This is a genomic window from Frateuria edaphi (assembly GCF_021117405.1).
Lineage (GTDB): Bacteria > Pseudomonadota > Gammaproteobacteria > Xanthomonadales > Rhodanobacteraceae > Frateuria_A > Frateuria_A edaphi.
Window position 1 is genome coordinate 682,802 of sequence record NZ_CP088251.1, and the last position, 111,293, is coordinate 794,094.

Annotated in this window: 110 protein-coding genes and 1 tRNA gene (1 of these 111 cut by a window edge); 75 read left to right on the top strand and 36 right to left on the bottom strand. The window is 68.9% G+C overall.

What is annotated here, in order from left to right; genetic code table 11:
• Positions 1 to 29: 29 nt before the first annotated feature.
• Genes LQ772_RS03015 through LQ772_RS03025 form a run of 3 tightly spaced genes read right to left on the bottom strand, consistent with a single transcriptional unit; the run spans position 30 to position 1,570 of the window.
• Entirely contained in the window at positions 30 to 674 is a 645-nt protein-coding gene (locus tag LQ772_RS03015; protein WP_231323881.1) for an HD domain-containing protein, read from the bottom strand.
• A 14-nt stretch (positions 675 to 688) separates the two neighbouring features.
• Positions 689 to 1,150, bottom strand: coding sequence for a carboxymuconolactone decarboxylase family protein (locus LQ772_RS03020; RefSeq protein ID WP_231323882.1), 462 nt, complete (start codon positions 1,148 to 1,150; stop codon positions 689 to 691).
• Between the two features lie 9 nt (positions 1,151 to 1,159).
• The gene (locus LQ772_RS03025; protein WP_231323884.1) at positions 1,160 to 1,570 is read right to left on the bottom strand and encodes a cupin domain-containing protein; all 411 of its coding nucleotides are present in this window, start codon (positions 1,568 to 1,570) and stop codon (positions 1,160 to 1,162) included.
• Positions 1,571 to 1,620: 50 nt separating this feature from the next.
• Between LQ772_RS03025 and pdxR the strand changes: the two genes are divergently transcribed.
• A complete protein-coding gene (gene pdxR, locus LQ772_RS03030; protein WP_231323886.1) occupies positions 1,621 to 3,066 on the top strand; it encodes a MocR-like pyridoxine biosynthesis transcription factor PdxR in 1,446 nt (481 codons plus the stop codon).
• A 48-nt stretch (positions 3,067 to 3,114) separates the two neighbouring features.
• Here the strand turns inward: pdxR and LQ772_RS03035 are convergent, their stop codons facing one another.
• Both LQ772_RS03035 and LQ772_RS03040 read right to left on the bottom strand, forming a co-directional pair.
• Complete coding sequence (locus LQ772_RS03035) at positions 3,115 to 3,603, bottom strand: YkgB family protein (RefSeq protein ID WP_231323888.1); 489 nt, start codon at positions 3,601 to 3,603, stop codon at positions 3,115 to 3,117.
• 47 nt (positions 3,604 to 3,650) lie between these two features.
• The gene (locus tag LQ772_RS03040; RefSeq protein WP_231323889.1) at positions 3,651 to 4,187 is read right to left on the bottom strand and encodes a carboxymuconolactone decarboxylase family protein; all 537 of its coding nucleotides are present in this window, start codon (positions 4,185 to 4,187) and stop codon (positions 3,651 to 3,653) included.
• A 112-nt stretch (positions 4,188 to 4,299) separates the two neighbouring features.
• On the opposite strand from LQ772_RS03040, the gene LQ772_RS03045 reads away from it, so the two are divergent.
• From LQ772_RS03045 to LQ772_RS03060, 4 genes are all read left to right on the top strand, one after another.
• The gene (locus LQ772_RS03045; RefSeq protein WP_231323891.1) at positions 4,300 to 5,259 is read left to right on the top strand and encodes an AraC family transcriptional regulator; all 960 of its coding nucleotides are present in this window, start codon (positions 4,300 to 4,302) and stop codon (positions 5,257 to 5,259) included.
• Positions 5,260 to 5,473: 214 nt separating this feature from the next.
• Entirely contained in the window at positions 5,474 to 7,357 is a 1,884-nt protein-coding gene (locus LQ772_RS03050; RefSeq protein WP_231323893.1) for a potassium transporter Kup, read from the top strand.
• 116 nt (positions 7,358 to 7,473) lie between these two features.
• The gene (locus LQ772_RS03055; RefSeq protein WP_231323895.1) at positions 7,474 to 8,991 is read left to right on the top strand and encodes a sensor histidine kinase; all 1,518 of its coding nucleotides are present in this window, start codon (positions 7,474 to 7,476) and stop codon (positions 8,989 to 8,991) included.
• Positions 8,988 to 9,716: a response regulator gene (locus LQ772_RS03060; RefSeq protein WP_231323897.1), complete on the top strand. Its 729-nt coding sequence runs from the start codon at positions 8,988 to 8,990 to the stop codon at positions 9,714 to 9,716. The genes LQ772_RS03055 and LQ772_RS03060 overlap by 4 nt, the downstream gene beginning before the upstream one ends.
• Before the next feature lie 204 nt (positions 9,717 to 9,920).
• Here the strand turns inward: LQ772_RS03060 and LQ772_RS03065 are convergent, their stop codons facing one another.
• Together LQ772_RS03065 and LQ772_RS03070 are read right to left on the bottom strand one after the other, a co-directional pair.
• On the bottom strand, positions 9,921 to 10,283 hold the full coding sequence (locus LQ772_RS03065; RefSeq protein ID WP_231323899.1) for a hypothetical protein: 363 nt from the start codon (positions 10,281 to 10,283) through the stop codon (positions 9,921 to 9,923).
• A gap of 117 nt (positions 10,284 to 10,400) precedes the next feature.
• A complete protein-coding gene (locus LQ772_RS03070; RefSeq protein WP_275045771.1) occupies positions 10,401 to 11,291 on the bottom strand; it encodes a LysR family transcriptional regulator in 891 nt (296 codons plus the stop codon).
• A gap of 151 nt (positions 11,292 to 11,442) precedes the next feature.
• Between LQ772_RS03070 and LQ772_RS03080 the strand changes: the two genes are divergently transcribed.
• The 3 genes from LQ772_RS03080 to LQ772_RS03090 all read left to right on the top strand — a co-directional run bounded on the left by LQ772_RS03080 (position 11,443) and on the right by LQ772_RS03090 (position 13,876).
• Complete coding sequence (locus LQ772_RS03080; RefSeq protein ID WP_231323901.1) at positions 11,443 to 12,249, top strand: SDR family NAD(P)-dependent oxidoreductase; 807 nt, start codon at positions 11,443 to 11,445, stop codon at positions 12,247 to 12,249.
• A gap of 282 nt (positions 12,250 to 12,531) precedes the next feature.
• The gene (locus LQ772_RS03085) at positions 12,532 to 13,101 is read left to right on the top strand and encodes a carboxymuconolactone decarboxylase family protein (RefSeq protein ID WP_231323903.1); all 570 of its coding nucleotides are present in this window, start codon (positions 12,532 to 12,534) and stop codon (positions 13,099 to 13,101) included.
• Positions 13,102 to 13,198: 97 nt separating this feature from the next.
• Positions 13,199 to 13,876, top strand: coding sequence for a peroxiredoxin-like family protein (locus LQ772_RS03090; protein ID WP_231323905.1), 678 nt, complete (start codon positions 13,199 to 13,201; stop codon positions 13,874 to 13,876).
• A 69-nt stretch (positions 13,877 to 13,945) separates the two neighbouring features.
• Here LQ772_RS03090 and LQ772_RS03095 read toward each other — a convergent pair whose 3' ends face one another.
• On the bottom strand, positions 13,946 to 14,800 hold the full coding sequence (locus LQ772_RS03095) for an alpha/beta fold hydrolase (RefSeq protein WP_231323907.1): 855 nt from the start codon (positions 14,798 to 14,800) through the stop codon (positions 13,946 to 13,948).
• Between the two features lie 373 nt (positions 14,801 to 15,173).
• Between LQ772_RS03095 and LQ772_RS03100 the strand changes: the two genes are divergently transcribed.
• Positions 15,174 to 15,803, top strand: a complete 630-nt coding sequence (locus LQ772_RS03100; RefSeq protein WP_231323909.1) for a CGNR zinc finger domain-containing protein — start codon at positions 15,174 to 15,176, stop codon at positions 15,801 to 15,803.
• Between the two features lie 144 nt (positions 15,804 to 15,947).
• On the opposite strand, the gene LQ772_RS03105 is transcribed toward LQ772_RS03100, so the two are convergent.
• Positions 15,948 to 16,484 carry a carboxymuconolactone decarboxylase family protein gene (locus tag LQ772_RS03105; RefSeq protein ID WP_231323910.1) on the bottom strand — a complete coding sequence of 179 codons (537 nt, stop codon included), beginning with the start codon at positions 16,482 to 16,484 and terminating at the stop codon, positions 15,948 to 15,950.
• 126 nt (positions 16,485 to 16,610) lie between these two features.
• Positions 16,611 to 17,351, bottom strand: a complete 741-nt coding sequence (locus tag LQ772_RS03110) for a TetR/AcrR family transcriptional regulator (protein ID WP_231323912.1) — start codon at positions 17,349 to 17,351, stop codon at positions 16,611 to 16,613.
• A gap of 34 nt (positions 17,352 to 17,385) precedes the next feature.
• Between LQ772_RS03110 and LQ772_RS03115 the strand changes: the two genes are divergently transcribed.
• On the top strand, positions 17,386 to 17,946 hold the full coding sequence (locus tag LQ772_RS03115) for a hypothetical protein (RefSeq protein ID WP_231323914.1): 561 nt from the start codon (positions 17,386 to 17,388) through the stop codon (positions 17,944 to 17,946).
• A gap of 79 nt (positions 17,947 to 18,025) precedes the next feature.
• Here LQ772_RS03115 and LQ772_RS03120 read toward each other — a convergent pair whose 3' ends face one another.
• The 5 genes from LQ772_RS03120 to LQ772_RS03140 all read right to left on the bottom strand — a co-directional run bounded on the left by LQ772_RS03120 (position 18,026) and on the right by LQ772_RS03140 (position 24,859).
• Positions 18,026 to 21,628 (bottom strand): M1 family aminopeptidase, encoded by a 3,603-nt coding sequence (locus tag LQ772_RS03120; RefSeq protein WP_231323916.1) that lies wholly within the window; start codon positions 21,626 to 21,628, stop codon positions 18,026 to 18,028.
• Between the two features lie 11 nt (positions 21,629 to 21,639).
• Entirely contained in the window at positions 21,640 to 22,518 is an 879-nt protein-coding gene (locus tag LQ772_RS03125; protein WP_231323918.1) for an ABC transporter ATP-binding protein, read from the bottom strand.
• A gap of 203 nt (positions 22,519 to 22,721) precedes the next feature.
• Positions 22,722 to 23,519: a helix-turn-helix domain-containing protein gene (locus LQ772_RS03130; RefSeq protein ID WP_231323919.1), complete on the bottom strand. Its 798-nt coding sequence runs from the start codon at positions 23,517 to 23,519 to the stop codon at positions 22,722 to 22,724.
• A 104-nt stretch (positions 23,520 to 23,623) separates the two neighbouring features.
• Positions 23,624 to 24,451 (bottom strand): alpha/beta fold hydrolase, encoded by an 828-nt coding sequence (locus LQ772_RS03135; RefSeq protein WP_231323921.1) that lies wholly within the window; start codon positions 24,449 to 24,451, stop codon positions 23,624 to 23,626.
• A gap of 39 nt (positions 24,452 to 24,490) precedes the next feature.
• Positions 24,491 to 24,859 carry a nuclear transport factor 2 family protein gene (locus LQ772_RS03140; RefSeq protein ID WP_231323923.1) on the bottom strand — a complete coding sequence of 123 codons (369 nt, stop codon included), beginning with the start codon at positions 24,857 to 24,859 and terminating at the stop codon, positions 24,491 to 24,493.
• 148 nt (positions 24,860 to 25,007) lie between these two features.
• On the opposite strand from LQ772_RS03140, the gene LQ772_RS03145 reads away from it, so the two are divergent.
• A complete protein-coding gene (locus tag LQ772_RS03145; protein ID WP_231323925.1) occupies positions 25,008 to 25,313 on the top strand; it encodes a hypothetical protein in 306 nt (101 codons plus the stop codon).
• Here LQ772_RS03145 and LQ772_RS03150 read toward each other — a convergent pair.
• On the bottom strand, positions 25,310 to 26,755 hold the full coding sequence (locus tag LQ772_RS03150) for a DHA2 family efflux MFS transporter permease subunit (RefSeq protein ID WP_231325879.1): 1,446 nt from the start codon (positions 26,753 to 26,755) through the stop codon (positions 25,310 to 25,312). The two genes, LQ772_RS03145 and LQ772_RS03150, sit on opposite strands and share 4 nt — an antisense overlap.
• Before the next feature lie 133 nt (positions 26,756 to 26,888).
• On the opposite strand from LQ772_RS03150, the gene tsaB reads away from it, so the two are divergent.
• Positions 26,889 to 27,584: a tRNA (adenosine(37)-N6)-threonylcarbamoyltransferase complex dimerization subunit type 1 TsaB gene (gene tsaB, locus LQ772_RS03155; RefSeq protein ID WP_231323927.1), complete on the top strand. Its 696-nt coding sequence runs from the start codon at positions 26,889 to 26,891 to the stop codon at positions 27,582 to 27,584.
• Between the two features lie 193 nt (positions 27,585 to 27,777).
• On the opposite strand, the gene LQ772_RS03160 is transcribed toward tsaB, so the two are convergent.
• Complete coding sequence (locus tag LQ772_RS03160) at positions 27,778 to 28,794, bottom strand: YeiH family protein (RefSeq protein WP_231323928.1); 1,017 nt, start codon at positions 28,792 to 28,794, stop codon at positions 27,778 to 27,780.
• Positions 28,795 to 28,886: 92 nt separating this feature from the next.
• Here LQ772_RS03160 and LQ772_RS03165 point away from each other — a divergent pair, with 92 nt between their 5' ends.
• Together LQ772_RS03165 and LQ772_RS03170 are read left to right on the top strand one after the other, a co-directional pair.
• Positions 28,887 to 29,765: a LysR substrate-binding domain-containing protein gene (locus LQ772_RS03165; protein WP_231323930.1), complete on the top strand. Its 879-nt coding sequence runs from the start codon at positions 28,887 to 28,889 to the stop codon at positions 29,763 to 29,765.
• 51 nt (positions 29,766 to 29,816) lie between these two features.
• Positions 29,817 to 30,479, top strand: a complete 663-nt coding sequence (locus LQ772_RS03170; RefSeq protein ID WP_231323932.1) for a UdgX family uracil-DNA binding protein — start codon at positions 29,817 to 29,819, stop codon at positions 30,477 to 30,479.
• 28 nt (positions 30,480 to 30,507) lie between these two features.
• On the opposite strand, the gene LQ772_RS03175 is transcribed toward LQ772_RS03170, so the two are convergent.
• The 4 genes from LQ772_RS03175 to lexA all read right to left on the bottom strand — a co-directional run bounded on the left by LQ772_RS03175 (position 30,508) and on the right by lexA (position 36,522).
• Complete coding sequence (locus tag LQ772_RS03175; RefSeq protein ID WP_231323934.1) at positions 30,508 to 33,597, bottom strand: error-prone DNA polymerase; 3,090 nt, start codon at positions 33,595 to 33,597, stop codon at positions 30,508 to 30,510.
• A gap of 67 nt (positions 33,598 to 33,664) precedes the next feature.
• Positions 33,665 to 35,068 carry a Y-family DNA polymerase gene (locus LQ772_RS03180; protein ID WP_231323936.1) on the bottom strand — a complete coding sequence of 468 codons (1,404 nt, stop codon included), beginning with the start codon at positions 35,066 to 35,068 and terminating at the stop codon, positions 33,665 to 33,667.
• A gap of 10 nt (positions 35,069 to 35,078) precedes the next feature.
• Positions 35,079 to 35,753: a translesion DNA synthesis-associated protein ImuA gene (gene imuA, locus LQ772_RS03185; RefSeq protein ID WP_231323938.1), complete on the bottom strand. Its 675-nt coding sequence runs from the start codon at positions 35,751 to 35,753 to the stop codon at positions 35,079 to 35,081.
• A gap of 163 nt (positions 35,754 to 35,916) precedes the next feature.
• The gene (gene lexA, locus LQ772_RS03190; RefSeq protein WP_231323940.1) at positions 35,917 to 36,522 is read right to left on the bottom strand and encodes a transcriptional repressor LexA; all 606 of its coding nucleotides are present in this window, start codon (positions 36,520 to 36,522) and stop codon (positions 35,917 to 35,919) included.
• A 151-nt stretch (positions 36,523 to 36,673) separates the two neighbouring features.
• On the opposite strand from lexA, the gene LQ772_RS03195 reads away from it, so the two are divergent.
• Complete coding sequence (locus LQ772_RS03195) at positions 36,674 to 40,258, top strand: hybrid sensor histidine kinase/response regulator (RefSeq protein ID WP_231323942.1); 3,585 nt, start codon at positions 36,674 to 36,676, stop codon at positions 40,256 to 40,258.
• Between the two features lie 66 nt (positions 40,259 to 40,324).
• On the opposite strand, the gene LQ772_RS03200 is transcribed toward LQ772_RS03195, so the two are convergent.
• From LQ772_RS03200 to ftsY, 5 genes are all read right to left on the bottom strand, one after another.
• Positions 40,325 to 40,400 (bottom strand) — tRNA-Phe (locus LQ772_RS03200).
• Between the two features lie 69 nt (positions 40,401 to 40,469).
• Positions 40,470 to 40,745, bottom strand: coding sequence for an oxidative damage protection protein (locus tag LQ772_RS03205; RefSeq protein WP_231323943.1), 276 nt, complete (start codon positions 40,743 to 40,745; stop codon positions 40,470 to 40,472).
• A 147-nt stretch (positions 40,746 to 40,892) separates the two neighbouring features.
• The gene (gene mutY / locus LQ772_RS03210) at positions 40,893 to 41,963 is read right to left on the bottom strand and encodes an A/G-specific adenine glycosylase (protein WP_231323945.1); all 1,071 of its coding nucleotides are present in this window, start codon (positions 41,961 to 41,963) and stop codon (positions 40,893 to 40,895) included.
• Positions 41,960 to 43,015: an AsmA family protein gene (locus LQ772_RS03215; RefSeq protein ID WP_231323947.1), complete on the bottom strand. Its 1,056-nt coding sequence runs from the start codon at positions 43,013 to 43,015 to the stop codon at positions 41,960 to 41,962. Before LQ772_RS03215 ends, mutY begins: the two co-directional genes overlap by 4 nt.
• A 6-nt stretch (positions 43,016 to 43,021) precedes the next feature.
• Positions 43,022 to 44,155 carry a signal recognition particle-docking protein FtsY gene (gene ftsY, locus LQ772_RS03220; RefSeq protein WP_231323949.1) on the bottom strand — a complete coding sequence of 378 codons (1,134 nt, stop codon included), beginning with the start codon at positions 44,153 to 44,155 and terminating at the stop codon, positions 43,022 to 43,024.
• A 160-nt stretch (positions 44,156 to 44,315) separates the two neighbouring features.
• On the opposite strand from ftsY, the gene rsmD reads away from it, so the two are divergent.
• The 7 genes from rsmD (at position 44,316) to LQ772_RS03255 (ending at position 50,203) form a co-directional block, all read left to right on the top strand.
• Positions 44,316 to 44,879: a 16S rRNA (guanine(966)-N(2))-methyltransferase RsmD gene (gene rsmD, locus LQ772_RS03225; protein ID WP_231323951.1), complete on the top strand. Its 564-nt coding sequence runs from the start codon at positions 44,316 to 44,318 to the stop codon at positions 44,877 to 44,879.
• Between the two features lie 27 nt (positions 44,880 to 44,906).
• Complete coding sequence (gene coaD / locus LQ772_RS03230; RefSeq protein WP_231323953.1) at positions 44,907 to 45,407, top strand: pantetheine-phosphate adenylyltransferase; 501 nt, start codon at positions 44,907 to 44,909, stop codon at positions 45,405 to 45,407.
• Between the two features lie 77 nt (positions 45,408 to 45,484).
• The gene (locus LQ772_RS03235; RefSeq protein WP_231323955.1) at positions 45,485 to 45,982 is read left to right on the top strand and encodes a hypothetical protein; all 498 of its coding nucleotides are present in this window, start codon (positions 45,485 to 45,487) and stop codon (positions 45,980 to 45,982) included.
• Positions 45,983 to 46,177: 195 nt separating this feature from the next.
• Positions 46,178 to 46,438 carry a YfhL family 4Fe-4S dicluster ferredoxin gene (locus tag LQ772_RS03240; RefSeq protein ID WP_231323957.1) on the top strand — a complete coding sequence of 87 codons (261 nt, stop codon included), beginning with the start codon at positions 46,178 to 46,180 and terminating at the stop codon, positions 46,436 to 46,438.
• On the top strand, positions 46,435 to 48,156 hold the full coding sequence (gene ggt, locus LQ772_RS03245; protein WP_231323959.1) for a gamma-glutamyltransferase: 1,722 nt from the start codon (positions 46,435 to 46,437) through the stop codon (positions 48,154 to 48,156). Before LQ772_RS03240 ends, ggt begins: the two co-directional genes overlap by 4 nt.
• 149 nt (positions 48,157 to 48,305) lie before the next feature.
• The gene (locus LQ772_RS03250) at positions 48,306 to 49,169 is read left to right on the top strand and encodes an MBL fold metallo-hydrolase (protein WP_231323961.1); all 864 of its coding nucleotides are present in this window, start codon (positions 48,306 to 48,308) and stop codon (positions 49,167 to 49,169) included.
• Positions 49,166 to 50,203, top strand: coding sequence for a TMEM43 family protein (locus tag LQ772_RS03255; RefSeq protein ID WP_231323963.1), 1,038 nt, complete (start codon positions 49,166 to 49,168; stop codon positions 50,201 to 50,203). Before LQ772_RS03250 ends, LQ772_RS03255 begins: the two co-directional genes overlap by 4 nt.
• Before the next feature lie 196 nt (positions 50,204 to 50,399).
• On the opposite strand, the gene LQ772_RS03260 is transcribed toward LQ772_RS03255, so the two are convergent.
• From LQ772_RS03260 to LQ772_RS03280, 5 genes are all read right to left on the bottom strand, one after another.
• Entirely contained in the window at positions 50,400 to 51,665 is a 1,266-nt protein-coding gene (locus tag LQ772_RS03260) for an EAL and HDOD domain-containing protein (RefSeq protein WP_231323965.1), read from the bottom strand.
• A gap of 86 nt (positions 51,666 to 51,751) precedes the next feature.
• Entirely contained in the window at positions 51,752 to 52,201 is a 450-nt protein-coding gene (locus tag LQ772_RS03265; RefSeq protein WP_231323967.1) for a flagella synthesis protein FlgN, read from the bottom strand.
• A gap of 9 nt (positions 52,202 to 52,210) precedes the next feature.
• Entirely contained in the window at positions 52,211 to 52,537 is a 327-nt protein-coding gene (flgM, locus tag LQ772_RS03270; RefSeq protein WP_231323969.1) for a flagellar biosynthesis anti-sigma factor FlgM, read from the bottom strand.
• Positions 52,538 to 52,634: 97 nt separating this feature from the next.
• Complete coding sequence (gene flgA, locus LQ772_RS03275) at positions 52,635 to 53,330, bottom strand: flagellar basal body P-ring formation chaperone FlgA (RefSeq protein WP_231323971.1); 696 nt, start codon at positions 53,328 to 53,330, stop codon at positions 52,635 to 52,637.
• Complete coding sequence (locus LQ772_RS03280) at positions 53,330 to 54,634, bottom strand: methyl-accepting chemotaxis protein (protein WP_231323973.1); 1,305 nt, start codon at positions 54,632 to 54,634, stop codon at positions 53,330 to 53,332. The genes flgA and LQ772_RS03280 overlap by 1 nt, the downstream gene beginning before the upstream one ends.
• A gap of 202 nt (positions 54,635 to 54,836) precedes the next feature.
• Here LQ772_RS03280 and LQ772_RS03285 point away from each other — a divergent pair, with 202 nt between their 5' ends.
• The 43 genes from LQ772_RS03285 (at position 54,837) to LQ772_RS03495 (ending at position 96,596) form a co-directional block, all read left to right on the top strand.
• On the top strand, positions 54,837 to 55,766 hold the full coding sequence (locus tag LQ772_RS03285; protein ID WP_231323975.1) for a chemotaxis protein: 930 nt from the start codon (positions 54,837 to 54,839) through the stop codon (positions 55,764 to 55,766).
• 200 nt (positions 55,767 to 55,966) lie between these two features.
• Positions 55,967 to 56,371, top strand: a complete 405-nt coding sequence (flgB, locus tag LQ772_RS03290) for a flagellar basal body rod protein FlgB (RefSeq protein ID WP_231323977.1) — start codon at positions 55,967 to 55,969, stop codon at positions 56,369 to 56,371.
• Positions 56,371 to 56,793: a flagellar basal body rod protein FlgC gene (flgC, locus tag LQ772_RS03295; protein ID WP_231323978.1), complete on the top strand. Its 423-nt coding sequence runs from the start codon at positions 56,371 to 56,373 to the stop codon at positions 56,791 to 56,793. Before flgB ends, flgC begins: the two co-directional genes overlap by 1 nt.
• A 9-nt stretch (positions 56,794 to 56,802) precedes the next feature.
• Positions 56,803 to 57,447 carry a flagellar hook assembly protein FlgD gene (locus LQ772_RS03300; protein ID WP_231323980.1) on the top strand — a complete coding sequence of 215 codons (645 nt, stop codon included), beginning with the start codon at positions 56,803 to 56,805 and terminating at the stop codon, positions 57,445 to 57,447.
• A 43-nt stretch (positions 57,448 to 57,490) separates the two neighbouring features.
• Positions 57,491 to 58,711: a flagellar hook protein FlgE gene (gene flgE / locus LQ772_RS03305; protein WP_231323982.1), complete on the top strand. Its 1,221-nt coding sequence runs from the start codon at positions 57,491 to 57,493 to the stop codon at positions 58,709 to 58,711.
• A gap of 21 nt (positions 58,712 to 58,732) precedes the next feature.
• Entirely contained in the window at positions 58,733 to 59,473 is a 741-nt protein-coding gene (gene flgF, locus LQ772_RS03310) for a flagellar basal-body rod protein FlgF (RefSeq protein ID WP_231323984.1), read from the top strand.
• Between the two features lie 17 nt (positions 59,474 to 59,490).
• Positions 59,491 to 60,276, top strand: a complete 786-nt coding sequence (flgG, locus tag LQ772_RS03315) for a flagellar basal-body rod protein FlgG (RefSeq protein ID WP_231323986.1) — start codon at positions 59,491 to 59,493, stop codon at positions 60,274 to 60,276.
• Between the two features lie 11 nt (positions 60,277 to 60,287).
• Entirely contained in the window at positions 60,288 to 60,965 is a 678-nt protein-coding gene (gene flgH / locus LQ772_RS03320; RefSeq protein ID WP_231323988.1) for a flagellar basal body L-ring protein FlgH, read from the top strand.
• A 191-nt stretch (positions 60,966 to 61,156) separates the two neighbouring features.
• A complete protein-coding gene (locus LQ772_RS03325; protein WP_231325881.1) occupies positions 61,157 to 62,224 on the top strand; it encodes a flagellar basal body P-ring protein FlgI in 1,068 nt (355 codons plus the stop codon).
• Between the two features lie 17 nt (positions 62,225 to 62,241).
• The gene (flgJ, locus tag LQ772_RS03330) at positions 62,242 to 63,339 is read left to right on the top strand and encodes a flagellar assembly peptidoglycan hydrolase FlgJ (protein WP_231323989.1); all 1,098 of its coding nucleotides are present in this window, start codon (positions 62,242 to 62,244) and stop codon (positions 63,337 to 63,339) included.
• 120 nt (positions 63,340 to 63,459) lie between these two features.
• The gene (flgK, locus tag LQ772_RS03335) at positions 63,460 to 65,328 is read left to right on the top strand and encodes a flagellar hook-associated protein FlgK (protein WP_231323991.1); all 1,869 of its coding nucleotides are present in this window, start codon (positions 63,460 to 63,462) and stop codon (positions 65,326 to 65,328) included.
• Between the two features lie 12 nt (positions 65,329 to 65,340).
• On the top strand, positions 65,341 to 66,534 hold the full coding sequence (gene flgL, locus LQ772_RS03340) for a flagellar hook-associated protein FlgL (RefSeq protein ID WP_231323993.1): 1,194 nt from the start codon (positions 65,341 to 65,343) through the stop codon (positions 66,532 to 66,534).
• Between the two features lie 256 nt (positions 66,535 to 66,790).
• Entirely contained in the window at positions 66,791 to 68,503 is a 1,713-nt protein-coding gene (locus LQ772_RS03345) for a flagellin N-terminal helical domain-containing protein (protein WP_231323995.1), read from the top strand.
• A 70-nt stretch (positions 68,504 to 68,573) separates the two neighbouring features.
• Positions 68,574 to 69,971 (top strand): flagellar filament capping protein FliD, encoded by a 1,398-nt coding sequence (gene fliD, locus LQ772_RS03350; protein ID WP_231323997.1) that lies wholly within the window; start codon positions 68,574 to 68,576, stop codon positions 69,969 to 69,971.
• A 17-nt stretch (positions 69,972 to 69,988) separates the two neighbouring features.
• Positions 69,989 to 70,399, top strand: coding sequence for a flagellar export chaperone FliS (fliS, locus tag LQ772_RS03355; protein ID WP_231323999.1), 411 nt, complete (start codon positions 69,989 to 69,991; stop codon positions 70,397 to 70,399).
• The gene (locus LQ772_RS03360) at positions 70,396 to 70,680 is read left to right on the top strand and encodes a flagellar protein FliT (protein WP_231324001.1); all 285 of its coding nucleotides are present in this window, start codon (positions 70,396 to 70,398) and stop codon (positions 70,678 to 70,680) included. Before fliS ends, LQ772_RS03360 begins: the two co-directional genes overlap by 4 nt.
• Before the next feature lie 289 nt (positions 70,681 to 70,969).
• Positions 70,970 to 71,524, top strand: coding sequence for a PilZ domain-containing protein (locus LQ772_RS03365; protein ID WP_231324003.1), 555 nt, complete (start codon positions 70,970 to 70,972; stop codon positions 71,522 to 71,524).
• Between the two features lie 380 nt (positions 71,525 to 71,904).
• On the top strand, positions 71,905 to 73,332 hold the full coding sequence (locus LQ772_RS03370) for a sigma-54 dependent transcriptional regulator (protein WP_231324005.1): 1,428 nt from the start codon (positions 71,905 to 71,907) through the stop codon (positions 73,330 to 73,332).
• A 204-nt stretch (positions 73,333 to 73,536) separates the two neighbouring features.
• Positions 73,537 to 73,860: a flagellar hook-basal body complex protein FliE gene (fliE, locus tag LQ772_RS03375; RefSeq protein WP_231324007.1), complete on the top strand. Its 324-nt coding sequence runs from the start codon at positions 73,537 to 73,539 to the stop codon at positions 73,858 to 73,860.
• A gap of 47 nt (positions 73,861 to 73,907) precedes the next feature.
• Positions 73,908 to 75,581, top strand: coding sequence for a flagellar basal-body MS-ring/collar protein FliF (fliF, locus tag LQ772_RS03380; RefSeq protein ID WP_231324009.1), 1,674 nt, complete (start codon positions 73,908 to 73,910; stop codon positions 75,579 to 75,581).
• Between the two features lie 24 nt (positions 75,582 to 75,605).
• Positions 75,606 to 76,592: a flagellar motor switch protein FliG gene (gene fliG, locus LQ772_RS03385; RefSeq protein WP_486606325.1), complete on the top strand. Its 987-nt coding sequence runs from the start codon at positions 75,606 to 75,608 to the stop codon at positions 76,590 to 76,592.
• Positions 76,592 to 77,206, top strand: a complete 615-nt coding sequence (locus LQ772_RS03390; RefSeq protein WP_231324013.1) for a flagellar assembly protein FliH — start codon at positions 76,592 to 76,594, stop codon at positions 77,204 to 77,206. The genes fliG and LQ772_RS03390 overlap by 1 nt, the downstream gene beginning before the upstream one ends.
• Before the next feature lie 40 nt (positions 77,207 to 77,246).
• Entirely contained in the window at positions 77,247 to 78,584 is a 1,338-nt protein-coding gene (gene fliI / locus LQ772_RS03395; RefSeq protein ID WP_231324015.1) for a flagellar protein export ATPase FliI, read from the top strand.
• Positions 78,581 to 79,009, top strand: a complete 429-nt coding sequence (gene fliJ / locus LQ772_RS03400; protein WP_231324017.1) for a flagellar export protein FliJ — start codon at positions 78,581 to 78,583, stop codon at positions 79,007 to 79,009. The genes fliI and fliJ overlap by 4 nt, the downstream gene beginning before the upstream one ends.
• 67 nt (positions 79,010 to 79,076) lie before the next feature.
• Complete coding sequence (locus LQ772_RS03405) at positions 79,077 to 80,090, top strand: flagellar hook-length control protein FliK (RefSeq protein ID WP_231324019.1); 1,014 nt, start codon at positions 79,077 to 79,079, stop codon at positions 80,088 to 80,090.
• Between the two features lie 527 nt (positions 80,091 to 80,617).
• The gene (locus tag LQ772_RS03410) at positions 80,618 to 81,133 is read left to right on the top strand and encodes a flagellar basal body-associated FliL family protein (RefSeq protein ID WP_231324021.1); all 516 of its coding nucleotides are present in this window, start codon (positions 80,618 to 80,620) and stop codon (positions 81,131 to 81,133) included.
• 14 nt (positions 81,134 to 81,147) lie between these two features.
• Complete coding sequence (fliM, locus tag LQ772_RS03415; protein ID WP_231324023.1) at positions 81,148 to 82,161, top strand: flagellar motor switch protein FliM; 1,014 nt, start codon at positions 81,148 to 81,150, stop codon at positions 82,159 to 82,161.
• Entirely contained in the window at positions 82,158 to 82,493 is a 336-nt protein-coding gene (gene fliN, locus LQ772_RS03420) for a flagellar motor switch protein FliN (protein ID WP_231324025.1), read from the top strand. The genes fliM and fliN overlap by 4 nt, the downstream gene beginning before the upstream one ends.
• 4 nt (positions 82,494 to 82,497) lie before the next feature.
• Positions 82,498 to 82,878 (top strand): flagellar biosynthetic protein FliO, encoded by a 381-nt coding sequence (fliO, locus tag LQ772_RS03425; RefSeq protein WP_231324027.1) that lies wholly within the window; start codon positions 82,498 to 82,500, stop codon positions 82,876 to 82,878.
• A gap of 47 nt (positions 82,879 to 82,925) precedes the next feature.
• Positions 82,926 to 83,696 (top strand): flagellar type III secretion system pore protein FliP, encoded by a 771-nt coding sequence (gene fliP / locus LQ772_RS03430; RefSeq protein ID WP_275045774.1) that lies wholly within the window; start codon positions 82,926 to 82,928, stop codon positions 83,694 to 83,696.
• Positions 83,693 to 83,962, top strand: a complete 270-nt coding sequence (gene fliQ, locus LQ772_RS03435; RefSeq protein ID WP_209615958.1) for a flagellar biosynthesis protein FliQ — start codon at positions 83,693 to 83,695, stop codon at positions 83,960 to 83,962. The genes fliP and fliQ overlap by 4 nt, the downstream gene beginning before the upstream one ends.
• A 12-nt stretch (positions 83,963 to 83,974) precedes the next feature.
• Positions 83,975 to 84,745: a flagellar biosynthetic protein FliR gene (fliR, locus tag LQ772_RS03440; RefSeq protein WP_231324029.1), complete on the top strand. Its 771-nt coding sequence runs from the start codon at positions 83,975 to 83,977 to the stop codon at positions 84,743 to 84,745.
• A 4-nt stretch (positions 84,746 to 84,749) separates the two neighbouring features.
• Complete coding sequence (flhB, locus tag LQ772_RS03445; RefSeq protein WP_231324031.1) at positions 84,750 to 85,886, top strand: flagellar biosynthesis protein FlhB; 1,137 nt, start codon at positions 84,750 to 84,752, stop codon at positions 85,884 to 85,886.
• 27 nt (positions 85,887 to 85,913) lie between these two features.
• Positions 85,914 to 88,007, top strand: a complete 2,094-nt coding sequence (flhA, locus tag LQ772_RS03450) for a flagellar biosynthesis protein FlhA (protein ID WP_231324033.1) — start codon at positions 85,914 to 85,916, stop codon at positions 88,005 to 88,007.
• Positions 88,008 to 88,118: 111 nt separating this feature from the next.
• Positions 88,119 to 89,540 carry a flagellar biosynthesis GTPase FlhF gene (gene flhF, locus LQ772_RS03455; RefSeq protein WP_231324035.1) on the top strand — a complete coding sequence of 474 codons (1,422 nt, stop codon included), beginning with the start codon at positions 88,119 to 88,121 and terminating at the stop codon, positions 89,538 to 89,540.
• Positions 89,537 to 90,481: a MinD/ParA family protein gene (locus tag LQ772_RS03460; protein WP_425600821.1), complete on the top strand. Its 945-nt coding sequence runs from the start codon at positions 89,537 to 89,539 to the stop codon at positions 90,479 to 90,481. The genes flhF and LQ772_RS03460 overlap by 4 nt, the downstream gene beginning before the upstream one ends.
• 1 nt (position 90,482) lies before the next feature.
• Complete coding sequence (locus tag LQ772_RS03465) at positions 90,483 to 91,289, top strand: RNA polymerase sigma factor FliA (protein WP_231324037.1); 807 nt, start codon at positions 90,483 to 90,485, stop codon at positions 91,287 to 91,289.
• Between the two features lie 48 nt (positions 91,290 to 91,337).
• On the top strand, positions 91,338 to 91,745 hold the full coding sequence (locus tag LQ772_RS03470; RefSeq protein ID WP_231324039.1) for a chemotaxis response regulator CheY: 408 nt from the start codon (positions 91,338 to 91,340) through the stop codon (positions 91,743 to 91,745).
• Positions 91,742 to 92,383: a protein phosphatase CheZ gene (locus LQ772_RS03475; protein ID WP_231324040.1), complete on the top strand. Its 642-nt coding sequence runs from the start codon at positions 91,742 to 91,744 to the stop codon at positions 92,381 to 92,383. The genes LQ772_RS03470 and LQ772_RS03475 overlap by 4 nt, the downstream gene beginning before the upstream one ends.
• Positions 92,384 to 92,398: 15 nt before the next feature.
• Positions 92,399 to 94,333 carry a chemotaxis protein CheA gene (locus tag LQ772_RS03480; protein WP_231324042.1) on the top strand — a complete coding sequence of 645 codons (1,935 nt, stop codon included), beginning with the start codon at positions 92,399 to 92,401 and terminating at the stop codon, positions 94,331 to 94,333.
• A gap of 1 nt (position 94,334) precedes the next feature.
• On the top strand, positions 94,335 to 95,075 hold the full coding sequence (locus LQ772_RS03485) for a flagellar motor protein (protein ID WP_231324044.1): 741 nt from the start codon (positions 94,335 to 94,337) through the stop codon (positions 95,073 to 95,075).
• The gene (gene motD / locus LQ772_RS03490) at positions 95,072 to 96,103 is read left to right on the top strand and encodes a flagellar motor protein MotD (protein WP_231324046.1); all 1,032 of its coding nucleotides are present in this window, start codon (positions 95,072 to 95,074) and stop codon (positions 96,101 to 96,103) included. Before LQ772_RS03485 ends, motD begins: the two co-directional genes overlap by 4 nt.
• 31 nt (positions 96,104 to 96,134) lie before the next feature.
• Positions 96,135 to 96,596 (top strand): chemotaxis protein CheW, encoded by a 462-nt coding sequence (locus LQ772_RS03495; RefSeq protein ID WP_231324048.1) that lies wholly within the window; start codon positions 96,135 to 96,137, stop codon positions 96,594 to 96,596.
• A gap of 153 nt (positions 96,597 to 96,749) precedes the next feature.
• Here LQ772_RS03495 and LQ772_RS03500 read toward each other — a convergent pair whose 3' ends face one another.
• From LQ772_RS03500 to fliK, 5 genes are all read right to left on the bottom strand, one after another.
• Positions 96,750 to 97,382 (bottom strand): DsrE family protein, encoded by a 633-nt coding sequence (locus tag LQ772_RS03500; RefSeq protein ID WP_231324050.1) that lies wholly within the window; start codon positions 97,380 to 97,382, stop codon positions 96,750 to 96,752.
• Between the two features lie 140 nt (positions 97,383 to 97,522).
• On the bottom strand, positions 97,523 to 98,431 hold the full coding sequence (locus LQ772_RS03505) for a c-type cytochrome (protein ID WP_231324052.1): 909 nt from the start codon (positions 98,429 to 98,431) through the stop codon (positions 97,523 to 97,525).
• Complete coding sequence (locus LQ772_RS03510) at positions 98,428 to 99,087, bottom strand: c-type cytochrome (RefSeq protein WP_231324053.1); 660 nt, start codon at positions 99,085 to 99,087, stop codon at positions 98,428 to 98,430. The genes LQ772_RS03505 and LQ772_RS03510 overlap by 4 nt, the downstream gene beginning before the upstream one ends.
• A gap of 229 nt (positions 99,088 to 99,316) precedes the next feature.
• Entirely contained in the window at positions 99,317 to 99,583 is a 267-nt protein-coding gene (locus LQ772_RS03515) for a flagellar biosynthesis protein (protein ID WP_231324055.1), read from the bottom strand.
• A complete protein-coding gene (gene fliK / locus LQ772_RS03520) occupies positions 99,580 to 100,737 on the bottom strand; it encodes a flagellar hook-length control protein FliK (protein WP_231324057.1) in 1,158 nt (385 codons plus the stop codon). Before fliK ends, LQ772_RS03515 begins: the two co-directional genes overlap by 4 nt.
• A gap of 356 nt (positions 100,738 to 101,093) precedes the next feature.
• Between fliK and LQ772_RS03525 the strand changes: the two genes are divergently transcribed.
• From LQ772_RS03525 to LQ772_RS03570, 10 genes are all read left to right on the top strand, one after another.
• Positions 101,094 to 102,176 carry a TolB family protein gene (locus LQ772_RS03525; protein WP_231324058.1) on the top strand — a complete coding sequence of 361 codons (1,083 nt, stop codon included), beginning with the start codon at positions 101,094 to 101,096 and terminating at the stop codon, positions 102,174 to 102,176.
• A 185-nt stretch (positions 102,177 to 102,361) separates the two neighbouring features.
• Positions 102,362 to 102,676: an STAS domain-containing protein gene (locus tag LQ772_RS03530; protein WP_231324060.1), complete on the top strand. Its 315-nt coding sequence runs from the start codon at positions 102,362 to 102,364 to the stop codon at positions 102,674 to 102,676.
• Between the two features lie 18 nt (positions 102,677 to 102,694).
• Positions 102,695 to 103,057 (top strand): response regulator, encoded by a 363-nt coding sequence (locus LQ772_RS03535; protein WP_209616977.1) that lies wholly within the window; start codon positions 102,695 to 102,697, stop codon positions 103,055 to 103,057.
• An 18-nt stretch (positions 103,058 to 103,075) separates the two neighbouring features.
• Positions 103,076 to 105,049, top strand: a complete 1,974-nt coding sequence (locus LQ772_RS03540; protein ID WP_231324062.1) for a chemotaxis protein CheA — start codon at positions 103,076 to 103,078, stop codon at positions 105,047 to 105,049.
• A 178-nt stretch (positions 105,050 to 105,227) separates the two neighbouring features.
• Entirely contained in the window at positions 105,228 to 105,746 is a 519-nt protein-coding gene (locus LQ772_RS03545) for a chemotaxis protein CheW (RefSeq protein WP_231324064.1), read from the top strand.
• A 12-nt stretch (positions 105,747 to 105,758) separates the two neighbouring features.
• The gene (locus tag LQ772_RS03550; RefSeq protein ID WP_231324066.1) at positions 105,759 to 107,486 is read left to right on the top strand and encodes a methyl-accepting chemotaxis protein; all 1,728 of its coding nucleotides are present in this window, start codon (positions 105,759 to 105,761) and stop codon (positions 107,484 to 107,486) included.
• Between the two features lie 3 nt (positions 107,487 to 107,489).
• A complete protein-coding gene (locus LQ772_RS03555; protein WP_231324068.1) occupies positions 107,490 to 108,365 on the top strand; it encodes a CheR family methyltransferase in 876 nt (291 codons plus the stop codon).
• Positions 108,362 to 109,012 carry a chemoreceptor glutamine deamidase CheD gene (gene cheD, locus LQ772_RS03560; RefSeq protein WP_231324070.1) on the top strand — a complete coding sequence of 217 codons (651 nt, stop codon included), beginning with the start codon at positions 108,362 to 108,364 and terminating at the stop codon, positions 109,010 to 109,012. Before LQ772_RS03555 ends, cheD begins: the two co-directional genes overlap by 4 nt.
• Before the next feature lie 139 nt (positions 109,013 to 109,151).
• Positions 109,152 to 110,252, top strand: a complete 1,101-nt coding sequence (locus tag LQ772_RS03565) for a protein-glutamate methylesterase/protein-glutamine glutaminase (protein WP_231324071.1) — start codon at positions 109,152 to 109,154, stop codon at positions 110,250 to 110,252.
• Between the two features lie 14 nt (positions 110,253 to 110,266).
• Positions 110,267 to 111,293, top strand: the 5' portion of a protein-coding gene (locus LQ772_RS03570; protein WP_231324073.1) for a methyl-accepting chemotaxis protein. It continues 155 nt past the right edge of the window; 1,027 of the gene's 1,182 nt are visible here — the first part of the coding sequence; its start codon is at positions 110,267 to 110,269; its stop codon lies off the right edge, out of view.

The following is a 111,293-nucleotide window of genomic DNA, read 5'->3' on the forward strand; positions in this document are numbered from 1 at the left end:
CGCGTCCGGTTACGTCCAGCGATGAAGCGTCAGTGCGCCCAGGCCGAGTGCAGGATGATGCTGCACATGTCCCCTCGCCGGAACGCCGGGTCCTTGAAGGCCAGGAAATCGTCGTTGAAGGTTCCGAACGTGCTGTCCGGCCGATGCTTCAGGCCCTCGTAGAACGCGTCGATGATGGCGTGCTTGAAGTTGTCCTCGCGCGGCCAGGCCGCGGTCACCGCCTCGCGTTCCTCGTCCGTGAACTCCTCGTACGCGCGGCCGGCCACATCCATCCCTGCCGCCACGTGAAGCAGCGCCGCCTCAGGATGCATGAACTGCGGAATGCCGGGCGTGGTGTGAAACGCGATCGCGCTCCACACCTTCTCGATGTCGCGCTCGGCAATCGCATGGGTCCGAAGGAAATCGCGCGCCGCATTCGCGCCATCGACTTCGAAGCGCAGGGGACTCTTGCGGTAGTGCGCGGCAAGGCCGATGTCATGGAACATCGCCCCGACGTAAAGCAGCTCCGGATCGAACGCCAGGTTCTTGCGCCGGCCCGCCAGCGCGCCCCAGGCGTAAACGCGCATCGAGTGCTTGAACAGCAGTTCGCTTTCGGTGTCGCGAACCAGTTCGGTCGCCTCGCGGGCGAGGGTGCTGTCGGGGATGCGTACCCCGGGGATGTCTGTAGCCAGCATGGTCGTCTCCGTGCTCAGCCTTCCGCGCGGCGCACCGCCTCGGGCGTGTTGCGGAAGCTGATGGCCAGCCGGTTGTAGGTGTTCATCAGGCCGATGGCGAAGGTCAGGTCGACCAGTTCCTTTTCGCTGAACACCGCCGATGCCGCCTTGAAGTCTTCGTCCGGCACGCCGGTCTGCGCGACCTGCGTGACCGTTTCGGCCCAGGCCAGGGCGGCTTTCTCGCGCTCGCTGAAAAGCCTGCCGCCTTCGCGCCAGCCCTGGACGAGCGCGATCTTTTCGATGCTGGCGCCCCGCTTCAGCAGGTCGCGGGTGTGCATGTCCAGGCAGTAGGCGCAGCCGTTGATCTGGCTCACGCGCAGGTAGACCAGGTCCACCAGCACGGGGTCCAGCCCGGATTGCGTCACGTAGCCGTAGACACCGCCGAGCGCCTTGGCGCCAGCCGGGGAAATCTGGTTGTAGTCGAGGCGTTGGGACATGGCCGTTACCTATTTGTCGGGGGTGGTGAGGGGCGCATCGCCGGTGTCGACGACGAATACGGCGAGCAATTTGGCCGGCTGGGTCTTGCTCGCGTTGCGGCTGATCCGGTGGTGCGCGCCGGGCACCTCGTAGAAGGATTCGCCCGCCTTGTAGACCCGCGCGGAACCGTCGTCGACCTGGCTTTCGATCGCGCCCGAAACCACGTAGGCGTAGATGAAGGCCGAGCGCGCATGGTGGTGCGCCGCGGAGGCGCCGCCCGGGGGATAGTTGACCTCCACCGCGACCAGCGACTTGCCCGGGACGTTGGGCAGCGCGTGCGAGAAGTTCGGTTTGACCGTGCCGTCCGGAGCGTGCGCATAGGCACTTCCGGCGAGTGCGGCGCTGGCCAGCAAGGTGGCGAGAAAGCGCTTGATCGACATGACGGACTCCTAGTGGGGAAGGCCGCGATCTTGCGCCTGCCAAGGTGCACTTGAAAGAACCAGAACGCGATATTTTCGCTATACCATGGGGCATGCCACGCGCGCTGGACATCCGCATCGACCGCTCCGCCGCCACCACGCTGGCGGAGCAGATCCGCCTGGGCGTGCTGGCGGCGATCGGCAGCGGCGTACTCGCGCCCGGCGCGAGGCTTCCCTCGTGGCAGGCGCTGGCCGCGCAACTGGGTGTCGCGCGGGGCACCGTCAAATCCGCCTACGAGCGGCTGGCCGACGAGCAGGTCATCGTCTCGTCGCGACCCGGCGGTACGCGGGTGGCCGACCACCCTGCGACCGGTCGGCCGGTTCCGCCCGACGACGCGGACGCGCCGCCGGAGCTGTACCGGCACCTGCTCGCCGGCCCCGCCACCTTCCAGATGGGCGTCCCGGCCTCGGACCGCTTTCCCGCCAGCCTGATGGGACGCCTGCGCGCGCATGCCGCCCGCGCCGAAGTCGCCGCGCGTGCCGTCTATCCCGATCCGCGCGGTGAACTGGCCTTCCGGCGGGAGGTTGCCGCGCACCTGGCCCTGGCGCGGGGGATCGACTGCCGACCCTCGCAGGTCTTCATCACCGCGGGTTTCGCCGGCGCCCTGGAGACGACCTTTCGCGTGTTGCGCACGGAAGGCCGCAAGGCCTGGATGGAAAACCCCGGATTCTTCCAGAGCCGGCGCGCGCTCGAACTGGCGCAGCTCGTTCCGGTCCCGGTGCCCGTGGACGACGATGGCCTGGACGTCGTCCGCGGCATCGAACTCGCGCCCGATGCCGCGCTGGCCCTGGTGACACCGGGCCAGCAGGCACCGCTCGGCGCCACGCTGTCGCTCGCTCGGCGCATCGAGCTGATCGCCTGGGCCGCGCGCACCGGCGCATGGATCGTCGAGGACGACTATCTCGGCGAACTCCAGCTCCGCCGCCGCGCTGCCCCGGCGCTGGCGTCGGTGGATCGCAACGGCCGCGTGATCCACATTGGCTCTTTCAGCAAGACCATCAGCCCCGCGCTGAGGCTCGGCTTCGTCGTCGCTCCCGAGGGGCTGGTGGACCGCTTCAACGAGGCGGTCATGTGCCTCGGCTCGGCACCCGGTCCGGCCGTCCAGCAGGCCACCGCCCGGTTCATGCACGAGGGGCACTACATGCGCCACCTGCGCCGCATGAAGCGCGTCTATTCGGCCCGCGGCGAGGCGCTGCAGGCGGCCCTTGAGCGCAAGGGATACCGCGCGCAGATCGGCGGCCTGGCCGTCCTGCTGCGGCTGCCCGACCAGATACCGGACATTGACGTGGCCCGCGAAGCCCGCGCCTGGGGCCTCGCACCCGAACCGCTGTCGCCCTGGTTCCAGCCCGGCGGCGTGCGGCAATCGGGATTGCTGCTGGGCATCGCCACCATCGATGAGGCGGCGCTCCCGTCCGCATGCGATCGGCTGCACGAGCTGATCGGCAAGTTTTCCTGAGCTTTGCGTGCATGCGAAACGGGGCCGCATCCGGCCCCGTCGCTATGGCTACGCCTGGCTCGCACGCAGCCGCACCACGTCCTGCCGCAGCAGGTACACCGACACCGCTAGCAGCACCACGTCCTTCATCAGGAACGGCACGTTGCCCACCATCGCGGGAAAGCCGCCGGCGGATTCGGCCCAGCCACCGGGCATGAACGGGATGATGGTGACGGTCATGACGAAGGTGACCACCGAACCGGCCGCGCCCAGCACGCCCAACCGCTTGCTCCAGAAACCGCCGAGCAGCAGCGCGCCGAACAGCCACTCGGCCACGCCCAGGAACCAGCTCGCGCCGCGGATGCCGAAGACCGGATACATCCAGGCGATCAGGGGCCCGTTGCTGATGAAGGGAATCAGCGTCTGCGCCTCGTAGTCCCACCACTTCTGGTAGCCGAAGAAAAAGAACATCACCACCATCGAGGCGCGGACCACGTGGTAGTCCAGGTCGTTCTTCAAGAGGCCGGTGCGGGCCAGCGCGTTCACCAGTGCGTTCATCGTCGTTTCCTTGAGGGTTGGTCGGGCAGGGAAGGGCGGTCCGTCGATCAGTCGACGGACGGAAGGTCGATCTCGGTGTCGTTGATGCGGTTGAAGGTGTTGGTGAAGGTCGCCACGGCCACCGCCAGGCTGATCTCCACGAGCTGCGCGTCACTGAAGCCGGCAGCGCGGATCGCGATCACCTCGGCCTCGTCCAGCGTGCCGCGCGACTGCACGAGCTGGCGCACGAAGCGCACCAGCGCGTCGCGCCGTACATCGCCGGTGCGCAGGCCATTGCGGATCCGCCGCAGCATCGGCGGCTCCAGGCCGGTGAGCGCGCCAAGCAGGCTGTGCGCGGTGATGCAGTAGTCGCAGCCGGCGGTCTCGCTGACCACCAGCTTCACCGTCTCCTGGTCCTGCCGGCTCAGCGACCCGGCGGCCAGCACGCCGTCGAGCTGCAGCATCGCCTTGAGTGCAGCGGGTCGCAGCTGGCCGATGGCAGCAAAACAGTTGGGCACGCGGCCCACGGCCTGCGTGATCCGGGCATACACCGCCGCGGCGGCACCGGCGGCGGATTCGAGCGGGTGGATGGCGATGCGGGACATGGGGGGCTCCTTCGTCGGCTGACGTGGAGCCACTGTACGGAGCCGATGTGAGCCTGTTAATGTCGCAATAACTCGCATTCATGCTCATTCGTCTCTCAGCGGAGCCCGCAACATGCCCCCACCGATGGACTGGCTCAGCCGCCTGCTGGAGATGACGCCGGTGCGCGGCCGGCTCGATCTGCGCTGCTACTACGGCGCGCCGTGGCGCATCGACCAGGCGTCGGCCGAACCCGGCGAGATCCCCTACCACGTCGTACTCGCCGGCTCGGCCGTGCTCGAAGATCCTGCCGGCGGCCCGCCGCAACACCTCGCCCCCGGCGACATCCTGCTCATCGCCCAGGGCGGCGCGCACACCCTGCACGACGGCAGCGGTTCGAAGCCGGCGCCCGCGCGTGAGCGCGCCGGCCTCAACGTCACCTTCAGCGAGAACGCCGGCAGTGGCGAACGGCTGGACATGCTGTGCGGCCATTTCGTCCTCACCGCGCCGCACGAACGGCTGCTGCGCGGCTACCTGCCCCCGCGCCTGGTGGCGCGTGCGAGCGCAGGGCAGGACGAGCCTGGCGCCACGGCCGCACAGGTCGCCAGCCTGGTCTCGCTGATGCGCACCGAATCGGCCGCCGAACACCTCGGCGGTCACGCCATGCTCAACGCGCTCTCCACCGCGCTGTTCGCGCTCGCGTTGCGCCTGTCCAGCGAATCGGGCGACGCCCCCGCCGGCCTGCTCGCCCTGGCCGGCAACCCGCGCCTCGCCCCGGCCATCACCGCCATGTTCGAACGCCCCGCCCACCCCTGGACGCTGCCCGCGCTCGCGCGCCTGTGCAACGTCTCACGCGCCACCCTGGTCCGCCTGTTCAACGACAGCCTCGGCCGCTCCGCCAGCGATTTGCTCACCGACATCCGCATGACGCTCGCCGCCAGCGAACTGCGCAAGTCGAACCAGTCCACCGGGGCGGTGGCGGAAGCGGTGGGGTATCAGTCGGAGGCGGCGTTCCAGCGGGCGTTCAAGCAGCACATGGGAGTGACGCCGGCGCGGTGGAGGAGGCAGGCAGCAGGTAATGGCGGTGGAAACTAGTCTGTCCGCTCCCGGCCAAGAGCGGGCGTTGGCTGGCGAGGGCTCGCGCCTTTCGTTCGTATGATCGTTGATCCCAAAGCCCGAAATTTCTTTACGAAGATTTTATCCGCGAAGCCACGCGCGATACCCGATTGTTACTCGCCCGCTTCTACCCTGCGGCTCCTTCCAAGGACCGGCAGCCCGGCTGTGCGGCCCGCAAACTTTCCACGGGCACATGTTGAACACCGAACATCCGACCGGCCGGCGCCTCGCGGCGCTGGCACTGGGGGCCGTTGGCGTCGTGTACGGCGACATCGGCACCAGTCCGCTGTACACCATCAAGGAGGTCTTCGGCCCGCGTGGCGTGGCGGCGACGCCACCGAACGTGCTTGGCGGCCTGAGCCTGGTGTTCTGGTCCCTGGTCATCGTGGTGTCGCTGAAGTACCTGCTCTTCATCATGCGCGCCGACAACAAAGGCGAGGGCGGAATCATGGCGTTGATGGCCTTGGCCCAGCGCAGTGTCCGCCAGCGTCCGCTCGCCATGTCGGTCGTGGCCGTGCTGGGTATCTTCGGCGCGGCGCTGTTCTACGGCGATGGCGTGATCACCCCTGCGATTTCCGTGCTTTCTGCGGTGGAGGGCCTGGAGGTCGCCGCGCCGGGACTTGCGCACTGGATCGTGCCGTTGACCATGCTGGTCATCGGTACGCTGTTCGCGCTGCAGCGACACGGTACCGCGCGCATCGGCGCCGTGTTCGGTCCGGTCTGCGTGGCCTGGTTCCTGAGCATTGCGTCATTGGGCGTGTGGGGCATCGCACAGCAGCCTGCCATCCTCAAGGCGGTGAGCCCCACGTATGGCGTCGCGTTCTTCCTGAACAACCGGGTCGAGGCCTTCTTCGCCCTCGGCGCCGTGGTGCTTGCGGTCACCGGCACGGAGGCGCTGTATGCCGACATGGGCCACTTCGGGCGACGGCCGATCCGTCTCGCCTGGTTCGCTTTCGTACTGCCTGCGCTGCTGCTCAATTACTTCGGCCAGGGCGCGCTCGTGCTCGCGCATCCTGAGGCCATCGCCAACCCGTTCTACCATCTGGTGCCACGGGCCTTGCTCTATCCCATGATCGGGCTCGCCACGGCCGCAACGGTGATCGCTTCGCAAGCGGTCATCTCCGGCGCATTCTCGATGACCCGCGAGGCCATGCAACTGGGCTACATGCCTCGCATGCGGGTGGTGCACACCTCCGAGGAGATGTCTGGCCAGGTGTATGTGCCCTTCATCAACAAGGTGCTTCTGGTATTGATCGCCGCAGCGGTGATCGGTTTCGGCTCGTCCGACAATCTCGGCTCTGCCTATGGCGTCGCGGTGACGGGAACCATGGTCATCACCACGCTGCTCGCGCTCATCGTGGCGCGTTACCAGTGGCGTTGGCCATGGTGGGCGATATGCGGCACCGGCGCGGGCCTGCTGCTCGTGGATCTGGGCTTCTTCAGCGCGAACATCATCAAGATCGAGAGCGGTGGCTGGTTCCCGCTGGCGCTGGGACTGGCGGTCTTCGTGGTGCTGACCACCTGGCGCCGCGGCCGCACGCTCCTGCAGCGGGGCATCCAGTTGGATGGGCTGGAACTGGGGCCGTTCATCGCCAACCTGGCCGAGCACCCGGTGCCGCGCGTGCCCGGCACGGCCGTGTTCATGACTGCCAACAACGCTCTGGTACCGCATGCGCTGCTGCACAACCTCAAACACAACAAGGTGCTCCACGAACGCAACGTCCTGTTGACGGTGCAAACGCTGGACGCGCCTCGTGCTGAGCCGGAGGAACAGCTGGAGCTAACCCGGCTCGAGGACGGCTTTGGCTGCCTGATCCTGCGGGTGGGTTTTGCGGAAGACCCGGACGTGCCGCGGCTGCTCGCCCGCTGCCAGCGGCTGGGTGAGCATTTCGACCTGATGGACACCACCTTCTTCCTATCCCGGGAGACGGTGGTTGCCACGCCAGAGCGCTCCGGCATGGCGCTGTGGCGGGAGAATCTGTTCGTGTTTCTGGCGCGCAACGCCATGCCCGCCACCGCCTTTTTCGGCATACCAGGCAACCGCCTTATCGAGTTGGGCGCGCAAGTGGAGATCTGAACCCCATGGCTCCGCGAATGCACGATGCGGTCGGCCGGCACCGGATTTTCAATCTGTCCAGACCTATGCGCGAGGGATGGATTAACGTACCCACTTCGCGCCACTGGTCCCCGCGCATGATCGAGTCGCGCCACCCTTTCGCCTGCCTGGCCCGGACCGACGGCTGGGCCGGCTACGCTTATGCCACAGCGATTACCGCGCTCGGTTTCGCATTGGCCTTTCTGGCCGATCGCTACCTGTCGGTCGCGAATCTGGCACTGATCTTCCTCACGGCCGTGCTGGCGGTTGCGGTACGCACGCGCATGAGCGTGGCGGTCTATACCGCGGTCGCGTGTTTCCTCGGCTACAACTTTTTCTTCACCCGACCCCGGCACACGCTGGCAATCGCCGACGCCGATGACGTGCTGGCGGTGCTGCTGTTCCTGGTCGTCGCGCTGATCAGCGGGCGTATGGCCACGCAGCTTGCGCGGCAGGTGGCGTCGCTGCGGGCGGCCCAGGCGCGCGCCCGTACGTTGCTGGAACTCGGGCAGTCGCTGGCCGCAAGCGGAACGCAGAGCCAGGCGATCTGCGATACCGGCATCAGCGCCCTTGCCTTGGCACTGAACGCACAAGCAGCGGCCATCGTTCGGAGCGACAGCGGCAACTGGGACGTATGGGTGGCCTCGCCGGCTGCCTTCGAGCTTGCGCCCGGTGAGCTGGCCGCGGCAGAGGATCTTGTATCGAACCCGCAACAGGCGACAGCCACCCCTTGGGTGATGCGTCTGGGGGGTGCGGACTGGCGGGCGGGAATAGTGGTCATCCGCCCGCACGGGCCGACCACCATCGAGGCCGAACGCGTGAGTCTGGCAAGAGAGATGGTCAGGGACATCGGCCTTGCATTGGAGCGTGGGCATCTTGCCGAGGCTCTTGAAGAGGCGCGCGTGCAAGGGGAAACCGAACGGCTGCGCAATGCCTTGCTGTCGTCCGTGTCCCACGACCTGCGCTCTCCGTTGGCCTCGATGATCGGAGCGGCGAGCACGCTTTCCGCCTACGAGTCCCAGCTTCCAGTAGCGGAGCGACGCGAATTGCTCGATGCCATTTTGGGCGAGGGCCAGAGGCTGGATCGCTACGTCCAGAACCTTCTTGACATGGCCCGGCTCGGGCACGGCGCACTGACGCTGCATCGTGACTGGGTGGACGCGAGCGAAATCGTGCTGGCGGCCGTCGCACGACTGCGCCGGTACTATCCGACCGCCCTAATCGAGACCCGGCTGTCACCGGAGACTCTGCTGCTGCACGTACACCCAGCGCTGATCGAACAGGCGCTTTTCAATATCCTGGAAAATGCAGTGCAGGTTTCGCCCCCCGGACGTCCGGTGGACGTGTCGCTCCGCGAGCAGGAAGGGTCGATAGGCATCGAGGTCGTCGATGAAGGGCCGGGCATTCCCGAAGCCGAGCGGGCGCGCATCTTCGATATGTTTTTTTCCGTCTCGCGCGGCGACCGGGCACCCAAGGGCACCGGCCTCGGGCTGGCGATCTGCCGCGGGATGATCGGTGCACACGGCGGAAGTGTGGAAGCCTTCGCGCGCACGGGCGGCGGTACGATCCTGCGCGTGACGTTGCCCATGCCCACGCCACCGGAGGCGAGTACGTGAATCCGAACGCCCCCTCCGTGCTGGTGGTCGACGACGAGGCGCAGATCCGCCGTTTCCTCGATATCGCATTGCGCGCCGAGGGTTATCGCGTGCTGCAGGCAAGCACCGCGGAAGCGGGACTCGCGCTGGCCGCCACGCAGGCGCCGGACCTTGTCATTCTCGATCTCGGGCTGCCCGACCGCGAAGGCCACGAGGTGCTGGCAGAACTCCGGCAGTGGAGTGCGGTGCCTGTCCTGATGTTGTCGGTGCGCGACTCCGAAGCGGAAAAGGTGCGCGCCCTTGACAACGGTGCCAACGATTATGTGACTAAGCCGTTCGGCGTACAGGAGGTGATGGCGCGCCTTCGCGCGCTCTTGCGCGACCGCGTGCTTGCCGCCTCCCGCGAACCGTCGCCGCGCTACGAAGACGGGCACTTGGTGATCGACCAAGTGCGCCGGGAGGTCAGCCTGGATGGCGAGGCCTTGTCACTCACCCGCAAGGAATATGCGGTTCTGGCCGCCTTGCTGCAACACCCCGATCGCGTGGTCAGCCAGCAGCAGCTCCTGCGTGAGGTCTGGGGCGCAAGCCACGTCCACGACACGCATTATTTGCGGATCGTCGTCGGACGGTTGCGCCAGAAGCTCCACGACGACCCGGCGTCGCCGCGATGGCTGAAGACGGAGCCCGGCGTCGGGTATCGCTTCCTGGCGAAGTCTGGAGGTGGAAACCAGCACCAAGGTGCGTAAGTCGGACGGAAGGCCCGATGTTCGCTTTGGGTCGCAGGCGGACAGCTCCTGACCTCGATACGGGGCGATCGCGCACGTTGACTGTCCTCAGGCTGAAATGTCCACCTCCGACCAGAAGGGGACATGCAACACCGATCCGAGCTGCGAAATGGGTCCGGCTTGATTGACGTGTTACCTCGTGGTTGCCTGAGCTATGGCGCGGCCCTATTTGGCCTTTGGATTCTCCAACGACAAGCTTTTCTCGACCATCAGGTCGGATACCGCTTCATGGAATGGCTTGAGGGGATGGGCGGAACAATAAGCGCTCAACCAATGGTTCATCGAATCGGAGTCAGGAAGGTCCGCATACTTTTGGAACTTCATGTAGAGCGCGACGTTCAGCCCGGTCATGAAGCCCTGCGCCCATTGATTGTACGTGGCCTTGTTTGGAGTGATGCCCTGTTCTTTGCGAACGGCCAGATATTGACTGCACGAAGCGATGCCGAGACCTCGCATGGTCGCCGGACCATCGTCTGCAGAGGCGATACCAGTGAAAGCCAGCAGTCCCGCCAGCAACGTAAGACGCATCATGACTCCCCGTATTAGCCGTAAAAAACGCCAGTTTTTTTCCAAGCGACTACAGGATAACAACCGGACCCGCCGCGACAAGGCTGTCCGTTTTTGGCCGATAGCGGCCGCCGGAACTCAGGTGGGATCCGATATCTGCGACTCGATGAAGCTGGCGAATGCTCTCGCCTTGGCACTGGCCTGCCGTCCCGTTGGGAATACGGCCCACAAGTCGACAGGTGGCAAGCTCCAGCCATCGAGAACGGTTTTCACTGCACCTGACGCAAGCTCGGGAGCGAACATCCACTCTGACGCGACGGCCAGCCCCATTCCGGCAAAGACGCCCTCGCGCACGCCCTCGGCCGCCGTGACGCGAATGCGTCCCTGCATCGCGACCGACGCCGTGGTGCCTTCTCGGTGGAACGACCACTCGGTGCCGCCGCCGCGCTGCTCGTAGATCACGGCCTGGTGCCCGGCGAGATCGGCGGGCACGTGCGGCACGCCCATGCGTTCGAGGTAGGCGGGGGTGGCGAAGACGTGGCGGGGGCTCTGGGCGATCTTGCGGGCGATCAGGTTGGAGTCGGCGAGGTTGCCCATGCGCAGGGCGATGTCGATGCCTTCCTCGATCAGGTCGATGTTGCGGTCGTCCAGCACGAAGTCGACGTCGAGCTGGGGGTGCTGTTCCAGGAACAGCGGCAGGCGCGGCAGTACGTGCAGGCGCGAGAAGGTGACCGCGGCGCAGATGCGCAGGCGGCCGGAGAGGGTGGCGCCGGCACCGCGGGCGGCGTGTTCGGCTTCGTCGGCTTCCTCGATGGCGCGCCTGGCGCGTTCGTAGAAGCTGCGGCCGGCTTCGGTGGGCGTGAGGCCGTGGGTGGAGCGCAGCAGCAGCCGCACGCCGAGGCGCTCTTCCAGTTGGGCGATGGTCTTGGAGACAGCCGGCTGGCCCACGCGCAGGAGCCGGGCGGCGCCGGAGAAGGAGCCGGCGTCGACGACGCGGACGAAGGCTTCCATCGCGGCCAGGCGGTCCATCGTTATTCCCCCTTGGAATGAAGCCTATGAGCGGCGCAAGGCTACCGCGGATGCGCGGGACGGGCGATACAGGCATGGCCGCTACCAGCGCGCGCGGCCGTGGCGGCGCGCGGCGAGGTGGCGCCCCCTCCCCCCCACGAGACACGACGACATGAAACTGGAAGGCAGCAAGGTGCTGGTCACCGGCGGTTCGAGCGGCATTGGCCTGGCGATCGCGCAGATCCTGGCGGCGAAGGGCGCGCACGTGCTCATCAGCGGCCGGCGACAAGAGGCGCTAGAGACGGCCGCGCAGCGGTTGCGCGCGGACGGCGGGCGCGTGGATGCGGTGGCGGCCGACGTCACCACCGCCGACGGGCTGGCGGCCACGATGGCCGCGGTCGAGGGCACGCTCGGCGGGCTGGACGTGCTCGTCAACAATGCCGGCGGCGTGCGTGCCGGCCGGCTGGAGGCGACGAGCGAGCGCGAGATCCGCGCGATGATCGAGGTGAACCTGGTCGCGCCGATCCTGCTCACGCGCGCGGCGCTGCCACTGCTGCGCCGCAGTGGCCACGGCATGGTGGTGGACGTGTCCTCGGCGATCGCGCTGGTCGGTTTGCCGTTCTATGCCACCTACGCGGCGGCCAAGGCCGGCATCGCGCATTTCGGCGAGGCGTTGCGGCGCGAGCTGAAGGGCGAGGGCGTGCATGTGCTGACGGCCTACCCGGGCGCGACCGATACCCCGTTGATGGCGTCCAGCCGCGCTGGCGCGGAGCAGGGGTTCGGGCGCGAGTCGGCGGCGGACGTGGCGGCCGCGATCGTGCAAGGCATCGAGGACGAGGCGTTCGAGGTGGTGCGCGCCAACGAGAAGCGGCTGCAGATGGTGGCGCTCAATCGCACCGATCCTGCTGCGGTCGATGCGCGGTTTGCCGAGCTCAAGCCGATGCTGGAGGAAGCGGTGCGGGATCACGCGGCGCTGTGAGTTGATCAGTTCGCGCGTTGCGGCTTGTCAAAAAAAACGCCCGGCTCTGGCCGGGCTTTTTTTTTCTGCGCCCAGGTCCCGCTTCGATTGCAGGGTCCTGCGGGGGCTGGCGCAGGAGGGTGTCTCCCTTTAGCCGGCATGGGCCGGTCGCATTCCCTATCGGAATAGCCCTTAGTCGTCGGCTCCGTCTACTCGGGCTTCTGGCGCGCCCGTAGCTTGGGTTCCACGGGAGGCGAGCGCTTCGACTCCCGATCGACCACACGGCACCCAAGGAGTCCGGCCATGACAACGTTCACCATCTACACCCCCGACAACGCACCCGCTGCCTCCAAGGCCGGCCTCGACGGCGCCAGGGCCGCCTTCGGCTTCGTGCCGAACCTGCAGGCGACCATGGCCGAATCGCCGGAGCTGCTGGCCGGCTATTCCACGCTGTGGGGCCTGTTCGCCGAGACATCGCTGACGCCGCACGAGCAGCAGGTGGTGATGCTCACCTCGAACTTCGAGAACGAGTGCCACTACTGCATGGCTGGCCACTCGGTGCTGGCGAAGATGCAGAAGATGGACCCGGCGGTGATCGCCGCGTTGCGCAACGGCACGCCGCTGCCCGATGCGCGGCTGGAAGCGCTGCATCGCTACACCGGGCTGGTCGTGCGCCAGCGCGGTTGGGTGTCGGACGCGGACACCGACGCCTTCCTGGCCGCCGGTTTTACCCGCCGCAACGTGTTCGAAGTGATCCTGGGCGTGGCGACCAAGGTGATGAGCAACTACACCAACCACATCGCCCATACCCAGCTCGACGCCTTCATGCACGGCAGCGAGTGGACCAAGCCGACCGCCGAACAGGCCGCCTGAGCCAGCGCCCGGTGCGCTGGCGGCCATGGTGTCGCTGGCGCCCAAACCAGGCCTCCGCTTCCCGTAATTCCCCGCGTTTCTCCGAGAGGATTTCCCCATGTCACTGCAAGCCAAGCTGGATGCCTTCAAGGCCGATTTCGAAGCAGGCAAACCACCGTACAGCGTGCCGCATTCGGTCATCGACGCGATGCATCGCGCCACCGCTGAACTGATCGCCTCCGGCGCGGCCGGGCGCGCGCTCAAGGCAGGCGACCGCGCGCCGTCGTTCGCGCTGAAAGACCCCCAGGGCCAGCTGGTGCAGTCGGCCGAACTGCTTCGGCAAGGGCAGTTGATCGTCAGCTTCTACCGCGGCGTGTGGTGTCCGTACTGCAACATGGAGTTGCAGGCGCTCGAGGCCGTTCTGCCCGAGTTCGACAGGCTCGGCGCGCGGCTGGTCGCGATCTCGCCGCAGGTTCCGGCGAACAGCCGCAAGTCGGTGCGCCAGAACCACCTGTCCTTCCCGATCCTGTCCGACACGAAGGGCGAGGTCGGCGCAGCCTTCGGCCTGCGCTTCGAACTGCCGGACTACCTGGTCGAGGTCTACAAGGGCCTGAAGAACGACCTGCCCGCGTTCAACGACGACCCGAGCTGGACGCTGCCGATGCCGGGCCGCTACGTGATCGGGCAGGACGGCACGATCCTCTACGCCGAAGTGAATCCGGACTACACCCGTCGACCCGAGGCGGAGGACATGCTGCCGGTACTGCGCCAGGCGGCGCAGAGTCGCGCGGCCTGAGTCGGCGCCCGCGGCCGGACTTCATGCGTTCGCATCGAAGCAGCTGCGGGTCCGCACCTGGCCGGTCACTCAACGGGCGAAGAAGGCGAGGATGGCCTCCGCGATCTCGCCCGCGTGTGTCTCCAGCGCGAAGTGCCCGGTGTCGAGGAAACTCACGCGTGCTTCGGGGATGTCGCGCTTGAACGCTTCGGCACCCGGCGGAAGGAAGAACGGATCGTTCCTGCCCCATATCGCCAGGAGGCGCGGCTGATGCTCGCGGAAGTACGCCTGGAAGGCCGGATACAGGGCGACGTTGCTTCTGTAATCGAGGAACAGGTCCAGCTGCACGTCGTCCATGCCGGGGCGGGCAAGGTAGTAATTGTCCAGCGCGATGCCATCGGGCGACACCAGCGATTCATCGGCGACACCATGGGTGTATTGCCAGCGCGTCGTGTCCGGGGCGAGCAGTTTGCGCAGTGCCTCGCGGTTGGCCTGCGAGGGGTCTTCCCAGTAAGCGCGGATGGGGTTCCAGCCCTCGCTCAGTCCTTCGACATAGGCATTGCCGTTCTGCGAAACGATGCCGGTGATGCGCTCGGGGTGTTTCACGGCGAGGCGGAAGCCGGTCGGTGCGCCGTAGTCGAACACATAGACCGCGAAGCGATCGAAACCCACCACCTCGGTAAAGCGGTCGATGACATCGGCGATGTGGTCGAACGTGTACCCGAACTGGTCTCGCGGCGGCATGTCGGACTGGCCGAAACCAGGCAGATCGGGCGCGACGATGTGGAAATCGTCACCGAGCAGCGGGATCAGGTCGCGAAACATGTGGCCGGCGCTGGGGAAGCCATGGAGCAGCAGCAACTTGGGTTTCCCGACCGTGCCTGCCTCGCGGTAGAAAACGTTCAGGCCGTCGACGTTGGCATGGCGATATCGAACAGTGGGCATGGCAGTTCTCCTTCGGTGTGGGAGGCGCGGTGCAGAGAGCGAAGGCCTACGCTGAATGGCTGGGTTCGCGCGGGACGCTGCTGGAAGCGCCGGTCCCGCAGATTCGGCTGGCAGGCCCATCAGTAACCGTCCCGAATGTCGCTATCCGGAACGAATCGGCGGCCCAGGCCGAGGTCGAGCCGTTCGCCATTGCATGGGGCGACGGCTGTGTTTCCTGTCTTTTTCGCGCCCTTCGCTGTCTGGAGGCGTTCTGGACCACGCGCCTGGCTTGATGTGGCCGTAACCGCTAAGACATAAGTTGGGAGGTTATGTTTTGGCAGAGTAACTTGTCAAGCGCGTTTTTGACGGTTACTTTGGCGACAGGAGAATTCGCATGACACAAGCGGTACCCGCCTTTTTCCTGGCCGACTCGCTCGCGCTGGACTTCCTCAACTCCGTGGCGACGCCCGTGGACGCCCCGGTCGACTGGCTCGGGGACGGCGAGGGACTGCTGGGCTGGCTTCGGCAGGCGCAACTCGTGCCCGAGGAGGTGCTCCTCGCGACGCGCGAGCGGGCCATTCCGGGGGAGATCGATCGGCTGGCCGGACAGGCCAGGGCGCTGCGCGAGTGGTTTCGCGGCTTCGTGCGCGATCACATGGGCCGCCCGCTGCGCGAGGCCGATCTGGCTGAACTTGCGCCGCTCAATGAACTGCTCAAGCGCGACGAAAGCTTTGGCCGGATCGTTGCGGCGCCCGCGGGCCAATCGCCCGCGTTCGCGCTGGCCCGGATGCGTCGTTGGAACTCACCCGAGGCTTTGCTGCTGCCGATCGCCGAAGCGATTGCCCGGGTGGTTTGCGACGAAGACTTCTCTTACGTGAAGGCTTGCGAGGGACCCACGTGCACACTGTTTTTCGCCGATCACACGCGAGGCCATGCTCGTCGCTGGTGCAGCATGGCCCTTTGCGGGAATCGCGCGAAACAGGCGGCCCACCGTCACCGGCGAAAGGCGCAGCCCGGCGGGTAATCGGATTGGCCAGATGGACGGACGTGCTTCGCAACCTGGTCCGTGATCTTTCCGGCGCGGACGCATCTCACGTCCGTGTCGTGGAAGCGGGTGCGTCCTCCTCGCGCCAGAAAGGCGCCACTGGCGTGGCGCCCTCGAGTCGCATTACTGGACCGCCGGGAAATCCAGCTCGGTGTCGTTGATGCGGTTGAACGTGTTGGTGAAGATGACCAACGCGATCGCCAGGCTGATATCCACCAGTTGCGCGTCGGTGTAGCCGGCCGCCCTGATCGCGGCGAACTCCGATTCGGCGATGGTGCCGCGGGTCTCGACCAGGAGGCGCACGAAACGGGCCAGCGCGTCGCGCTTGGCATCGCCGGTCGGCTGGCCGGCGCGGAGTTGCTTGAGCGCTTCGGGCTTCAGGCCGGCCATCTTGCCGAGCATGCTGTGTGCGGCCACGCAGTAGTCGCAACCGGTCACCTCGCTGACCAGCAGCTTGATGGTCTCCTGGTCCTGCCGGGTCAGGCCACCGGACGACAACACGGCTTCGGCCTGCAGTACCGCCTTGAGCGCGGCCGGGCCATGCGCGCCGATCGCGGCGAAGGTGTTGGGAACGCTGCCGGCGGCCTTGCGGATCTGCGCATAGACCTCGGCGGTAGCGCCGGTGGCCGACTGGACGGAAGGGGTAGCGATACGTGACATGGCGGACTCCTCGTTGGGTGGTTGGAACGTGGGAGTCACTTTAGGCGCGTATGGCGAGACAGTTAATGCTTCACATGCTTCAAAATATGCTCAATCGTACCATTCCTCCGTGCGGGGAATGCTTCGTCAGGTCTGCGCATAGAGCCTGAGGAAGTCATCGGCGGCCCGTTTGGCGCGCCGGTTGATCTCCGCGGTGCCCGGTGCTTCGCGCAAACGCAGCAGCAGGCTCACCAGCAGATCGTCCCAGAGCAGCGCGAGGAAACGGACGTCCATATCCTTCGGAGCATGCTTGTCGATCAGTCCTGCGGACCGCGCCTGTTCCGTGACCTGGCCGATCACGCCGCGCACCGACCGCCGTGACGACTCGAGGGTCGTGGCCACTTCCGGGGCGCGCTGGGCTTCCATGACGGCAAGCCGGAATACCGCCACCACCTCGGGTTGGGTGACTTCGCGCAACACGGTGGCGCCCAGCCGGGCGAGCAGGGTGGCCAGTTCGTCGCGTCGATCCGGCACCGCCAACTCGCTCGGCAAGCGCATGCGCCCGACGCGGTCGGCGATGCAGGCCGCCAGCATCGCCTGCTTGGTGCCGAAATGGGCGTACAGCTCGCGCTTGGACACCTGCGCGCGTGTGGCGATCTTCAAGGTGCTTGCTTCGGCGTAGCCCAGTTCCACGAACGTGTCCATGGCCGCCTGCAGGATGCGTTCGCGGACCGGCTGCGGGGCCGATGTCGGATCGGACTGTTCTTTCACACGCGCGCCCTTGCGTTGGTACTTGTGGGTACCGTAGCATGAGTGACGTTGGTACCAGTCGGTACCGACATCGAAACCCAGCCGCCGTCGCCCCTGCGTTGCTGCCTGGCGGCGCACGGTTCACTGCCAACCCCGGCGGAGGAGAGTTCCCATGTCGCCCGCACACATCTTCACCCTGCAGCTTGTCCTGGGATACGTCGCCTGGTTGCTCTGCTTCCGCGCCTACCTATGGCCCCGGCTGCGCTCGATGCCGCGTGCCGATGCGCACCGTGCGATCGCGACCCTGCACAGCTTTCGCTTCTTCGGGCTCGCGTTCGTGGTTCCCGGCGTGGTCGGGCCACAGCTTCCGGGCAGCTTTGCCGCGTTCGCCGCCTACGGCGACCTGGCCACCGGGGCGCTTGCCCTGCTCGCGCTGCTTGCCTGGAGGATGCGACCGCTCTTCTGGAGTGCGGTAGCCGCTTTCAACATCGTCGGTGCGGCCGACCTGCTGACCGATTACTTCCATGCGATCCGGGCGGGGCTTCCCGAACGTGCCGGTGAACTGGGTGCGACCTATGCGATCCCGGTCATCTACGTGCCGCTGCTGATGATCACGCACGTGGCGGCGTTCTACATGCTGGTGCGTTCCGGGACGACGCGGGGGATCGCATCGGATGCGACCCGGTCGCCCGTCGCGCGGCACGGGGTCGATGCCGCCCGCATCGGTGGATGATCCGGTAGACGCGGGAGGGTCGCGGGCGGCGCGCGCTCCTGGCAGGGAAGGCTGGGTCGCCAGCCTCTCGCGCTGCGGCTCAGTGGAGCTCGAGCGCCCGGACGTTGTCGCCCGTATTCCGGTCGATGAAGAGACCGTAGGGGTCGATGCCCGCGTAGGTCGGCTTCTTGTCCGTGACGAAGTGGAAGACCTGGTTGCCGCTGCGCACCTGCTTCCACGCCATCCGGATCACGTTGGCGCGGTCGAACGTGGCGGCGCCCGGCTCCGCGGTGAAGAGGCCGATCTCGATGAGCTCGTCGAGCGGCGCCTCCTGCTCCGTGCCCTTGCCATCGGCGTAGAACTTTTTCGCCTCGACCGGCACGGTCACGTCCCATTGGCCGTCGGCCCGCTGCACGGCCGTCGGCGGCTGCAGCTTGAGGTCGTAGAGCGTGATCCGCTCGAACAGGTCGGTGATCAGTCCCTGGTCCTCCGGTGTCCTCGCTTCCTCGCGCAGCAACGCGATCAGGTCGAGCGAGCGGGGGTAGGGCGCGACGGTGAAGCGGTAGCGGTCGACGAAGCGCTTGAGCGCGTGGTTCACTGCGTCCTCGCCGATGCGCTCCTGCAACAGGTACATGGCGAGCGCGCCCTTGCCGTAGGCGATGTATTGCTGGCTGAGTTCGACGCTGGCGAGCGGTTGCTCCGCGAGCACCTGGGTGCGGCGACCGCCCAGGTAGCGATCGAGCTGGAACTGGAGGTAACGGCGGATGCCGTCTTCGCCGTGCAGGCGCTTCATCACCATCAGCGCGGAATACTGCGCGAGCGTTTCGTACAGCAACCCGGCGCCCTGCATCCGCGCGCCCAGCACCTGATGTCCCCACCATTGGTGCGCAAGTTCGTGGGCGGTGAGCATGGTGACCATGTCGATCGCCTCCGGATCCCGCAGGTCCATCGCGAAGGACGCCGTTTCACCCACCGGGATGGTGTTCGCGAAGGCCTGTCCGCCCTGCCGGTAGGCGGGCGTTTCGATGATCCGCGCCTGGTCGAACTGATAGGGGCCGAAGGCCTGGCGGTAGTAGTCGATGGAGGCCTGCATGGCCCTCATCATGCGGTCGACGTTCCAGTGATGCGCGGGATGGAAGTAGATGGCGTAATCGACGCCGCCGTGCGTCTGCCTGCTTACGGCATAGCGCCCCGACTCGATCGCGAAGTAGTTCTTGATCGGCGTATCGGAGACGAAGCGCACCGTGCGGCGACCGTTCTGCACGCGCTCGGGAATGCGCTTGCCGGGCGCGATGGGGATCTGGTCGGCACGGGTCGAGACCGTGATGTCGGCCGTGGTCCAGCTGAGATCGCCGCTGGGCAGTCTGCGGGTGGCCGCCAGATCGTCCAGCCGCGGGAGCGGTAGCCGTTCGGGAAGGCCGTACTTGCGGCGCGCGGCCGGGTCGTCGAGCAAACCGACATCGCTCATGCCGATCCGCGGCGTCAGCTCGATGGTGTTCAGATCGGTACCGTTCGGCGCCACTCCCGTCTCGGTGCCGGCGGCGCGGAAGCCGACCTGCGCGCGGCGGGTGTAAAAAGTGAGCGAGCGCACTTCGCCTGGCCGCATGGGCGAGTCGAGGCGATAGATGCGATAGCCGAACGCCTCGTCATCGCGTTCCAGCCGGGCGCCGGGAAAGTCGAGGCCGACCAGTTCCAGCGCCGGGTCCATCAGTCGCACGTGGACCCGGTCGATCGGCGAGCCGGTTTCGTTGACGAGCCGATAGCGGCCATGCACGTCCGCGCGAACGTCCTGCGGATACAGGGCAACGTCGAGCACGACATGCCTGACTACCGGTTGTGGCAGGCCGGCGTAGCGGAAGAAGCGCTTTTCGTAACCGGCGAGGTAGCGCTGCTGGTCCTCCGCGGTGTGGAAGTCGTTGACGACGAGGGTGTTGTAGATGATCCAGGCGCCGCTCACGCTGAAGATCGCCGTCGCCACCACGGCGACCCATACGGCGCGCGCAGTCAGTCGAGAGGGTATCCGGCGCAACCGCAGCATCAGTCGCTCGGTGGCGCCGCGCGGCCACAGCAGGTGCGCCGCGACCAGCAGCAGTGCGGCCGTCGCGGCCCAGAACAGCCGGAACCACCAGGCCGCCTTCCAGAAAATGCCGGTGCCGACTATGTCCGACAGCGGTACGGCAGGCACGCTGCCATAGACGAAGAGCGGGTATTCAAGCCCCAGCGCGGGGCCAAAAAACCGAAGCACCAGGTACAGCGCCATCCAACCCCAGCCGGCGTATTTGCCCGGGCTGAGCGCCTGGACGAAAACCGCGAGCGCGGCGATCGCGACCGCGTCCACTGTGCCCGGAAGCAGGTACCAGCGCAGATATTGGCCGGGCGCGGGATCCACGCCTCCGAGCAGCTGCACCAGCATGCCGGCTGCCATGCCGACGAACTCCGTCGCGAACAGGACGAGCGCCAGGCCGATGATCTTCGGCAGCATCAGCGCCCATGCCGGCAAGGGAGTCGCATCGATGAGTTCGTGCACCTTGCGCTCGCGTTCCCGCCACACGAGCTCGCCGCCGTAATAGGTCGCGATGACGACCAGCAGCGTGTCGAAGCTCGCCTGGATGATCGGCACGGATACCGAGGTGAGCGGGTAGAGCGTCACGCCGTACCAGCCCGAGGCGGTCAGCAGGCTCGGGAGCGTGAACGCGAAGGCGATGAGCAGAAGCACCAGGAAGACCGGGCTCCTGAAGATGTAGCGTGCTTCCATCGTGGCGCGGGCGACCAGCTGAGCGCGCGCGGTGCGCTTGTCGAAGCGTGGGTTCGCAAGTCGCGGGTGCTGTTTGGCTGGCGCGGGTGACGAGCGCGTCGCCATCGCCTCCTGTCGCCGAAGCTTGCGCTGCTGCCGCCGCGACAGGCCCCGATCGGCAAACCGAAACCGGCGGTAGGTGAGCGCCAGGAGGGCGATCGACACGCCGACCCAGATCAGCCGGCTTTGCACCATCAGCCCCGTCACGGGAATGGCGCCGGCATTGAGCTCGGCTGCCGTGAAATAGCGCGAGCTAGCCATATAGGCGGACATGCCGAGCGGATCCGCCAGCACACGGAAATCCAGGAGCTGCGGCTGGCCTGCCATGAGCCCCTGGGAGAGGAAATAGACGACCAGCAGGGCGACCACGCCGATGAACGTGCCGGCGGTCGAGCGCGTTGCGGTGGCGAGCCCGAAAAGCGTTGCCGAGATGATCAGCGCGTTCGGCAGGGCGAACAGGCCGTAGCCGATCGCGAACCCGGAGACATGGTTGGGCCCGAGCATCGCGTGGTTGGCGAAAGGCATCAGCGTGCCGAGCCATTGGCCGAGCGTCGCGGCCGCCATGACCAGCGCGCCGGCAGCGAAAGCGCCGAGGAAGCGGCCGAACAGGTAGTCGAATTTGGTGATGCGGGTGGCGCGGATCAGCGGGCCGAACCCGGTCTGGTCGTCCCGCACGATCACGTTCGAGACGAACGCGGCGCCCACGAACAGGAACACGAACGACACCAGGAGATGGGACACGATGATCGTGTGCGGGCTGTTGAACAGCACGTTCCCGCCGCCGACGGTCATGAGCTTCACCACGGCCATGTCCACGAACGCGCCAAGGAACAGCAGGGCTGCGGCCGCGATGAACAGTGGGCTCGTGGCCTGGTAGCGGAATTCGAATGCCGCGATCTTGCCAAGCATGTCGGCGTTCCTCAGGCCGCGCGGCGGGATTGGGCGAGCGTGGAGAAATACACGTCCTCCAGGTCGCCCTCGAGTACGACGAAGCCGTCGCCCGGGTCCGTATCGGAAAGGATGTGGACCACCGTTCGGCCGGAGAAGAGGCGTGTGGAGATGATCCGGTGACGCTCCCGGTAGCTGTGGAGTTCGGAACGCTCGATCGCCTTGCGCCAGATCCGGCCGCGCGTGCGCTCGATGAGTTCGAGCGGCGCGCCTTCCAACTGGATGCGCCCGCCGACCAGCACCGCCACCTGCGGACAGAGGTCGGCGACGTCCCCGACGATGTGGGTCGAAAGGATGACCGCCACGTTCTCGCCGATCTCGGCCAGCAGGTTGAGGAAGCGGTTGCGCTCCTCCGGGTCGAGGCCGGCGGTCGGCTCGTCGACGATGATGAGTGCCGGATTGCCGATGAGCGCCTGGGCGATGCCGAAGCGCTGGCGCATGCCGCCGGAGAAGCCCGCCAGCGCCTTCTTTCGCACGTCCCAGAGGTTGACCTGGTGCAGCAGCGTTTCGACGGTCTGCCTGCGGTCGGCGGCCGTCGCGATCCCCTTCAGCACGGCCATGTGGTCGAGCATGTCGTACGCCGAAACACGCGGATAGACGCCGAAATCCTGGGGCAGGTAGCCGAGCGTGCGGCGCAGCTTTTCGGGTTCGGCGATCACGTCGACGTCGCCGAAGCGGATGTTTCCTTCCGTGGGCGTTTGAAGCGTGGCGATCGTTCGCATCAACGTCGACTTGCCTGCGCCGTTGGGGCCCAGCAGCCCGTACATCCCGCGCGGGATCGAGAGCGTCACCTGGTCGAGGGCGCGCGTGCCATTGCCATAGACGTGGCTGACGTTGGTGAGCTCGAGCATTGGGCATCCCCGACCGGTTTTTTGTCAGGCTGCCATGGTGTGCTACATATGTAAAGCACCAACGCACACTGTGCGGTGCAACCGCTCGCTCGGATCAAAGAATCCCCGATGGACATCCTGAGCCAAGTCGAGGACGACTGGCAGGCTGAGCGAAGCCCGTGTACAACTGGCCGGTGCGCATGCTGCGCTGAAGGAGGAGCCCGTCAGCCGGCCATCGCCCGCAGCCGTTCGGCCGTCGCGGCATCGGCGGGCACGAACGATTCCAGCGCCAGCTCCGCCAGCGTGATGTCGACCGGCGTACCGAACACGGTGGTGGTGCTGAGCATCGAGAGCACGTGGCCGTCGACCTCCAGTTGCATGGGCACGGCGATGGACGAAGCGATGTCGGCGCCTGGCGTGGCTTCGGGCACGGGCAGGGCCTGCAGTTCGCGTAACAGGGCGATGAGCTGCGGGTCGTGGCTGGCGTCGATCTGCTGGCGCAGGCGGTGCAGCAGGTGGGCGCGCCATTGGCCGAGGTTGCGGATGCGCGGGGCGAGGCCGCCCGGGTGCAGGCTCAGGCGCAGCACGTTGATCGGTGGTTCGAGCAGTTCCGGCGCAACGCCGCCGAGCAGCCGCAGCGTCGCCTGGTTGCTGGCGACGAGCTGCCAGTAGCGGTCCACCGCGAGCGCGGGGTAGGGCTCCAGGCCCTTGAGCAGCAGGTCGACGGTGGCGCGGGCGCTGGCGAGCGCCGGGTCGTCCAGCGCGCGTTCGCGGAAGGCCGGGGCGAAGCCGGCGGCGACCAGCAGTGCGTTGCGCTCGCGCAGCGGCACGTCCAGGTATTCGGCCAAGTGCAGGATCATGTCGCGGCTCGGGTTGGCGCGGCCGGATTCGACGAAGCTCAGGTGGCGCGTGGAGATCTCCGCGCCGGAGGCCAGGTTGAGCTGCGAAAGCCGGCGGTGGCGGCGCCATTCGCGCAACAGGTCGCCGATGGGGCGCTGGGTGTCGAGGGCTCGGGCGTTCATGGATCCATGATGCGGTAGGAGCACACCCTGTGCGCGACCGTCACGCCGGGTTGCGCGGGATGGTGGGATGCCGGTCGCGTACAAGGTGTTTTTTCACATGAGGATCAGGCGGGCTGCAGCTCGGTCTCGCGCAGGAACGTGCCGATGTCCTCCACCAGCCGGTCGAAGTGCGTGTGGTAGAGCCCGTGCGGCGCCCCGGCGTACTCGATGTAGCGGCTGTGCGGCACCAGCGAGGCGATCGCACGGCCTTGCTGCACCGGCTCGCTGACGTCGCGGTTGCCGTGGATGACCAGCAGCGGTACGTCCAGGGCGGCCACTTCCGCGCGCTGGTCGGCGCGCTTGGCGCGGAAGCATTCCACCAAAGCCTGCAGCGAGGCATCGCGGATGATCTCGATCGTATGCTGCACGAACTCGGATGTGGTGCCGGTCTCGGCGGGCAGGAAGAAGCCGTCGGCGTTGTCGGCCAGCCAGCGCGGGAGGTCGCGACGGATGGCGGCGAGCACGGCCTCCGTGGTGGGCTCGTCCATGCTCCAGGGTCCGCGGCTGCCTTCGGCGTAGCTGGGCGCGACCGGGGCCAGGAAGACCGCCCGCGCCACGCGCGCGCTGCCGTGGCGGTCGAGGTAGCGTGTGGCTTCGCCGCTGGCCATCGAGTGGGTGACCAGCGTGGCCTCGCGCAGGTCCAGGTGTTCGATGAGTTCGGCCACGTCGTCCGCCAGGCGGTCGAGGTGGTAGCCCCGGCCCGGGTCGTCCGAGCGGCCGTGCCCGCGACGATCCAGCGCGATGCAGCGGTAGCCGAGCGCGTTGAAATGCAGCAGGTGCCGGTCCCAGGCGCGCGAGTCCAGCGCCCAGGAGGCGAGGAAGACGATCGGCTGGCCGTGGCCCCAGTCGCGGTAGAACAGGGTGGTGCCGTCGGTGGTCGTGAAGTGGCTCATGGCTGACTCCGGAATGCGAGGGGTGGAAAGGCCGCCGTCTCAGGCGGCCATCGGGACCTTGTCGAGGAAGCCATGCACGCGGCGAATGCGGCCTTCGTCCAGCTCGGCCACGTCGAAGCCGATCACCAGCGGTTCGTCGGCGCCGGGCGCGGCGAGGTGCCAGTGGAAGCGGGCCAGGTCGTGGTGCGCGTCGACGTCGCCGGCCAGCGTGAAGACATGGCCGGGGAACATGCCCTGCACCGCGTCGATGGTCATGTCGATGGCCTCCCAGCCGCGCGCCTGCGCCAGCGGATCGGTATAGATGGCGTGCTCGGCGTAGACGTCCTCGATCAGCACGCGGCGGCGCAGCGGATCGGTCTCGTTCCAGGCGCGGATGTAGTTGGCGATCAGTTTGCGGGTGGCGTTCATGGCGGTGCTCCGTCTCGGGTGTGGGCACAGCTTGCGGCCACCGCCGCGGCGGGGCGATTACCTGGCAGGTAATGGAACGCGGCAGGCTTCTCGCCGCCGCGACGTCGTGCGCCGGATGCTGACGTCCCCTGCAGAGGGAGCGAAGGCCATGAGCAGACAGCGCAGCCCTGACGAACCCGAACGACCCATCGCGCGCGGCGCGGGCGCCGACCATCCGGCCGACGAGCCGGCACGCGCTGGCGAGCACGGCGGTGACGTGCGGCACGACCGCCTGGACACCATCGAGTGGGCCGACGACCGCACGCGGGCGCTGGATCCCCACGCTGGCATGGACGAAGCGCCGATCGAGGACCTGATGGACGGTGGCGAGACCAACGCGTCCTACCGCGCGGAGGCGAGGCGGGCCACGCCCACGCTCGATCCCGAAAGCGAGAGCGGGGACGACGGCGCCTAGTGCACCGGCGAGGCTTCCGCTGTAGCCATCGACTGGCGCGGACGCAGCAGCAATCCACCGAGCAGCGCCGCCAGTACCGCGAAACCGGTCCCGGCCAGGAACGCGGCGCGATAGCCCGCGTTGAGCGCGGCCGCCTGCGCGATGCCGGTTTCCAGCGCCGCGCCGGTGCGCGCCGCCGCGAGGCTGGCCAGCACCGCCAGGCCGAGTGCGCCACCCATCATGAAGGCGGTGTTGACGATGCCCGAGGCCAGGCCCGAATCGCGCGGCTCGACGTCGTTCATCGCCGCCAGCAACACCGGGTTGAAGGCGATGCCCGCGCCCAGGCCGAGCAGCAACATGCCGGGCAACACGTCGACAAGGAAATGTCCGTCCGCCGGTGCGCGTGCGAACAGCGCCAATCCCAGGGCGGCGACCAGCAGGCCGCCGGCCAGCGGCCGGCGGATGCCGAAGCGCATCACGATGCGCGCGGAAAGACCGAGCGAGCAGGCGGCCATCACCAGGTTGCCGGGCAGGAAGGCCAGGCCCACTTCCATCGGCCCGTAGCCGAGCACCAGCTGCAGGTACAACGCGGACAGGAAGAACCAGGCGAACATCGCGCCGGCCCACAGCACGCCGACCACGTTGGCGATCGCCAGGTTGCGCAGGCGGAACAGCTTCAGCGGCACCAGCGGCGCGCGCACGCGCGTCTCGATGAAGAGGAACAGTACGAACAGCCCCACCGCCACGGCGAGCATGCCCAGCGTGCGCGCCGACAGCCAGCCGGCCTGGTTGCCGTCGACGATCGCGTAGACCGCCAGGATCAGCGCCGCGGTGACGGCAAGCGCGCCGCCGACGTCCAGGTGGCGCACGTCACTGCTGCCGTGCACCGCGGGCAGCAGCCGGAGCGAAGCGACGAACACCGCCAGGCCGATCGGCAGGTTGACCAGGAACACCCAGTGCCAGCTCAGCGTGCTCACCAGCAGCCCGCCAAGCAGCACGCCCACGCTACCGCCGCCGGCGCAGACGAAGCCGTACACGCCCATCGCCTTCGCCCGCTCGGCCGGTTCGGTGAACAGGTCCATGATCAGAGACAGCGCCACCGCGGTGACCACCGCGCCGCCCAGGCCCTGGATGCCGCGCGCGATCACCAGCCATTCGCGCGAACCGGCCATGCCGCATGCCAGCGAGGCGAGGGTGAACAGCACCAACCCGAGCAGGAACAGCTTGCGGTGTCCGAACAGGTCGCCCAGCCGCCCGCCCAGCAGCAGGAAGCCGCCATAGGTCAGCACGTAGGCGTTCACGACCCAGGCCAGCGTGGCTTCGGAGAAGCCCAGGTCCGCGCGGATCGAGGGCAGCGCCACGTTCACGATGGTGGTGTCCAGCACGATCATCAGCACGCCCAGGCACAGCACGGTGAGGGCGAGCCAGCGGCCGTCGCGGGCGTGGGTGGTCGGGGTCGGCATGTTCAAGCGGGAGCTCCTTGACGGGCGTGCAGCATGGCAGGGATCGCCGGGTTTCATCAGCTGCCATGACGACGATTTGCCCGCGCCCGTATCGACAACCGACCGCCCGGGCAGGGCGTGCGAGAATTCCCGCATGAACCTGCTCGCCATCGAAACCAGCACCGAAGCCTGTTCCGTCGCCCTCGTGCACGGACAGGAAGTGATCGCCCGCAGCGAACTGGCCCCGCGCCGCCACGCCGAACTCGCGCTGCCGATGGCCGATGCGCTGCTCGCCGAAGCGGGGCTAGGCCGGCATGCGCTGGATGCGATTGCGGTGGGCCGCGGCCCCGGCGCGTTCACCGGCGTGCGGCTGGGCGTGGCGCTCGCGCAGGGCATGGCGTTGGCGCTGGACCGGCCGGTGGTGCCGGTGTCCTCGCTGGCCGCGCTGGCGCTGGAGGCGCCGGAGGACGAGGCGGCGATCCTGGCTGTGATCGACGCACGCATGGGCGAGATCTATGCCGCCTGCTATCGCCGCGATGGCAACAGTGGCCTGGTGGCGCTGGACGAGGAGCGCGTCTGCGCACCCGACGCGCTGGTGTTGCCGCAAGCCCAGGCGTGGAGCGTCGTCGGCAGCGGATGGAGGACGTACGCGGACGTGCTGCGGAAGCATCTGACCGGCGAGCTGCGACAGGCCGAAGGCGACCGTTACCCGCAGGCCCGCCACGTGGCGGAACTCGCCGTGCGCGAATACCAGGCGGGCCGGGCCGTTTCGCCGGAACAGGCCTTGCCGGTGTACCTGCGGGACAAGGTGGCGTTGACGCTGGCCGAGCAGGGGCGCGCCAGCTCCTAGCTCCCCGGACCTTTCGACTTCGGCCCTGCGCCCAGGGCGGACGGTTACGGAAGCGTCCGATTTCAGTTCGACGGCCACTCGAGTTCGATGCGGAAGGCGACAAACGGCATCTGCCCGGAACAAGCGAAGAATTTTTCCGTTCGCCCTCAGCTGGCGCAGCGAAGTCGAAGGGCCGCGATCCACGGGGCTGGCCTCAAAGCCGCCCGATCGCCAGCTGCACCAGCAGGCTGCTCACCGCCACCGCGATCCACACGCCGAACCCCAGCAGGATCGGTCGCGGCCCGCTGGAAATCATCCTGCGCAGGTTGGCCGACAGCCCGATCGCGGTCAGCGCCATGATGATCAGGAATTCCGCCAGCTGGTGGATCAGCGGCTGCGCCGCCACCGGCACCAGCCCCGCCGTGCGCACCGCCGAGGCGACCAGGAACCACAGGATGAACCAGGGAAAGATGCGCTTGAGGCTGAAGTCGGCCGCGCCTTTCTTTTTCTCCCGCATCGCCACCATCACCGCCAGCGTGATGCACACCGGGATGATCAGCGTGGCGCGGGTGAGCTTGACGATGGTGGCGTAGTCGCCGGCCGCATGGCTGTAGCTGTAGCCGGCCGCGACCACCGAGGACGTGTCGTTGATCGCCGTGCCCGCCCACAGCCCGAAACCCAGGTCGGACAGGTGCATCAGGTGCCCCAGCAGCGGGAACAGCAGCACCGCCACCACGTTGAACAGGAAGATGGTGGAGATCGCGAATGCAGTGTCGTGCTCGTCGGGCTTGATGATCGGCGTCACCGCCGCGATCGCCGAGCCGCCGCAGATCGCGGTGCCCACGCCGATCAGCACCTTGAGCTGGTCGTGCACACCGAGCAGCCGGCCCAGCCCCCACGCCGCGACGAAGGCCGCGCTCATGGTGATCAGCGTCACCGACAGTGACTCCAGCCCGGTCTTCGCCACCTGGTCGAGGCTGAGCCCGAAGCCCAGCGCGATGATCGACCACTGCAGCACCTGCTTGCCGGCAAACTGGATGCCAGGCGTGAAGCGCGCGCCGGGCGACAGGGTGTTGCGCACCAGGATGCCGAGCACGATGCCGATCACCGGCCCTCCGACCAGCGGCGCCAGGTGTCCCAGCCACAGCGCTACCAGCGCGATGGCGAGCGCGAGGCCCAGGCCCGGCAGGCGGGCAGGCAGGGTGGGGGCGGGCGTGGCGGCGGCGCTCATCGTTGGCTCGGGTGGCGAAGTCCGCCCATTGTCCCTGTGCGTGACCATCAGCAAAACTTTGCATGCTTGATGGTTGCTATAAGCTTTGCTGAATGCTGAACATCACGCCCCGACAGCTCGACGTGTTCGTGCAGACCGCGCTGCACGGCAGCCTGCGCGCGGCCGCCGAGCGCGTGCACCTGACCCAGCCCGCCGCGAGCATGGCGCTGGCGGAGCTGGAACGGCAGCTCGGTGCGCCGCTGTTCGACCGCGAACGCGGGCGGCTGCACCTCAACGCACGCGGGCGCGAACTGCTGCCGCGCGCGCAGGAATTGCTCGAGCGGCACGCGGAACTGGCCCGATTCGGGCAGGGCGATGCGCAGGCACTGGCGGGTGAACTGCGCATCGGCGCGAGCAACACGGTCGGTAACTACCTGGTCGGCGAACTGCTAGGCGGCTTCGTGCGTGCGCAGCCGCAGGTGGCGATCCGGCTGCGCGTGGCCAATACCGACACCATCGCGTCGCAACTGCTCGACCACGCGCTGGACGTCGGCTGCGTGGAGGGTCCGGTCGCGCATCCGCAGCTGGAACTCAAGCCCTGGCGCGAGGACCGGCTGCGCGTGTGTGCGCCGCCGGGGCATCCGCTGGCGCGCAAGCGTTCACTCAAGCCGGCGGATTTCGCCGGCGCCCGCTGGGTGTTGCGCGAGCCAGGCTCGGCCACCCGCGCCACCACCGAGCGTGTGCTCGCGCAATTGCCGCCGGGCGAAACGGTACTGGAGCTCGACCAGATCGAAGCGATCAAGCAGGCCGTCGCCGCCGGCCTCGGCATCGCCTGCCTGCCGGAGGTGGCACTGGTCGATGCGCTGGCGACCGGACGGCTGGTGGTCCTGAAGACGCCCTTCCTCGATCTCAGGCGCATGCTTTCGCTGCTGCTGCACCGGCAGAAATACCGCGGCGCGCTACTCGAAGCCTTCCTGCAGACCGTCATGTAGGCGGGCAGCTTGCCGGCAGGTTCACCCTGGCGGCGCTAGCGTCCGCTGGCCATGGCAACGCGTTCGGTCAGCAACCCCTTCGGCGTCCCGCTGGCCAAGCCCGTGGACGAGGTACCGGCGGGCGCCCTCGCCACGTTGCGGCGCGAGGCGCGCGACTGCCACGCCTGTCCGCTGTGGCGCTACGGTACGCAGACGGTGTTCGGGCAGGGTCCGGCGTCGGCCCGGGTGATGTTGATCGGCGAACAGCCCGGGCTGCACGAGGACCGCGAAGGCGTGCCGTTCGTCGGTCCCGCCGGGCAACTGCTCGATCGCGCGCTGGGCGAAGCGGGACTGGACCGCTCCACCTTGTACCTGACCAACACCGTCAAGCATTTCAAGTACGAGATGCGCGGCACCGCCAAGCTGCACAAGCGCGCCAATGCGGCCGAGCAGGCGGCTTGCCGCATGTGGCTGGCCGCCGAGCTGCTGCGGGTGAAGCCGAAGCTGGTGGTGGGCCTGGGCGCCATGGCGGCACAGACGATGTTCGGCAATGCCTTCCGCATCACCCGCGAGCGCGGCGTGTGGCGACCGCTGGGCGAAGGCGCGCAGGGACTGGCGACCTGGCATCCCTCCGCCGTGCTGCGCATGCCGGAGGAAGCGAAGCGGCACCAGGCATTCGACGAACTGGTGGCGGATCTGCGGATGGTGGCCGGAGCGCTGGGAAGACTGACGTAGGGCGGGCTTCAACCCACCGCAGGCAGCCTCAATGGAAATCCCGCGAGCGCACGTCCAGCTCGCCCAGCATCGGTGTCAGGTCTTCCAGCGTGTGCGCGATCAGGTGCTGGACGCCATGCTCGCTTTCCAGGTGGCCTTCGATCGCCAGCAACCGCGATGCAAGCAGCACGCGACGCTGGCGCAGCACCACGCGCCGCCAGATCACCACGTTGGTCAGCCCGAACTCGTCCTCGATGGTCAGGAACACCACGCCGCTGGAGGTCTGGGGCTGCTGGCGCAGGGTGACGATGCCGGCGACCCGTACGGGTCGTCCGTTCGGCACGCCGGCCAGTTCGTTGGATGCGCGGAAGTGCCGCGCACGCAGACGGGAGCGCAGCAGGCGCAGCGGATGCGGGCCCAGCGTGGTACCGGTGAGCGCGTAGTCGGCGCGCAGGTCTTCGCCGCGCGTGGGCAGCGGCAGCGCGATGGTTTCCGTTTCTGGCGTGGAGCCGGGGAACAGCGGCAGCTGCGGTTCCACGCCAGCGATCGCCCAGCGCGCGCGATGACGATGGCCGGCCAGTGCGCGCAGCGCGCCCGAGTCGGCGAGCAGGGCCTGGTCGCGGCGGTCCAGCTTCGCGCGAATGCTGAGGTCTCCCACGTCGACGAACGGCCATTGTCCGCGAGCGGCCATGATGTCTTTTGCGGTCGCTTCGCAGAAGCCACGGATCAGCCGCAGGCCCATGCGGATCGCCGGCTGCAGGCGTGGATCGCGTTCGGGCTCGAGCGTGCAGTCCCAGTCGCTGTGGCGCACGTCGATGGGCAACGTGCGGATACCGTGGCGGCGGGCGTCCTGCAGCAACTGGTCGGGCGAGTAGAAGCCCATCGGCGCGGAGTTGATCAGCGCGCAGGCGAACGCCGCCGGCTCGTGGCACTTGAGCCAGCTGCTGACGTAGGCGAGCAGGGCGAAGCTGGCCGCGTGCGACTCGGGAAAGCCGTAGCTGCCGAAGCCCTTGATCTGCTCGAACAGGTGCTCGCCAAACTCGCGGCTGTAGCCGTTCCTCAGCATGCCGGCGAGCAGCTTTTCGCGATGCGGCTCCAGCCCGCCATGGCGTTTCCAGGCGGCCATCGAACGGCGCAGCGCATCGGCCTGGCTGCCGTTGAAGTCGGCGGCGACCATGGCGATCTGCATCACCTGCTCCTGGAACAGCGGAACGCCGAGCGTGCGCTTCAGGACGTTTTTGAGCGCCTCGGAGGGATAGCTGACTTCCTCCTCGCCGTTACGCCGGCGCAGGTAGGGATGCACCATGTCGCCCTGGATTGGGCCGGGCCGCACGATCGCCACCTCGATCACCAGGTCGTAGAACTCCTTCGGCTTCAGGCGCGGCAGCATGGCCATCTGTGCGCGCGATTCGATCTGGAACACGCCGATGGTGTCGGCGCGGCTGATCATGTCGTAGGTGGGCTTGTCGTCCTTGTGGTCCTTGTTGATGCCGGCGATGGTGTAGTCGCCGCGGCCGTTCGACTTCAGCAGGTCAAAGGTCTTGCGGAGCGCCGTGAGCATGCCCAGTGCCAGGCAGTCCACTTTCAGCATGCCCAGCGTGTCCAGGTCGTCCTTGTTCCACTGGATCACCGTGCGGCCGTCCATGGCGGTGTTCTCCACCGGCACCAGCGTGGAGAGCGGATGCTCGGAAATGACGAAGCCGCCGGGATGCTGGGAGAGGTGGCGCGGAAAGCCGATCAATTGCACGGTGAGTGCGAGCACCTGCCGGATCAGCGGTGTGTCCGGATCGAAGCCGCGCTCGCGCAGCCGGTCCGACGGAGGCACTTCGCCGCTCCAGCGATCGAGGGTGGAGGAGAGCTCTCCAGCCAGTTCCGGCGACATGCCCAGTGCGCGTGCCACGTCGCGGATCGCACCGCGGCCGCGGTACTCGGTCGCCACCGCGGTGAGCGCGGCGCGGTCGCGGCCGTAGCGGTCGAACACGTATTGCAGCACTTCCTCGCGGCGTTCGTGTTCGAAGTCGACGTCGATGTCCGGCGGCTCGTCGCGATCCATCGAGATGAAGCGCTCGAAAAGCAGGTTGCTGGTTGCCGGGTCGGCCTCGGTAATGCCGAGCACGAAGCAAACCAGCGAATTGGCGGCCGAGCCGCGGCCTTGGCAGAGGATGTCCTTCGACCGCGCGAAGCGAACGATGTCGTGCACGGTAAGGAAGTAGGACTCGAACTTCTTGACCCGGATAAGGGCCAGTTCGCTCTCGATCTGTCCGCGCCACTCGTCCTTCACGGTGACCGGCCAGCGCCAGCGCACGCCTTCCTCGACCAGTTGGCGCAGCCAGCTGGTCGGAGTGTGGCCCTGGGGTACCAGTTCGTGCGGGTAGGTGTACTCGAGCTCTTCCAGCTTGAACGTGCAGCGCCGCGCGATCGCGACGCTCTCGGCCAGCAGTTCGGGTGGATGGATGGCCGAGAGCGCGCGGCGCGTGCGCAGGTGCCGCTCGCCGTTGGAGAACAGCCGGTGGCCGGCCTGCGCCACGGTGGTGTGGTGGCGGATCGCGGTCATCACGTCCTGCAGCGGGCGGCGGGCGCGTACGTGCATATGCGCGTCGCCGCTGGCGACCAGCGGCAGGGCGAGTCGTTCGCCCAGGGCGCGCAGGGAGGCCAGGCGGGCGTCGTCGTCGGGACCGCGGTGAAGCTCGACCGCGAGCCAGCAGCGGTCCGGGAAGCGCGCCTTCAGCCAGGCCCCTTCGGTCTCGTCGGGCTGCATGCCGGGCAGCCACAACGCAAGCAGGCCGTCGGTATCGCCGAGGTCCTCGCGCAAGGATTCGTAGCTGCCCTTGGGCGCGCGACGACGACTGGTGGTGATGAGCTGGCACAGCCGCGCGTAGCCTTGCTGGTTCTCCACCAACAACACGCACTTCGGTCCGTCGACGAACTGGAACTCGCTGCCGACGATGAGCTTGACGCCGGTTTCGCGCGAGGCTTCCAGCGCGCGCACGATGCCGGCGAGCGTGCATTCGTCGGTGATGGCGAGGGCGCTGTAGCCCTGCTGCTTCGCACGTTCGAACAGTTCGATCGCCAGCGAGGCGCCGCGCTGGAAGCTGAAGGCGGAGAGGCAGTGGAGTTCGGCGTAGGCGGGCAGGCTCATGCAGCTACCCTCCGGCTCTGCCGGGCCCGTTCTTGTGTGTGCGTCGCGGCAATGATGGCCAGGAGGTTCATGCGAACCACCCGTGCAGCATGAAGCCCTCGCGTTCGCCGACCGGGCAGTAGGCCCAGGCGCGCTGCCCGGCGGAGGTCTCGATCACGTAGTAGTCGCGCCGCACGTCGCCGTCCCACCAGCCGCTTTCGACGCGCTCGGGACCGGCCAGGATGCGCGGCTCGCGATCACGCAGCGGGATCGGTTGGGGCAGCAGCCAGCCGGGGCGGGGCAATGGCGGAGCGCCGGCGCTCTCGCCGTGGTCGCGCCAGGCGCGCTCGGGGCGATGGTCGGCGTGGATCGAAAGGCCGTGCACGGCCTCGTCGCCCAGTCGCGCGCGCAGGCGTTCGCGCAGTTGCTCCCACGGCACCGCCTGTTGCGGGCGCACGTCGAAAAGGTCGCGGCCGGCCGGCACGAATGGCGGCAGTTCGCGCGCGATCAGTTGCAGGGCGCGCACCGGCGCGGCCAGTTGCACCAGGTCCAGCCGGCCGCGGGCCAGTTCGAACAGCATGCCCCCGTCGCGTTCGGGGGCGAGCAGGCCGACCGGCACTTCGGTGGCGGCGCCGCGCTCGTGTTCCAGTCGCAGCACGAAGCGCTGCACGCCGCCGTCGCGGCCGGCGAGATACGCGGCGAGGTCGCCGGTCATGCGGCGCAGCGGGAACAGCAGCTGGCCGGTGGCGCCGACCTCATAGTTGAACTCGATGCGCGATTCGAAATGGTCCGGCGGCTGGTAGCAGTCCAGCGGCGTGGCGAGTGCGCCAGTGAGGCGGTCGAGCTGGCCGAGGGTTTCCGTGCCCACTCGCCGGCCCAGTGCCGCGCGCGGCAACGCGTAGACCTGGGCGAGCCGGCGCAGGCCCATGCGGCGCAGGCTGTCGGCCGCCTCCGGCGGCAGTCCCGCACGTTCCACCGGCAATTGGCCGAGGGCTTGATTCAGCGGTGCATCGTGGGTGATGACCAGGCCGTCGTGCACGCCGGCCAGCGCACGCGCGGCCCACGGGTTGGGCGCGAGCGCGATGCGATGGCGGAAGCCGAGCGCGGTCAGGTCTTCGCGCAGCAGCGCTTCCATTCGCGGCCATGGCCCGAACAGGCGGAAGCTCGCCTCCACTTCGATCAGCAGCGAAGCCGGCATCTGCCGGCTGACCTGCGCGCCGTAGCGGTAGGCCCAGGCGGCGAGGAAGTCGTGCCAGCGCGTGGTTTCGGCCGGGTCGTGCTCGACCACGGCAAAACGCGCGCAGATCGCCTGCGCGGTGGCCAGCGGCAGACCCGCGCGCAGGCCCTGCGCCTTCGCCGCGGCGTTGACCGCGCGCAGCACGCGCCGCTGCACCGGGCCGTCGACCAGCACCAGCGGTTCGTCCGGCGTGGCGTGGCGGCGAAGGACGCCGTCGAGCGCCAGCTGCGGCAACAGGATGCAGGCCCACAACATGTCGTGGACCTCAGGCGCGGTCCGCGACAGTCGCGGCGGGACTGTCCGGCACCGGTTCGGAAGGCGCACCGGTCGGCAGCGGCCAGGGCAGCGGCTGCGCCGGCGGGTTGCCGCCGCGGCACTTGAGCACGCGCAGGCGCGCGGGTCGGGCTTCCAGCACCAGGCGCAGCGCCGCGGGCGAGGCGTGGACCGCCACCGACGCGGGGCGCATCGCTATACCCAGGCACTGGCCGGTTTCCGCCGCCAATTGCAGGCGGCGCAACGTGCGATCGTCGGCCTGGTGCGGCCAGCACAGCACCGCGGCGCAGGCGGCCGAGCGCAGGCATTGTTCGGTCGCCCACGGCACGTCACGCGGTTCGGCGCGCACGATCTGCAGACGGTCCAGGCGCACGCCGGCGTTGGCCCAGGCGGCGGGGAAGGGCAGGTAGGGCGGGGCGATCAATGCGACCCGACCGCCGGCCTGCGTCAGGCGCGCGAGCGTGGGCCACAGCAGGCCCAGTTCGCCGATGCCGTCGAGCGGCAGCAGCACTTCGCTCAGCACACCTTCGGGCCAGCCGCCGCCGGGCAGCGCGGCGTCCAGCAGCGGGAAACCGGTCGGCTGGCGCGAAGGCGCGTGCGCCTGCGGCTGGCCGCGCCAGAGACGGCGGGCGTCGAACAGGTGATCGAGGGCGACCACGTTGCTCACGGGTGCGCCACCGTAGGGTGGGCTTCAGCCCACTGCTCTGTATTGCCGTGGTGGGCTGAAGCCCACCACGCAGGAGCGGCGGCGTTGTCAAACCGGGCGCGGCCTTCCCGACGAGCCGCCGCCGGGAGGCGCTGGCGCCCGCCCCGGCCTGTGCGTACGTTCATCAGCCTGGCCTCACCAGCCCCGCGAACAGCCCCTCGATGGCGAAGTCGGTGGCGCGCGGGTCCACCTCGATCGGGGTGTACGCCGGGTTGCGCGGCAGCAGTCGGATATGGCCGTCCCTGTGTTCGAAACGCTTGACGGTGAACTCGCCTTCCAGCCGCGCCACCACGGTCTGGCCGTGGCGCGCCTCGGGCGTGCGGTGCACGCCGATCAGGTCGCCGGGGAGGATGCCATCCAGCAGCATCGATTCGCCCACCACTTCCAGCAGGTAATCCGGCTTGAGGCGGAACAGCGAAGCATCCAGCGCGACTTCGCGGTGGACCTCGGCGTCCGATCCGATCGGCCGGCCCGCCGCCACGCGACCGAGCAATGGCACCGCGAGTGTCGATACCGGCTCGCTGCGACGCAGGCGGATGCCGCGTGCCTGGCCTGGCACCAGTTCGATGTGGCCCTCGCGCTCCAGTGCTTCCAGGTGCAGTCGCGCCGAGCGGTTCTGTTTCAGGCCCAGCGCGGCCGCGATCTGCAGCTGCGACGGTGGATAGCCGTGCGCCGCGATGTGCTCTCGCAGGTAGGCGAGCAGGGCTTGGCGGATGGGGCTTAGGGTCATGATACTAATATTAGTACATCGGGGAAGGTCGCGGCAGGGGGATGCTTTTGGCATCATTTCGTGAAGGGGAATCCGGCGGTTTGCCGAAAGCGTGAAGTCCCGGGGGACAGCGATGCGTCCGCGAAGGACTTCAGGCGTGTGGGGGAAGCACATGGTGTCCGCTTTGCTGCTGGGCGTCGGCTTGCTGCTGGGTGTGCCCGCGGCGGGCGCCAACGTGCCGGCCTCCGCTCCCGCCGGGGCGGCCCCGAACAGGGTCTTGCCGACGCCGCAGTTCCGCCGCTACGGCAGCGCCGACGGCCTGCCCAGCAGCCTGGTCTACACCGCGGTGCAGGCGCCGGACGGCACCATGTGGTTCGGCACCAAGAACGGCATCGCGCGTTTCGACGGCGTGGAATTCCGCAACTTCCGCCACGTTTCCGGCGATCCCGATTCACTGGCCGGCAACGGCATCTCCTCGCTGCTGATCGACAAGCAGGGACGGTTGTGGGCCGCCGGTCTGGATGCGGGCCTGAACCGGCTGGATGCCGCCAGCGGCAAGTTCAGGCACTGGAAGCACGATCCGGCCGATCCCGGCAGCCTGGCCAGCGAGAAGGTCTGGACGCTGGCGCAGACGGCCGATGGCAGCCTTTGGGTGGGCACCCGCTTCGGGCTGGACCGCATGCGCGCGGATGGCAGCTTCGAGCATGTCGTCAATCCCTTGCTCGGTCCGGCGCCGACGGACTTGGGCGAAGTGGCCGCGCTCTACGTCGATCCCCATCAGCGCCTGTGGGTCGGCAGCGCCCACGGCCTGTTCCGGCGCGATGCGAACGGCAGCTGGCACCACGTGCTGCCGGCCGATCCGGCGCAGACGGTGGACGCTTGGCGCATCGACGGCAACGGGGACGAGGTGCGAGTGGCCACCGTGCGCGGGCTGCTGGTGGTCGGGGCTGACGGCCGCGCGCACCGTTTCGCCCGCGACGTCCTGCCCGACACCAACGTGATGGTCAGCACCCGCGACCACGCCGGGCGGTTGTGGATCGGCACCCAGCGCGGCCTGTTCCTGCAGGAGCGGCCGGACGGCCCGGTCCTGCCGGTGATGAACCGCCCGGTGCTTTACGGCAACCTGCCCGGCACCTGGGTGTGGCAGCTCTACGTCGACCGCGAAGGCGGCCTGTGGGTGACCACGCTGGACGGTGGCGTGGCTTACCTGGCGCCGGGCTGGTACAGCTTCAGCCGCTACACGCACGTGCCGGACAATCCGGCCAGCCTGCGCGATTCGGTGGCGACCACCATGGCCCGCGGTCGCGATGGCCGGCATATCTGGGTCGGCGAGCGCGACGGGCGTGTGGACCGGCTCGACCCGTACACCGGCGCGGTCGAACACGTGCTGTCCGGCCTGCACGGCGACGTGCTCGGCATGACCGAAGGCGAGGGCGGCCGCCTGTGGGTCGCGGTGCAGGGGACGCTCTACCGCGCGCAGGGCTCGCACGCCGTCGCGGTCGACCCGGAAGGCCAGATGTTCCGCCGCCCGCTGGAGGTCGAACCCGGCCCCGACGATCGCCTGTACGTGCGCACCTTCCGCGAAGGCCTGTTCCGCGTGGATCCGGACACGCTCGCCGTAAGCCGCGTGCCGATGCACCAGGCCGACGACAAGATGCTGTGGGGCGCGCAGATGACGCTCGACGACCGCGGCACCTTCTACTACGCCAGCGAAGGCGGGCTGATGCAGCTGGACCCCACGCACCGCTTCTTCGAGCCGGTGCCGGGCGGCCCCACCGGCATCTCGGTCGAAGCCTTCAGCTTCTCCCCTGACGGCCTGTGGCTGGCCACGCCCGACGGCCTGGAACAATACCGCTACCACGGCAACGGCCTGGCGCTGGTGCGCCACGTCGACATGGCGCACGGATGGCCCTCGGTCGGCGTGGTCGACATGCGCGTGGATGCACGCGGACGGGTATGGATCTTCGGTACCGATGGCCTGTGGCGCTTCGATCCGGATTCGGGTCGCTTCCGTTCCTTCGGCTTGCAGGACGGTCTGAGCAACACCGAATTCTCCCGCGGCTTCGCCTTGATGCCCGACGGCAACCTCTATGCGCCGACGCTGGGCGGCGTGGTCGCCTTCAATCCCGATCGCGTGTGCGAACAGGCCACCGTGCCGCAGCTCGCGCTGACCCGCGTGCGGGTCCGTCGACACGGCCAGTTGACCGACCTGCCGTTGGGTCCGGGCCCGGTCGAGGTGGACTGGCGCGACCGCGAGCTTGGCGTGGAGGCGCGGGTGTTCTCCTTCGTCGATCCGTCGGCCAACCGCTACCGCTTCCGCCTCGATGGCCTGGACAGCGGCTGGGTCGACGTCGACAGCCGTGGCGAGCGCGATTTCGCCGGACTGGCCGCGGGCGATTACACCTTGCGCGTGATGGCGGTCGGCGCCGGCGGCGCCTGGGCGCACCTCGCCGCGCCGCTGCGCATCCGCGTCGAGGCGCCGCCGTGGGCGCGCTGGTGGGCCTGGCTGACCTACGCGATCACCCTGGGGCTGATCGTGTGGACAGCGCTGCGGGTGTGGCGCCGGCGCATCGCGCAGCGCCATCGCATCGCGCTGTCCGAGCAGCAGCGCTGCCTGGCCGAGGAAGCCAGCGCGGCCAAGACCCAGTTCCTGGCCACGCTGAGCCACGAGATCCGCACGCCCATGACCGGCGTGATGGGCATGGCCGAACTGCTGCTGACCACGCCACTCAAGCCCGAGCAGCGCGACTACACGCTGGCCATGCAGCGCTCAGGCGGAATGCTGCTCAAGCTGCTCAACGACGCGCTCGACCTTGCGCGCATCGAAGCCGGCCGGCTCGATCTCGAACTCGCGCCGTTCGATCCACGCCAGCTGGTCGAGGACGTGGCTCAACTGCAACTGGGCCATGCCCAGGCCAAGCGCCTCTCGCTCGCCGTGGAGCTGGCCGACGACCTGCCGCCCAGGGTCGTCGGCGACGCCGTGCGCATCAAGCAGGTGCTGCTCAACCTCACCCACAACGCGCTGAAGTTCACCGAATACGGCAGCGTGAAGCTGTGCGCGCAGCGTCATGCCGACGGCCTGGTCTTCAGCATCGCCGACACCGGCCCCGGCATTCCCGAGGCGGCGCAGGCACGCCTGTTCCAGCGCTTCGAGCAGGTCGAAGGTCCGCAGCGGCGCGCCGGCAGCGGCCTGGGACTGGCGATCTGTCGCGAGCTGGTCGGCATGATGGGCGGCGATATCGAACTGGAGTCGCGCGTGGCCCAGGGCACCACCTTCCGTGTGCGCCTGCCGTTGCAGCCGCCCGAAGGCGCCGTCGGCGCGATGGCCGTCGCGCACGCACCGATCGGCCGCCCGCTGCACGTGCTGCTGGTCGAGGACGACGCCATCGTCGCGGCGGTGATCCGCGGCCAGCTCGAACGCCAGCGCCACCGCGTCTGCTACGTCGCCAACGGCCTGGGCGCGCTCGCCGAACTGGACCAGTCGCGCTTCGACGCGATGCTGCTGGACCTGGACCTCCCCGGCGTCGATGGCTTCCAGGTCGCCCGCCTGATCCGCCAGCGCGAAGAACCGAGCCAGCGCGTTCCCATCGTCGCCATCACCGCCCGCTCCGGCGGCGACGAGGAGGCGCGTGCGCGCGAAGCAGGGATGGATGGGTTCCTGCGGAAGCCGTTCAGTGGCGAGGCCCTGGCGGAATTGTTCGTCGAGCTGGTGCCGCCGTCGGACGTGTCGACCACCACGGCGATCGATCCGGCCTGATCGGGAACACAAAAGCCGGCGAACGAAAAAGCCCGCAGGCATGACCTGCGGGCTTCTTGTTTTGCATGGTGGCCGGGGACGGAATCGAACCGCCGACACGGGGATTTTCAATCCCCTGCTCTACCAACTGAGCTACCCGGCCGGGAAGAGGTTCCACGCATGAAGGCGTGCTGCGTGGAGCCGCGCATTTAAGCGGATGCGGGCGCGGGCGTCAAGGCTCGCCGGGGGCGACGTAGCCGGCGGGCTGCGCCACGTCGCCGCCGAAGAAGTACTTCTCCATCTGCTCGCCGAGGAACTGGCGGGTCTTCGCCTCCAGCGGGTTCAGGCGGTACTCGTTGATCAGCATGGTCTGGTGGGCGAGCCATTGCTGCCACGCCTGCTTGGAGACGTTTTCATAGACGCGCTGGCCGAGCGGGCCGGGCCAGGGAGCGAAGTCGAGGCCTTCGGCGTCGATGCCGAGTTTGGTGCAGTGGACGGTGCGGGACATGGTGCTTTCCGATGTTGCTCAGGTGTCGTTCGCGCTGAGCGTAGCTTGCGCGGCAGGCGGAGTCGAAGCGGTGCGCGGTGTGGCGGGTTCGACTTCGGCCCGCGGCCCGTGCTCACGACGAAGGTTTTTCGGGAACGGTGGCGTGGCTCAGGACAGGCGTTGGGGTTCGCGCGCCAGGGATTCCAGCAAGGTGCGCACCGGCGCGGGCAGGCCGAGGTCCGGCCACGCGTCGCGGGGGTACCAGCGCAGCGCCGCATTATCGGCGATGGCGGGGTGGGCTGTCGCGCCGTCGAACAACAACGGTTCGATGTTGAGGCGGTAGTGGCTGAAGACGTGGACGAAGGGCGTGAGCGGTTGCGCATCGTCCAGCTGGGCGTGGGTCTGCGCCAGGCGCCAGGCCGCGTCGTGGCCGGTGGCCTCGGGCAGGCTCCACAGGCCCGACCACACGCCGGTCGCACCGCGCCGTTCGAGCAGCACGCGACCCTGGCGATCGCGCAGCACGAGCATCGTCGTCTCGCGCGTGGGCAGCGTCTTGCCGGGCTTCGGTGTAGGCAGTTGCGCGGTGCGGCCGTCGCGGCGGGCGACGCAGGTTTGGGTCAGCGGGCAGGCCAGGCAGAGCGGGCGCGAGCGGACGCAGACGGTGGCGCCAAGGTCCATGATCGCCTGGGTGTAGTCGGCTACCCGCTCGGTCGGCGTGTGCGCCTCGGCCCGTTCCCACAGCTGCTTCTCGACGGCACCCTGGCCGGGATGGCCTTCGATACCGTGATAGCGGGCGAGCACGCGCTTGACGTTGCCGTCGAGGATCGGAAAGCACAGGCCATGCGCCTGGGCGAGGATCGCGCCGGCGGTGGAGCGGCCAATGCCGGGGAGCGCGGCGAGCGCGTCGAAGTCGCGTGGCAGTTCGCCGCCGTGGCGCTCCACGCACAGCTGCGCGGCGCGATGCAGGAAACGCGCGCGGCGGTAGTAGCCAAGGCCGGACCACAAGGCGAGCACGCGGTCTTCGTCCGCGGCGGCGAGGTCGGGCAGGGTGGGCAGCGCGTCGGTGAAGCGCAGGAAGTAGGGAATGACGGTGGCGACCTGGGTCTGCTGCAGCATCACTTCGGACAGCCACACGCGGTAGGCGTCGCGGCGTCCGTCCGTGGCGGCCTGCCAGGGCAGGTCGTGGCGGCCGTGGCGGTCGAACCAGGGCAGCAGGTCGGCGGCGAGGGTGGAACTCATCGGGCGTCGCTGCTGGCCGATGCCGCGGGCATGCCGGTGCTCGATGCCGCGGCGGGCGTGAGTTCCAGGTGCAGGCCTTCGACGTGTACGCCGGCCACGTCCAGCGTGGCCGCGTCCACGTGGCCGTTGCCGGGTGGTACGCCGAGCCGCGGACCTTCCTCGTCGCCGATGTGCGACCACCAGCGCGCCACGCCCAGTGGCGGCAAGCGCAGGTCGAGATGATTGCCGGGACCGTCGAGCTTGAGCGCCAGCAGCAACGGATCGCTCTGGTTGGCCGGGGTCAGCTGCAGCGAGATGTCGTAGCGGCCGGCGTCGGCCTGGTCGAGCGATCCGGCAAGCGTGGCCGCGGCGTCGGCGGCGCCGTGCCAGTGCGCCTCGCCGGTCAGGTCCATCGCCAGCGTGACGCCGCGGGTGAAGTCCAGATCGATGTCGTTGAGCTGCAGCGCATTGCCCTGGATGCGCGGCGTGGCGGTCAGGCGCAGCTGCATCGGCGTGCCGCCGGCATCCTTGGCCGAGATCACCAGCGGGAACGGCTGGCCGGAAAGCAGGTGACCGGCATCGAGCGAGAAATCGCGCAGCAGCAACTGGTTGCCACTGACGATGGTGCCGCGCGCGATGCGCACGCCGGTATCGATGCGCGGGATGTTGGGCGCGCCAGCGCCGCCGGAAGGCAGGCTGGACAGCCAGGCCTGCAGCGCATCCAGGTCCACGCGCGGCGCGTCGATCTCCAGTCGCGAGATCACCGTGGGGCCGCCGAACAGCGTGCTCCAGGGCAACGCGAGCCGACCGTTGGCGGCCAGCAGGATCGGCATGCTGGCGCCCTGCGCGGTGAGCGTCAGCCCTTCCAGCTCGAGCGCCGGTCGCGGGAACAGGGTGGGACTCGCGGGATTGGCCAGGCTGAGTTCCAACCCGGCCTGGTGCGCCTGTTCCTGCAGCATGGCGGTGAAGCGCTCCGGCTGCAGCAGCAGGTAGACGGTCACCAGCAACGCGACCAGTCCGGCGACGAGGATGCCGGCCAGGCTGAGCAGCGCGATGCGCAGGCGCCGCGTCATGGCCACTCAGGCCCGGGCCAGCGTGGCCGGCAGCAGGCCGTCGACGAAGGCCCGTGCGTCGAACTCGCGCAGGTCCGTGGCGGTCTCGCCCAGGCCGACGAAGCGGATCGGCAGGCCGAACTCGCGCGCCAGCGCGAACATCACGCCGCCCTTGGCGGTGCCGTCCAGCTTGGTCACCACCAGGCCGGTCACGCCCACGATCTGCTGGAACTGGCGCAACTGGCTGATCGCGTTCTGACCAGTGGTGCCGTCGATCACCATCAGCACCTCGTGCGGTGCGTCGGGGTCGATCTTCTTCAGCACGCGGGCGATCTTGGACAACTCGTCCATCAGCCCGCCCTGGGTATGCAGGCGGCCGGCGGTGTCGGCGATCAGCACGTCGGCGTTGCGCGAGCGGGCGGCCTGCAACGCGTCGAAGATCACGCTGGCCGAATCGGCGTCCTGGCCCTGCGCGATCACCGGGACGTTGTTGCGCTCGCCCCAGGTCTTCAGCTGTGCCACCGCGGCGGCGCGGAAGGTGTCGCCCGCGGCGAGCAGCACCTGCCGACCTTCATCGCGCCAGCGGCGCGCGAGCTTGCCGATCGTCGTGGTCTTGCCCACGCCGTTGATGCCCACGGTCAGCACCACGAAAGGCTTGCGGCCGCCGATGTCGAACGGCTGCTGCACCGGCAACAGCATCGCCACCAGCGCCTCGCGCAGCGCCGCCAGCAGCGCGTCGGCATCGGCGAACTCGCGCTTGTGCATGCGCTTGCGCAGGCCCTCGACCAACATGGTGCTGGCTTCGATGCCGACGTCGGCGGTTATCAGCAGGGTTTCGAGCTCGTCGAGCAGGTCGTCGTCGAGCTTGGGGTGGCGCACGAACAGCGAGCTCAAGCCCTTGGCGAAGCCGCTGCCGGAAAGGCGCTCGCGCCAGCTGCGCTTGATCGGAGCGGGCTCCGGGACGGTTGCCGGGGGCGGCGGCTCGTCGACGATTGCCGGTTCGGCGGGGGCGAGTTCTGCGCGGGCTTCGTCCAGCACCGGACTGGCGTTGTCCAGGGCAGCGGCGTCGGTGGTGTGCTCGTCGGCGGGCGGCGTCTGGCCTTGCTCGGCCGGTTGCTCCGAAGTCGTTTCGGTGGGTTTCTTCTTCCAGAATTTAAGCATTGCGGCGGCGTTTCCAAGACAATGCGCGGATGCTATCACCCGCTACCAGACTGGCCGCTGAGGGCCATCCGCACCTGCGTTTCCGCTGCGCGGGACCGATTTTCGCCGGGCGCGGGACGGCAGTCGCGCACAGGGTGCGCTCGGGCAGGGGAACGCGGGCGTGACGGGGCGTATCCGCATCATCGGCGGCCGCCTGCGCAATTCGCGGCTGGACGTGCCCGAGCTGCCGGGGCTGCGGCCGACGCCGGAGCGCGTGCGCGAGACGCTGTTCAACTGGCTGGCGCCGGTGATCGGGGGCGTGCAGGCGCTGGACCTGTGCGCCGGCACCGGGGCGCTGGGGATCGAGGCGCTTTCGCGCGGGGCCGCTGCGGTGCGTTTCGTAGAGCGCGACGCCCGCGCGGCCACGGCGTTGCGCGAGAACCTGGCGCGGCTGAAGACCGAGGGCACGGTGACCGTTGCCGATGCGGCGGCCTTTCTGGAAGGTGCGCCCGTTCCGTTCGGACTGGTGTTCCTGGACCCGCCGTTCGCCGCGGACCTGTGGCCGGTGCTCGCGCAACGGCTGGAGGAGAGAGGCTGGCTGACCGAGCAGGCCTGGATCTACGTCGAGTCCCCGCGCGATCAGGTGCCTTCGCTGCCGTCCAACTGGGCACTGCACCGCGAGGGCCGGGCCGGCGAAGTGCGCCACGCGCTCTATCGCCGCTGCGCGGAGCTTCCGTTAAGCTAATCGCCACCTTCGCGCCGCAGCCTCCACGTGAACAAAGTTCCGGTGAACAAGCGCCTGGCCGTGTATCCGGGCACCTTCGACCCCATCACCAACGGCCATGCCGACCTGGTGTCGCGCGCCGCGCCGCTGTTCGAGCGCGTGGTGGTGGCGGTCGCCGAGAGTTCCGGCAAAGGTCCTGGCTTCAGCCTGGACGAGCGCATCACCCTGGCGCGGCTGGCGCTGGCCGACCTCCCGAACGTGGAAGTGCGCGGGTTCAACTGCCTGCTGGCCGATTTCGTCAGCGAGGTGGGCGCGGGGGTGATCATCCGCGGTCTGCGCGCGGTGTCGGACTTCGAATACGAGTTCCAGCTGGCGAGCATGAACCGCCATCTGATCCCGCAGGCGGAGACGCTGTTCCTCACGCCCGCGGAGCAGTACAGCTTCATCTCCTCCTCGCTGGTGCGCGAGATCGGTCGCCTTGGCGGCGACATCTCCAGCTTCGTGCATCCGGCAGTCCAACAGGCCATGCGACAGCGCTGGCGCAAATAAGGATGTACCGGTCCATTTGACGCACCCTGCGTAGAATGGATCGGGACATCTTCGAATCCACTCACAGGGAGACACCCATGCGTAAGTTCCTGATCGCCGCAACCCTCGTCCTCGCCGGCACCCTGGCCCTGTCCGCCTGCAACAACCAGGACGAGAGCCAGCAGAACACCCAGCAGGCTGCCGCTCCCAAGCCGACCAACCCGAACGATGCCCAGGCGTGGAACGCCTACCTGGGCCAGATCGTGCAGAACAACATGCAGGGCATGACCGCCGAGCGCCCGTACGCCTACCTGGTGCCGGCCGGTGACGACGAGGACGCCAAGGCCAAGTACGACCGCCAGCTGACGAACGTGCAGGACGTCATCGCCCGCGGCGTGCTGCCGGGCAACCTGCTGGCCTTCGCCGGCCCGAACTCGGCCAAGACCGCCGATTTCATCATCGCCGCCTTCGCAGGCGCCAAGCCCGGTACCTTCAAGGACGTGATCGTGCTGTTCATCGGCGACCAGGCGGACAAGGACCGCGTGACGACCGCGCTGCAGGCGACCGGTGCGACGGTGCGTTTCGTCGCCATGTAAGCGCCCGCGCGAATGCGCCCGATGCGCCCGCGATGCCGGAAGGCTTCGCGGGCGTTTTCGTTTGCGGGGTCAGGGTGGGTCCAGCCCACCATTGCGTGCGAGGCGATGGACCGAGGTGGACTGCAATCCGCCCGGCATTCCCGCGGGGATGACTCGCGCGGGTAAGGATGGCCGCTCCGCGCTACCATTGAGGCCATGTCCCTGAAGATCCTCGACACCTGCGTCAACTGCGACGTCTGCGAGCCCGCGTGCCCCAACAAGGCAATCTCGATGGGCGAGGACTACTACATCATCGATCCGGCCCTGTGCACCGAGTGCGTGGGCCATCACGACGAGCCGCAATGCATGGTCGTCTGCCCGGTCGAGTGCATCATCATCGATGCCGACCTGGGCGAGACGCGCGAGCAGCTCGAACTGAAATACCGCCAGTTGATGGCCAAGGAGACCACGGCATGAGTTTGTCCCCGCGTTGGCGAGTCCTTTTGCTGAGCCTGCTGCTGACCAGTACCGCCGCCTTCGCATCGGACCCGCCCGCCCGGACGACTCCCGCCAGCGCCGCCGCGCAGACGCAGAAGCCCGGCCACGCCGCCATCGCCAGCGCCAACTTCCTGGCCACCAACGCCGGGCTGGAAGTGCTGGCCAAGGGCGGCAACGCGTTCGACGCGGCCGTGGCGGTGGCTTCCACGCTGTCGGTGGTCGAGCCGGAAAGCTCGGGGCTGGGCGGCGGATTCATGGCTGTGCTGCGACGTGCCTCGGACGGCCGCGAAGTGTTCATCGACGCGCGCGAGGTCGCGCCCGCGGCGGTCGACCCGAAGGATTACGTCAATGCGGATGGCTCGCCCAACCGCGACGCCGCGCTGACCGGCCCCCTCTCGGCCGGCATCCCTGGCGAACCGGCGGGCCTGGCCTGGTTGGCCGCGCACTACGGCAAACTGTCGCTGTCGGCCTCGCTGGCCCCGGCGATCCGCACCGCGCGCGACGGTTTCAAGCCCGACAGCCGCCTGCGCAACGCCATCGCCGAGCGCGCCGACGACCTCAAGCGCTGGCCGGCCTCGGCCGCCAAGTACTTCGTCGACGGCAAGACCCCGGCGGAGGGCGTGACCTGGCGCGACCCCGACCAGGCCCGCACCCTCGAGGTCCTCGCCCGGCAGGGCCGCGACGGCTTCTACCAGGGCGACGTGGCGAAAAAGCTGGTGGCCGCCGTGCGCGCGGCCGGCGGCAACTGGTCCGAGGCGGACCTGGCGGGCTACCGCGTCAAGGAACGCGCGCCGATCAGCGTCGACTATCGCGGCTACCGCATCGTCACCGCACCGCCGCCGTCCTCCGGCGGCGTGGCGATCGCCGAGATCCTCAACATCCTGCGTGGCGTGGACATGGAGAAGCTCGATCGCGCCCATCGCGTGCATTACGTGGTGGAGGCGATGCGTCGTGCCTTTCGCGACCACAACGATTACCTCGGCGACCCGGACTTCGTGAAGATGCCGCTGGACATGCTGTTGTCGCCGTACTACGCCGACGGCCTGCGCCAGGGCATCCTGCCCGACCGCGCCACGCCTTCCTCGATGCTGCCGCACACCGGCGCATCCGACCCGGGCCCGCACACCACGCATTTCTCGATCATCGACAAGGACGGCAACATGATCGCCGTCACCTCGACGGTGAACTACACGCTCGGTTCCACCTTCGTCGCCGCCGGCACCGGCATCCTGCTCAACGACGAGATGGACGATTTCGCGCTGGTCCCCAACAAGCCCAACGTCTACGGCCTGCTCGGCAGCAAGGCCAACGCGCCGGTGGGCGGAAAGCGCATGCTCTCCTCGATGTCGCCCAGTCTCGTGATCGGGCAGGACCGCACCGCAGTAATCGGATCGCCGGGCGGCTCGACCATCATCACCCAGGTGCTCGAAGGCATCCTCGCCTTCATCGACGGCAAGGACGCAACCGCCGTCGTGGCGCAGAAGCGCTACCACCACCAGTTCATGCCCGACCGCGTGGACGTGGAGGAGGGCGTGTTCGACCCGGCCACCGCGCACGAGCTCGAGCGCATGGGCTACACGCTGCACCCGCGCGATCCCTGGGGTTTCATGAACGTGGTGACCTGGGACCACCGCAGCAACACGCTGCAGGCGGCCAGCGATCCGCGACGGCCTTCGGGCCTGGGCAAGGTGCAGTAAGCCTCCGCTGGCGGCGGGGGCAAAGGGGCGGACCTCGTCGCACCGTTGCGCGCGCTGGCTGCGTGTCCCAGAGTGGCGGCGCAGTGCGGGGAGACAGCCCCGGCACCCCTGCGTAAAATCGGGTCATTCTTTGACAGGGGCGACGTGTCATGCAGCTGTGGTCCCTTGAGGGCAACACCCAGAAACTCGATGGCGGCGCGATGTTCGGCAACGCGCCCAGGGCCATGTGGGCGCGCTGGATCGAGCCGGACGCGGAGAACCGCATCCCGCTGGCCTGCCGCTGCCTGCTGGTGAAGGACCTGGACGGTCGCAACGTGCTGTTCGAAACCGGCATCGGCGCCTTCTTCGAGCCGAAGCTGCGCGAGCGCTACGGCGTGGTCGAGGACCGCCACGTGCTGCTGGAGTCGCTGGCCCAGGCCGGTCTTTCCCACGAGGACATCGACGCGGTCGTGCTCTCGCACCTGCACTTCGACCACGCCGGCGGCCTGCTGGCGCCCTGGGCCGAGGGCGAACCGCCACGGCTGCTGTTCCCCAACGCCACCTTCCTGGTCGGCGCCGAGCACTGGCGCCGCGCGCAGTCGCCGCATCCGCGCGACCGCGCCTCGTTCATTCCCGAACTGGCCGGGTTGCTGGAGGCCAGCGGTCGGCTGGAGCTGGTCGAAGGGCCGTATTCGAAGGCGTTGGGCAAGTCGGTGCGTTTCCATTTTTCCAACGGCCACACGCCGGGGCTGATGCTGGCCGAAGTCGGTGGCGTGGTGTTCTGCGCCGACCTGATCCCCGGTCGCCCGTGGGTGCACCTGCCGATCACCATGGGCTACGACCGCGCGCCGGAAACCCTGATCGACGAGAAGCGCGCGTTCCTCGAAGACAAGCTCGCGCGTGGCGTGCGGCTGTTCTTTACCCATGACCATGCCTGCGCGCTGGCCCAGGTGACCCGCGACGATCGGGGCCGCTTCGGCACGACCGCAGAACAGGCCAGCCTCCACGGCGAGCCTGCCGGGGCGGTGGGGTGAGGCGGCAGCTGCGGGTCGGTACCCGGGCCTTGCTGCTGCGCGGCGGCGGCGCGGTGCTGCTCATCGCCGGCCTGGGGCTGGCGGCAATCACCGAACGGGGCCTGCTGGTGCACCATCTGGCTGCCGTACGCCACGGTGGCGACGTGGTCCAGGCGGGCTCGCGCGGGCCGCAGCCGGGGCAACACGGCAGCATGGTGCTGGTCTCGGGCACGCCAGAAGTGATCGAGGCGCCGCACGATGCGGACTTCAACCTCACCGTGCCCACGCCGCTCTTGTCCCGACGCGTGGAGATGTTCCAGTGGCGGGAGGTGCACGTGGGCAGCGACGTGCATTACGAACTGGACTGGTCCGACGAATTGCAGGACACCGGCAAGTTCGAGCAGCCGCGCGGACACGCCAACCCCGCGACGATGCCGCTGCGCAGCCAGCGCTTCGTGGCGGGGAAGGTGCAGGTCGGCGGCTTCACGCTGGGGCCGTTGCTGCTGCGCGCGCTGCCAGGCACGCAGACGGTGGCGCCGGACCCCTCGCGCCTGCCGGCCAACCTGGCCGCCAGCTTCAGCCTGTACCACGACTACCTGACTACCAGCGTCGACCCGGGCTCGCCGCGGCTGGGCGACGTACGCGTGAGCTGGCAGGCGGTGCCGGTGCAGCAGGTGACGATCTTCGCCCGCCTCGATGGCGACCGGCTGGTGCGGGCCAGCCAGGCGGACGACCAGGGCTACCAGGTGCAGGTGGGCGAGCGTTCGCTCAGCGACGTATTGCCCGACGTGCCCGACCCGCCGGAATTCACCCTCGCCCGCCGTGGCGGCGCGATCCTGCTTGCCGCCCTGGGCGCCTTCCTGCTGCTGTGGGAGCGCCGTCGGCACGTCGGCGACGTGGCGCTGGCGCTGGCGGTGGGCGTGACCGCGATCGGCGCGGTGTCCTGTGCGTCCTGGCTCGGCGGCGAGTGGTCGCCCGTGTTGAGCTGGCTCGCCGTGACGGCTGCCGGCGTGCTGGTGGTGGTCGTGCTGCACCGGCGGATGGCGAGGGTCTGATCCGGGCGGTATTCCCTACTGCGGCTGGCCTTTGGCCATCCGCTTCGCCCGACCCACCTGTCGTCACCCTCTCCCGGCGGGAGAGGCCTCGAACAGACCGTCTGAGGGACGCGCCGCGACTGCGGCGCCGCCCGTCTACGCTCAGCGCGGACGGGATTGCGCGCGCGGATTCAGAGTAAGCGGAAGTCGGAGTCCGTTACGCCGCGGCGGCCGGGGCCTTGGGTTCGGCGAAGGCATAGACCTGGTCCGCCCACTGGGTGGCTTCCAGGTAGATGCCGGCCATGCGCTGGATCTGCGCGGGCTGGGCCTGGCCGCTCAGGTGGCCGGCTTCCCAGGCGTGGATCTGTTCCAGCAGCGGGCCGAACGGGCCGCGGTTGCCGATCAGTGCCTCGCGGATCTCCGGTACCAGCGGCAGTTGCTCCAGCACGAACTCCATCGGCGCGCACATCAGCGTGTCCAGCAGCGAGAACAGGCCGACGGTGAAGGCCATTTCCTTCTGCGGACGCGGCATGTGCGAGGCGAGTTGCTCGCACATGTGCGCGCGGATCAGCGCGGTGCGCAGGAGCTCCGGCGGACGGTCATCCATGCCGCCGAGCGACATGGTGTAGATCCAGTTGCGCATGCGGGTGACGCCGAAGAAGATCGCCGCCTGCTGCACGGACTTGAGCTGCTTGGGCAGGCCGAAATAGGCCGAATTCACGCAACTCAGGAGCTTGTACGAAAGGATCGCGTCGTTGCGGATGATGTCGCCCAGTTCCACCGGACCGGGGCTGTTTTCCTGCAGCTCGCGCATCAGGCGCAGCATCGACAGGCGGTTGGCCGAAAGCACCGGCACTTCCACCTGGTCGGGGATCAGCAGGTAACGGCCCTGGATCGCCTGCAGCGGCAGCTCCAGGCAACGGTGGTAGGTGGCGTGGTCGTCGACGTGGCCGGCGATCACCCAGATGCCGCGCTCGTGCAGGTACTGGGCGCGCTCGCGCAACTGCTCGGGCGAGAGTGCCCGGGCGTCCAGCCGGACGAACTGCACGATCTGCAGCAGCGACTCGAAGGCGACCGAGCCGTGGAGATCGATGGCGCCGGCGTCCAGCATCAGCAGGCAGCCGCGCTGGGCCATCTTGTTGAGCCGGTCCATCAACTCGGCGTCATCGGCCATCGCCGGCTGCAGCACCACGCCGAAGCGCGGCTGGTGCAGCAGCACGTCGGTCTGGTCCAGCAGCAGTTCGCGCGAGAGGGTGAGGAAGGTGCGGTTGCCGCGCACCAGACGGGTGAGCGCGCCGTCGGCCAGGGTCGAGAGCACGCGCTGCATCAGCGTCTGCTCGTCGCCGGCGTGGCGGTGGAACATGACTTCGTAGGCGAACAGCTCGCGTTTCTGGTCCAGCATCGGCACCCGTACCACCGGCAGCGGGATGTCGCGATTGCCGGCAAGGCGGGACTGGGCGGAAGCGGTGGCGGTATCGCTCATGTCTTGATCTGCTCGCGGGGCTATCCCGCCTGGGGTGGATCGCCACCGGCCTTGCGGCGCGGTGTCCGGAAGGCTCTCTCTTTCAGTCAGACCGAACCCAGGTGGTGCGAGCGCAGGGCCGTGCGCACTTCGCCACCGGGTCCGTACACACTGCGCACGTCGCCGCCCTGGCCACTCAGCACGGCCAGCGCCTCGCGCACCTGCGCCAGCCGCTGGCTGACCAGGCTGCCATTGCGCTGGTTCATTTCCTGGCATCCGCGGATCACCTCGAGCACCTCGCGCCAGCGCGCCTCGACCCGCGCGGCTGCGTTCGGCTCGAGCTTGAGCATCTGCACGCGCTCGGCGTCCAGCTCTTCCAGCCGCTGCATCAGCGCCTGCTTGTGCGTGCCGGCGCGGTCCAGCGCGACCGCGTCGGCGGCGACCAGCGCGTCGCGTTCGGCGACCAGCGAGGCGGAGAGCTCGGTGGCGGCCCGATGCAGGTCCTCCACCACCGCGTCCAGCGCGGCTTCGAGCTCGTGGTGCAGCAGCTTGCTCATGGCGTGCGGTTACGGCTTCGCCGGGCCGCCGATCTGCGCGTCGAGCGCGATCATCTTGTCGGCGATGGCGGCCGGATTGACCTGGTAGCTGCCATCGGCGATCGCCTGGCGGATCTTCTCCACCCGCTTGGTATCGATCGCGGCCTGGCCGTCCACCTTGGCGGCGTCCTGCAGCGCGCGCGCCGAGTCGGTCAGGCGGACGCTGTCGTCCTTGCCCGGCACGCTGGCGGGAACGTCGCTGGCCGCATTGCTGTTGCCGGCCGCCGTGCCATTGGCCTGGTTGCCCGGTGCCTGGGGCAGGAGCGGCAAGCCGTTGTTGGAAATGGTCGTGTTCATCGGTCCTTCTCGAGTCGGTTAGGCCCTGTCCCTTGGGGAATCGGCCGGGCTGGAGAAAACTTTAGTGTCTTGGGGAACATGGATTTTCGGCGACCGTTCAGGGTAACGCCACGACCACGCCGGGGCCGCGCACGATGGCGTCCACGACGCGGCCAGAGCTGCCGTTGCGCACCCGCAGGCGGGCGCCCGAGTCGCCGCTGCCCAGGGCCACGCCCTCGGCGCGCACCGCGATCCCGTCCAGTTCGGCGAGCAATTGCACGTGATCGCCCGCGCGTACGGTCTGCCGTCCGCCCAGCGCCCCGGGTGTAAGCACGCTGCCGGACCCGACCGGTCGCGACAGGCTGCGCTCGGCCACCTGGTCGAGGCTGGCGACATAACCGTAGGGCAGGCAGGTGACGTCGCGCTCCTCGGCGTGTACGTCGGTCGCCACGATGCCGTCGCCGCGGATCAGCGGGCGATTGGCCACCAGCACCTGGCGCCAGACTTTCAGCGTCACCGGCACGCGCAGGGTCCAGCCGTCCGCGGCCGGGCAGCGCATCACGACGCTCAGCCTGGGCGTCATGCGCAGTCCGCCGGGGAGGCTGGCCGCGAGTGGCACGGCACAGTCGGCGACGTGCAGGCGAGGATCCAGCGCTTCGGACTTGACCTCGACCCGGCTACCGGGCGCGGCGTACTGCTGTTCGACGAAGCGTTCGGCCTGGGCGCGCAGGTCCGCTTCCGACATCGGCGCGGCAAGGGCCGGCAGGGCCGTCCCGAGCAGCGCGAGCAGCAGGCAGCGGCGCGCCAGGGCCATCAGGCGGTGGCCAGCAACGCGGCGAGGTGGGTGACTACCGCCTCGCGTTCGGACTCCAGCTGCTGGCTCAGCTGCTGGGCCTGTTCGATCTGGCCATTGCAGAGCAGGCCGACGAAAGCGTTGCCGTGCTCGGACAGCCGTGCGCCCGCCTCGCTGAGCGCGCTGGCGGCCGGCTGGTCCGGATGTTGCGCCGCGAGCCGGCGCACGGTGCGGTCCAGCGCATCGGTGTCGAACCAGCGCCGGTCCAGCGCGCCTGGTTCGAGCAGTGCGAGCTCGGTTGCCTGGCGGAGGCCCTGCGCCGATTCGCGCACGGCCAGGCTCAGGCTGGCCGGGTCGTTGCCGGCCTCCTGTTCCAGCCAGCCCAGCGCCAGGCGATGGGCCAGCAACGCGGCGCGGCTGAGCGCCTCGCTCTGCCGGCGCGCCTCGGTGCTGCGCCGCTGCAACGCGCCGAGCGCCGCCTGCGCCGCGGCGGCGCGGGCCTGCTGCACGTCCTGGCCCTGCCGCAGCTGCGCGACCTTCTCGCTGGCGCTGGAAAGCGCCTCGGCGCTCCTGCCCATGGCGCTGTTGGCCTGGCTGACGCCGGACTGCGCGTGTTCCAGGCGCTGCATGCCCTGCTGCACGTCCACATCCAGCTGGCGGGAGAAATCCCCGATGGAGCCGGTGACCGTCTCGATCTCGGTGGTGGCCTGGGTGGTCTTCTCGGCCAGCTGCTTGACCTCGTCGGCGACCACCGCGAAACCGCGGCCGGCTTCGCCCGCACGGGCGGCTTCGATGGCGGCGTTCAACGCGACCAGGTTGGTCTGGTGGGCGATTTCCTGCACCGCGCCGGTGAGCTTGCGGATCTGACCGACCTGCTCGGCCAGGCGCGCCTGGTTGCGGTTCATCGCCGACAGCGCGCTGCGCAGGAGGCGCAACTGGCCATCCAGCTCGCTCACGCCGGCGCTGCCGGTCTGGCGGGCCTGCTCGACCTGCGCCAAGCCGTTGGCGACCTGCTGCAGGGCCGTCGAGATTCCGGCGCTGGCGTCCGTCAAGCGGCCGACGCCATCGCGGCTTTCCTGGGTGGCCTTGTCCAGCGCGGACTGCTCGCGCCCCAGTACCTGCGCGGCGGCCAGCACCAGGCCCTGCTGCTCCAGGGTCTGCAGCGCCAGCGCGGACGGCTGGCCGGCGTCGAGGCGGGCCAGCAGCGGGGCAAGTGCGCGGGCGACCGCCGGATGCTGGTTCGACAACTGTTCGAGGCGGGCCTCGTCGCCAGCGGCGGCCGCTTGGACCAGCGCGGCCAGGGACTGGCTACGGATCAGGCTCATGTGGATTGCGGTTCCTGCGGATGAATGTTCAGGACATCGTCTGGATGCGTCGAAACTTGAACAAGCAATGCATGTGCCACCGGCGCTCCGGCGCATCGTCGGGAGAAAATATGGGGCAGCTGCGCGGTTGGAGCCCGAACCTCAAGAGCCGGGCCGGGCCGCCGATACGCAGGAGCTAGTCCTTACTTTGCTGGAGACACGCATGGCCGGCGCGCTGCTGGAAAACGTCGAACGCCAGACCCGCCTGGCCGGGCACAACCGGGTGGCGATGCTGCTGTTCCGGTTGGGCGATGCGCAGTTGTTCGGCATCAACGTGTTCAAGGTGCGCGAGGTGCTGCGCCGCCCGCCGCTCGAACGCATGCCCGGCGCCCACGCGCTGATCGCCGGCAGCTGCGACTACCGCGGGCAGACCATCCCGGTGATCGATCTGGCCGCGGCGCTGGGCTATCCGGCGCTGGTCGCCGAGCCGTCCGCGCACCTGATGGTCACCGAGTTCAGCCGCACCGTGCAGGGCTTCCTGGTGTCCGACCTCAAGAACATGGTGCATTGCGAGGGCGAGTCGCTGGTCGCGCCGAGCGCCGCGCTCGGCTTCGGACCGCGCGTCAACGCGGTGACCCGGATCAACGGTGCGCTGGTGGCGGTGGTCGACGTGGAACACGTGCTGGCGAGCATCGACGGCGCACCGGGCGAGCTCTCCACCCAGATGCAGCGCGCCGCAGGCGCCCACACGCTGCGCCCGCGCCGCGTGCTGGTGGCGGACGATTCGGTGGTCGCGCGCCGCCGCCTGATCAGCATCTTCCAGCAGATGAACATCGAATGCGTGGTGGCGCAGGACGGACGCGAGGCGCTCGATCGGCTGACCGAGCTGGCTGCGGCGCCGCCGGGGGAGGGCGTCAACCTGGTGGTGTCCGACATCGAGATGCCGCGGCTGGACGGCTATGCGCTGACCCGCGCCATCCGCGAAACGCCCACGCTGCGGCGCCTGAAGGTGGTGCTGCACAGCTCGCTGAGCGGCCTGTTCAACGAGGCGATGGTGCGCGAGGTTAACGCCGACCGTTTCATCGCCAAGTTCCAGCCGGACCTGCTGGCGCAGGCGGTCATCGACCTGCTGCCCGAGGAAGGGCTCGCCTAGGGTAGGCGTCAGCCAACCGTTTCCGGCGGCCTGACGGTCGGCTTCAGGCCGCCCTGAAGGACCGTCGGAAAACCGACTCCGCGCCGGGGACGTAAACCCCAGCGCCCGCGCAAAGCCAGCTGCGGCGAGGCTTCGCGCCCCCATGGCACACAACTTGCCTCAAGCCCCGTGCGGACACATCGACCGCGCGGAGGCAAGCGATGAGCCAACCCATCGACAACCTGTTCGGCATGCACACCGGCGCGCTCGCGCTGTGGCAGCGCCGTACCGAAGTGCTGGCCAGCAACCTGGCCAACGCCGACACGCCCGGCTACCTCGCCCGCGACGTCGACTTCCGCAAGGCACTGGCCGCCGCCGGCGGCAACGGCGCCGGCAACTTGCCGCTGGCCGCGCCGACCCAGGGCCAGATCGATCCGGTGGCGCAGGCGCGCGACACGCTGTCCTATCGCGTGCCGACCCAGCCGAGCATGGACGGCAACACCGTCGACGCCCAGCAGGAACAGGCCGCCTTCGCCGCCAACAGCGTCCACTACCAGGCAAGCATGGCCTTCATCACCGCGCAGATCCGCATGTTGCGGACCGCGATCACCGGAGGCCAGGGCTGATGTCGCTTTTCAACGTCTTCAACGTCGCCGGCTCCGGCATGGCGGCGCAGTCCACCCGGCTCAACACCGTGGCCAGCAACCTGGCCAATGCCGACAGCGTGGCGAGCACGCGCGATGCCGCCTACCGCGCCAAGGAGCCGCTGTTCGCGGCGATCCGCAACGGGCTGGACGGCCAGCCGGCCGAAGCCGGCAGCGAGGGCGTCAAGGTCCTCGGCGTCACCGAGAGTCCCAACGCGATCACCAGCCGCTACGAGCCGGGCAACCCGCTGGCCGACACCGACGGCTACGTCTACCAGAGCAACGTCAACCCGGTGGACGAGCTGGTCAACATGATTTCCGCCTCGCGTTCGTACCAGAACAACGTCGAGGTGATGAACACCGCGCGCCAGCTGATGCAGAAGACGCTGGACCTCGGAAAGTAAGGAGCGGCCATGAGCGACCTCGCAATCAACTCCAGCAACGCCGCCGGCACCGCCGGCGCGCTGGGCCAGACCAAGACGCTGAGCCAGGCCGACTTCCTGAGCCTGCTGATCCAGCAGATGCGCAACCAGGATCCGACCCAGCCGATGGATTCCTCGCAGATGGTCAGCCAGTTGGCGCAGATCAACCAGGTCTCGGCCACGCAGAACCTGCAGACCTCCTTCGACGCGTTGTCGCAGTCGATGCAGGGCAACCAGTTGCTGCAGGCCTCCAGCATGGTCGGGCGCAACGTCACCGTGCCCTCGGCGGTCGGTCGCCTGCAGGGCGGAAGCCTCGATGGTGCCGTGAACGTGCCCGATGGCGGTGGCCGCACGCTGGTGCAGATCGTCGACAACGCCGGCGACGTGGTGCGCACGATCGACCTGGGCACGCAGACCGCGGGCCTGGCCGACTTCCACTGGGACGGCACCGGCAACGACGGCCAGCCGCTGCCCCCGGGCACCTACGGACTGGCGGCGCAGACCGGCAACACCGCGGTGGCCACCTATGTCACCGGCAAGGTCGCCGGCGTGGGCATGACCGGCGCCGACGGCGCCTACCTGGACGTGGACGGTTTCGGCGGCGTGCTGCTGAGCCAGGTCGCGCGCGTCAACTGACACATCAATTCACGGACATCACACCCGTACAGGGGAAACAACGATGGCTTTCAATATCGCGCTGAGCGGCCTGAACGCGGCTTCCAAGGACCTGGAAGTCACTGCCAACAACATCGCCAACACCGGCACCACCGGCTTCAAGGGCTCGCGGGCCGAGTTCGCCGAGTTGTACAACTCGGCCGGCCGCAACCTCTCGGCGACCTCGATCGGCAGCGGCGTGCGGCTGGCCGACGTGGCGCAGCAGTTCGCCGCCGGCAACGTGGAGAACACCGGCAACAGCCTGGACTTCGCGATCAGCGGCGATGGCTTCTTCACCATGCGCGACGGCAAGGGCTATTCCTACACCCGTGCCGGCGCCTTCCAGCAGGACAACAACGGCTACGTGGTCAACGCCAGCGGCCAGCACCTGCAGGTGTTCCCGCCGGCGGGCAACGGCTTCGACACCAGCACGCTGGTCGACCTGCAGATGACCACTGCGCAGAGCGCGGCCAAGGCCACCAGCAATGTGGAGATGTCGCTCAACCTGCCGTCCGACGCGACGGTGCCGACCACGGCACCGTTCAGCCCGACCGACGCGCTGAGCTACAACCAGGCCACGCCGTTCACCGCCTACGACTCGCTCGGCGCCACACACAACGGCACCGTGTACTACGTCAAGGGCGCGGCGCCGAACAGCTGGAACGCCTACCTGTACGTCGACGGCGTATCCGCCGGCGCGCCGCAGGCGCTCTCCTTCACCAGCAGCGGCGCGCTCGCGACGCCGGCCGGCGGCAAGCTCAACTTCCCCGCGCTGTCGGTCAGCCCGGGTGCCGCCCCGATGACGCTGTCGATCGACGTCAACAAGGCCACCCAGTTCGGCAATGCGTACGCGCTGAGCTCGATCAACCAGGACGGCTACCCGAGCGGCACGCTGTCGGGCATCGACGTGTCCAGCGAAGGCGTGGTTCAAGCCAAGTACTCCAACGGCCAGGCCATCTCGCTCGGCCAGCTGGCCCTGGCCAACTTCAACAACCTCAATGGCCTGCGCCAGCTCGACAACACTGGCTGGGCGGCCTCGTTCGACTCGGGTACCGCGACCATGGGCGTGGCCGGGCAGGGCACCTTCGGCGCGGTGCAGTCCGGCGCGCTGGAGGCGTCCAACACCGCCGACCTGACGGCCCAGCTGGTGAACATGATCAAGGCGCAGCGCAACTACCAGGCGAACGCGCAGGTGATCTCCACCGACGACAAGCTGACCCAGACCATCATCAACATCCGCAACTGACGCTGACGTCCGAGGCTCCGCATGGATCGTTCGCTTTACGTCGCCATGACCGGCGCCACGCAGATGATGCGGGCGCAGACGGAAGTGGCGCACAACCTGGCCAACGCCGACACCGTCGGCTTCAAGGCGCAGATGTCGGCCTTCCAGGCGCTGCCGGTGCAGGGCCCGGGCATGCCCACGCGCATCAACGGCGTGGCGCAGGGCGAGGGCGTGGACCTGCGCGGCGGCGCCGAGATACAGACCGGCCGCGAACTCGACGTCGCCGTGCAGGGTGACGGCTGGCTCGCGGTGCAGGCGGCTGACGGCAGCGAGGCCTATACCCGCGCCGGCAACCTGCAGCTCACCGCCGACGGCCTGCTGACCGATTCGCGCGGCAACCTGGTGCTCGGGGACGGCGGCCCGATCAGCCTGCCGCCCGCGACCCAGGTGAGCATCGGCAACGACGGCACCGTCTCGGTGGTCCCGACCGGCCAGGGTCCGGAAACGATCGCCTCGGTCGGCCGCCTGAAACTGGTGAACCCGCCCGCGAACCAGCTCGCGCTGGGCAGCGACGGCCTGATGCATCTGGCCGGTGGCGCCACCGCGCCGACCGATCCGGCGGTGGGCATCAAATCCGGCGTGCTCGAGTCGAGCAACGTCAACCCGTCACAGACGCTGGTGCAGATGATCGAGCTTTCGCGCCAGTACGAACTCCAGGTCAAGGCGATCAAGAACGCCGACGACAACGCGCAGTCGGCGACCCGCCTGCTGTCGCTCACCTGATCGATTAGGAGACAACCATGTTCTCTTCCCTGTGGGTCGCAAAGACCGGTCTCGATGCGCAGCAGACGCGCATGGACGTGGTCTCGCACAACCTCGCCAACGCCAACACCACCGGCTTCAAGAGCTCGCGCGCCTCGTTCCAGGACCTGGTCTACCAGAACCTGCGCCAGCCCGGCGGCCAGACCACCGAGCAGACCAACGCCCCGTCCGGCCTGATGCTGGGCACCGGCGTGCGCGTGGTCGGCAACGAGAAGCTCTTCACCCAGGGCAACATCGAGCAGACCGGCAACTCGCTGGACCTGGCGATCCAGGGCCGCGGCTTCCTGCAGGTGACCCAGCCCGACGGCACCATCGCCTACACCCGCGACGGCTCGCTGCACATGGACCAGAACGGCCAGGTGGTCACCGCCAACGGCTACGCGGTCGATCCGGCGATCACCATCCCGGCCAACGCCCAGTCGATCACCATCGGCAGCGACGGCACGGTCAGCATCACGCTGCCGGGCCAGGCCGCGCCGCAGCAGGTCGGCACCGTGCAGCTGGCCGACTTCATCAATCCGGCCGGCCTGCAGCCCAACGGCGACAACCTTTACCTGGAAACCGCATCGAGCGGCTCGCCGCAGATCGGCCAGCCGGGCCTGAACGGTCTGGGCACGCTCTCGCAGGGCGCGCTGGAGTCCTCCAACGTCAACGTCGTCGAGCAGATGGTCGACATGATCGAGACGCAGCGGACCTACGAGATGAACTCCAAGGCGATCTCCGCAGCCGACCAGATGCTGCAGTTCCTCACCAACAAGACCTGAGCACGAACCCGATGTCACTGTTCCGTCTTTCCACCGCTGCCCTCGCGCTGGCGCTGCTTGCCGGGTGCATGGCCATGCCCGCGCGCGACGACGGCGAGTGGGCGCCGACGCCGCCGATGCAGCCTGAGGTTGCCGCCGCGCCTGCCGACGGCGCGATCTACCACGACAACCAGAACATGGAACTTTTCTCCGATGCGCGCGCGCATCGGGTGGGGGACATCCTCACCATCGTGCTGGTGGAAAGCACCCAGGCCAGCAAGAAGGCCAGCACCAGCACCAGCAAGAAGGACAAGGCCGACGTTGCCGCGCCCACCATCATGGGCAAGGATCTGACCATCAACGGCAACCCGCTGAGCGTGGGCCTGGACAGCGAACGCAACTTCGATGGCAGCGGCTCGTCGAGCCAGTCCAACCAGCTCACCGGCCAGATCACCGTCACCGTGGCGCAGCGGCTGTCCAACGGCAACCTGATCGTGCGCGGCGAGAAGTGGCTGACCATCAACCAGGGCCAGGAGCTGGTGCGCATCGCCGGCATCGTGCGCCCGCAGGACATCGGCCAGGACAACACCGTGGCTTCGACCCGCGTCGCCGACGCGCGCATCAGCTACACCGGCCGCGGCACGCTGGCCGATGCGAACACGCGCGGGTGGCTGTCGCGCTTCTTCAATTCCAAGTGGATGCCGTTCTGATGAAGGCCCAGCTGCCCGTCCCGCCCGAGCCGATGGAAGAAGCCCCCGAGGTTTCCGCGACGCCGGCGCCTTCCACCACCGGCGAGCCGTACGACCACTCGCGCGCCCAGGAAACCCGACGCACCGCGCTCAGCCGCGCGTTGCAGCGCTGGCGCAGCTTCGGCCTGCACGTGGTGGCCGCGCTGGTGGCGATGCTCGCCTGTGCGCCGCTGCACGCGGACAAGATCCGCGACCTGGCTTCGGTCGGAGGCGTGCGTTCCAATCAGCTGATCGGTTACGGCCTGGTCGTGGGCCTCGATGGCAGCGGCGACCAGACCACCCAGGCCCCGTTCACCACCCAGAGCCTGGAGAACATGCTCCAGCAATTCGGCATCACCGTGCCGCCGAATGCGCGCCCGCAGCTCAAGAACGCGGCGGCGGTAACCATCACTGCGGAACTGCCCCCGTTCGCCAAGCCCGGCCAGGCCATCGACGTCACCGTCGCCTCGATCGGCAACGCCAAGAGTCTGCGTGGCGGCGAACTGCTGATGTCGCCCCTGCGCGGTGCCGACGGCAACGTCTATGCGATCGCGCAGGGCAGCGTGGTGGTCGGCGGCATCAGCGCGCAGGGCAAGAGTGGCTCCAGCGTGCAGGTGAACATTTCCGCCAGCGGCCGCATTCCCAACGGTGCCTCGGTGGAGCGCAGCGTGCCCAGCGCGTTCAGTGGTGCCGGCGACCTGATGCTCAACCTCAACACCCCCGACTTCACCACCGCCGCGCGCGTGGCGCAGGCGGTCAACACCGCTTTCGGCGCGGGCACCGCCACGCCGGTCGATGGCGGCACCATTTCCGTGCGCGGCCCGCAGGATCCGGCGCAGAAGGTCGCCTGGCTCGGCATGATCCAGAACCTGGACGTCACGCCGGGCGACGCCCCGGCGCGCGTGGTGGTCAATTCGCGCACCGGTACCGTGGTGATCGGCTCGGACGTCAAGGTCACCGCCGCGGCGGTGGCGCACGGCGCGATCCAGGTCACCATCAGCGAACAGCCGCTGGTCAGCCAGCCGCAGCCGTTCTCGCGCGGCCAGACCGCGGTGGTGCCCAGCTCCGACGTGCAGGTCAGCGAGGACGGCGCGCACATGTTCAAGTTCGGCCCGGGCGTGAGCCTGGACACGATCGTGCGCGCGGTGAACCAGGTCGGTGCGGGTCCCAGCGACCTGATCTCGATCCTGCAGGCGCTCAAGCAGGCTGGCGCGCTTCATGCAGAGCTCGTGGTGATCTAGCGACACGCGACGGAAACATGACGCCCGCCAACGCCTCCCTGCCGGCACTCGACACCTGGACCGACCTGTCCGGGTTCAACCAGTTGCGCGCGCAGGCCAAGGGCGACGACAAGGCGGCGCTGCCGAGGGTCGCGAAGCAGTTCGAGGCGATCTTCACCCAGATGATGTTGAAGTCGATGCGCGAGGCGAATGCCAGCTTCGGCGACAACGACGTCGGCGACAGCCAGCAGGGCAAGGCCTACCGCGACCTGTTCGACCAGCAGCTTTCGCTCTCGCTCTCGCAGGGCAACAACGGTCTGGGCATCGCCCGCATGCTGGTGCGCCAGCTCGGCGGCAAGGACGCCGAGCCCAAGCCCGCGCCGACGACGGACAACAAGGCGCTGCTCGCCAGCGTCGCCGCCGGCGCGCTGCCGGGCACCGCGGCCGCGAGCCTGTTCGGGCCCCTCGCGGCGGGCGCCGAGGCCGGTACCCGCGCGCTGCTGCACCTGGGCGAAAGCGTGGCGGGGCAGGGCGACGGGCTGCTGCCCCTCACCGCCGATGCGAACCCGGCGCAGGGCTGGCGCGCCGCGCTCGGCGAGCTGGCACAGGGCGCGGTTAACGTGGCCAGCAAGTTCATCCCGGGCGATCCGGCCGGCTTCGTGCGCGCCATGGCGCCGCACGCGCAGGCCGCGGCCGACAAGCTCGGCGTCTCGGTGCGCGCGCTGCTGGCGCAGGCCGCGCTGGAGACCGGCTGGGGCAAGCACCTGCCGCACCGGCACGACGGTTCCAGCAGCTTCAACCTGTTCGGCATCAAGGCCGGCGGCAGCTGGGGTGGCGACAAGGTCAGCGTGCCCACGCTCGAATACGAAGGCGGCGTGGCGGTGCGCAAGCGCGACAACTTCCGCGCCTACGACAACCCTTCCGAGGCTTTCGCCGACTACGCCCGCATGCTGGCGGACAACCCGCGCTACGCGCAGGCGCTGGGAAAAGGCGAGAACATCGCCGGGTTCGCGCATGCGCTGAGCCGTGGCGGCTACGCGACCGATCCGTCCTACGCGGCCAAGCTCACCACCATCGCCAACAGCCCGCAGATGCGCGAAGCGCTCGCGGCGCTGGATGCCGGGACGCTCAAGTGATGCGTCAAACGGCCGTCACAGCGGGCATGACCCATGCCCTGATTCCGTCGCGCGGTCTCATGCGGGGCCGCGTGTCGCGGCCCGCGGCCCGTCCGCGCGCCTACCATCCGGGAAACCTTCATGGCTGACCTGCTTTCCACCGGCGTCTCCGGCCTGCTCGCCGCCCAGGTGGGCCTGAGCACCACCGGCCACAACGTGTCCAACGCCAACACCGACGGCTACAGCCGCCAGCAGGTGAGCTTCGCCGCGCGTGCGCCGCAGGCGCAAGGGCAGTACTACGTGGGCACCGGCGTGGACACGCAGGCCGTGCAGCGCGCCTACAGCCAGTACCTCAACACGGCGCTGTGGTCGGCCTCCTCTTCCAAGGGGCGTGCGGACGCCTACCAGGCGCTCACCGACCAGCTCAACAACCAGCTTTCGGGCAGCAGCAACCTGCAGGCGTCGCTGGACACCTTCTTCGGCGCGGTGCAGGACATGGCCAACGCGCCAGCCGATGCCTCCGCGCGCGGCGTGCTGCTGGCTCGCGCCGGTGCGCTCGCCAGCACCTTCCGTGCGCTGTCCGGACAGTTCGGCAGCCTCGATGGCCAGGTGCAGCGCCAGCTCACCGACACCGTCGCCTCGATCAACAGCGACAGCGCCGCGATCGCCAAGCTCAACGAACGCATCCGCTCCTCCACCGGCACGCAGCCCTCGGACCTGCTCGACCAGCGCGACGCGCTGATCAAGAAGCTCTCCGGCGAAGTAGGCATCAGCGTGGCGACGCAGAACGACGGCACGCTGAGCGTGTTCGTCGGCAACGGCCAGGCGCTGGTCAGCGGCACGCAGTCCTACGAACTGGGCACGGCGCCGAACGCCTACGACGCGACCCGGCTGGAAGTGGTCGACAAGGGCACCGGCGCGGTGCTGAGCGGACGCATCGGCGGTGGCACGCTGGGCGCGCTGCTGGACTTTCGCGGCAACGTGCTCGACCCGGCGCAGAACCAGCTCGGCCGCGCCGCGCTGGCGATGGCCGACGCGTTCAACGCCCAGCACGCGCAGGGCGTGGACCTCAACGGCCAGCTCGGCGGCGATTTCTTCACCGTCGCCGGTCCGGCCGTGCAGGCCGCCAGCGGCAATACCGGCAGCGCCACGCTTTCGGCGGGCATCGCCGACCTCGGCGCGCTGGGCAGCCAGGATTACACGCTGTCCTTCGACGGCACCGCCTGGAACCTGCGCGACGGCAGCGGCGCCGCGGTGGCGATGAGCGGCACCGGCACCGCGGCCGATCCCTTCCTGGCCGGAGGCCTGAGCTTCGTGGTCGGTGGCGGCGCGGCGAGCGCGGGCGACAGCTTCCGCATCCAGCCCACCCGCAACGCGGCCGGCAGCATCGCGGTCGCGATCACCGATCCCAACAAGATCGCAGCCGCCGTCCCGCTGCTGGGCAGCGCGGCCAGCGCCAACACCGGCACCGGCGCGGTCGGTGCGCTCACGGTGGCCGATGGCACCGATCCCAACCTGTTCACTGCGTCCAGCATCGTGTTTTCCTCGCCCACGACCTACAGCATCGACGGCGGAGCGGCGCAGACCTTCACCGCCGGCACGCCGATCGTGCACAACGGCTGGAGCCTGACCCTGGACGGCGCGCCGTCCGCGGGCGATACCTTCGGCGTCAAGGCCAACGCCAACGCGCGCGGCGACAACGCCAATGCGCTCAAGCTCGGCGCGGTCGCCAACCTGGGCGTGCTCGATGGCGGCGCCACCAGCGTCGGCCGCGCCTACGGCCAACTGGTCGGGCAGGTCGGCAGCGCCGGCTCGCTCGCCGACGACGCGGCCAAGACGCAGACCGCCGTCTACAACCAGGCGATGGCATCGCAGCAGAGCGTCAGCGGCGTGAACATGGACGAGGAGGCGGCCAACCTGGTGCGCTTCCAGCAGGCCTACCAGGCGTCGGCGCAGATCATCACCGCCGCCAACACCGTGTTCAACGCGCTGCTCGGCGCGTTCAAGTAAAGGATCGGGGCCATGCGAGTCTCCACCAGCTGGATGCAGCAACAGTCGGTCAACACCATGATGGAGCGGCAGGGCGACCTGTCCGACATCCAGACCCAGATGGGCACCGGCAAGCGGATCAACCAGCCCTCCGACGATCCGGTCGGCGCCGCGCGTGCGGTCGAGCTCACCCACCTGGACGCCGACACCGCGCAATACCAGCGCAACATCACCTCGGCCAACGCGCGGCTGGGCCTGGAAGACCAGACCCTGTCCTCGGTGAGCAACGTGCTGGACCGCATCCGCACGCTGACCTTGGAGGGCATGAACGGCACCCAGACCGACGAGTCGCGTTCCGACATCGCCGCCGAGATGGTCCAGTTGCGCAGCCAGTTGATGGGCATCGCCAACAGCAAGGACTCCCAGGGCGACTACATCTTCGCCGGCAACCGCACCGGAGCCGCGCCATTCGTGTCGCAGGCCGGCGGCGTGAGCTACGTGGGCGACGAAGGCCAGCGCATGGTCGCGGCCGGGCCCGGCCTGCAGGTCGCCACCGGCGATCCGGGCAGCACCATCTTCATGGACGTCCCAACCGGCAACGGCACGTTCGTCGTCGGCGCCACCGCCGGCAACACCGGCACCGCGGTGGCCGGCGCGACCAGCGTGACCGACGCCAGCGCATGGGACGGCGGTACCTACCAGATCAGTTTCACCGCGCCGGATGCGTATGAAGTGCGCGACAGCGGCGGCACGCTGGTGGCGAGCGGCGCCTACGACACGCAGAAGGGCGGCATGGTCGCTTTCAACGGCGTGCAGGTGGCGCTGTCCGGAGCGCCGGCGACAGGCGACAGCTTCACGGTCGCGCCCTCCTCGACGCAAAGCGTGTTCGCCACGATGGACGCGATCATCGCCAGCTTCACCCAGACCAACAGTGGCGGCACCGACGCGCAGAACGCGCTCAACGGCCAGCTCGCCAACCTCGACCAGTCGATAGGCTCGCTGACCCGCGCACGCGCGGCGGTCGGCGCGCGCATGAACGCACTCGACCAGCAGCAGGCGCTCAACGACGACCTGACGCTGCAGTACAAGACCGCGCTGTCGGACGTGCAGGATCTCAACTACTACGACGCGGTAAGCAAGCTCAGCCTGCAGAGCTCCGCGCTGCAGGCCGCGCAACAGACTTTCAGCAAGTTGCAGAATCTTTCGTTGTTCAACTACATCAAGTAAGCAGCCAGGCCCCTGCAGGGGCCCACTCGTGGGCGATGCGCGCTTTCGGCAGCCTGGAAAAATGCATCGCCCACGAGTGGGCTCACGCGAAAAGCCCGGCCTTTCACCTTCACCCGCAAAAAAACCCATTGACCTGCTCAAGTTTCCATGATCGACGTCGAAACAGGCTCTGAGGCGGCGGTGTACCAACCGGCATCCCGCTGACAACCACCGCCGACAAACGGCAACGACCCGATACGGAGCAAATCCCATGGTCATGAGCGTTCTCACCAACATCAGCTCGCTGAATGCCCAGAACAATCTGGCGAAGTCGCAGAGCAAGCTGTCCACCGCCATCGCCCGCCTGTCCTCCGGCATGCGCATCAACAGCGCCAAGGACGACGCCGCCGGCCTCGCGATCGCCACGCGCTTCACCACGCAGATCAACGGCCTGAACCAGGCCGTGCGCAACGCCAACGACGGTATCTCGCTGTCGCAGACCACTGAGTCGGCGCTGGACGAAGTCACCAACAACCTGCAGCGCATCCGCGAGCTGGCCGTGCAGTCGGCCAACGCGACCAACTCCGAGAACGACCGCGCCGCGCTCGACGCCGAAGTGCAGCAGCGCCTCGCGGAAGTGACCCGCATCTCGCAGCAGACCACCTTCAACGGCCGCCACGTGCTGGACGGCTCGTTCGGCCAGGCCGCCTTCCAGGTCGGCGCGAACGTCGGCGAGACCATCTCGGTCGACCTGACCAAGGGCACCCGCGCCGCCGACGTCGGCGCCGTGGCTTCCGCTTCCAGCGACGTCAGCGGTGCGTTCGGTTCGGCCGCCGGCCTGACCCTCGCCGCCGGCGACCTGACCGTGCAGCTGGGTTCCGGCACCGTGGTGAACGTGGCCGCCGGCAACTACGCCGACGCCACCAGCCTGGCCGCCGCGATCAACACCGCCGCCACCTCGGCCGGCGTCGGCGGCACGCTCGCCACCGTCTCGGGCAACGAAATCGCCTTCGACAACGCCGAGAGCAGCGCCGTGACCTTCGGCGGCAGCGCCGCCACGACCCTGGGCATGAGCTCGGTCGCCGCGCAGTCGTCCACGACCACGGACACCACCGCGACCTCGTCGGGCGTGATCTCCAACTTCACCGTGACCGACCTGACCATCGACGTCGGTAGCGGTGCGCAGACGGTCGCCACCGGCTCGTACACCGACGCTGCCGCCCTGGCCGCCGCCATCAACACCGCCGCCGGCAGCACGATCGCCGCGGACGACGGCACCGGCAAGCTGCAGATCACCAACTCCACCGTCGCCGCGTTCACGTTCGGCGGTTCGACCGACAACGCCGCGCTCGGCCTGTCAACGGTGGGTGCGGCCACCAGCACGACCACCGACGGTGCGGCCACCTCGACCGGCGTCAACGCCGCCGTGACGGCTGCCGCCGCCTCGACCCCGCTGACCCTGGCCTCCGGTGACTTCAGCATCAACGGCACCGCGATCACCGGTACGTTCAAGGACTCCAAGGCCCTGGTCGACCAGATCAACAGCTCGGGCATCAGCGGCGTGTCGGCCTACATCAACGACGCCGGCCAGCTGGCGATCAACTCGCAGGACGACCTGGTGCTGGCCGGCAGCAACACCTCGCTGGGCTTCACCGCGGGCACCACGGCCGCTTCGGGCGACCTGACCACGGCCAACGTGAAGACCGTCGCCGGCGCGAACGAGACGATCAACCGCATCGACTCGGCCCTGCAGTCGATCAGCTCGATCCGCAGTGACCTGGGTGCGGTGCAGAACCGCTTCGACTCGACGATCGCCAACCTGCAGACCATCTCGCAGAACCTCGACTCGTCGCGCAGCCAGATCCAGGACGCCGACTTCGCGGCCGAAACGGCCAACATGTCCAGCGCGAACATCCTGCAGCAGGCCGGTGTCTCGGTGCTGGCGCAGGCCAACTCCACCACGCAGAGCGTGCTCAAGCTGCTGCAGTAACAGCGGCGACAACCTGAGTGAGGCGGCCGCGGCGACGCGGCCGCCTCACCCATAAAAGGATTCCACGACCATGGCTATCACCGTCGGCTCCACCAGTTCCTCCAGCGCGCTGTTCAGCGCCGCCGGCATCGGATCCGGACTCGACGTCGACAGCCTGGTCAGCCAGCTGGTCGCGGCCAAGAAGAAGCCGCAGCAGGACCAGATCGACGCACAGACCAGCAAGGCGCAGACGCAGATCTCGGCCCTGGGCCAGGTCAGCGCGGCGCTTTCGGCACTGAAGTCGGCGCTCAGTCCGCTGAGCGACGGCAGTGCGCTGGCCGCGCATGCGGTCGCCATCGGCGACACCAGCGTGCTGTCGGCCACTGCCCGCACCGATGCGGTCAACGGCACCTACAAGATCGAAGTGACCAAGCTCGCCGGCGCCATGAAGGCGTCGTCCGGAGCATTCACCGACAGTGACGCGACCGTCGGCACCGGCACGCTCACCATCGCCGTCGGCGACAAGCAGATGAGCCTGGACATCGACGCCGCTCACGCCTCGCTGGCGCAGATCCGCGACGCGATCAACAAGTCCTCCGACAACCCCGGCGTCAGCGCCACCATCGTCACCGGCACCGACGGCGCGCACCTCGTGCTGCGCGGCACCCGCACCGGCACGGACAACGGCTTCAGCGTGAGCGCCAGTGGCGGCGATGGCGGCCTGTCCGCGCTCAGCTACGACCCGAACGCGGCCTCGGGCAACGGCTTCACCGTGATCGACCCGGCACAGGACGCCGAGTACACCATCGACGGCCTGCCCGGGCACAGCGCGGGCAACACCATCAGCACGGCCATCGACGGGCTGACCCTGAACCTGGTCGCCGAAGGCACCAGCACGGTGACCGTCAGCAGCGACACGGCCAAGGCGACCAGCGCGGTCACCAACCTGGTCAACACGTACAACAGTTTCATCGGCATCTACAAGAACCTCACCAAGTACGACGCGACCACCCAGACCTCCGGCGCCCTGATCGGCGACGCCACGCTCAACAGCATCAAGGGCACGCTGGCGGCGGTGATGGGCGGCGCGGCCAACGGCAGCACGCTGAGCGACATCGGCGTGACGCTGCAGCTCGACGGCACGCTCAGCCTGGACAGCGGCGAGCTGAGCGATGCGCTCAGGGGCGGCGGCGCGGCCGTGTCCAATCTGTTCGGCGGCGACGCCGGCCTGGCCGGCAAGCTCGGCGGTGCGCTCGACAAGTGGGTCGGCGACGACGGCATCCTCGAGACGCGCACCGACAACCTCAACAAGCAGCTGACGGACCTGGACGACCGCCAGAGCGAACTCGACAGTCGCATGCAGGCGCTCACCACGCGCTACACGCGCCAGTTCAGCACGCTCGACACGCTGCTGACCAAGCTCAACAGCACCAGCAGCTATCTCACCCAGCAATTCGACGCGCTCACCGCGGCGAACAAGAACAAGTAAGTCGGAGGAAACCCACCATGGCATTCGGACAGGGCGCCAACGCCTACCAGCAGGTCCGCTCGCACGGCGGCGTCGAATCGGCCGATCCGCATGGCCTGATCACGCTGCTCATGGACGGCGCGCTGGAGCGCCTGGTCACCGCGCGCGGCCACATGCAGCGCGGCGAGATCGCGCCCAAGGGCGAGGTGATCGGCCGCGTCATCGAAATCATCGGCGGCCTGCGCGACGCGCTCGACCCGAAGGTCGAGAGCCCGCTGGTCGGCCAGCTCGACGCGCTCTACGACTACATGGGCCGTCGCCTGCTGCACGCGAACCTGCGCAACGACGTGGGCGCGCTCGACGAAGTCAGCGCGCTGCTGCAGAAGGTCCGCAACAGCTGGGTGATGGTGCCGCCCGAAGCGCGCCGTCCCGCCGGCGCCGCGGCATGAACGACGCGCTGCCGCTCGCGCTGGCCCTGGCGCTGACGCGCGCCATGCTCGAGGCCGCCCGCGCGGGCGACTGGGAGCAACTGGTCGCGCTGGAGGCCGAGCGTCATCCGCTGGTGATGCGGCCGGTGGCGCAGGACGCGGACAGCGTGCGCCAGTTGGGCGAACTGCTGGCGATCGATCGCGAGCTGCAGGCGCTGGTCATCCAGGCGCGCGACCAGGCCGGCGAACAGTGGCAGGCCGGGCAGGATCGCGCCCGCGCCATCGCCGCCTACGTCGGTTAGCGTCTTTGCTCCCTCTCCCCTCCGGGGAGAGGGCTGGGGCGAGGGGTCAAGGCTTGCGGGAAGATCCGCACGAGCCAGATCAGGTCTAGTTGTCGGGACGAAAACCGGGTCGGCTCGGTGAGAGCTTCCCGCGAGCCCTGGCCCCTCGCCCCAACCCTCTCCCCCTGCTCCCATCAAAAATGGGGGAGAGGGAGCGAACGTCGTCCTGCGGATGCGCTTCATTTGATAAGAGCTTGGGCCCGCAGCTTGCATACTCCCCGCCGATGAAAGCCTCCGTCGGAGAAACGACATGACCGCCAGCGCCTGGAACGAGTTCGAGCAGCGCCTTGCCTGCGAGGACAGCTGGCACGCCGACAGCCAGGCGCTTGCCTGGCCGCTGCCCGAAGGACTCGCCCAGCGACTGGCCGAGCGCAATACCGCCGCGCTCGCTTCGGTGGCGGCGCTGGAGGAACGGCGCGTCGAAAGCGCCGATGACGACAGTCCGGTCATGCAGGAACTGTCGAGGCTGGATGCCAAGCTCAACGCGTTGATCGACATGATCAACCGCCTGGCGATGCCTGCCGAAACGTTGCCGCCCCGCCAGGCCTTGCGCTTCAACGCGATCGGCGCGGTATTGCCGGCGGCGCTGGTGCCCGCGGGCGACGCCCTGCTGCTGCGCCTGCGCTTCGACGCTTGCCCGGGCGTGCCGCTGGAGTTGCCCGCGCACATCGAGCGACGGTTCGCCGACGGCGGCGCGTTCGTCGCCTTCCACGCACTGGGCGATGGCGTTGCTGCGTCACTCGAAAGGTTCGTGTTTCGTCAACACCGACGCAAAGTGGCAGGTGCGCGCCAGGCCGCTCCGTGAATGCCGGTCGGCGCGACGTGAAGCGGTGCGCGCATCGCGCGTGAAGCACTTCACACTTTCGCGAGGTCACGCGTCGTCCGTTTGACGGTTGCCGACAGGGCGGTGTCGTGGTGTGTCACTCCTTCGACGGCCCCGTGGCGCCAGCAAACCGTCGCCGCTGCTCGGTTCTCGCGTAACACCCTTTCGACGCAATCTTCACATGTGACGCATTAGGGCCATCCGCCCGTCCGCGGACAGCCGCAACGGCCGCCTGCGCTGGCCTTCTTCTTGCTCCCTCCCTCGCGTGACCGGTGACGGAAAGCCGGCGGTCCCAAGAAGTACGAACACTGCAGGACAGCCGGCGGTTCGTCGTTCAAAGCGTCAACGTGGAGGGCATACATATGAGCAAGGTCGATTTCCTGGTGATCGAGTCGAACGAGGCGCGGGCCGAGTCCATTCTGTCGGCGCTGCACTTTCTCGGTTACCACCCGCAGCGGGCCGAGGATTGCGCCGCGGTGGAGGAGTCGACCCATGCCTGGCGCGCCGTGTACGTCGGTACGGTCGAGGACGCTGAGGCGGCCGAACGCCAGTTCGCGCTGCTGGGCGACGCCGCAAGCCACGTGCCGGTGCTGCTCGCCAGCGACTCGGCCTGGGCTGCGCGCCTGTGCGCCGCCAGCTCCCCGTTTGCCGCCCGCGTCGGCATGGTCGAGTTCCCGCTGCGCTACGAGCAGCTGGCCGAGGTGATGCGCAGCCTGTACGCGCGCCTGCTCGGCGGCCGCCGCGGCGAGCTGCGCTTCGTTGGCGAGTCCGCGCCGATGCGTCGCGTCAACGCGCTGATCCGCCAGGTCGCGCCGTTCGATTCGTCCGTGCTGGTGCTGGGCGAGTCCGGCACCGGCAAGGAAATGGTCGCGCGCACCATTCACGAGTGTTCGCCGCGCCGCGACAAGCCCTTCGTGGCGATCAACTGCGGCGCGATCCCCGCCGAGCTGCTGGAAAGCGAGCTCTTCGGTCACGAGAAGGGCGCCTTCACCGGCGCGATCAGCACCCGCAAGGGACGCTTCGAGATGGCCGAGGGCGGCACGCTGTTCCTGGACGAGATCGGCGACATGAGCCTGACCATGCAGGTCAAGCTGCTGCGCGTGCTGCAGGAGCGCGTGTACGAGCGCGTCGGCGGCACCAAGAGCCAGCGCTGCGACGTGCGCATCATCGCCGCCACCCATCGCAACCTGGAGCAGGCGATCGCCGGCGGCCAGTTCCGCGAGGACCTGTTCTATCGCCTGTCCGTGTTCCCGCTGGAAATGCCCGCGCTGCGCGAGCACCTGGACGACCTGCCGGTGCTGATCGGCGAATTCAACCAGCGCCTGGCCCGCCGCGGCCTGGGCAGCGTGCGCTTCTCCGCCGGCGCGGTGAACGCGCTGCACCAGTACGGCTGGCCGGGCAACGTGCGCGAGCTGTGCAACCTGGTCGAGCGCCTCGCGATCCTTTACCCGCACGGCGAAATCCGCGCCAGCGACCTGCCGGAGAAGTACCGCGGCCGCCAGGCCGTGGAGGAAGCGCAGGGCGCCTCGCTGCTTGCGCTGATGGACGGCGCGCCGATGCCGGCGTCGATGGCCGCCGCCGTGGCGGTGTCGCCCGACGCGACGCTGCTGCCCGAGGGCGGGCTGGACCTCAAGGACCACCTGGCCGACATCGAAGTGGGCCTGATCCGCCAGGCGCTCGACGTCACCGGCGGCGTGGTCGCCCACGCGGCCAAGTTGCTGCACATGCAGCGCACCACGCTGGTGGAAAAGCTGCGCAAGTACGGCCTGCAGAACAGCCTGGCCGCGTAAAGCGGGAAACGGGAAGGGGAACGGGGGCGTCGGCCGCGCGCCGGTTCGGCGGCCCGCGCATCCGCCGACATCCGTTTCCGCCCGGCCACTGTCCGCATCGCACGCCGCCTGGACCCGCACGTTTTCCCGTTTTCCGTTCCCCCTCCCCGTGGCACGCCTCGTGCAGTCATACCCCCAGAACCTGCCACGCGCCGGAAACCCGACATGAGCACGATCGACGTCAACAACCTGCTCGCCCAGATGCGCCAGATCTCCAGCCAGGTGCGTCCGGCGGAGACCGCGCTGAAGGCGGCGCCGGCGGCGAAGGCGGACTTCGGTGCGCTGCTGAAGGAATCGATCGGCAGCGTCGGCCAGAGCCAGCAGCAGGCGGGACAGATGGCGGCGGCGTTCGAGCGTGGCGATCCGGGCGCGGACCTGGGCCGCACGATGGTGGCGATCCAGAAGGCCGACCTCTCGCTGCGCACGATGACCGAAGTGCGCAACAAGCTGGTCGATGCCTACAAGGAAATCATGAACATGCCGGTCTGACCGCCGGCAACACGTTCTCCCCTTTGCTTTACGGATGATTCGTTCCCATGGCTGACAACGCCATCGCCACCACCGACAGCTCTGCCAACCGCTTCGATCTCAAGCAGCTTGCGCGCAGCCCGGCCTCGCGCCAGTTGCTGCTGCTGGTCGGCATGGCCGCGGCCGTGGCGCTGGGCGTGGCAGTGGTGCTGTGGTCGCGCGGACCCAACTGGGGCCTGCTCTACGCGGGCCTCGGCCAGCAGGACGCCGCGGCGATCACGCAGGCGCTGCAGTCGACCAACACGCCCTACCAGCTTGGCAACGACGGCAGCTCGATCATGGTGCCGGCCTCGGACCTCGCTGCGGTGCGCCTGCGCCTGGCCGGGCAGGGGCTGCCGCAGGGCACCGCCACCAACTCCGTGCCGCAAGCCGATTCGCCGTTCGGCATGAGCGACCTGGCCGAGCGCACGCGCTACCAGCAGATGCTCGAGACCGACCTGGGCAACACCATCGGCAGCCTGCAGGGCGTGCGCGCCGCGCGCGTGCACCTGGCGCTGGCCAAGCCCTCGGCCTTCATCCGCGACAGCCGCGAGGCCAGTGCCTCGGTGCTGGTCACGCTCTATCCGGGACGGCAACTGGACGCGAGCCAGGTGGCCGCGATCGTGCATCTGGTCGCCGCCTCGGTGCCGGACCTGGACGCCAAGCAGGTGTCGGTGATCGACCAGCAGGGCCAGCTGCTCACCGGCAGCGACCCGGACAGCGCCGCCGCCGTCGGCGACAGCCGCCTGCGCCTGGCCACGCGGATCGAAAACAGCTACGCGCAACGCATCGAGGAATTGCTCACCCCATTGGTCGGGCCGGGCAAGGTGCACGCACAGGTCTCGGTGGACCTGGACTTCAGCGCCACCGAGAAGGCCAGCGAGACCTTCGACCACGAACACCCGGCGCTGCGCAGCGAACAGACCAGCAGCGAACATCATGCCGATGGCACGGCCGCCGACGGTGGCGTGCCCGGCGCGCTCAGCAACCAGCCGCCGGTGATGGCCGCGCAGCCGACCGCGGCCAATCCCAACGCCGGCGGCAAGGCCGCCGTCGCGCCGGCGGCCGCCACCGCCCAGACCAACACCGGCGACAGCTCCTCCAGCGCCACCCGCAACTACGAACTGGACCGCACCATCAGCCATACCAGCGACCCGGCCGGACGGCTGGCGCGCCTGAGCGTGGCGGTGGTGGTCGACAACAAGACCGTGAGCGGCCCCAAGGGCGACGCCAGCGTCCCGTTCACGCCGCAGGAACTGGACCACCTCACTCAACTGGCCAAGAACGCGGTCGGCTTCGACCAGACCCGCGGCGACAGCGTGAGCGTCATCAACCAGGCTTTCCGCACCGCGCCGGCCGCCGACGCGCCCGAGCAACTGCCGCTGTGGCAGCGCCCCGGCGCGCTGGACCTGATCAAGCAGGCCATCGGCGTGCTGATCGCGCTGATCGTCGCCTTCGGTCTCCTGCGCCCGCTGCTCAAGGGGCTGCTGCGCAGCGCGCCGCAACCGGCGCTCGCTGGCGCCGGGCGCGTGCCTACGGTTTCCGTGCGGATTGCCGATGACGATGACGAGGGGAACCGACTGTCGGGCCCACAGGTGATCGGTTATGAGCAGAAAGTGGGCCTGGCCCGACGCATGGTCAGCGACAACCCCAAGCAGGTGGCGCAGGTGGTCAGGAACTGGGTCGGCGAGGATGGCGGCTAAGCGTCGATGAAACAGGAACCGCAAATCACCGGTGCGCAGCGCGCCGCGATCCTGCTGCTCACCCTGGGCGAGCAGGACGCCGCCGAGGTGCTCAAGCATCTGTCCGCACGCGACGTGCAGGCAGTCGGCCAGGCCATGGCCGTGCTGACCAGCGTGTCGCGCGAACAGGTCGACAAGGTGCTCACCCGGCTGCACGACGACATGGGCTCGCAGACCGCGCTCGGCGTCGGCACCGAGGACTACATCCGCAAGATCCTCACCAACGCGCTGGGCGAGACCAAGGCGGGCAACCTGATCGACCGCATCCTGCTGGGCCGTTCCAGCAAGGGGCTCGAATCGCTCAAGTGGATGGAAGGCCGCGCCATCGCCGAGATGGTCGGCCAGGAACATCCGCAGATCATCGCGCTGGTGCTGGCGCACCTGGAACACGACCAGGCCGCCGAAGTGCTCGGCTACCTGCCGGGCCGCACCCGCTCGGACGCGATCATGCGCATCGCCACGCTCGATGGCGTGCAGCCGCATGCGCTCAACGAGCTGGACGAAATCATGGAGCGCCAGTTCTCCGGCAACACCAACAAGTTGAAGTCCGCCAGCGTGGGCGGCCTCAAGGCCGCGGCCAACATCCTCAACGCGATGGAATCCTCGCGCGAGGCCGAACTGATGGCCGCCATCCGCAGCCACGACCCGGGCCTGGGCAGCAAGATCGAAGACCTGATGTTCGTCTTCGACGACCTGGTGGAGCTGGACGACCGTTCGATGCAGGCGCTGCTGCGCGAAGTGCCTTCGCCGCGCCTCATCGTGGCGCTCAAGGGCGCCGAGCCGTCGATCCGCGAAAAGATGTTCGCCAACATGTCCAAGCGCGCCGCCGACATGCTGCGCGACGACCTGGAAGTGGCCGGGCCCGTGCGCGTGTCCGAGGTGGACGCCGCGCAGAAGGAAATCCTCGGCATCGCCCGGCGCCTGGCCGATGCCGGCCAGATCACCCTCGGCGGCTCGGATGACCTGGTCTGATGAGCGCCGTCCTCAACCGCGACGCGGTCGCCGGCTACCAGCGCTGGGAGCCGCCGCAGATGGGCGACGCGCCGTCGCAGGCGCCCGCCGAGCCGGCCAACCATCCCACCGTCAGCGACCTGGAAACGCTCCAGCAGCAGGCGCGTGAGGAAGGCCATGCCGCCGGCCTCGCCCAGGGCCTGGCCGAGGCGCGCGCGCAGGGGCGCGAGCGCGTCGCAAGGCTGGAGGCGATCTGCGCCCAGGCGGCGCGCCCGCTCGACGCGCTCGATGCCGCGGTGGAACAGGAGCTTGCGCAACTGGCGCTGCTCGTCGCACGACGCGTGATCGCGGAGGAACTGGCGACCCGCCCGGAGCTGATCGTGCAGGCCGTACGCCAGGCCGTCGCCGCGCTGCCGGCCGCCACGCGCGAGCTGCGCGTGCGCCTGCATCCGGACGACCTGGCGCTGATGCGCGAGCTGGAGGCCGCCGAGACGCACTGGCAACTGGTAGCCGATCCCGCCCTCAAGCGCGGCGACTGCCTGCTCGAAAGCGAACGATCGCGGCTCGATGCGCGATTGGAGACGCGCCTGGCCGTGATGATCGATGCCGTACTGGGTGACGAGACCGGCGCATGAGCCTTCGTCGCCACCCGCTTTCCCGCAAAGAGCCCGCGGCATGAACGCCTGGTCGCAGCAACTGGCCCGCCGCCGCCAGCGCGCGCAGGCGGCCCATACGCTCACGGTCGAAGGACGATTGCGCCGCGTGGTCGGGCTCACGCTCGAGGCCGAAGGCTGCGAAGCCGCGCTCGGCGCGCGCTGCCTGGTCGACACCGCCGACGGCAGCCAGCTCGACACCGAGGTGGTCGGCTTCGCCGACGAACGCCTGTTGCTGATGCCCGTCGGCGAGATGCACGGCGTGCTGCCCAACGCCCGCGTGCGCCCGCTCAGCGACGCCGGCGGCCTGCCGGTGGGCGCGGGCCTGCTCGGACGCGTGATCGGCGCCGACGGCGTGCCGCTCGATGGCATGGGTCCGCTGGACACCGGCGAACATGCCGCGCTCAAGGCCGAACCGATCAACCCGATGGCGCGAAAGCCCATCGACACCCCGCTGGACACGGGCGTGCGCGCGATCAACGCGCTGCTCACCGTCGGTCGCGGCCAGCGCCTGGGCCTGTTCGCCGGCTCCGGCGTGGGCAAGTCCACGCTGCTGGGCATGATGACCAAATACACCGATGCCGACGTCGTGGTCGTCGGCCTGATCGGCGAGCGCGGCCGCGAAGTGAAGGAGTTTGTCGAGCACACGCTGGGCGTGGAAGGGCGCCGCCGCGCGGTGATCGTCGCCGCCCCGGCCGACGCGCCGCCGCTCAAGCGCCTGCGCGGCGCGCAGTACGCCACCGCGATCGCCGAGTGGTTCCGCGACCGCGGCCAGCGCGTGCTGCTGCTGATGGATTCGCTCACCCGCTACGCCCAGGCCCAGCGCGAGATCGCGCTGGCCATCGGCGAGCCGCCGGCGACCAAGGGCTATCCGCCGTCGGTGTTCGCCATGCTGCCGGCGCTGGTCGAACGCGCCGGCAACGATGCCGGCGGTGTCGGCTCGATCACCGCCTTCTACACCGTGCTGACCGAAGGCGACGATTACCGCCACGATCCGATCGCCGACGCGGCGCGCGCGATCCTGGACGGCCACATCGTGCTCTCGCGCGACCTGGCCGAGGCCGGCCACTACCCGGCGATCGACATCGAAGCCTCGATCAGCCGCGTGATGCCGGCGGTCACCGCCCGCGAGCACCAGCGCGCCGCGCAGCGTTTCCGTCAGGTCTATTCGGCCTACCGCCAGCAGCGCGACCTGATCGCGGTGGGCGCCTACCAGAAGGGATCCGACCCGCAGGTCGACCAGGCCATCGTGATGTGGCCCCGCCTGCGCGCGTTCCTGCAGCAGGAAGTGGACGAACCGATGAGCCTCGCCGACGGCATCGCCGCCCTCAACGCCCTGGCCGCCGAGGCCACGCAGTGAGCAAGCGCGCCGACCGACTGCAACCGGCCGCCGACCAGGCCAAACAGCGCAGCGAAGATGCGGTGCTCAAGCTCGCCGAGCAGCAGCAGCGGCTGGCCAAGGCCGAGCGCCAGCTTGCCGAACTGCGCGGCTACCGCCAGGAGTACGCCAGCCCCGGCGTCGGCGGTTTGACGGCCGTAGCGCTGATGAACCGCCAGCAATTCGTCGAGCGCATCGACCGCGCGATCGACCAGCAGGTGCTGGAGATCGAACGCCAGCGCCAATCGCTCGATCAGATGCGCGGGTCCTGGCGCGACGCGCATGCCCGCGAAGCCGCGCTGGACAACGTGATCGACCGTTATCGCGAGCAGGAACGCAAGACCGAGGAGCGCCGCGAGCAGAACGACATCGACGAGCGCATGCAGCATCGGCGACCCGCCCGATAGGCCTTGGCGCGAAGTTTGCTGGACTGACTCGACGCATGCCGTTTGAAGCCTTGATGAGGAAGTGCCCATGAGCGCGACCACCGCCGCCGTGAACCCCGTCCAGCCGGCTCCGCCGCCGGCCCGCCCTGCCGCGGACCCGGCCGCCCGGTCGGACGACAGCCGCTTCGACCGCCACCTGGACGCCGCCCGCCAGCAGCACGGCGAGTCGCAGGACAAGCCGGCGCAGGACGAGGGCAAGCATGAGGTGGCGAAGGCCAAGGGTTCCTCGAAGACCGACGCCGACAAACAGAAGCCGGCCGACGCAAGCGCGAAGGACCCGAGCGACGCGGATGCCGCCGCGCTGGCGGCGGCCATGCTGGCGCTGATCGGCCAGGCCGCGCCGGCCAAGCCGCTCGCCGCGGCCGGCATGCCGGCGCATGCGGCGACCGGCGCCATCGCCGATGGCGCCGCCGCCAAGGCGCCGGCCGCGCTGGTGTTGCTCGCCAATACCGCGGCCGCGGCAGCGACGGCCAAGCCAGCGATCAGCCTCGATGCCAATGCGTTGGCGCCGATGCTGGCCAAGCCCGCCGAGCAGAAGGACGCGTCGATCGATGTCGCGCAGCTGGGCAGCCTGTCCGCCAACCCGATGCCCGTGCCCGACGCCGGCACGACCGCGGCGCCGGCGCACAACCTCAACCTCGCCAGCCCCGCCGGCACGCCGGCCTTCGCGCAGGAGCTGGGCCAGCACGTGGTCTGGCTGGGCCAGCAGGACGTCAAGCAGGCGCGCATCCGTTTGCATCCGGAAGACCTGGGCACGCTCGACGTCAAGGTCAGCCTGAACCACGACCGCGTCGACGTGAGTTTCGCCGTGCAGCATCCGGCGGCCGTGCACGCCGTGCAGCAGACCCTGCCGCAGCTGGACGCGTTGCTGGCGCAGCATGGCCTGGCGCTGGGCCAGGCCGACGTGGGCCAGCGCCAGCAGCATGGCGAAGGTGGTCGTGGTGGCGAGGCGGCGGGTGCGATCGGAGAGGTCGACGCCGAACCGGCCGTGATGGCCAGCATGCCGGTGGCCGCGCTCGGGATGCTCGATACGTTCGCCTGACGCGGAGCGCCCTGCGACTCTGGTCTGCGGCCTGCGCCCCAAGGTGAACGGGGTTTTCCGGTCGTTCTTCCCGCAACGTTTCCATCGTCCCATCCTTGCCGAGCGCAGGCGCGCAGCGCCGAAACCGAAGCGCCTCGCCCCGGCCCAATCCCTCTCCCGCCAGGAGAGGTGCCGAAGGGCGGGTGGGAGTCCGGGCAAAGCAGGGCGCATCGGCGCCATCGAACGGTCCTCCCGACGCTTCTCCCGATGGGAGAGCGTGGCCGAGCCTCGCGTGCCTCGCCCATCCCGTTCGCGCTGAGCGCAGGCGCACCGCGCCCGAAGTCGGAGCGCTCCCGACCCGCCGATTTCCAGACACCCGTCGTGATCGCGACGCGCCCGTTCCCCGGCGCGCGTCAAGAAAGCGCCGCGCCTGCCGCAAACCAAGCAGGACCAAGCCCTCCCGCCGTGGCACGCGGATTGCAACAAGGTCCCTGCAAGGTGGCGCCCCCGGGAGCCAACAAGAAAAACAACACCGAGGTTTTCAAGGCATGGCAATTACGGAAGAAGAAGCGGTAGCGGTGGCGCCACCGAAGAAAAAGCGCTCGCTGCTGGTGATCGGCCTGGTGGTGGCGCTGCTGGCGGTGTCCGGCGCGTGCGCGTACCTGTTCGTATCGCACGGGCAGCACAAGCCCGCCACGGCGGCGGCCGGTAAGGACGCCGGCGACGCCCAGCCGACCAAGATCCAGCCCGAATACTTCCTGCCGCTGGACCCGGCTTTCGTCGTCAACTTCCGCGACGACGACGCCATGCGCTACCTGCAGGTCGGCGTGACCCTGATGTCGCACGACCAGGCCGCGCTGGACACCGTCAAGGGTGTGGACCCGGTCGTGCGCAACGCGCTGGTGATGCTGTTCAGCCGCCAGAACTACTCGATCCTCAGCGACCCCGTCGGCAAGCAGAAGCTGCAGGCCGATGCGCTGGACGCGGTGCGCAAGATCGTCGCGGCGCGCACCGGCAAGCCCGGCATCGACGCGTTGTACTTCACCAGCTTCGTGATGCAGTGAGGCCCTGAGCGCCCATGAGCGATCTTCTTTCCCAGGACGAAATCGACGCGCTGCTCGACGGCGTCACCGGCGGCAGCGTCGCCACCGGCGAGGACGAGCCACCTCCCACCGAGGCGGTGCAGTCCTACGACTTCACCCAGCAGGACCGTATCGTGCGCGGCCGGCTGCCAACGCTGGAGATGGTCAACGATCGCTTCGCGCGCTTCTTCCGCCTGGGCGTGTTCAACGTCCTGCGCAAGAGCTGCGAGGTGTCGGTGCTCGGCGTGAAGATGGTCAAGTTCGCCGAGTACGTGCACAGCCTGGCCGTGCCGAGCAACCTCAACCTGGTGAAGATCAAGCCGCTGCGCGGCACCGCGCTGGTGGTGTTCGAGCCGCGGCTGGTGTTCACCGTGATCGACAACTTCTTCGGCGGCGACGGCCGCTTCCACGCGCGCATCGAGGGTCGCGATTTCAGCGCGATCGAAAACCGCGTGATCCAGATCATGCTCACCGAGCTGTTCGGCGCCATGACCGAGGCGTGGAACCCGGTGCTGCCGCTGGAGTTCGAGTACATGAACTCCGAGATCAACCCGCAGTTCGCCAATATCGTCAGCCCCACGGAAACCGTGGTCGTCTCGCGCTTCCACGTCGAACTCGACGGCGGCGGCGGCGAAATCCACCTGACCCTGCCGTACGCGATGGTCGAGCCGATCCGCACGCTGCTCGACGCCGGCGTGCAGAGCGACCTGGCCGACCGCGACGACCGCTTCACCGAGCACCTGCACGAGGAAGTGCTCGACGCCGAGGTCGAGATCAGCTCGCTGCTGATCGAGGCGCAGCTGTCCATCGGGGATTTCCTGGGCCTTCGCCCGGGTGACGTGATCCCGGTGACGCTGCCCGAACTTTGCACCGTCTTCGCCGAAGACGTGCCGGTGTTCCGCGGCCGCTACGGCCAGGCCAACGGCCACACGGCGATCCAGTTCCAGGCCCAGGTCGGCCGGCGCGAAAGGCGCGCGGCCGGCGAATTCATCGAGAAGAAAAGCGCATGAACGCCAACGACGCCGCGGTCGCCGACCGCATCGACTCCGACACCCTGGCCGGCTTCGCCAGCGAAACCGGTGACGTCAACCTGGACATGATCCTGGACGTGCCGGTGATCCTGGCCATGGAAGTCGGCCGCACCCGGATCAGCATCCGCAACCTGCTGCAGTTGAACCAGGGCTCGGTGGTGGAACTGGACCGCGCCGCCGGCGAACCGCTGGACGTGTTCGTCAACGGCACCCTCGTCGCGCACGGCGAGGTGGTGGTGATCAACGAGAAGTTCGGCATCCGCCTGACCGACGTGGTCAGCCCGGCCGAGCGCGTGCGCAAACTGCGTTGATCCGATGCTCGCCCTGATCTTCGCCGCGCCCGCCGCCACGCCCGACATCAACGTCGGCGGGGAGTTGTTGCGGGTGCTCTTGAGCCTGGCAGCGGTGATCGCGCTGATCTTCGTGGCCGGGTGGATGAGCCGCCGCCTGCAGGCGCGCAACCTGCCGGGTGGCCGGCGCATCCGCTGCGTGGAATCGATGGCGGTCGGCGCGCGCGAGCGTGTGCTGCTGATCGACGCCGACGGCAAGCGCCTGCTGGTCGGCGTGGGGCAGGGTGGCCTGCGCACCCTGCACGTGTACGAAGGCGTGGCTCCGGCCGATGCCAACCCGCCGGCGCCGCTGCCGGTCGCTCCCAACTTCGCGCAACTGCTGTCGCGCTGGAAAGGCAAGTCGTGAAACTGTTTTCCTTCTGCGGCGCGCGCTGGGTGCTCGCGCTGGTGCTGATGTTGTTGCCGTTGTTCGCCTTCGCCGCACCGCAGGCCACACCCGGCCCGGCGGCGCCGGCACTGAGCATGCCGGCGAGCCCTGCCATGCCGGGCGGCATCCCGGTGCTGACCGTGCACGACGCGCCTGGCGGCGCGAAGAACTGGACGCTGTCACTGCAGTTGCTGGGTCTGATGACGGTCCTGACGCTGCTGCCGGCGATTCTTTTGATGATGACCTCGTTCACCCGGATCATCATCGTGCTCGGCTTCCTGCGCCAGGCGCTGGGCACGCAGTCGACGCCGCCCAACCAGGTGCTGCTCGGGCTGGCGCTGTTCCTGACGATGTTCGTGATGGGCCCGGTGTTCAACAAGGCGTACAGCGATGGCGTCAAGCCGTACATGGACGGCCAGCTGACCGCCGAGCAGGCGTTGCCCGCCGCCAGCGCGCCGTTCAAGCGCTTCATGCTCGACCAGACCCGTGATGCCGACCTTCAGCTGTTCACCCAGCTGGCCAAGGAGAAGCCCTACGCCAGCAAGGACGACGTGCCGTTCCGCGTGGCGATGCCGGCGTTCCTGACGAGCGAGCTGAAAACCGCGTTCCAGATGGGCTTCCTGCTGTTCATCCCGTTCCTGATCATCGACCTGGTGGTCGCCAGCGTGCTGATGTCGATGGGCATGATGATGGTCTCGCCGATGATCATCTCGCTGCCGTTCAAGATCATGCTGTTCGTGCTGGTGGATGGCTGGACGCTGCTGATCGGGACGCTGGCGGGGAGCTTCTACACGTGACCCCGGAATCCGTCATTCAATTCGGCCAGCACGCGCTGTACATCGCGATCCTGGTCGCCGCGCCGCTGCTTCTCACCGCGCTGGCCGTGGGCCTGCTGGTCGGCGTGATCCAGGCGGCCACGCAGATCAACGAGATGACCCTCTCGTTCATCCCCAAGCTGATCGCCATGGCGGTGGTCGCGCTGATCACCGGTCCGTGGATGCTGCGCACCCTGGTGCAGTTCACGCGGCAACTGATCGAGGGGCTGCCCGGTGCCGTCAAATAGTGGGGCCGTGAAATGACCACGGTGGACCTGGCCCAGCTGGAGAACTGGCTGGGCGGCCTGCTGTGGGCGCTGGGCCGCGTCGGCGGCCTGTGCCTGATCGCGCCGGTGCTGGGTTCGGGCGTGATTCCCGCGCGCATCCGCGTCGCTCTGGTGGTGATGCTGACGCTGGTGCTGGCGCCGCTCGCGCCCGCAGCGGTCGATCCGCTCAGCGCCAGCGGCGTGGCGACGATGGTCAGCCAGATCCTGATCGGCGCCTCGGTCGGCTTCGTGCTCAAGCTGGTGTTCGAAGCGGTGGCGTTTGGCGGCGAGCTGGTGGGGCAGGGCATGAGCCTGGGCTTCGCCGAAGTGGTCAACCCGGGCGGCGGCGGCAGTACGCCGGTGCTCAGCCAGTTCTACATGGTCCTGGTGACCTTGCTGTTCCTGGCGCTCAACGGCCACCTGCGGCTGATCCAGCTGCTGGCCGACAGCTTCCAGACGCTGCCGCCAGGCCCCGTCGCGATCAATGCCGAAGGGTTGCACGCGGTGGTGCTGTTCGGCACACATCTTTTCGCCGGCGCGGTGCGCGTGGCGCTGCCGGCGGTCACCGCGCTTTTGGTGGTGAACATCGGTTTTGCCGCGATCAGTCGCGCAGCGCCTTCGATGAACCTGTTCGCGGTCGGCTTCCCGATCACCCTGTGCCTGGGTTCGATCGCGCTGTGGATGGGTCTGCGCGCGCTCCCGGGTGCGTTCGAAACGCTGCAGGACAGCGCCTGGTCGCTGATGCACGAACTGGTCGGAGGCTGATGTCATGGCCGAGAACGACGACCAGGAACGCACAGAACAACCATCGGAAAAACGGCTCAAAGAGGCCCGCGAAAAAGGCGACGTACCCCGATCGCGCGACCTTTCCGGCGCCCTGGTGGTGCTGGCCGGCGTGGCGGCGTTGCTCTCGGGCAGCGAAGGGGCGATGGCGCATGCCCGCACCATCTACAGCTTGGGGCTTTCCTACAGCCGCGACGCGCTGTTCTCCGATGCGCTGCCTGCCCGGGTACTCGGCATGGCGGTGCACGAGGCGCTGATGCTGTTCATGCCGGTGGCTGTGGCGACCGTGCTGGCGGCCTTCGCGGGGCCGATGCTGCTCGGCGGCATCAGCTTCAGCGGCCAGGCGTTGCAGCCGAAGTTCGACCGGCTCAACCCGGTCGCCGGCCTGGGCCGCCTGGTCTCCATGCGCGGGCTGGTCGAGCTGGTCAAGTCGCTGGTCAAGCTGCTCTTCATCGGTGGCGCGCTGGCGCTGCTGCTCAAGCATTCGGTGGATGAGCTGCAGGCACTGGGCCGCGCGGACGTGGCGCTTGGCGTGGCCCGTGCGATGTCGCTGCTGGGCCGCTCGGCATTGCTGTTCGGCGCGCTGCTCGCGCTGATCGGCGGCGCGGACGCGCTCTACCAGAAGTTCGACCACGCCAAGCGCCTGCGCATGACCAGGCAGGAACTCAAGGACGAGGCCAAGGAAACCGAGGGCAACCCCGAACTCAAGGGCCGCATCCGCCAGGTGCAGTTCGAGATGTCGCGCCGCCGGATGATGCAGGAGCTGCCCAAGGCCGACGTCATCGTCACCAACCCGACCCACTTCGCCGTCGCGCTGAAATACGACGAAAACGGCGCCGGCGCGCCGCGCGTGATCGCCAAGGGCGTGGACGTGCTGGCCCAGCAGATCCGCCTGGTGGCAAGCGGCCACCGCATCCCGATGGTCGAGGCGCCGCCGCTGGCACGCGCCTTGTATGCGACTACCTCGCTGGGCCGGGAAATCCCGGTCTCGCTGTACGTGGCGGTGGCCCAGATCCTGGCCTACGTCTACCAGCTGAAGCAGGCGACGGCACGTGGCGACGAGCCGCCGCCGGCGCCGCAGCCCCAGGTCGATCCGGACCTGATGGGCCCATACAAGCTCTAGAAATTCAGGTTCTAAGGGGAATACCGCATGGCCGCCGCTGGCGCAATGGAATCTCTCAAGCAGCTCGGACGCCGCGGCGTCGGCGCGCCGGTGGTCATGCTGGCGATGCTGGCGATGGTCATGCTGCCGATGCCGCCGTTCCTGCTGGACATGCTGTTCAGCTTCAACATCGCGCTGTCGCTCGTCATTTTGTTGGCGGTGATCTACGTGATGCGGCCGCTGGAGTTCGCAGCTTTTCCGACGGTCGTGCTGATGGCGACGCTTTTACGTCTCGCCCTGAACATCGCCTCGACCCGCGTGGTGCTGCTGCACGGCCACGACGGCCCGGGGGCGGCCGGCAAGGTGATCGAGGCGTTCGGCGAGTTCGTCATCGGCGGCAACTTCGCGGTCGGCCTGGTGGTGTTCGCGATCCTCACCATCATCAACTTCGTGGTGGTCACCAAAGGCGCCACCCGCGTATCGGAAGTGACCGCCCGCTTCACCCTGGACGCGATGCCCGGCAAGCAGATGGCGATCGACGCCGATCTCAACGCCGGCCTGCTGACCCAGGAGCAAGCACGGGAGAGGCGCCAGGAAGTACGCGAGGAAGCGGACTTCTACGGCTCGATGGACGGTGCGTCCAAGTTCGTCCGCGGCGACGCCACGGCCGGCATCCTGATCCTCTTCATCAACATCATCGGCGGCTTCTTCGTCGGCATGTTCCAGCACGGCCTGGGCGCCGGCGAATCGGCCAAGACCTACACCCTGCTCACCATCGGCGACGGCCTGGTCGCGCAGGTGCCGGCGCTGATGCTCTCGATCGCCACCGCGGTGATCGTCACCCGCGTGTCCAAGTCCCAGGACATGGGCAAGCAGGTGATCGGCCAGGTGTTCGGCCAGCCGCGCGCGCTGGCGGTGGCCGGCGCGGTGCTGGGCGTGATGGGCCTGATCCCGGGCATGCCGAACCTCGCCTTCCTGCTGCTGGGCGGCTGCTGCGGCGGCGCGGCGTACCTGATGATCAAGCGCGAGCGCGAGACGAAGGAAAAGCTGGCCGAGGCGATCGCCGAACCGGCTGCCGCGCCTGCCGTTCCCCCCGAGCGCATGGAGCTCAACTGGGACGACGTCGCCAGCGTTGATCCGCTGGGCCTGGAAGTGGGCTACCGGCTGATCCCGCTGGTGGACACCCACCAGGGCGGCGAGCTGATGGGGCGGATCAAGTCGGTCCGCCGCAAGCTCTCGCAGGAATTCGGCTTCCTGGTGCCGGCGGTGCACATCCGCGACAACCTGGACCTGGGGCCCAACACCTACCGCGTGACCCTGATGGGCGTGCCGATGGGCGAGGCCGAAGTGCACAGCGAGCGCCTGATGGCGATCAACCCCGGTCGCGTGCACGGTCCGCTGCAGGGCATCCAGACCAAGGACCCGGCGTTCGGGCTCGAAGCGGTCTGGATCGAGCAGGGCCAGCGCGAGATGGCGCAGAGCCTGGGCTACACCGTGGTCGACCCGGCCACCGTGGTGGCCACGCACCTGTCGCACATCCTGCAGACCCACGCGCACGAACTGATCAGCCACCAGGACGTGCAGCAGCTGCTGGACCGCCTGGCGCAGACCGCGCCCAAGCTGGTCGAGGACCTCGTGCCCAAGCGCATGGCGCTGGGCGTGGTGGTCAAGGTGCTGCAGAACCTGCTCGCCGAGCGCGTGCCGATCCGCAACATGCGCACCATCGTCGAAACCTTGGCGGAGCACGCGGGCCAGAGTCAGGATCCCGGCATGCTCACCGCCGCCGTGCGCGTCGCGCTGGGCCGCCAGATCGTGCAGGAGATCACGGGGCTGGGCACCGAGGTGCCGGTCATCACGCTGGCGCCGGAGCTCGAGCAGATCCTCATGAACTCGCTCTCCGGCGGTGGCGTGGCTGGCGCGGCGGTCGAACCGGGCCTGGCCGACCGGCTGCAGCAGAGCGTCGCCGACGCCGCGCGCCGCCAGGAAATGAGCGGCGAAGCGGCGGTATTGCTGGTCGCGCCGCAGCTTCGTCCGTGGCTCGCGCGCTTCACCCGCCACGTGGCACAGAACCTGCACGTACTGGCCTACAACGAGGTGCCGGACAACCGCAGGGTGCGGCTGGTCCAGGCGCTGGGACGTTAAAGGCCGGGAGACGGGCATCGTGATTCGCCAGTTGCACATGCAGACAGCGCAAGGCCCTGGGGCCGCCGCGGCGATGGACACGATGGCCGCGACCCGCTTGCGGAGCAGGCAATGAAGATCAAACGTTTCGTGGCGCCGGACATGCGCCAGGCGATGCGCGAAGTACGCGAAGAGCAGGGACCCGATGCGGTGATCCTGTCCACGCGCAAGCTCGACGAAGGCATCGAGATCATCGCCGCCGTCGATTACGACGAGGCGCTGGTGCGCGAAGCCGCGCGCCATGGCGCGGCCCCCGCGCCGGCCGCCGAGCCCCCGGCGCTGCCGCCGCGTGCCGCCGCCATACCGCCGCCGCCGGTGCGCGAGGCGCGCGTCGAAACGCTGGCGCCTGCCAATCGTCCGACGCCGATCGAGACCGCCGCGAAGGCCTCGGTCGCCGCGGAGGAAAGAGAGCCGAAGCCGGTGCGTGCCGAAGTGCGCGCTCCGCACGCCTCGCCCCGCGCCCAGGCCGAGGGTCTGGTCCAGGCGAAGGCGCAACCGTCGCCGTCTCAGCCGGCGCCCGAGGCCCCGGCCGAGCCGGCGGTCCATCCGTTGATCGAGCGTGCCGCGCAGGACACGGTGCGCATGCGCGCAGAGCTTTCCAGCCTGCGCGAGATGCTCGAGATGCAGCTCTCCAGCCTCGCCTGGAACGACATGGAACGCCGCCAGCCGATGCACACCCGCGTGCTGCGCGAGCTGACCCGGCTGGGCATCGACGCCGACGTCGCCCGCGCGCTGGCCGATGAACTGCCGCCGCAGATGACGCCCGAACAGGCGCGCTACCTGCCGCTGGGCATGTTGAGCCGTGGCATCGCCGTCAGCGGCCGCGGCCGCTCGGACGAAGCCGGCGTTACCGCGCTGGTCGGCCCGACCGGCGTGGGCAAGACCACGACGCTGGCGAAACTCGCGGCCCGGGCAGTGGTGCGCCACGGCGCCTCGCAGGTCGCGCTGGTCAGTACCGACCATTACCGCATCGGCGCTGCCGCGCAACTGGAGCACTACGGTCGCCTGCTCGGCGTGCGGGTGTACCCGGCGTACGACGCGCAGAGCCTGCGTCAGGTGCTGGAACTGCTGAAGGGTTGCCACACCGTGCTGGTCGACACCGCGGGCCTGGCCGGCAACGACCCGCGGCTGAAAGAACAGCTCGAGGCGCTGGGCGAGGCCGGCGACCTGCGCGTCTGCCTGGTGCTGGCCGCCAATGCGCAGGCGCAGTCGCTGGAAGAAGCCGTGCGCGCGTACCTGCCGGCCAATCCGCACGCGGCGATCCTGACCAAACTCGACGAGGCGCCCAGCCTCGGCGGTGCACTGTCGGTGCTTATCCGCCACCGGCTGGCGCTGGACTACACCACCGACGGCCAGCGCGTGCCCGAGGACATCGCCGCCGCCGATGCACGCCTCTTGGTGTGCCGCGCCGCGCAGGCGCTCAAGGGCAATGCGCCGGCCGCCGACGAGGCGGTGCTGGCCGAGCGTTTCGGGACGATGGTGGCCCAGGCATGAGCGGAATCCTTGCAATGAATCAGGCGTGGGGCTTGAAAGACATGTTCAACGCGATCACGGGCGAGCGCGATGCCGCGCCGGCCGCACCGCACCGGCCGCACCAGGCGACCAACGCAGGCGCACCGCGCCGCCGCTGCCGCGCGATCGCGGTCGCCGGCGGCAAGGGCGGCGTCGGCAAGACCACCGTGGCGGTCAACCTCGGGATGAGCCTGGCGATGGCCGGGCGCGAGGTGATGCTGCTGGATGCCGACATGGGCCTGGCCAATGTCGACGTACTGCTCGGCCTGGCGCCCTCGCGCCACCTGGGCCACCTGCTGGACGGCACGGCCACGCTGGAGGAGCTGCTGCTTGACGCCCCCCACGGGCTCAAGGTCATCCCCGGCGGCTCCGGCGCGCGGCGCCTGGCGCAGCTGGGCAACGGCGAGCATGCCGCGGTGATCCGCGCGTTCGACGAGCTGCCCCGTCCGCCGGACTACCTGCTGGTCGATACCGCCGCGGGCCTGTCGGACAACGTGGCGATGTTCGCCGCGGCGGCCGACGACGTCGTGCTGGTGGTTTGCGACGAGCCGGCCTCGCTCACCGACGCCTATGCGCTGATCAAGGTCCTCTCCCGCGACTTTGGCGTGCGCCGCTTCCGCTTCGTCGCCAACATGGTGCGCAACCTGGGCGAGGCCCGCGCGCTGCACCAGAAGCTGGCCAAGGTCAGCGACCGCTTCCTGGACGTGGTGCTGGATTTCTTCGGGTTCGTGCCGCAGGACGAGCGGCTCAAGCAGGCCATCCGGCGCCAGAACGCGGTGGTGGACATGTGGCCGGCGGCGCGTTCGTCGCAGGCATTCAAGCAATTGGCAGGTGCGGTCGATAACTGGGAGGAACCCGCGCGCGCGGGCCTGGACCGCATCGCATTCTTCGGTGGCCAGGCCGTGACGGCGTCGGGGTGGTGAGATGAGCGTGGCATCGGAATATCTCCAGCTGCAAAAACAGAGTGCAGATGAGTTGGTGCGCCAGCACGCGCCACTGGTGCGTCGTATTGCCTATCACCTGATGGGCCGTCTTCCCCCCAGCGTGGACGTGGGCGACCTGATCCAGTCCGGCATGATCGGCCTGCTCGAGGCCGCGCGGCACTACGCCACCGACCGCGCCGCCAGCTTCGAGACCTACGCCGGCATCCGCATCCGCGGCGCCATGCTCGACGAGCTGCGCAAGACAGACTGGACCCCCCGCTCGGTGCACCGCAAGGTGCGCGAAGTGGCCGAGGTGGTGCGCCAGATCGAGATCGAGACCGGCGCCGACGCCGAGGATGCCGAAGTCATCAAGCGCCTCGGCGTGAGCGCGGAGGACTACCACCAGATTCTCGCCGACGCCGCCAGCGCGCGCCTGCTCAGCCTCACCGCGCCGGACGACGGCGACGGCGCGCCAGCCTTCGACGTGGTCGACCAGGGCACCCTGGGGCCGGCCGAGAGCATCGAGCAGGACGGCCTGCGCCAGGCGTTGATCGACGGCATCTCCGGCCTGCCCGAGCGCGAGCAGCTGGTGATGTCGCTGTACTACGAGCAGGAATTGAACCTGAAGGAAATCGGCGCCGTGCTCGGCGTGACCGAGTCGCGCGTGTGCCAGATCCACGGCCAGGCGATCGTGCGGCTGCGTGCGCGCATGGGCGACTGGCGCGACGACGTGCAGGGGGAGTCGGAAACCGGCACCCGCAAAGGCAAGGGCCGCCGCGCTTCATCCGATCGTTCCGTTTCCCGCTGACCCCTCCGACTTCCGATCCCGAATCCCGATTTCCTACCAGAGGAACCAATGGACAAGAACATGAAAATCCTCGTGGTGGACGACTTCTCCACCATGCGGCGCATCGTCAGGAACCTGCTGGTGGAGCTGGGTTTCACCAACACGCTGATCCAGGAAGCCGACGACGGCAACAACGCGCTGACCATGCTGAAAAGCCAGCCGTTCGACATGGTCGTGACCGACTGGAACATGCCCAACATGACCGGCATCGACCTGTTGCGCGCGATCCGCGCCGAACCCTCGCTCAAGGGCCTGCCGGTGCTGATGGTTACCGCCGAGAACAACCGCGACCAGATCATCGCCGCGGCCCAGGCGGGCGTGAACGGCTACATCGTCAAGCCGTTCAACGCGGTCACGCTGAAGGAGAAGCTCACCAAGATCTTCGAGCGCCTGGCCGCCGCGGGAGCCAGCGCATGAGCGCCGTGCTTTCCACCTTCGACGAAACCGCGCTGCCGCAAGAGCTGCAGGACCTGCTCAACAGCGAAGATGGCGCGGCCTTCGAGCACGCGCTCGATGCGCTGGTGCGCCAGCGCGAGCAGCACCTGTTCCGGGCGTTGGGCCTGCTCGCGCGCGACCTGCATGGCGCGGTCAGCCGGCTCGGCAACGACCTGGCGCACGAAGGTGTGCCGGGCAAGGTCGCCGACGTGCGCAAGCACCTGAACGACGTGCTGGAGATGAGCGCCCAGGCGGCCCATCGCAGCATCGATTTCGCCGAACGCATGAGCCCCGAGGCCGACGCGCTGGCGCAGAGCGCCGAGCAGGTGCTCGCCTCGGCGGCACCATGCGACCCGGTCGCGGACCTGGCGCGCCAGGCCGGCAACTTCGCAGGCGCATGCCGCGAGGGCCTCAACGACATGGTGATGGCGCAGTCCTGGCAGGATCTGTCCGGCCAGCGCATCAAGAAGGTGGTCAACTTCATCGAGTCGGTGGAGTCCTCGCTGCTGGAGCTGGTCCGCCTGACCGGTGCATTGTCCGGCCGCGAGCCGCCGCCGGTGGTTGAGAAGATCTCCGGCCAGGACGAGGCGGACCGCCTGCTCAGCGAATTCGGTTTCTAAGGGAGTCCCAGGCGAATGGATCCCTCGCTCGACGCCGAACTGCGCGACGATTTCCTGGTCGAGGCCGGGGAGCTGGTCGAGCGCCTGTCGGAACAACTGGTCGAGCTGGAAGCCAGCCCGCGCGACGCCGAGCTGCTGAACGCGGTGTTCCGCGCCTTCCATACGGTCAAGGGTGGCGCGGGCTTCCTCGCCATCGAGCCGATGGTGCAGCTGTGCCATCACGCCGAGGACCTGCTCAACGTCGCCCGCAACGGCGCGCTGGTGCTGGATTCGGCGAGGATGGACGCACTGCTCGAAGCGCTGGACCTGCTCAACGCGATGATGGATGCGCTGCGGGGCGGCACCTCGATGGCCATGCCGCCGCCTGCGCTGCTCAAGCGGCTGACGCCCGGCGCCGCGGCGCCCGCGCCGCCGCCGGTCGCCGCGCCCGTGGCCGCACCGCCGGCGGACGGCAGCATCGACGACAGCGAATTCGAGGCCCTGCTGGACAGCCTGTACGGCACCGCCGCGCCGGGCACCGTCGCACCGGCGCCGGCCGTGCCGTCACCGACCCACATCAGCGACGACGAATTCGAGGCGCTGCTGGACAACCTGCACGGCACGGCGGCGCCCGGCGCCAGCGCCGTACCGGCATCCAGCACGACTATCGCCGACGACGAATTCGAGGCCCTGCTCGACAACCTGCACGGCAAGGGCGCCGCCCCCGGCGCCCAGCCCATAACCGCCGCTCCGGCGCCTGCGCCTGCGCCCGCGCCCGCACGCGCGGCCGCGCCGGCCGAGACCAGCGTGCGCGTCGATACCGGCCGGCTCGACGCGCTGGTCAATCGCGCCGGCGAACTGGTGCTGGTCCGCAACCGCCTGCAGAGCCTGGCCCAGAAGAGCGGCGACGACATGCTGGCGCAGGCCGCGGCCGAACTCGACCGCGTCGCCGACGAGATGCAAGGCGCGGTGCTGTCCATGCGCATGCAGCCGGTCGGCCGGCTGTTCCAGCGCTTTCCGCGCATCGTGCGCGACCTCGCCCGCCAGCTGGGCAAGGAAGTGGACCTGGTGACCGAAGGCGAGGGCACCGACCTCGATCGCAGCCTGGTCGAGGCGCTCGCCGATCCGCTGATCCACCTGTTGCGCAACGCACTGGACCACGGGCTGGAAATGCCCGAGGAACGCGTCAAGGTCGGCAAGTCGCGCCGTGGCACGGTGCGCCTGTCCGCCAGCCAGCGCGGCGAGCGCATCGTCATCGCGGTGAGCGACGACGGCCACGGCATGAACCCCGAGGTGCTCAAGCGCAAGGCGGTCGAGAAGGGCGTGATCGACGCGGCCCAGGCCGCGCGCCTGAGCGAGAACGAGTGCTACGAACTGATCTTCCGCCCGGGCTTTTCCACCGCCGCGCAGATCTCCGACATCTCCGGCCGCGGCGTCGGCATGGACGTGGTCAAGACGCGCGTGGCCGAACTCGGCGGCACCCTGCAGGTGCGCTCGAAGCTCGGCCAGGGCAGCGAACTGCAGCTGACCGTGCCGCTGACCCTGGCGATCCTGCGCGTGCTGATGGTGCGCGTGGGCCCGCGCCTGTTCGCGCTGCCGCTGTCCAACGTGGAGGAAGTGTTCGAACTGTCCGCGGGCCAGGACCGCATGCTCGATGGCCGGCTGGTCGCCAACCACCGCGGTCGCGCGCTGCCGCTGGGCGATCTGGCCGGCTGGGCCGGCGTGGTCGGCGTCGCGCCGCGCCACGTGGTGGTGCTGCACATCGGCCACCAGCGCATCGGTTGCCTGGTGCACGAGGTGCTCGGCCGCGAGGACGTCATGGCCAAGCCGCTGGGTCCGCTGTTCGAGGGCCTGCCGGGCATCGCCGGTGCCACGGTCACCGGCGACGGTGCGCTCGCGCTGGTGCTGGACCTGGCCGGCCTGGCCGACGATGGCGGGCAGCTCCTGCCGTCACTGAGGGCGGCGGGCTGACATGGACGTGGTGAGCCTCGTCGGCACGATCCTGGCCTTCCTGGTCATCATCGTGGGCACCATCCTCAAAGGCTCCACGGTCGGCGCGCTGGTCAACCCGGCCGCGTTCGTGATCGTCTTCGCCGGCACCATCGCCGCCTTGATGGTGCAGACGCCCGGCAGCGTGCTCAAGCGCGCGCTGGGCATGCTGCCGATGGTCTACCGCCCGCCGGTGTTCCAGCCCTCGGACCTGATTGCCCGCATCATCGGCTGGAGCGAGATCTCCCGCCGGCAGGGCCTGCTCGGCCTCGAGCCGAGGATCGACGAGGAAAGCGACGGCTTCGTGCGCAAGGGCCTGCAGATGCTGGTCGACGGCGGCGAGCCGGACGCGATCCGCGGCGTGCTCGAGGTCGAGATGGAGGCGCGCGAGCACAACGAGCTGGTCGCCGCCAAGGTGTTCGAGAACGCCGGCATCTACTCCCCGACGATGGGCATCATCGGCGCCGTGATGGGGTTGATGGCGGTGATGCAGAACCTCGCCGATCCCAGCAAGCTGGGCCACGGCATCGCCGCGGCCTTCGTCGCCACCATCTACGGCGTGGCGCTGGCCAACCTCCTCATGCTGCCGATGTCCGCGCGGCTCAAGGGCCTGGTGCGCAAGCAGACGCAGATGCGCGAGATCCTCGTCGAAGGTCTGGTGTCGATCGCCGAAGGGGACAACCCGCGGCAGATCGAGGCCAAGCTGCAGGGGTATCTCTCGTGAAAAAGAAGCATCACCACGAGGATCACGTCAACCATGAGGCCTGGGCGATTCCCTACGCCGACCTGATGACGCTGCTGCTCGCTTTCTTCGTGGTGATGTATGCGGTCTCGGTCGTCAACGAGGGCAAGTACCGCGTGATGTCCGAGTCGATCATCGAGGCGTTCAACGGCTCCAGCCACGTGATCGCGCCGATGCCGGCACAGAATGCGAAGCCGCACAACGTCGACCCGGCCATCGCCGCGCCGCAGGGCCAGCCCGGCGCGGCCGTCGCGCCGGTGGCCGTGCCGATCCCGTTGCGCCCGGCGCCGCGGCGGATGGTCGCCGAACGCGCCCCGCACGAGACCTTGCGCGACGTGCAAGCCACGCAGGAAGCGCAGCGCCAAGCGAACCTCACGCGCATCCAGCACGAGGTGGAAAAGGCGCTGCAACCGCTGATCGACAGGCAGCAGGTCGTCGTGCGCCGCACGGCCAACTGGCTGGAGATCGAGATCCGCACCGACATCCTGTTCCCCAGCGGCGTGGCGCAGCTCTCGCACCAGGCCGATGCGGTGCTGAGCAGCCTGGGCGGCATCCTGGCGCCGTTCGGCAACCCCTTGCGCATCGAGGGCTATACCGACGACAAGCCGATCAATACGGCCGTCTTTCCGTCCAACTGGGAACTGTCCGCCGCCCGCGCCGCCAGCGTGGCGCGGCTATTCACCGAACACGGGGTGAGCCCCTCGCGGCTTGGGATCATCGGCTGGGGCCAGTTCCGCCCGGCGGCCGACAACGTCACCGTCGAAGGCCGCAACCGCAATCGCCGCGTCCTGGTCGTGGTGCTGAGCGACCACGCCACGCCGACGCGCTATTCCGGCGACGCCGATCGGCTCGGCCAGCTTGCCGACGTCGCGCCGCCCGCCGATGCGCCCGCCACGCCTGTTCCGCCGGGCGCGGGACTGGCCAAGGCCGGCGCCACGGAAGGCACGCCCAAGGCTGCGGTGCATGTCGTCGAGCCACCGTTGATCGTCACGCCCGGGCACGGCAAATGAGCCGCGCCGCCACTACCATGAAAACCAAGCCATGAATGCTCCGGCCACCCCGAACACCCAGCACTGGCTCACCTTCCAACTGGATGGCCAGGCCTACGCCGCACCGCTGGTCCAGGTCAGCGAGGTGATCCGCGTCGGCGAGGTGACGCCGGTGCCCGGCGCCGCTGCCGACCTGCTCGGCATCCGCCATCTGCGCGGACGCGTGGTGCCGGTGCTGGATGGCCGCCGCCGGCTAGGCCTGCCACCGCGCGATGGCGACACCGACAGCGTGCGCGTGGTGATGCTCAACCATGCCAGCCATGCCGTCGGCCTGCGCGTCGATGCGGTGGGCGAGTTGCTGTTGCCGGGCGCCGATGCCGTCGCACCGCCGCCGCCAGGTCGCGCCGCGCGGGTGGATGATCCGGTCATCGGCGTGTTGCCATGGAAGGGTGGTTTCGTCGCGCTGCTGGACGTGCGCCGGCTGTGCCGGTTGCCGGAGGCGGATGCGGCGTAAGTGTGGGCTCGCCGCAAGGCTGCCCCCATCCGCCCTCCGGCACTTCCCCTGCAGGCGGGGGAAGGAACAACCCTGGCGTAGAGCTCCCCGACCGAGCCTTCCCCCGTTGACGGGGGGAGGGAGCCGACCGGCGGAAGGGGCGACCTTGCCGGATCAATCCGGCTCTTTCGGCACCTCGCCGTAGCCCGCCGCCTGCAGCTCCTCACGCGTGGTCAGCGCCGACAGCGAGAGCTTCATGCCCGGCCGGATGTTGGCGGCCACGAAGTTCTGGTGCCCGAGCGCCTGCCCGCACACCACCATGTCCACATTGGCCTGGTGCAGTTGCCGGATCAAGCCTGCGTTCGGGTTGGGGCGCCCGAACTTCTTCCGGTAGGCCGCGTCCGACAGCGCGAGGTCGACGCCTTGTCCGTAGAACAGCACCACCAGGTGCACCTTGTCGTTGGGCACGCCCGCCAGCGCATACAGGTTGAGAAGCTTGGCCGCGGTGTGCAGCCGCCGGTTGATTTCACCGTGGCTGGGTTCGTCGCTGTCGATGTCGATGTACAGGCGATGGTCGGCCCGGGTCGAGGGCATCAGCGCGTCCGGGCCCACCGGCAACACGCCGCCGGCGCCATGGATGCGCGGGTAGGTGAGGCGCGGGTCGGGGCGCGGGCGCGAGACCGTGAAGGCAACGGCCGCGGCACAGGCCACCAGCAGCAGGACGACGCCGCTCCAGGCCAGCATGCGGCGGATCGGCGAAGGGGCGAGATCATCGTCGGACATGGTGGTCGCTTTGCTTTGGGACATCCCTGAGTGGTCTCCTCCGGCCGGGTCGCCCCGGCTCGCGAAATGCGCCAGTCAGTGTAGGAACGGCGCGTGAATTGGCAGGCAAAAACCAGGGCCCGCAATGGTGGTTGTGACGCTGCGCACACTGCTCGGCCGGTCGCTCAATGCGCCGGTTGCGCACCCAACAGGTGGCCGTTGACACGCTGGCCATACAGCGACATCGGCGTGTCGTGGAAGGCCTTGCGCGTGGCGGCCAGGTCGCCTTTGAAGCGCGGATCCTGCGGGCGCTCGTGCGCATCCATGAACATGGCCACGTCCCAGGCTTCCTGATCGCTCAAGCTGCCGCCGCGGCTGAGCGGCATGTTCGCCTTGATGAACGCGCTGGCCTTGTCCAGCTCGTGCATGCCGGCGCCCCAGTTGAACGAGTCCGGTCCCCATAGCGGCGGGAAGACATAGTCGCCGGCGACCTTCTGGCCCTGGCCATTCGCGCCGTGGCAGAGCGCGCAGTCGCGCTGGAACACCGCCTGGCCGCGCGCGTAGTCCGGTTTCCTTGCCGGCGCCGGGACCTTGGGGTAACCGGCTCCCTCGAGCTTCACGCCGTGCGGCGCGCCTTGCGCCATCCACGACGAATAGGTTTCCAGCGCGAGCATCACCTTGTCGTCCAGCGGCGGGGCCTTGCCGTTCATGCTGTACATGAAGCAGCCCTGCAGCCGCTCGCCGTAGCTGTTCACGTGGCCGTTCTTCTTGCGGTATTGCGGATACATGCCATAGGCGCCCCACAGCGGCGCCGCGTCGGCGAGCCGTCCCGCGTCCAGGTGGCAGTTGACGCAGGCGAGCCCGTTGCCGACGTAGGCCGGTGCGGCCTTGCGCGTGTGCAGGAAGATCTCGCGGCCCAGCCGGACCATGTCGCCGTACGGCCCTTGCGGGATGGCCGATTCGGACGGTGGCGCGAAGATCGGCGGCTTGGTCGATGGCGTCGCGACTTCGGCGGCGTGCGCATCCATCGGGCTGCGATCGGCGCATCCGCCGAGCGCGAGCGTGGCGAGCAGCAGGTAGAGGCGCTTGCTCATCGTCCGCCGCTCCCGGCCGGAAGCGGTTGCGCGGCGAACCACTTTGCCACCGCGGCGATGTCCTCGGCGCTCAGCGCACGGCTCAGGTGCTGCATCAGCTGCAGCGGATCGTTGCGCCGCGCGCCCTGCTGCCAGGCTTTCAACTGCGCCTCGATGTAGCTCGCCGGCTGCCCGGCCAGCGGCGGGAAGTGGGCGCCCACGCCCACGCCGCCGGGACCATGGCATTGCTCGCAGGCCGGCACCCGTTGCGACCAGCGCCCGCGCGTGGCGAGCGTCGCGCCCAGGTCGTTCGCCGACGGCTGCGACGAAGGCGGAATCGCCGGCACGGGCAGTCGGCTGTAGTAGGTGCCGATCGCCTGCCGCTCGTCCTCGGACAGAGCCCGCGCGATCGGTTGCATCACGGCGTTGGCGCGCGTGCCGGCGGCGTAGTCGGCCAGTTGTCTGGCGACATAAGCGGCATCCAGCCCAGCCAGGCGTGGAAAGCCCGCCGCTGCCTGGCCCGCGCCGTCCGCCCCATGGCAGGACTGACAGGGCGGCGCGCCATGACCGTTGCCCTGGCTGACGAGCTCCTGCACCGACGCGGCATGTGCCAGCAGCGGCCATGCCCCCGCAATCAGCGCGCTCCCCAGCACGCGCACGGTCAATCCCCTGCGCACTCTCGCACCCCCGACATCCCGATCGTTCCCGCGGGCAGGCGGTCCCCGCGGTTCCAAGGACGTGAGGAATAGCGAGCCTTGCGTGCAGAAAGCGTCAGCAGCCTGGACAGCAGCCGTCCGGTTGCGTGCATGCAGGGGCGCTGGGCGCCCGCGCGACCGCCGGGCGCAACAGCGTGACGTCGACGCGACGGAACGGCCTCATCGCAACGGCAGCGGCCTGCGGCGAAGGTTACGCAGCGGACTCGTCGCTCGCGTCGTACGCGCTCGCCAGCACCGCGGCGGCGGCGGCGTAGAGCAGCACCGGGACGTCCTCGCGCAGGCGCAGGGCGGCCAGTACCGCGGCGATCTGCGGATCGTGGTGCAGCGGCAAGCCCAGCGCGCGGGCGCGGGCCAGCAGCAGGTCGAGCGCTTCGGGCGGCATCGGCGCGGGCTTGGTCTCCGGACCGGCCAGACGCAGGGTGACGCGCCGTTGTGGCGGCGGCAGGCCGTTGCTCATGCAGTGGCCTTCAGCAGCAGGGCGCTGGCGTGGCTGCGGCCCTGCGGCAGGCCGGTCTGGCAGCTCAGCTGTTCCAATTGCAGGCCGCTGGCGGCCAGGCGCTGGCGCAGCGGGGTGAACTGGCGTTCCAGCCGCTCGGTGGTGGCGCTGCGCTCGGCCCACAGGCGCACGTTCAAATGCAGGTCGCGCAGTTGCAGCTCGCCTTGCAGCGGCCCGAGCGCGGGCAGGTCGATGGCGAAGCCCAGGGTCCACGTGCCGGCGCCGGTCTCGGCGTCCTGGCCCTGCTCGAGGTGCAACTGCAGCACGTCGCGTCCGTCGGGGCCCTGCAGGGGGATGTCGATCATCCAGGCCTGCGCGCCGGCGGCGTCCAGCTGGGCGATTTCCAGCCGGGCGAGCGCGGCATGCACGTCGCCGCGCAGGCGGCCGAGCAACTGGTTGACGTCCTCGTCCGCGGGCAGGTCGGCGAACGGCATGGCCAATGGCGCGCGCGGCTGGGCCTGCAGGCCGCGCTGGCGCAGCGGCGGCGGCGTATCGGCGTTGCTGGAGGGAACGTGGGCGGGCAGGCGCGGTTGCCGGTCGAGCAGCGCTGCCAGGCGCAGCAGTACGGCCTTGAAGTCTTCGTCGCCCAGCGGCATCGGGTTGCTGCGCGGGCGCGCCAGTTGCGATTCCAGGAACAGGCCGCTGCGGGCGATCGCCTCGCGCAGGCCCTCCGGGCGGCTGATGTCTTGCGGCGTGCGCACGCCCTGGTCGAGCAGTGCCAGCGCGGCGCGCACGGCCGGGGGCAGCTGCCGCACCACCGGCCGCTGCGCGAGCGCACCGAGCGTGGCCAGCAGCGGCGCGTAGCCGTTCTGCTGCGGCAGTCGTTCGCGCAGCGCCTGTTGCACGCGCGGGTCGGTGGCGGCGCCGGCAAGGATCTCCAGCAACGGCGGATTGCCCATGGCGAGCACGCGCACCTGGAACTGCGAGGGCAGCGGGATGCCCAGCGGGTCGGTTTCGACCGTGAGCGCGCCGATCTGCAGCACCATCCGGCCCTGGTCGCCCATGCCCAGCGGACGCGCGGGCAGCACCGCGCCCACGCGCCAGCTTTCCGACGCGGCACCGGAGGCGGCACCCGCCCAGGTCATCGCAGCGAGGCTGGTGGGTTGGATGATCACGCGGGTCTCCTGCCTGCCGGCCGGGCAGGTTGGGCCGGTTCCGTGCAGTCGGTAAAGGAATCGACCCGAACGACGATAACTTGAGCCTTGGGGCGATAGCGGCCGCGACCATGAAATTCGCGTGAAATCAGGGCAGACCTTCCCTAGCCGCGCGTTTCACCGGATCCGGCGCAGCGTCCGCAAGAATTTTCGCAGGCGTCCACGGGGAGGCGTGGGCGCACTGTGCCGGAGCCGCTTGAAATCGGCTGCCCGTTATCCCGATGTCGCCTCGCCCCCGCAAGGCCCAGCCCGGCGGGGACATGCCATGCCCGGGGCAGCCACGCAATCAGGGGGAACACACCCGCGAGGAACGTGGCATGAAAACGTCTGCTTTGGTTTATTCCGTGCTGGCGCTGACCGTGGCCAGCTTGTCCGCGCCGATGCCTTCACGCGCCGGAGTCGCGCAAGGCGATGCAGTGCTGGTGGCCCGCCAGCTCGTGGTGAACAGCGACCAGAAGGGGACCGGCTTTGCCGTGGTCGATACCCGGGGCCGCGAGGCTTACCTGATGCCCCCCGAGGAAGGCGTGTATCGGGACCTGGGCGGCTGGTCGCCCGGCGGTTCGAACATCGTCTTCGAGGTGTCGCGTGACGGCATCTTCGATCGCTCGCACTTGTGGGTGATGGATCGCCAGGGCGGCGGGGTCAGGCGCATCACGCAGGGTATCGGTGTGCGTCTACAGCCGGTCTGGGGCCCCGGCGGCATTGCCTACATCGAAAACTCCAACTGCCTGCACATCGTCGGTGGGCAAGGGCAAAACCATCGGCGCCTGTTTTGCCTGCCCGAGGACGCCCTCATCGTCAGGCTGCAATGGTCGCTGGACGGCAAGAGCGTGCTGTTCTTTGGCGAAACTGAGATCGGCGGCGGCCTCGAGCCCCCCACCGACCAGAGCATCTATCGGGTGAACGTGCGCACGGGCCTGGCCACCCGCATTTTCCTGCGCCGACTGAACGGGCCTTCCAGTTCGCGTCTCTTCCTGTCGCCGGATGCCGCCTGGGCGGTCGATATCAACTACGACCGGGCCGAACAATTGAGCCTGATCGAGCTTGCGACCGGGGCCGAGTCGGGGTTGGTCAGCTACGGTAGCAATCCGGTGTGGTCTCCGGACAGCAAACGCCTGGCATACGACCTCTTCGGCGACCTCTACGTCATGGATGCGGCGACCCGTCCCAGCGAACGGCGCCTGCGCCGGCTTACCAACAATCCGACCGACATCAACTATGAGCCGATTGCCTGGTCCAGGGACGGAACATGCCTGCTCGCCAACCGCCTGCACTACGTGGGCTCGGGTGAGCACGCCTACACCGAGGCGGATCCGGTGATCTTCAACCTCGTCACCGGCGAGCGCACGCGCTTGCCGCCAGGGGCGGCGGTCGAACACGGCTGGTTCCAACACGAGTAGCCGCATGCGTTCGTGAACAACCGCTCCTGCTGGCCCAGACCCGGCGACTGGCCCGCTTCGTGCAAACGAGGCGGGCCGACGGGTTTTTGTCGCGCGGTTTCCGGCGTCCCACGCGCCCGGCTAAAGGCATCGGCCTTTGCGCCGATATGCCTTGGGCAGGGGCCCGGTACGACGCGGAGGTAAGCATGGGCAGCAAACGAGAGCTCAAACAGCCCAGAACGGTCGAAATCGGCTTGCCGGCCGACTGCCGCATGGCGGCGCAGTCGGCCTTGCTGGCCGATCTGCTGGGCGCGCTGGACGCACCGGCCACGCAGATCGACGGCAGTGCCGTCGAGCGCGTGGACACGGCCGCGCTGCAGCTGCTGACGCTGTTCCGCCGCGAGGCCCTCTCGCGCGGTTGCGAAGTCAGCTGGCGGGGCGCGAGCACCACATTGTGCGAGGCGGCGGACACGCTCGGCCTCGTCAAGGCACTTGATCTACCGGTCGCTGCGGCGGCCTGAAACAACTGAGGAAAAACGATGGCAAAGATTCTTGCGGTGGACGATTCGGCGTCGATGCGCGGCATGGTGGCCTACACCCTGCGCGGCGCGGGCCACGAGGTGACCGAGGCGGAAAACGGCCAGCTCGCGCTGGACGCCGCGGCCGCGGGCGGGTTCGACCTGGTGCTGGCCGACGTCAACATGCCGGTGATGGACGGCATCAGCATGGTGCGCGAGCTGCGCACGCGCCCGGCGTACAAGGGCGTGCCGATCCTGATGCTGACCACCGAGTCGCACACGGACAAGAAGATGGAAGGCAAGGCCGCCGGCGCCACCGGCTGGCTGGTCAAGCCGTTCGACCCGGACCAGCTGCTGGCCACGGTCAAGCGCGTGCTCGGCTAAAGCCGCGGAGAAACACCCATGAGCAACGCGGGCCTGGCGCAGTTCCAACAAGTGTTCATCGAGGAGAGCCTGGAAGGGCTCGACACGATGGAATCCTCGCTGCTCGCGCTGGACGAGGGCGGCGACGGGGAACTGGTGCACACCATCTTCCGCGCGGCGCACTCGATCAAGGGCGGCGCGGCCACCTTCGGTTTCCCGGAGATGGCCTCGTTCACGCATGAGGCCGAGTCGCTGCTGGACGAGGTCCGCGGCGGCAAGCGCGCGATCGACAAGCCGATCGTCGAACTGCTGCTGCGCTCGGTCGACTGCCTGCGCGGCATGTTCGACCGTGCCAGGGCCGGCCAGCCGTTGAACGACGCCGTCTCCGACGGCGTGCGTGGCGAACTGGCGGCGATGATGGGCCGCGAGGCGCCCGCGCAGGCGGGCCCGGCCCGCCGTGCCGGGGACCAGGCCGAGGCGTGGATGATCCGTTTCCAGCCGCACGCGGGCATGCTCGCGGGCGGCAACGATCCGCTGCGGCTGATCCGCGAGCTGGCCGGGCTGGGCGAACTCTCCATCGAGGCCGACCTCTCGCGCCTGCCTTCGCTGGACAAGCTGGACCCGTCCGAGTGCCACCTGGGCTGGAACATCGAGCTCAAGGCGCCGGTCAAGCGCGAGGACATCGCGGCGGTGTTCGACTGGGTCGAGGGCGAGTGCGAGCTGTCCATCGAGCCCAAGCCGAGCACGGTCGTGACGCCCGTCGCGGCTGCGGCGCCCGCCCCGGCGAACATCGCCGATGCGGCGGCCGCGCGTGGCACGCGCGAGGCGAGCGCCGAATCGAGTTCCGTGCGCGTGGCGATCGACAAGATCGACAGCATGATCAACCTGGTGGGCGAGCTGGTGATAACCCAGTCCATGCTCGACACCTTCCGCGAGGATTTCGACCCGGCCCGGCTGCCGTTGCTGCAGCAGGGCCTGATCCAGCTTGCCCGGCATGCGCGCGAGCTGCAGGAAAGCGTGATGGGCATCCGCATGCTGCCCATCGCCTCGGTGTTCAACCGCTTCCCGCGACTGGTGCGCGACCTGAGCCAGAAGCTCGGCAAGCAGGTGAAGCTGGAGCTGCACGGCGAGCAGACCGAGCTGGACAAGACGGTGCTGGAGAAGATCGGCGATCCGATGGTGCACCTGGTGCGCAACGCGATCGACCACGGCCTGGAAATGCCGGACAAGCGCCGCGCCGCCGGCAAGCACGAGATGGGCACGCTCAAGCTCGATGCCTTCCATCGCGGCGGCAACATCGTGGTGGAGGTGTCCGACGACGGCGCCGGCCTCAACCGCGAGGCGATCGTGAACAAGGCGATCGAGCGCGGCCTGATCGCCAGCGGCGAAGGCCTGAGCGAGGAGGCGGTCGGCGAACTGATCTTCCAGCCGGGCTTCTCCACCGCCGCGGTCACCACCGACCTTTCCGGCCGCGGCGTGGGCATGGACGTGGTCCGCCGCAACGTCTCCGACCTCGGCGGCACGGTCACCATCCGCAGCAAGCCGGGGCAGGGCAGCGTGTTCACCATCACCCTGCCGCTCACGCTCGCGATCATCGACGGCCTTACCGCCGCGGTGGGCGAGGAGCGCTACATCGTGCCGCTGGTGTCGATCGTCGAATCGGTGCAGCTCAAGCCCGAGGCGCTCAAGACCGTGGTCGGCGGCGGCGAATTGTTCCGCTTCCGCGGTGAGTACCTGCCGGTGCTGCGCCTGCACGAACTGTTCGGCTGCGACGGCGCCAAGCGGTCGATCGAGGAGGGGTTGCTGATCGTGGTCGAGGGCGACGGTTCCCGCGTGGGGCTGTTCGTCGACGGCCTGGTCGGCCAGCAGCAGGCCGTGGTCAAGTCGCTGGAAGCGAACTACCGCCGCGTGCAGGGCGTGTCCGGCGCGACCATCCTGGCCGACGGCGCGGTGGCGCTGATCGTCGACATCGCCGGCCTCGTGCGCCTGCACAGCCGCCGCAAGGCCGCCTGACCGCCAGATTTCCCGGAGGAGCGCCCTTGGGCGCGACCGCGATGCCATCCAGGCATGGCGGTCGCGCCCAAGGGCGCTCCTGTCTCCGGAAACCGCGACGCCCGCACGTTCCCCTGCTCAAGAACCCCGTCCGGCAGCCGATAGACCCATGTCTCGGTATCTCACCGCGGAAACGCAAATGAACCATCCAGCGAACCCCGCCGCCCCGGAAACGGCCACAGCGGTCCAGTACCTCACCGTGAACCTCGCGCACGAGGAATACGCCATCGACATCCTGGCCGTGCGCGAGATCCGCGGCTGGACGCCGGTCACGCGCATTCCCCAGGCGCCGCACTACGTGCTCGGCGTGCTCAACCTGCGCGGTGCCATCGTGCCGGTGCTGGATCTGCGCCTGCGCTTCGGCCTCGCGCGCGAGGAGTACACGGCGACCACCGTCACGGTGATCGTCACCGTCGCCGAGCGCCTGTTCGGCGTGATCGTCGACGCCGTCTCCGACGTGCTGGACGTGCGCCCGGACCAGCTTCGCCCGGTGCCCGACATGGGCACCACCGTGGACACCGAATACCTGAAGGGACTGACCGCCATCGAGGACCGCATGGTGCTGCTCCTGGACGTGGACAAACTGCTGCAACCGCAGGACGCGCAGATGCTGGAAGCCGCCTTGCCCGCGGCCAATGACGTTAAAGCCGTGGCCTGACAGGAACCACCCATGAAGATGCCGAAATTCAAGTTCAAGATTCCCTCCCTGACCGTGCGTGGCCGGCTGCGCGTGGTCATGGGCATGCTGATGCTCATGCTCGTTGGCGGCGCCGTGATCGGCATCGGCTCGATGCAGCTGCAGAACGAAAGCATGCGCGCGACCTACGAGAACGAGATCGTTCCCGCCCAGGTCGTCGCCCAGCTGCAGCAGAGCTCGCTGTTGTCCTTCATCGTGCTGGGCGAGGCGGGCAACCTGGTCGGCAAGCCGGCCCTGAAGCAGAAGCTGGCCGAGTTCGCCGAACACCAGGCGAACGTCGTCAAGTACAAGAAGATGCTCGAGGGCTTCCCCAAGGGCGAGGCGATCGCCAAGCAGTACAAGGACTACCTCTCGACCAACGAGGATTACCAGAGCGCCAAGAAGGACATGCTGGACGCGCTCAACCAGAACGATGCCGGTGCGCTGGACGTGCTCGACATGGAGGTGCGCCCGCTGCTGATGCTGCGCCAGGAGTCGCTGGCGAAACTGGCCGACCTGCAGCGCGCCGAGGCCCAGGGCATCTACGAGGCACAGGTCAAGCGCTTCCAATGGATCCGCGCCATCAGCATCGGCGCGCTTGCCGCCGGTCTTCTGATCGCCGCCTGGATGGCGCTCTCGCTCAGCCGCTCGATCATCGGCACGCTGACTTACGCCGGCCGCGTCGCCCGCGAGATCGCCCAGGGCAAGCTCGGCCACGCCATCGAGGTCAAGCGCAACGACGAACTGGGCCAGCTGCTGGAAGCGTTCCGCAGCATGGACGAGCGCCTGTCGGCGATCGTCGGCGAGGTTCGCCACGGCTCCGGCGCGGTGAGCACCGCCGCGCAGCAGATCGCCCGCGGCAACGACGACCTTTCGCAGCGTACGCAGGAACAGGCCTCCAGCCTGGAGGAAACGGCCTCCTCGATGGAGGAGATGACCTCCACCGTCAAGCAGAACGCCGAGAACGCCAGCCACGCCAACCAGCTGGCCCGCGGCGCCCGCGAACAGGCCGAGCGCGGCGGCGAAGTGGCCTCCCAGGCGGTCGTGGCGATGAAGGAAATCAACGCCTCCAGCCGCAAGATTTCCGACATCGTCAGCCTGATCGACGAGATCGCCTTCCAGACCAACCTGCTCTCGCTCAACGCGGCCGTGGAAGCGGCGCGTGCAGGCGAGCAGGGCCGCGGCTTCGCGGTCGTCGCCACCGAGGTGCGCAACCTGGCGCAGCGCTCGGCCGGCGCGGCCAAGGAGATCAAGGCGCTGATCAACGACAGCGCGGAGAAGGTCAAGGCCGGTTCCGAGCTGGTCGACCAGTCCGGCAAGGCGCTCGCCGAGATCGTCGACAGCGTCAAGAAGGTCACCGACATCGTGGCCGAGATCGCCGCGGCCAGCCAGGAACAGTCGGCCGGCATCGACCAGGTCAACCACGCCGTGCTGCAGATGGACGAGATGACCCAGCAGAATGCCGCGCTGGTGGAGGAGGCTGCTGCGGCCGCCCGCGCCATGCAGGAGCAGGCCGGCGAGCTGTCGCGCCAGGTCGCGTTCTTCCGCCTCGAGGGCGATGCGGCGGCGGCGCCCGCACCGGTGAAGCCGCAGTCGTCGTCCGTGGTCGCCGAGGCCGAGGCCGTGTTCGCCGCCGTACGCAACACGCCTCCGGTGCGCGCCATGCGCTCGGCCGAACCGGCCGCCGTGGCAGCCGACGCGGGCGTGTGGAAGGAGTTCTGAGCGATGAACGCGGTCGCCAGCCAGGATCAAGCGACGGCCGGCCTCACCGGCCCCGTGCTCGGCGATGACGAGTTCCAGTTCCTGCGCACGTTCGTCTACCAGCACTGCGGCATCGCGCTCAGCGAGCAGAAACACCAGCTGGTGCAGGGGCGCCTGGTGCGTCGCCTGCGGGCGCTGGGCCTGAAGGGCTTCGACGCTTACTGCCAGCTGCTGCGCACCGACCCCGACAGCGAGCTGGGCGAGCTGGCCAGCGCGATCAGCACCAACGTGACGGCGTTCTTCCGCGAGGTGCACCACTTCGAGGCGCTGACCAACGAGATGCTGCCGCGCTGGCTGGAGCAGAAGCGTCGCGAAGGCGATCGCCTGCGCATCTGGTCGGCCGGCTGTTCCAGCGGCGAAGAGCCCTATTCGCTGGCGATGGTGCTGGCCGAGGCGCTGGAGCGCTGCGGCCGCAGCATCGACGCGAAGATCCTCGCCACCGATCTCTCGCCCGCGGCACTGGCCGCGGCGCAGAAGGGTGTCTATCCCATCGAGCGGCTGGAAGGGGTCAGCGCCGAGCGCCGCCACCGCTGGTTCCTGCGCGGCGAGGGCGAGTACGCGGGCCTGGCCTGCGTGCATCCGAAGCTGCGCGAGCTGGTCACCATCGCGCCGCTCAACCTGCTGCACGACTGGCCGATGCAGGGGCCGTTCGACGCGATCCTGTGCCGCAACGTGGTGATCTATTTCGACCAGCCGACCAAGCAGAAGCTGTTCCGCCGCTTCGCGCGGCTGCTGCCCGCGGGTGGCCCGCTGTTCCTGGGCCATTCGGAGTCCATGCACGGTCTTTCCGACGAGTTCGAACTGATCGGCCGCACCATTTATCGGAAAAAGATTGCATGACCCAGGTCGTCGCGAGGCTGCCCCTGGGCCAGGCCATCGCACCCGCTTTACCCGGTTTCGAGCATCTGCGCAGGTTCTGGGATCCGACCCACCAGTGCGTCACCGCGAAGGTGCTGCCCGGCGAGTTCTACGTATGCACGCAGGAGGAGATGATTTCGACCGTACTGGGTTCGTGCATCGCCGCCTGCATCCGTGACCGGCGCCGGTGCGTGGGCGGCATGAACCACTTCATGCTGCCCGAGCCGGTGGGTGAGCGCGACAGCTGGACGGCTGCGGTCGGCCGCGCGGCGCGCTACGGCTCCGATGCGATGGAGCAGCTGATCAACGCGATCCTCAAGGCCGGTGGCCACCGCGAGGACCTGGAGGTGAAGGTCTTCGGTGGCGGGCGCGTGCTGGCGCAGATGACCGACGTCGGCCGGCGCAACATCGAATTCATCCAGCGCTACCTCGCCACCGAAAGGCTCGAGGTGGCCGCCTCCGACCTCGGCGACGTGTATCCGCGCCAGGTCCAGTACTTCCCGGCCAGCGGCAGGGTGCGCGTGCGCCAGTTGCGCGGTACGCGCGACGCGGCGCTGGTCGATGGCGAGCGTGGCTACCTCAAGCGTTTGGCAAACGATCCGATAAAGGGAGAGGTGGAGCTGTTCTGACCTCTGGTGGCGCTGGGCCGTGGGGGCGCGGCATCCGCCGTTCCGGCGGCGCCCATTTCCGGTGCAGACGGATCAACGCCCTCACGACCCAGCGCCACCGCTCCACTTCATTTCACAGGCAAGCTCGAGACATAACGGCATGGACAAGGTGCGAGTTCTGGTAGTCGACGATTCCGCACTGGTGCGCAAGCTCCTGTCGTCCATGCTTGCCTCCGATCCGCAGATCGAGGTGGTCGGCACCGCGGCCGATCCGTTGATCGCGCGCGAAAAGATCAAGCAGCTCAACCCCGACGTGCTCACGCTCGACGTCGAGATGCCGCGCATGGACGGGCTGACCTTCCTCGAAAATTTGATGCGCCTGCGGCCGATGCCGGTGGTGATGGTCTCCTCGCTGACCGAGCAGGGCGCCGACGTCACGCTGCGTGCGCTGGAGCTGGGTGCGGTGGATTTCTTCACCAAGCCGTCCAGCGACCTGGCCGGTGTCTTTGCCGCCAGCGCGCAGGACATCTGCGCCAAGGTCAAGACGGCCGCACGCTCGAAGCCGCGCGCGCGCACCGCCGTGCGCAAGCTGGAAGTGGCGCCGCGGTTGTCGGCCGATGCCGTGCTGCCGCTGTCGCAATCGGCAGGCACGCGCGGCGGCAGCCCGATCATCGCGATCGGTGCGTCCACCGGCGGCACCGAGGCAATCCGCGCCGTGTTGGAGGCGATGCCGCCGGATGCGCCGCCGATCGTCATCACCCAGCACATTCCCGCTGCCTTCAGCGGCCCGTTCGCCACGCGCATGGACAACTGCTCGGCGATGCGCGTGTACGAGGCGCGCGATGGCCAGCCGATCCAGCAGGGCCATGCCTACATCGCGCCTGGCTCGCAGCACCTGCTGGTGATGTGGGATGGCGCGCGTTACGTCTGCCGCCTGCACGACGGTCCGCCGGTGAACCGGCACAAGCCCAGTGTCGACGTGCTGTTCCGCTCGATGGCGGCCAGCGTCGGCAAGGCCGCGGTCGCCGCGCTGCTCACCGGCATGGGTGATGACGGTGCGCGCGGGCTGCTGGAACTGTCCCAGGCCGGCGCCGCGACGCTGGTGCAGGACGAAGAAACCTCGGTGGTGTGGGGCATGCCCGGCGCCGCCTGGAAACTCGGCGCCGCCCGCGAAGCACTTCCGCTGGACCAGATTGCCGCGCGCCTGCTGAGGCTGGCGCGCCAACCCATCGACAGCGCCCCGCGCGTCGCCGCCCTTTGAATGCGGACGAACCCATGAACGCCATCCTCTCCTTCTTCCATACCCGTCACCTGGTCGGATTCTCGGCCAGCGCCGTGGCGCTCCTGGTCAGCCTGCTCTGGCACCCGGCCTGGCTTGCGCCGGTGCTGGTGATCGCGCTGGCCGCCGCCTGGATCGTCGAGGCCCGCCGCAGCGCGGCCGCCGTCGAGGCGGTCGTGCCCGAGGCGGTCGATCCCACCCCCGTGCGCGAAGCGCTGGAAGACGTGCGCAGCGCGCTGGTCGATGAACTCGGCCACGCCACCCGCGAACTGCACCAGGGCCTGGACTTGCTGCGCGACGCGGTGCAGGAGCTGGGCGGCGGCTTCGACGGCCTGTCGCAGAAGACCGGCCTGCAGCAGTCGCTGCTCAAGCAGATCATCGACGCGCAGAACGGCGGCGTCTCCGTGCAGGACTTCGCCGCGCGCACCAGCGACCTGCTGGAGCACTTCGTCGGCATGATCGTGCAGATGTCGCGCGAGAGCCTGCGCATCGTCTACCGCATCGACGGCATGGCCAAGGAAATGGACGCGGTGTTCGGCCTGCTCAAGAACGTCAACACGATCGCCGAGGAGACCAACCTGCTGGCGCTCAACGCCTCGATCGAGGCGGCGCGCGCGGGCGAGTCCGGCCGCGGCTTCGCGGTGGTGGCGGGCGAGATCCGCAACCTGGCCAGCAACTCCAACCAGTTCAACGAGCAGATCGGCAGCCACGTCGAGCGCGCCCGCGCCGCGATGGAGCAGTTGCGCGGGCTGGTCGGCACGATGGCTTCGCAGGATCTGAACGTCGCGCTGTCGGCCAAGGGCGGCATCGACGCGATGATGGCGCACGTCACCGAGTCGGACGCGCGCACCAATGCGGTCGCCGACCAGGTGGTCGAGATCAACCGCGGTCTGGGCTCCGACGTCTCCACCACGATCCGCTCGCTGCAGTTCGAGGACATCCTGAGCCAGCTGCTGCAACAGACCCGCTCGCGCCTGGTCGAGCTGCAGGAAATCACCGCCGACTGCACCCGCGACATCGAGG

Excerpts from the sequence above, each read along its gene's own strand:
- LQ772_RS03015 (WP_231323881.1), bottom strand. The coding sequence starts at position 674 with ATGCTGGCTACAGACATCCCCGGGGTACGCATCCCCGACAGCACCCTC.
- LQ772_RS03020 (WP_231323882.1), bottom strand. The coding sequence starts at position 1,150 with ATGTCCCAACGCCTCGACTACAACCAGATTTCCCCGGCTGGCGCCAAG.
- LQ772_RS03025 (WP_231323884.1), bottom strand. The coding sequence starts at position 1,570 with ATGTCGATCAAGCGCTTTCTCGCCACCTTGCTGGCCAGCGCCGCACTC.
- LQ772_RS03035 (WP_231323888.1), bottom strand. The coding sequence starts at position 3,603 with ATGAACGCACTGGTGAACGCGCTGGCCCGCACCGGCCTCTTGAAGAAC.
- LQ772_RS03040 (WP_231323889.1), bottom strand. The coding sequence starts at position 4,187 with ATGTCCCGCATCGCCATCCACCCGCTCGAATCCGCCGCCGGTGCCGCC.
- LQ772_RS03045 (WP_231323891.1), top strand. The coding sequence starts at position 4,300 with ATGCCCCCACCGATGGACTGGCTCAGCCGCCTGCTGGAGATGACGCCG.
- LQ772_RS03050 (WP_231323893.1), top strand. The coding sequence starts at position 5,474 with ATGTTGAACACCGAACATCCGACCGGCCGGCGCCTCGCGGCGCTGGCA.
- LQ772_RS03055 (WP_231323895.1), top strand. The coding sequence starts at position 7,474 with ATGATCGAGTCGCGCCACCCTTTCGCCTGCCTGGCCCGGACCGACGGC.
- LQ772_RS03065 (WP_231323899.1), bottom strand. The coding sequence starts at position 10,283 with ATGCGTCTTACGTTGCTGGCGGGACTGCTGGCTTTCACTGGTATCGCC.
- LQ772_RS03070 (WP_275045771.1), bottom strand. The coding sequence starts at position 11,291 with ATGGACCGCCTGGCCGCGATGGAAGCCTTCGTCCGCGTCGTCGACGCC.
- LQ772_RS03080 (WP_231323901.1), top strand. The coding sequence starts at position 11,443 with ATGAAACTGGAAGGCAGCAAGGTGCTGGTCACCGGCGGTTCGAGCGGC.
- LQ772_RS03085 (WP_231323903.1), top strand. The coding sequence starts at position 12,532 with ATGACAACGTTCACCATCTACACCCCCGACAACGCACCCGCTGCCTCC.
- LQ772_RS03090 (WP_231323905.1), top strand. The coding sequence starts at position 13,199 with ATGTCACTGCAAGCCAAGCTGGATGCCTTCAAGGCCGATTTCGAAGCA.
- LQ772_RS03095 (WP_231323907.1), bottom strand. The coding sequence starts at position 14,800 with ATGCCCACTGTTCGATATCGCCATGCCAACGTCGACGGCCTGAACGTT.
- LQ772_RS03100 (WP_231323909.1), top strand. The coding sequence starts at position 15,174 with ATGACACAAGCGGTACCCGCCTTTTTCCTGGCCGACTCGCTCGCGCTG.
- LQ772_RS03105 (WP_231323910.1), bottom strand. The coding sequence starts at position 16,484 with ATGTCACGTATCGCTACCCCTTCCGTCCAGTCGGCCACCGGCGCTACC.
- LQ772_RS03115 (WP_231323914.1), top strand. The coding sequence starts at position 17,386 with ATGTCGCCCGCACACATCTTCACCCTGCAGCTTGTCCTGGGATACGTC.
- LQ772_RS03120 (WP_231323916.1), bottom strand. The coding sequence starts at position 21,628 with ATGCTTGGCAAGATCGCGGCATTCGAATTCCGCTACCAGGCCACGAGC.
- LQ772_RS03125 (WP_231323918.1), bottom strand. The coding sequence starts at position 22,518 with ATGCTCGAGCTCACCAACGTCAGCCACGTCTATGGCAATGGCACGCGC.
- LQ772_RS03130 (WP_231323919.1), bottom strand. The coding sequence starts at position 23,519 with ATGAACGCCCGAGCCCTCGACACCCAGCGCCCCATCGGCGACCTGTTG.
- LQ772_RS03135 (WP_231323921.1), bottom strand. The coding sequence starts at position 24,451 with ATGAGCCACTTCACGACCACCGACGGCACCACCCTGTTCTACCGCGAC.
- LQ772_RS03140 (WP_231323923.1), bottom strand. The coding sequence starts at position 24,859 with ATGAACGCCACCCGCAAACTGATCGCCAACTACATCCGCGCCTGGAAC.
- LQ772_RS03145 (WP_231323925.1), top strand. The coding sequence starts at position 25,008 with ATGAGCAGACAGCGCAGCCCTGACGAACCCGAACGACCCATCGCGCGC.
- LQ772_RS03150 (WP_231325879.1), bottom strand. The coding sequence starts at position 26,755 with ATGCCGACCCCGACCACCCACGCCCGCGACGGCCGCTGGCTCGCCCTC.
- tsaB (WP_231323927.1), top strand. The coding sequence starts at position 26,889 with ATGAACCTGCTCGCCATCGAAACCAGCACCGAAGCCTGTTCCGTCGCC.
- LQ772_RS03160 (WP_231323928.1), bottom strand. The coding sequence starts at position 28,794 with ATGAGCGCCGCCGCCACGCCCGCCCCCACCCTGCCTGCCCGCCTGCCG.
- LQ772_RS03165 (WP_231323930.1), top strand. The coding sequence starts at position 28,887 with ATGCTGAACATCACGCCCCGACAGCTCGACGTGTTCGTGCAGACCGCG.
- LQ772_RS03170 (WP_231323932.1), top strand. The coding sequence starts at position 29,817 with ATGGCAACGCGTTCGGTCAGCAACCCCTTCGGCGTCCCGCTGGCCAAG.
- LQ772_RS03175 (WP_231323934.1), bottom strand. The coding sequence starts at position 33,597 with ATGAGCCTGCCCGCCTACGCCGAACTCCACTGCCTCTCCGCCTTCAGC.
- LQ772_RS03180 (WP_231323936.1), bottom strand. The coding sequence starts at position 35,068 with ATGTTGTGGGCCTGCATCCTGTTGCCGCAGCTGGCGCTCGACGGCGTC.
- lexA (WP_231323940.1), bottom strand. The coding sequence starts at position 36,522 with ATGACCCTAAGCCCCATCCGCCAAGCCCTGCTCGCCTACCTGCGAGAG.
- LQ772_RS03195 (WP_231323942.1), top strand. The coding sequence starts at position 36,674 with ATGGTGTCCGCTTTGCTGCTGGGCGTCGGCTTGCTGCTGGGTGTGCCC.
- LQ772_RS03205 (WP_231323943.1), bottom strand. The coding sequence starts at position 40,745 with ATGTCCCGCACCGTCCACTGCACCAAACTCGGCATCGACGCCGAAGGC.
- mutY (WP_231323945.1), bottom strand. The coding sequence starts at position 41,963 with ATGAGTTCCACCCTCGCCGCCGACCTGCTGCCCTGGTTCGACCGCCAC.
- LQ772_RS03215 (WP_231323947.1), bottom strand. The coding sequence starts at position 43,015 with ATGACGCGGCGCCTGCGCATCGCGCTGCTCAGCCTGGCCGGCATCCTC.
- ftsY (WP_231323949.1), bottom strand. The coding sequence starts at position 44,155 with ATGCTTAAATTCTGGAAGAAGAAACCCACCGAAACGACTTCGGAGCAA.
- LQ772_RS03235 (WP_231323955.1), top strand. The coding sequence starts at position 45,485 with ATGCGTAAGTTCCTGATCGCCGCAACCCTCGTCCTCGCCGGCACCCTG.
- LQ772_RS03240 (WP_231323957.1), top strand. The coding sequence starts at position 46,178 with ATGTCCCTGAAGATCCTCGACACCTGCGTCAACTGCGACGTCTGCGAG.
- ggt (WP_231323959.1), top strand. The coding sequence starts at position 46,435 with ATGAGTTTGTCCCCGCGTTGGCGAGTCCTTTTGCTGAGCCTGCTGCTG.
- LQ772_RS03250 (WP_231323961.1), top strand. The coding sequence starts at position 48,306 with ATGCAGCTGTGGTCCCTTGAGGGCAACACCCAGAAACTCGATGGCGGC.
- LQ772_RS03260 (WP_231323965.1), bottom strand. The coding sequence starts at position 51,665 with ATGAGCGATACCGCCACCGCTTCCGCCCAGTCCCGCCTTGCCGGCAAT.
- LQ772_RS03265 (WP_231323967.1), bottom strand. The coding sequence starts at position 52,201 with ATGAGCAAGCTGCTGCACCACGAGCTCGAAGCCGCGCTGGACGCGGTG.
- flgM (WP_231323969.1), bottom strand. The coding sequence starts at position 52,537 with ATGAACACGACCATTTCCAACAACGGCTTGCCGCTCCTGCCCCAGGCA.
- flgA (WP_231323971.1), bottom strand. The coding sequence starts at position 53,330 with ATGGCCCTGGCGCGCCGCTGCCTGCTGCTCGCGCTGCTCGGGACGGCC.
- LQ772_RS03280 (WP_231323973.1), bottom strand. The coding sequence starts at position 54,634 with ATGAGCCTGATCCGTAGCCAGTCCCTGGCCGCGCTGGTCCAAGCGGCC.
- LQ772_RS03285 (WP_231323975.1), top strand. The coding sequence starts at position 54,837 with ATGGCCGGCGCGCTGCTGGAAAACGTCGAACGCCAGACCCGCCTGGCC.
- flgB (WP_231323977.1), top strand. The coding sequence starts at position 55,967 with ATGAGCCAACCCATCGACAACCTGTTCGGCATGCACACCGGCGCGCTC.
- flgC (WP_231323978.1), top strand. The coding sequence starts at position 56,371 with ATGTCGCTTTTCAACGTCTTCAACGTCGCCGGCTCCGGCATGGCGGCG.
- LQ772_RS03300 (WP_231323980.1), top strand. The coding sequence starts at position 56,803 with ATGAGCGACCTCGCAATCAACTCCAGCAACGCCGCCGGCACCGCCGGC.
- flgE (WP_231323982.1), top strand. The coding sequence starts at position 57,491 with ATGGCTTTCAATATCGCGCTGAGCGGCCTGAACGCGGCTTCCAAGGAC.
- flgF (WP_231323984.1), top strand. The coding sequence starts at position 58,733 with ATGGATCGTTCGCTTTACGTCGCCATGACCGGCGCCACGCAGATGATG.
- flgG (WP_231323986.1), top strand. The coding sequence starts at position 59,491 with ATGTTCTCTTCCCTGTGGGTCGCAAAGACCGGTCTCGATGCGCAGCAG.
- flgH (WP_231323988.1), top strand. The coding sequence starts at position 60,288 with ATGTCACTGTTCCGTCTTTCCACCGCTGCCCTCGCGCTGGCGCTGCTT.
- LQ772_RS03325 (WP_231325881.1), top strand. The coding sequence starts at position 61,157 with ATGCTCGCCTGTGCGCCGCTGCACGCGGACAAGATCCGCGACCTGGCT.
- flgJ (WP_231323989.1), top strand. The coding sequence starts at position 62,242 with ATGACGCCCGCCAACGCCTCCCTGCCGGCACTCGACACCTGGACCGAC.
- flgK (WP_231323991.1), top strand. The coding sequence starts at position 63,460 with ATGGCTGACCTGCTTTCCACCGGCGTCTCCGGCCTGCTCGCCGCCCAG.
- flgL (WP_231323993.1), top strand. The coding sequence starts at position 65,341 with ATGCGAGTCTCCACCAGCTGGATGCAGCAACAGTCGGTCAACACCATG.
- LQ772_RS03345 (WP_231323995.1), top strand. The coding sequence starts at position 66,791 with ATGAGCGTTCTCACCAACATCAGCTCGCTGAATGCCCAGAACAATCTG.
- fliD (WP_231323997.1), top strand. The coding sequence starts at position 68,574 with ATGGCTATCACCGTCGGCTCCACCAGTTCCTCCAGCGCGCTGTTCAGC.
- fliS (WP_231323999.1), top strand. The coding sequence starts at position 69,989 with ATGGCATTCGGACAGGGCGCCAACGCCTACCAGCAGGTCCGCTCGCAC.
- LQ772_RS03360 (WP_231324001.1), top strand. The coding sequence starts at position 70,396 with ATGAACGACGCGCTGCCGCTCGCGCTGGCCCTGGCGCTGACGCGCGCC.
- LQ772_RS03365 (WP_231324003.1), top strand. The coding sequence starts at position 70,970 with ATGACCGCCAGCGCCTGGAACGAGTTCGAGCAGCGCCTTGCCTGCGAG.
- LQ772_RS03370 (WP_231324005.1), top strand. The coding sequence starts at position 71,905 with ATGAGCAAGGTCGATTTCCTGGTGATCGAGTCGAACGAGGCGCGGGCC.
- fliE (WP_231324007.1), top strand. The coding sequence starts at position 73,537 with ATGAGCACGATCGACGTCAACAACCTGCTCGCCCAGATGCGCCAGATC.
- fliF (WP_231324009.1), top strand. The coding sequence starts at position 73,908 with ATGGCTGACAACGCCATCGCCACCACCGACAGCTCTGCCAACCGCTTC.
- LQ772_RS03390 (WP_231324013.1), top strand. The coding sequence starts at position 76,592 with ATGAGCGCCGTCCTCAACCGCGACGCGGTCGCCGGCTACCAGCGCTGG.
- fliI (WP_231324015.1), top strand. The coding sequence starts at position 77,247 with ATGAACGCCTGGTCGCAGCAACTGGCCCGCCGCCGCCAGCGCGCGCAG.
- LQ772_RS03405 (WP_231324019.1), top strand. The coding sequence starts at position 79,077 with ATGAGCGCGACCACCGCCGCCGTGAACCCCGTCCAGCCGGCTCCGCCG.
- LQ772_RS03410 (WP_231324021.1), top strand. The coding sequence starts at position 80,618 with ATGGCAATTACGGAAGAAGAAGCGGTAGCGGTGGCGCCACCGAAGAAA.
- fliM (WP_231324023.1), top strand. The coding sequence starts at position 81,148 with ATGAGCGATCTTCTTTCCCAGGACGAAATCGACGCGCTGCTCGACGGC.
- fliN (WP_231324025.1), top strand. The coding sequence starts at position 82,158 with ATGAACGCCAACGACGCCGCGGTCGCCGACCGCATCGACTCCGACACC.
- fliO (WP_231324027.1), top strand. The coding sequence starts at position 82,498 with ATGCTCGCCCTGATCTTCGCCGCGCCCGCCGCCACGCCCGACATCAAC.
- fliP (WP_275045774.1), top strand. The coding sequence starts at position 82,926 with ATGTTGTTGCCGTTGTTCGCCTTCGCCGCACCGCAGGCCACACCCGGC.
- fliR (WP_231324029.1), top strand. The coding sequence starts at position 83,975 with ATGACCACGGTGGACCTGGCCCAGCTGGAGAACTGGCTGGGCGGCCTG.
- flhB (WP_231324031.1), top strand. The coding sequence starts at position 84,750 with ATGGCCGAGAACGACGACCAGGAACGCACAGAACAACCATCGGAAAAA.
- flhA (WP_231324033.1), top strand. The coding sequence starts at position 85,914 with ATGGCCGCCGCTGGCGCAATGGAATCTCTCAAGCAGCTCGGACGCCGC.
- flhF (WP_231324035.1), top strand. The coding sequence starts at position 88,119 with ATGAAGATCAAACGTTTCGTGGCGCCGGACATGCGCCAGGCGATGCGC.
- LQ772_RS03460 (WP_425600821.1), top strand. The coding sequence starts at position 89,537 with ATGAGCGGAATCCTTGCAATGAATCAGGCGTGGGGCTTGAAAGACATG.
- LQ772_RS03465 (WP_231324037.1), top strand. The coding sequence starts at position 90,483 with ATGAGCGTGGCATCGGAATATCTCCAGCTGCAAAAACAGAGTGCAGAT.
- LQ772_RS03470 (WP_231324039.1), top strand. The coding sequence starts at position 91,338 with ATGGACAAGAACATGAAAATCCTCGTGGTGGACGACTTCTCCACCATG.
- LQ772_RS03475 (WP_231324040.1), top strand. The coding sequence starts at position 91,742 with ATGAGCGCCGTGCTTTCCACCTTCGACGAAACCGCGCTGCCGCAAGAG.
- LQ772_RS03480 (WP_231324042.1), top strand. The coding sequence starts at position 92,399 with ATGGATCCCTCGCTCGACGCCGAACTGCGCGACGATTTCCTGGTCGAG.
- LQ772_RS03485 (WP_231324044.1), top strand. The coding sequence starts at position 94,335 with ATGGACGTGGTGAGCCTCGTCGGCACGATCCTGGCCTTCCTGGTCATC.
- LQ772_RS03495 (WP_231324048.1), top strand. The coding sequence starts at position 96,135 with ATGAATGCTCCGGCCACCCCGAACACCCAGCACTGGCTCACCTTCCAA.
- LQ772_RS03500 (WP_231324050.1), bottom strand. The coding sequence starts at position 97,382 with ATGTCCCAAAGCAAAGCGACCACCATGTCCGACGATGATCTCGCCCCT.
- LQ772_RS03505 (WP_231324052.1), bottom strand. The coding sequence starts at position 98,431 with ATGAGCAAGCGCCTCTACCTGCTGCTCGCCACGCTCGCGCTCGGCGGA.
- LQ772_RS03515 (WP_231324055.1), bottom strand. The coding sequence starts at position 99,583 with ATGAGCAACGGCCTGCCGCCGCCACAACGGCGCGTCACCCTGCGTCTG.
- LQ772_RS03525 (WP_231324058.1), top strand. The coding sequence starts at position 101,094 with ATGAAAACGTCTGCTTTGGTTTATTCCGTGCTGGCGCTGACCGTGGCC.
- LQ772_RS03530 (WP_231324060.1), top strand. The coding sequence starts at position 102,362 with ATGGGCAGCAAACGAGAGCTCAAACAGCCCAGAACGGTCGAAATCGGC.
- LQ772_RS03535 (WP_209616977.1), top strand. The coding sequence starts at position 102,695 with ATGGCAAAGATTCTTGCGGTGGACGATTCGGCGTCGATGCGCGGCATG.
- LQ772_RS03540 (WP_231324062.1), top strand. The coding sequence starts at position 103,076 with ATGAGCAACGCGGGCCTGGCGCAGTTCCAACAAGTGTTCATCGAGGAG.
- LQ772_RS03545 (WP_231324064.1), top strand. The coding sequence starts at position 105,228 with ATGAACCATCCAGCGAACCCCGCCGCCCCGGAAACGGCCACAGCGGTC.
- LQ772_RS03550 (WP_231324066.1), top strand. The coding sequence starts at position 105,759 with ATGAAGATGCCGAAATTCAAGTTCAAGATTCCCTCCCTGACCGTGCGT.
- LQ772_RS03555 (WP_231324068.1), top strand. The coding sequence starts at position 107,490 with ATGAACGCGGTCGCCAGCCAGGATCAAGCGACGGCCGGCCTCACCGGC.
- cheD (WP_231324070.1), top strand. The coding sequence starts at position 108,362 with ATGACCCAGGTCGTCGCGAGGCTGCCCCTGGGCCAGGCCATCGCACCC.
- LQ772_RS03565 (WP_231324071.1), top strand. The coding sequence starts at position 109,152 with ATGGACAAGGTGCGAGTTCTGGTAGTCGACGATTCCGCACTGGTGCGC.